Annotated in this window: 103 protein-coding genes, 1 tRNA gene and 2 pseudogenes; 47 read left to right on the top strand and 59 right to left on the bottom strand. The window is 62.2% G+C overall.

What is annotated here, in order from left to right; translation table 11 throughout:
- Positions 1–219: 219 nt before the first annotated feature.
- The gene (locus ACFO24_RS05555; RefSeq protein WP_207576100.1) at positions 220–1,068 is read left to right on the top strand and encodes a MurR/RpiR family transcriptional regulator; all 849 of its coding nucleotides are present in this window, start codon (positions 220–222) and stop codon (positions 1,066–1,068) included.
- A gap of 101 nt (positions 1,069–1,169) precedes the next feature.
- On the opposite strand, the gene ACFO24_RS05550 is transcribed toward ACFO24_RS05555, so the two are convergent.
- Positions 1,170–2,282, bottom strand: a complete 1,113-nt coding sequence (locus tag ACFO24_RS05550) for a 3-deoxy-7-phosphoheptulonate synthase (protein WP_207576099.1) — start codon at positions 2,280–2,282, stop codon at positions 1,170–1,172.
- A gap of 204 nt (positions 2,283–2,486) precedes the next feature.
- On the opposite strand from ACFO24_RS05550, the pseudogene ACFO24_RS05545 reads away from it, so the two are divergent.
- Positions 2,487–4,301: pseudogene (locus tag ACFO24_RS05545) on the top strand (methyl-accepting chemotaxis protein).
- Positions 4,302–4,310: 9 nt separating this feature from the next.
- The gene (locus ACFO24_RS05540; RefSeq protein WP_377737314.1) at positions 4,311–4,586 is read left to right on the top strand and encodes a putative hemolysin; all 276 of its coding nucleotides are present in this window, start codon (positions 4,311–4,313) and stop codon (positions 4,584–4,586) included.
- Positions 4,587–4,596: 10 nt separating this feature from the next.
- On the opposite strand, the gene ACFO24_RS05535 is transcribed toward ACFO24_RS05540, so the two are convergent.
- The 10 genes from ACFO24_RS05535 to ACFO24_RS05490 form a co-directional block, all read right to left on the bottom strand.
- Complete coding sequence (locus ACFO24_RS05535) at positions 4,597–5,067, bottom strand: putative toxin-antitoxin system toxin component, PIN family (RefSeq protein ID WP_377737313.1); 471 nt, start codon at positions 5,065–5,067, stop codon at positions 4,597–4,599.
- Positions 5,064–6,353, bottom strand: a complete 1,290-nt coding sequence (locus ACFO24_RS05530; protein WP_377737312.1) for a THUMP domain-containing class I SAM-dependent RNA methyltransferase — start codon at positions 6,351–6,353, stop codon at positions 5,064–5,066. Before ACFO24_RS05530 ends, ACFO24_RS05535 begins: the two co-directional genes overlap by 4 nt.
- A 50-nt stretch (positions 6,354–6,403) precedes the next feature.
- Positions 6,404–7,954: an RNA polymerase factor sigma-54 gene (rpoN, locus tag ACFO24_RS05525; RefSeq protein ID WP_377737310.1), complete on the bottom strand. Its 1,551-nt coding sequence runs from the start codon at positions 7,952–7,954 to the stop codon at positions 6,404–6,406.
- A 3-nt stretch (positions 7,955–7,957) separates the two neighbouring features.
- Positions 7,958–8,746 (bottom strand): LPS export ABC transporter ATP-binding protein, encoded by a 789-nt coding sequence (gene lptB / locus ACFO24_RS05520; RefSeq protein WP_377737308.1) that lies wholly within the window; start codon positions 8,744–8,746, stop codon positions 7,958–7,960.
- Positions 8,743–9,393 carry a lipopolysaccharide transport periplasmic protein LptA gene (lptA, locus tag ACFO24_RS05515; protein WP_377737306.1) on the bottom strand — a complete coding sequence of 217 codons (651 nt, stop codon included), beginning with the start codon at positions 9,391–9,393 and terminating at the stop codon, positions 8,743–8,745. Before lptA ends, lptB begins: the two co-directional genes overlap by 4 nt.
- Before the next feature lie 105 nt (positions 9,394–9,498).
- Positions 9,499–10,125, bottom strand: coding sequence for a thiol:disulfide interchange protein DsbA/DsbL (locus ACFO24_RS05510; protein WP_207575955.1), 627 nt, complete (start codon positions 10,123–10,125; stop codon positions 9,499–9,501).
- A gap of 72 nt (positions 10,126–10,197) precedes the next feature.
- Complete coding sequence (locus tag ACFO24_RS05505) at positions 10,198–10,815, bottom strand: SPOR domain-containing protein (RefSeq protein ID WP_377737305.1); 618 nt, start codon at positions 10,813–10,815, stop codon at positions 10,198–10,200.
- 24 nt (positions 10,816–10,839) lie between these two features.
- Complete coding sequence (gene argS, locus ACFO24_RS05500; protein WP_377737303.1) at positions 10,840–12,543, bottom strand: arginine--tRNA ligase; 1,704 nt, start codon at positions 12,541–12,543, stop codon at positions 10,840–10,842.
- Between the two features lie 38 nt (positions 12,544–12,581).
- The gene (locus ACFO24_RS05495) at positions 12,582–13,028 is read right to left on the bottom strand and encodes a DUF2214 family protein (protein WP_377737302.1); all 447 of its coding nucleotides are present in this window, start codon (positions 13,026–13,028) and stop codon (positions 12,582–12,584) included.
- Positions 13,025–13,957, bottom strand: coding sequence for a LysR family transcriptional regulator (locus tag ACFO24_RS05490; RefSeq protein WP_377737301.1), 933 nt, complete (start codon positions 13,955–13,957; stop codon positions 13,025–13,027). The genes ACFO24_RS05495 and ACFO24_RS05490 overlap by 4 nt, the downstream gene beginning before the upstream one ends.
- A gap of 303 nt (positions 13,958–14,260) precedes the next feature.
- On the opposite strand from ACFO24_RS05490, the gene ACFO24_RS05485 reads away from it, so the two are divergent.
- From ACFO24_RS05485 to pgi, 4 genes are all read left to right on the top strand, one after another.
- Positions 14,261–16,459 carry a malate synthase G gene (locus tag ACFO24_RS05485; RefSeq protein WP_377737299.1) on the top strand — a complete coding sequence of 733 codons (2,199 nt, stop codon included), beginning with the start codon at positions 14,261–14,263 and terminating at the stop codon, positions 16,457–16,459.
- Between the two features lie 131 nt (positions 16,460–16,590).
- Positions 16,591–17,361 (top strand): class II glutamine amidotransferase, encoded by a 771-nt coding sequence (locus ACFO24_RS05480; protein ID WP_377737297.1) that lies wholly within the window; start codon positions 16,591–16,593, stop codon positions 17,359–17,361.
- Positions 17,362–17,481: 120 nt separating this feature from the next.
- A complete protein-coding gene (gene tal, locus ACFO24_RS05475) occupies positions 17,482–18,441 on the top strand; it encodes a transaldolase (protein WP_377737296.1) in 960 nt (319 codons plus the stop codon).
- Positions 18,438–20,039 carry a glucose-6-phosphate isomerase gene (gene pgi, locus ACFO24_RS05470; RefSeq protein WP_377737295.1) on the top strand — a complete coding sequence of 534 codons (1,602 nt, stop codon included), beginning with the start codon at positions 18,438–18,440 and terminating at the stop codon, positions 20,037–20,039. The genes tal and pgi overlap by 4 nt, the downstream gene beginning before the upstream one ends.
- Before the next feature lie 14 nt (positions 20,040–20,053).
- On the opposite strand, the gene ACFO24_RS05465 is transcribed toward pgi, so the two are convergent.
- The gene (locus tag ACFO24_RS05465) at positions 20,054–20,935 is read right to left on the bottom strand and encodes a creatininase family protein (RefSeq protein ID WP_377737292.1); all 882 of its coding nucleotides are present in this window, start codon (positions 20,933–20,935) and stop codon (positions 20,054–20,056) included.
- Positions 20,936–20,992: 57 nt separating this feature from the next.
- Between ACFO24_RS05465 and ACFO24_RS05460 the strand changes: the two genes are divergently transcribed.
- The 4 genes from ACFO24_RS05460 to priA all read left to right on the top strand — a co-directional run bounded on the left by ACFO24_RS05460 (position 20,993) and on the right by priA (position 27,413).
- Positions 20,993–23,242, top strand: coding sequence for a protein-disulfide reductase DsbD family protein (locus ACFO24_RS05460; RefSeq protein ID WP_377737290.1), 2,250 nt, complete (start codon positions 20,993–20,995; stop codon positions 23,240–23,242).
- Positions 23,243–23,282: 40 nt separating this feature from the next.
- Positions 23,283–23,723 carry a CoA-binding protein gene (locus ACFO24_RS05455; protein WP_377737289.1) on the top strand — a complete coding sequence of 147 codons (441 nt, stop codon included), beginning with the start codon at positions 23,283–23,285 and terminating at the stop codon, positions 23,721–23,723.
- A gap of 94 nt (positions 23,724–23,817) precedes the next feature.
- Positions 23,818–24,924, top strand: coding sequence for a uroporphyrinogen decarboxylase (hemE, locus tag ACFO24_RS05450; RefSeq protein WP_377737288.1), 1,107 nt, complete (start codon positions 23,818–23,820; stop codon positions 24,922–24,924).
- Between the two features lie 398 nt (positions 24,925–25,322).
- A complete protein-coding gene (gene priA / locus ACFO24_RS05445; RefSeq protein ID WP_377737321.1) occupies positions 25,323–27,413 on the top strand; it encodes a replication restart helicase PriA in 2,091 nt (696 codons plus the stop codon).
- Between the two features lie 77 nt (positions 27,414–27,490).
- Here the strand turns inward: priA and ACFO24_RS05440 are convergent, their stop codons facing one another.
- From ACFO24_RS05440 to ACFO24_RS05410, 7 genes are all read right to left on the bottom strand, one after another.
- On the bottom strand, positions 27,491–27,850 hold the full coding sequence (locus ACFO24_RS05440) for a toxin-antitoxin system HicB family antitoxin (protein WP_377737286.1): 360 nt from the start codon (positions 27,848–27,850) through the stop codon (positions 27,491–27,493).
- 3 nt (positions 27,851–27,853) lie between these two features.
- On the bottom strand, positions 27,854–28,081 hold the full coding sequence (locus ACFO24_RS05435) for a hypothetical protein (RefSeq protein WP_377737285.1): 228 nt from the start codon (positions 28,079–28,081) through the stop codon (positions 27,854–27,856).
- A gap of 32 nt (positions 28,082–28,113) precedes the next feature.
- Positions 28,114–28,968 (bottom strand): ChbG/HpnK family deacetylase, encoded by an 855-nt coding sequence (locus ACFO24_RS05430; RefSeq protein ID WP_377737284.1) that lies wholly within the window; start codon positions 28,966–28,968, stop codon positions 28,114–28,116.
- The gene (locus tag ACFO24_RS05425; RefSeq protein ID WP_377737283.1) at positions 28,965–29,390 is read right to left on the bottom strand and encodes a GtrA family protein; all 426 of its coding nucleotides are present in this window, start codon (positions 29,388–29,390) and stop codon (positions 28,965–28,967) included. Before ACFO24_RS05425 ends, ACFO24_RS05430 begins: the two co-directional genes overlap by 4 nt.
- Entirely contained in the window at positions 29,377–30,414 is a 1,038-nt protein-coding gene (locus ACFO24_RS05420; protein ID WP_377737282.1) for a glycosyltransferase family 2 protein, read from the bottom strand. The genes ACFO24_RS05425 and ACFO24_RS05420 overlap by 14 nt, the downstream gene beginning before the upstream one ends.
- Positions 30,415–30,446: 32 nt before the next feature.
- Complete coding sequence (locus ACFO24_RS05415) at positions 30,447–31,925, bottom strand: glycosyltransferase family 39 protein (protein ID WP_377737281.1); 1,479 nt, start codon at positions 31,923–31,925, stop codon at positions 30,447–30,449.
- Between the two features lie 228 nt (positions 31,926–32,153).
- Complete coding sequence (locus ACFO24_RS05410) at positions 32,154–33,107, bottom strand: AEC family transporter (RefSeq protein ID WP_377737280.1); 954 nt, start codon at positions 33,105–33,107, stop codon at positions 32,154–32,156.
- 220 nt (positions 33,108–33,327) lie between these two features.
- On the opposite strand from ACFO24_RS05410, the gene ACFO24_RS05405 reads away from it, so the two are divergent.
- The 4 genes from ACFO24_RS05405 (at position 33,328) to ACFO24_RS05390 (ending at position 38,453) form a co-directional block, all read left to right on the top strand.
- Positions 33,328–34,446, top strand: coding sequence for an asparaginase (locus ACFO24_RS05405; RefSeq protein WP_377737279.1), 1,119 nt, complete (start codon positions 33,328–33,330; stop codon positions 34,444–34,446).
- Between the two features lie 112 nt (positions 34,447–34,558).
- Positions 34,559–36,604: an ATP-dependent helicase gene (locus tag ACFO24_RS05400; protein WP_377737278.1), complete on the top strand. Its 2,046-nt coding sequence runs from the start codon at positions 34,559–34,561 to the stop codon at positions 36,602–36,604.
- 26 nt (positions 36,605–36,630) lie between these two features.
- Complete coding sequence (locus ACFO24_RS05395; RefSeq protein ID WP_377737276.1) at positions 36,631–37,833, top strand: phospholipase A; 1,203 nt, start codon at positions 36,631–36,633, stop codon at positions 37,831–37,833.
- 224 nt (positions 37,834–38,057) lie between these two features.
- Positions 38,058–38,453 (top strand): hypothetical protein, encoded by a 396-nt coding sequence (locus ACFO24_RS05390; RefSeq protein WP_207576288.1) that lies wholly within the window; start codon positions 38,058–38,060, stop codon positions 38,451–38,453.
- A gap of 209 nt (positions 38,454–38,662) precedes the next feature.
- On the opposite strand, the gene ACFO24_RS05385 is transcribed toward ACFO24_RS05390, so the two are convergent.
- The 3 genes from ACFO24_RS05385 to ACFO24_RS05375 form a co-directional block, all read right to left on the bottom strand.
- Positions 38,663–39,580, bottom strand: a complete 918-nt coding sequence (locus ACFO24_RS05385) for a Ppx/GppA phosphatase family protein (RefSeq protein ID WP_377737274.1) — start codon at positions 39,578–39,580, stop codon at positions 38,663–38,665.
- 57 nt (positions 39,581–39,637) lie between these two features.
- Positions 39,638–40,399 (bottom strand): sulfite exporter TauE/SafE family protein, encoded by a 762-nt coding sequence (locus tag ACFO24_RS05380; RefSeq protein WP_377737272.1) that lies wholly within the window; start codon positions 40,397–40,399, stop codon positions 39,638–39,640.
- A gap of 92 nt (positions 40,400–40,491) precedes the next feature.
- Positions 40,492–40,845, bottom strand: a complete 354-nt coding sequence (locus tag ACFO24_RS05375; protein ID WP_377737271.1) for a carboxymuconolactone decarboxylase family protein — start codon at positions 40,843–40,845, stop codon at positions 40,492–40,494.
- A gap of 113 nt (positions 40,846–40,958) precedes the next feature.
- Between ACFO24_RS05375 and ACFO24_RS05370 the strand changes: the two genes are divergently transcribed.
- A complete protein-coding gene (locus ACFO24_RS05370; RefSeq protein ID WP_377737269.1) occupies positions 40,959–41,153 on the top strand; it encodes a YgaP family membrane protein in 195 nt (64 codons plus the stop codon).
- A gap of 99 nt (positions 41,154–41,252) precedes the next feature.
- Positions 41,253–41,585, top strand: a complete 333-nt coding sequence (locus ACFO24_RS05365; RefSeq protein WP_377737320.1) for an ArsR/SmtB family transcription factor — start codon at positions 41,253–41,255, stop codon at positions 41,583–41,585.
- Between the two features lie 33 nt (positions 41,586–41,618).
- On the opposite strand, the gene ybeY is transcribed toward ACFO24_RS05365, so the two are convergent.
- On the bottom strand, positions 41,619–42,098 hold the full coding sequence (gene ybeY, locus ACFO24_RS05360) for an rRNA maturation RNase YbeY (RefSeq protein WP_377737267.1): 480 nt from the start codon (positions 42,096–42,098) through the stop codon (positions 41,619–41,621).
- Between the two features lie 97 nt (positions 42,099–42,195).
- A complete protein-coding gene (locus ACFO24_RS05355; protein WP_377737266.1) occupies positions 42,196–43,326 on the bottom strand; it encodes a TFIIB-type zinc ribbon-containing protein in 1,131 nt (376 codons plus the stop codon).
- A gap of 119 nt (positions 43,327–43,445) precedes the next feature.
- Here ACFO24_RS05355 and ACFO24_RS05350 point away from each other — a divergent pair, with 119 nt between their 5' ends.
- The 21 genes from ACFO24_RS05350 to dut all read left to right on the top strand — a co-directional run bounded on the left by ACFO24_RS05350 (position 43,446) and on the right by dut (position 62,365).
- Positions 43,446–44,249: an amino acid ABC transporter substrate-binding protein gene (locus ACFO24_RS05350; RefSeq protein WP_377737265.1), complete on the top strand. Its 804-nt coding sequence runs from the start codon at positions 43,446–43,448 to the stop codon at positions 44,247–44,249.
- A 127-nt stretch (positions 44,250–44,376) separates the two neighbouring features.
- Positions 44,377–45,030 carry an amino acid ABC transporter permease gene (locus ACFO24_RS05345; protein WP_207575169.1) on the top strand — a complete coding sequence of 218 codons (654 nt, stop codon included), beginning with the start codon at positions 44,377–44,379 and terminating at the stop codon, positions 45,028–45,030.
- Positions 45,031–45,055: 25 nt separating this feature from the next.
- Positions 45,056–45,808, top strand: coding sequence for an amino acid ABC transporter ATP-binding protein (locus ACFO24_RS05340; protein WP_377737319.1), 753 nt, complete (start codon positions 45,056–45,058; stop codon positions 45,806–45,808).
- 17 nt (positions 45,809–45,825) lie between these two features.
- On the top strand, positions 45,826–46,632 hold the full coding sequence (locus ACFO24_RS05335; RefSeq protein ID WP_207575168.1) for an ABC transporter ATP-binding protein: 807 nt from the start codon (positions 45,826–45,828) through the stop codon (positions 46,630–46,632).
- Entirely contained in the window at positions 46,629–47,405 is a 777-nt protein-coding gene (gene mlaE, locus ACFO24_RS05330; RefSeq protein WP_377737263.1) for a lipid asymmetry maintenance ABC transporter permease subunit MlaE, read from the top strand. Before ACFO24_RS05335 ends, mlaE begins: the two co-directional genes overlap by 4 nt.
- 23 nt (positions 47,406–47,428) lie before the next feature.
- Positions 47,429–47,899: an outer membrane lipid asymmetry maintenance protein MlaD gene (gene mlaD / locus ACFO24_RS05325; RefSeq protein ID WP_377737262.1), complete on the top strand. Its 471-nt coding sequence runs from the start codon at positions 47,429–47,431 to the stop codon at positions 47,897–47,899.
- Between the two features lie 30 nt (positions 47,900–47,929).
- Entirely contained in the window at positions 47,930–48,673 is a 744-nt protein-coding gene (locus ACFO24_RS05320) for an MlaA family lipoprotein (protein ID WP_377737261.1), read from the top strand.
- Positions 48,674–48,690: 17 nt separating this feature from the next.
- The gene (locus ACFO24_RS05315) at positions 48,691–49,329 is read left to right on the top strand and encodes an MlaC/ttg2D family ABC transporter substrate-binding protein (RefSeq protein WP_377737260.1); all 639 of its coding nucleotides are present in this window, start codon (positions 48,691–48,693) and stop codon (positions 49,327–49,329) included.
- Between the two features lie 25 nt (positions 49,330–49,354).
- On the top strand, positions 49,355–49,672 hold the full coding sequence (locus ACFO24_RS05310; protein WP_207575163.1) for an STAS domain-containing protein: 318 nt from the start codon (positions 49,355–49,357) through the stop codon (positions 49,670–49,672).
- A 70-nt stretch (positions 49,673–49,742) separates the two neighbouring features.
- Positions 49,743–50,675 (top strand): ABC transporter ATP-binding protein, encoded by a 933-nt coding sequence (locus ACFO24_RS05305; protein ID WP_377737259.1) that lies wholly within the window; start codon positions 49,743–49,745, stop codon positions 50,673–50,675.
- A complete protein-coding gene (locus ACFO24_RS05300; RefSeq protein ID WP_207575161.1) occupies positions 50,672–51,463 on the top strand; it encodes an ABC transporter permease in 792 nt (263 codons plus the stop codon). The genes ACFO24_RS05305 and ACFO24_RS05300 overlap by 4 nt, the downstream gene beginning before the upstream one ends.
- A 36-nt stretch (positions 51,464–51,499) precedes the next feature.
- Positions 51,500–51,742 (top strand): BolA family protein, encoded by a 243-nt coding sequence (locus ACFO24_RS05295; protein ID WP_377737258.1) that lies wholly within the window; start codon positions 51,500–51,502, stop codon positions 51,740–51,742.
- A gap of 75 nt (positions 51,743–51,817) precedes the next feature.
- Positions 51,818–53,086 (top strand): UDP-N-acetylglucosamine 1-carboxyvinyltransferase, encoded by a 1,269-nt coding sequence (gene murA / locus ACFO24_RS05290; protein WP_377737257.1) that lies wholly within the window; start codon positions 51,818–51,820, stop codon positions 53,084–53,086.
- 60 nt (positions 53,087–53,146) lie between these two features.
- Entirely contained in the window at positions 53,147–53,791 is a 645-nt protein-coding gene (gene hisG / locus ACFO24_RS05285) for an ATP phosphoribosyltransferase (RefSeq protein WP_377737255.1), read from the top strand.
- 33 nt (positions 53,792–53,824) lie between these two features.
- Positions 53,825–55,144 (top strand): histidinol dehydrogenase, encoded by a 1,320-nt coding sequence (gene hisD / locus ACFO24_RS05280; protein ID WP_377737254.1) that lies wholly within the window; start codon positions 53,825–53,827, stop codon positions 55,142–55,144.
- Between the two features lie 456 nt (positions 55,145–55,600).
- Positions 55,601–56,914 carry a trigger factor gene (tig, locus tag ACFO24_RS05275; protein WP_377737253.1) on the top strand — a complete coding sequence of 438 codons (1,314 nt, stop codon included), beginning with the start codon at positions 55,601–55,603 and terminating at the stop codon, positions 56,912–56,914.
- A 105-nt stretch (positions 56,915–57,019) separates the two neighbouring features.
- Positions 57,020–57,628 carry an ATP-dependent Clp endopeptidase proteolytic subunit ClpP gene (clpP, locus tag ACFO24_RS05270; RefSeq protein ID WP_278253509.1) on the top strand — a complete coding sequence of 203 codons (609 nt, stop codon included), beginning with the start codon at positions 57,020–57,022 and terminating at the stop codon, positions 57,626–57,628.
- Positions 57,629–57,727: 99 nt separating this feature from the next.
- Positions 57,728–58,993, top strand: a complete 1,266-nt coding sequence (gene clpX / locus ACFO24_RS05265) for an ATP-dependent Clp protease ATP-binding subunit ClpX (RefSeq protein ID WP_207575155.1) — start codon at positions 57,728–57,730, stop codon at positions 58,991–58,993.
- Between the two features lie 151 nt (positions 58,994–59,144).
- Complete coding sequence (lon, locus tag ACFO24_RS05260) at positions 59,145–61,583, top strand: endopeptidase La (protein WP_377737250.1); 2,439 nt, start codon at positions 59,145–59,147, stop codon at positions 61,581–61,583.
- A gap of 106 nt (positions 61,584–61,689) precedes the next feature.
- Positions 61,690–61,765, top strand: a tRNA-Gly gene (locus ACFO24_RS05255).
- A gap of 150 nt (positions 61,766–61,915) precedes the next feature.
- Entirely contained in the window at positions 61,916–62,365 is a 450-nt protein-coding gene (gene dut, locus ACFO24_RS05250) for a dUTP diphosphatase (RefSeq protein ID WP_207575556.1), read from the top strand.
- Here dut and ACFO24_RS05245 read toward each other — a convergent pair.
- Positions 62,348–63,955, bottom strand: a complete 1,608-nt coding sequence (locus ACFO24_RS05245) for a SulP family inorganic anion transporter (RefSeq protein WP_377737249.1) — start codon at positions 63,953–63,955, stop codon at positions 62,348–62,350. The two genes, dut and ACFO24_RS05245, sit on opposite strands and share 18 nt — an antisense overlap.
- A gap of 216 nt (positions 63,956–64,171) precedes the next feature.
- Between ACFO24_RS05245 and ACFO24_RS05240 the strand changes: the two genes are divergently transcribed.
- Complete coding sequence (locus ACFO24_RS05240) at positions 64,172–65,017, top strand: class I SAM-dependent methyltransferase (RefSeq protein ID WP_377737247.1); 846 nt, start codon at positions 64,172–64,174, stop codon at positions 65,015–65,017.
- A gap of 63 nt (positions 65,018–65,080) precedes the next feature.
- On the opposite strand, the gene ACFO24_RS05235 is transcribed toward ACFO24_RS05240, so the two are convergent.
- Positions 65,081–65,506 (bottom strand): rhodanese-like domain-containing protein, encoded by a 426-nt coding sequence (locus tag ACFO24_RS05235; protein WP_207575554.1) that lies wholly within the window; start codon positions 65,504–65,506, stop codon positions 65,081–65,083.
- Between the two features lie 43 nt (positions 65,507–65,549).
- Here ACFO24_RS05235 and ACFO24_RS05230 point away from each other — a divergent pair, with 43 nt between their 5' ends.
- From ACFO24_RS05230 to ACFO24_RS05220, 3 genes are all read left to right on the top strand, one after another.
- On the top strand, positions 65,550–66,170 hold the full coding sequence (locus ACFO24_RS05230; RefSeq protein ID WP_377737246.1) for a LysE family translocator: 621 nt from the start codon (positions 65,550–65,552) through the stop codon (positions 66,168–66,170).
- A 125-nt stretch (positions 66,171–66,295) separates the two neighbouring features.
- Positions 66,296–67,477 carry an aminotransferase-like domain-containing protein gene (locus tag ACFO24_RS05225; protein ID WP_377737244.1) on the top strand — a complete coding sequence of 394 codons (1,182 nt, stop codon included), beginning with the start codon at positions 66,296–66,298 and terminating at the stop codon, positions 67,475–67,477.
- Between the two features lie 215 nt (positions 67,478–67,692).
- Entirely contained in the window at positions 67,693–68,790 is a 1,098-nt protein-coding gene (locus ACFO24_RS05220) for a porin (RefSeq protein WP_377737242.1), read from the top strand.
- A 217-nt stretch (positions 68,791–69,007) separates the two neighbouring features.
- Here ACFO24_RS05220 and acpS read toward each other — a convergent pair whose 3' ends face one another.
- The 15 genes from acpS to ACFO24_RS05145 form a co-directional block, all read right to left on the bottom strand.
- Positions 69,008–69,400, bottom strand: a complete 393-nt coding sequence (gene acpS / locus ACFO24_RS05215) for a holo-ACP synthase (protein ID WP_377737241.1) — start codon at positions 69,398–69,400, stop codon at positions 69,008–69,010.
- 129 nt (positions 69,401–69,529) lie between these two features.
- Positions 69,530–70,336 carry a pyridoxine 5'-phosphate synthase gene (locus tag ACFO24_RS05210; protein WP_377737239.1) on the bottom strand — a complete coding sequence of 269 codons (807 nt, stop codon included), beginning with the start codon at positions 70,334–70,336 and terminating at the stop codon, positions 69,530–69,532.
- Entirely contained in the window at positions 70,333–71,100 is a 768-nt protein-coding gene (gene recO / locus ACFO24_RS05205; protein ID WP_377737238.1) for a DNA repair protein RecO, read from the bottom strand. Before recO ends, ACFO24_RS05210 begins: the two co-directional genes overlap by 4 nt.
- A 12-nt stretch (positions 71,101–71,112) precedes the next feature.
- The gene (gene era / locus ACFO24_RS05200) at positions 71,113–72,150 is read right to left on the bottom strand and encodes a GTPase Era (RefSeq protein ID WP_377737317.1); all 1,038 of its coding nucleotides are present in this window, start codon (positions 72,148–72,150) and stop codon (positions 71,113–71,115) included.
- 134 nt (positions 72,151–72,284) lie between these two features.
- Positions 72,285–72,971 (bottom strand): ribonuclease III, encoded by a 687-nt coding sequence (gene rnc / locus ACFO24_RS05195; RefSeq protein WP_377737237.1) that lies wholly within the window; start codon positions 72,969–72,971, stop codon positions 72,285–72,287.
- Between the two features lie 3 nt (positions 72,972–72,974).
- Positions 72,975–73,328: a DUF4845 domain-containing protein gene (locus tag ACFO24_RS05190; RefSeq protein WP_377737236.1), complete on the bottom strand. Its 354-nt coding sequence runs from the start codon at positions 73,326–73,328 to the stop codon at positions 72,975–72,977.
- Positions 73,329–73,360: 32 nt separating this feature from the next.
- Entirely contained in the window at positions 73,361–74,335 is a 975-nt protein-coding gene (lepB, locus tag ACFO24_RS05185; RefSeq protein WP_377737315.1) for a signal peptidase I, read from the bottom strand.
- 16 nt (positions 74,336–74,351) lie between these two features.
- Complete coding sequence (gene lepA / locus ACFO24_RS05180; protein ID WP_207575545.1) at positions 74,352–76,160, bottom strand: translation elongation factor 4; 1,809 nt, start codon at positions 76,158–76,160, stop codon at positions 74,352–74,354.
- Between the two features lie 184 nt (positions 76,161–76,344).
- Positions 76,345–77,859, bottom strand: coding sequence for a DegQ family serine endoprotease (locus tag ACFO24_RS05175; RefSeq protein WP_377737234.1), 1,515 nt, complete (start codon positions 77,857–77,859; stop codon positions 76,345–76,347).
- A gap of 128 nt (positions 77,860–77,987) precedes the next feature.
- Positions 77,988–78,824: a TatD family hydrolase gene (locus ACFO24_RS05170; protein ID WP_377737233.1), complete on the bottom strand. Its 837-nt coding sequence runs from the start codon at positions 78,822–78,824 to the stop codon at positions 77,988–77,990.
- 8 nt (positions 78,825–78,832) lie between these two features.
- Positions 78,833–79,204 (bottom strand): thioredoxin family protein, encoded by a 372-nt coding sequence (locus tag ACFO24_RS05165; RefSeq protein ID WP_377737232.1) that lies wholly within the window; start codon positions 79,202–79,204, stop codon positions 78,833–78,835.
- Complete coding sequence (lolD, locus tag ACFO24_RS05160; protein ID WP_207575541.1) at positions 79,201–79,887, bottom strand: lipoprotein-releasing ABC transporter ATP-binding protein LolD; 687 nt, start codon at positions 79,885–79,887, stop codon at positions 79,201–79,203. The genes ACFO24_RS05165 and lolD overlap by 4 nt, the downstream gene beginning before the upstream one ends.
- Entirely contained in the window at positions 79,880–81,133 is a 1,254-nt protein-coding gene (locus tag ACFO24_RS05155; RefSeq protein ID WP_377737231.1) for a lipoprotein-releasing ABC transporter permease subunit, read from the bottom strand. The genes lolD and ACFO24_RS05155 overlap by 8 nt, the downstream gene beginning before the upstream one ends.
- 41 nt (positions 81,134–81,174) lie before the next feature.
- Complete coding sequence (locus ACFO24_RS05150) at positions 81,175–81,459, bottom strand: BrnA antitoxin family protein (RefSeq protein WP_377737230.1); 285 nt, start codon at positions 81,457–81,459, stop codon at positions 81,175–81,177.
- Positions 81,443–81,727 carry a BrnT family toxin gene (locus ACFO24_RS05145; RefSeq protein WP_377737228.1) on the bottom strand — a complete coding sequence of 95 codons (285 nt, stop codon included), beginning with the start codon at positions 81,725–81,727 and terminating at the stop codon, positions 81,443–81,445. Before ACFO24_RS05145 ends, ACFO24_RS05150 begins: the two co-directional genes overlap by 17 nt.
- Positions 81,728–81,831: 104 nt before the next feature.
- On the opposite strand from ACFO24_RS05145, the gene ACFO24_RS05140 reads away from it, so the two are divergent.
- Positions 81,832–82,800 (top strand): phosphoglycerate mutase, encoded by a 969-nt coding sequence (locus ACFO24_RS05140; RefSeq protein WP_377737226.1) that lies wholly within the window; start codon positions 81,832–81,834, stop codon positions 82,798–82,800.
- Positions 82,797–84,509, top strand: a complete 1,713-nt coding sequence (recJ, locus tag ACFO24_RS05135; protein ID WP_377737225.1) for a single-stranded-DNA-specific exonuclease RecJ — start codon at positions 82,797–82,799, stop codon at positions 84,507–84,509. Before ACFO24_RS05140 ends, recJ begins: the two co-directional genes overlap by 4 nt.
- A gap of 75 nt (positions 84,510–84,584) precedes the next feature.
- Here recJ and ACFO24_RS05130 read toward each other — a convergent pair whose 3' ends face one another.
- From ACFO24_RS05130 to ACFO24_RS05120, 3 genes are all read right to left on the bottom strand, one after another.
- The gene (locus tag ACFO24_RS05130) at positions 84,585–85,043 is read right to left on the bottom strand and encodes a hypothetical protein (RefSeq protein WP_207575538.1); all 459 of its coding nucleotides are present in this window, start codon (positions 85,041–85,043) and stop codon (positions 84,585–84,587) included.
- 169 nt (positions 85,044–85,212) lie between these two features.
- Entirely contained in the window at positions 85,213–85,674 is a 462-nt protein-coding gene (locus ACFO24_RS05125; RefSeq protein WP_377737224.1) for a cyanophycin metabolism-associated DUF1854 family protein, read from the bottom strand.
- A gap of 100 nt (positions 85,675–85,774) precedes the next feature.
- Positions 85,775–88,048, bottom strand: coding sequence for a cyanophycin metabolism-associated ABC transporter (locus ACFO24_RS05120; protein ID WP_377737223.1), 2,274 nt, complete (start codon positions 88,046–88,048; stop codon positions 85,775–85,777).
- Positions 88,049–88,150: 102 nt separating this feature from the next.
- Here ACFO24_RS05120 and ACFO24_RS05115 point away from each other — a divergent pair, with 102 nt between their 5' ends.
- Together ACFO24_RS05115 and cphA are read left to right on the top strand one after the other, a co-directional pair.
- Positions 88,151–90,154: a cyanophycin synthetase family protein gene (locus tag ACFO24_RS05115; RefSeq protein WP_207576282.1), complete on the top strand. Its 2,004-nt coding sequence runs from the start codon at positions 88,151–88,153 to the stop codon at positions 90,152–90,154.
- Positions 90,155–90,232: 78 nt separating this feature from the next.
- Entirely contained in the window at positions 90,233–92,821 is a 2,589-nt protein-coding gene (cphA, locus tag ACFO24_RS05110; RefSeq protein WP_377737221.1) for a cyanophycin synthetase, read from the top strand.
- 116 nt (positions 92,822–92,937) lie between these two features.
- On the opposite strand, the gene ACFO24_RS05105 is transcribed toward cphA, so the two are convergent.
- Both ACFO24_RS05105 and ACFO24_RS05100 read right to left on the bottom strand, forming a co-directional pair.
- On the bottom strand, positions 92,938–93,225 hold the full coding sequence (locus ACFO24_RS05105; protein WP_207576280.1) for a DUF2249 domain-containing protein: 288 nt from the start codon (positions 93,223–93,225) through the stop codon (positions 92,938–92,940).
- 54 nt (positions 93,226–93,279) lie between these two features.
- A complete protein-coding gene (locus tag ACFO24_RS05100) occupies positions 93,280–94,485 on the bottom strand; it encodes an NnrS family protein (protein ID WP_377737220.1) in 1,206 nt (401 codons plus the stop codon).
- 225 nt (positions 94,486–94,710) lie between these two features.
- Between ACFO24_RS05100 and ACFO24_RS05095 the strand changes: the two genes are divergently transcribed.
- Positions 94,711–95,139 carry a hemerythrin domain-containing protein gene (locus tag ACFO24_RS05095; RefSeq protein ID WP_377737219.1) on the top strand — a complete coding sequence of 143 codons (429 nt, stop codon included), beginning with the start codon at positions 94,711–94,713 and terminating at the stop codon, positions 95,137–95,139.
- A gap of 480 nt (positions 95,140–95,619) precedes the next feature.
- Here the strand turns inward: ACFO24_RS05095 and ACFO24_RS05090 are convergent, their stop codons facing one another.
- From ACFO24_RS05090 to ACFO24_RS05030, 13 genes and pseudogenes are all read right to left on the bottom strand, one after another.
- The gene (locus ACFO24_RS05090; RefSeq protein ID WP_377737217.1) at positions 95,620–96,006 is read right to left on the bottom strand and encodes a Mor transcription activator family protein; all 387 of its coding nucleotides are present in this window, start codon (positions 96,004–96,006) and stop codon (positions 95,620–95,622) included.
- A 29-nt stretch (positions 96,007–96,035) separates the two neighbouring features.
- Positions 96,036–96,500: a regulatory protein GemA gene (locus tag ACFO24_RS05085; protein WP_377737215.1), complete on the bottom strand. Its 465-nt coding sequence runs from the start codon at positions 96,498–96,500 to the stop codon at positions 96,036–96,038.
- A 220-nt stretch (positions 96,501–96,720) separates the two neighbouring features.
- Positions 96,721–97,617, bottom strand: coding sequence for a recombination-associated protein RdgC (locus ACFO24_RS05080; protein ID WP_377737214.1), 897 nt, complete (start codon positions 97,615–97,617; stop codon positions 96,721–96,723).
- The gene (locus ACFO24_RS05075; protein WP_377737212.1) at positions 97,614–98,030 is read right to left on the bottom strand and encodes a hypothetical protein; all 417 of its coding nucleotides are present in this window, start codon (positions 98,028–98,030) and stop codon (positions 97,614–97,616) included. The genes ACFO24_RS05080 and ACFO24_RS05075 overlap by 4 nt, the downstream gene beginning before the upstream one ends.
- Positions 98,027–98,416 carry a DUF2528 family protein gene (locus tag ACFO24_RS05070; protein ID WP_377737211.1) on the bottom strand — a complete coding sequence of 130 codons (390 nt, stop codon included), beginning with the start codon at positions 98,414–98,416 and terminating at the stop codon, positions 98,027–98,029. Before ACFO24_RS05070 ends, ACFO24_RS05075 begins: the two co-directional genes overlap by 4 nt.
- Positions 98,413–98,877: a hypothetical protein gene (locus ACFO24_RS05065; protein WP_377737209.1), complete on the bottom strand. Its 465-nt coding sequence runs from the start codon at positions 98,875–98,877 to the stop codon at positions 98,413–98,415. The genes ACFO24_RS05070 and ACFO24_RS05065 overlap by 4 nt, the downstream gene beginning before the upstream one ends.
- On the bottom strand, positions 98,877–99,497 hold the full coding sequence (locus ACFO24_RS05060) for a DUF3164 family protein (RefSeq protein ID WP_377737208.1): 621 nt from the start codon (positions 99,495–99,497) through the stop codon (positions 98,877–98,879). Before ACFO24_RS05060 ends, ACFO24_RS05065 begins: the two co-directional genes overlap by 1 nt.
- Before the next feature lie 12 nt (positions 99,498–99,509).
- On the bottom strand, positions 99,510–99,782 hold the full coding sequence (locus tag ACFO24_RS05055; RefSeq protein ID WP_377737206.1) for a hypothetical protein: 273 nt from the start codon (positions 99,780–99,782) through the stop codon (positions 99,510–99,512).
- Between the two features lie 35 nt (positions 99,783–99,817).
- The gene (locus ACFO24_RS05050; protein ID WP_377737205.1) at positions 99,818–100,168 is read right to left on the bottom strand and encodes a hypothetical protein; all 351 of its coding nucleotides are present in this window, start codon (positions 100,166–100,168) and stop codon (positions 99,818–99,820) included.
- Positions 100,165–100,764, bottom strand: coding sequence for a hypothetical protein (locus ACFO24_RS05045; RefSeq protein ID WP_377737204.1), 600 nt, complete (start codon positions 100,762–100,764; stop codon positions 100,165–100,167). The genes ACFO24_RS05050 and ACFO24_RS05045 overlap by 4 nt, the downstream gene beginning before the upstream one ends.
- Positions 100,761–100,964 (bottom strand): hypothetical protein, encoded by a 204-nt coding sequence (locus ACFO24_RS05040; RefSeq protein WP_377737203.1) that lies wholly within the window; start codon positions 100,962–100,964, stop codon positions 100,761–100,763. The genes ACFO24_RS05045 and ACFO24_RS05040 overlap by 4 nt, the downstream gene beginning before the upstream one ends.
- Positions 100,961–101,197 (bottom strand): hypothetical protein, encoded by a 237-nt coding sequence (locus ACFO24_RS05035; protein ID WP_377737201.1) that lies wholly within the window; start codon positions 101,195–101,197, stop codon positions 100,961–100,963. Before ACFO24_RS05035 ends, ACFO24_RS05040 begins: the two co-directional genes overlap by 4 nt.
- Positions 101,194–101,558: pseudogene (locus ACFO24_RS05030) on the bottom strand (hypothetical protein); the annotation flags it as partial. The pseudogene ACFO24_RS05030 and the gene ACFO24_RS05035, both read right to left, overlap by 4 nt.

Raw genomic sequence — 101,558 nt, 5'->3', positions numbered from 1 at the left:
CACCATTTCTTAGCTCCTTGTCTACATTTTGAACAAAGCTAAGAACTCCCATTTCTAGGGGCAACTTCAGCTTTTCTATTGCCGCCAACCGCAGGTTGGTGGGGGATGGTCGATGCAGCACGGTAAACTTTGCCGCTTTTCTTTTATATGGCGCGGCTGCAAGGGTTGTTCTGGACAATCTGGCCGCGTTGTTCAGCCCCCGTTGCCCTTTGATTTGCCATGCTTGAGCGTATTGCTGCCTCTCTCCCCTCGCTTGCACCTGCCGAACAGCGGGTGGCCCAGTTGGTGCTGGATGATCCGGCGGCGTTTGCGCGGTTGCCGGTGCGCACCTTGGCGGAATTGGCGCGGGTGAGCAAGCCGACGGTGGTGCGCTTTTGCCGCAGCATGGGCTATGACGGGCTGGCCGATTTGAAGCTCAAGCTGGTGGGCAGCGTTAGCGAGGGGGTGCCGTTTGTGCACCGCAGCGTGGATGTGGATGACAAGGCGGGCGATGTGCTGGTCAAAGTGGTGGACAACTCGGTGGCCGCTTTTTTGGAGTACCGCAATGCGGCTGCGCCCAAGGCGCTGGAGGCGGCCGCCCAGGCGATTTTGCAAACTTGGCGTCAGCACCAGCGCATTGTGTTTTTTGGAGCGGGCAATTCGGGCATGGTGGCCGATGATGCGCAGCACAAATTCTTCCGCTTGGGGCTGACCAGCATGAGCTGCAGTGATGGCCACGTGCAGCTGATGAATGCGGCCTTGCTGCGCCGGGGCGATTGCGCGGTGGTGATTTCTAACTCGGGGCTGACGCGGGACTTGATCGCGGCGGCGGAATTGGCCCGCCAGGCGGGGGCGACGACGATTGCCATTACGGCCAGCAATTCGCCTTTGGCCAAAGCCTGCGCCATCCATTTGGCGGCCGATCACCCGGAGGGCTACGACTTGTACAGCCCGATGGTTTCGCGCTTGCTGCATTTGCTCATCATTGATGTGCTGGCCACCTGTGTGGCGCTGCAAATTGGCCCCAGCGTGCAGCAAAACTCAAAAATCATTAAGCAGTTGTTGCGCAGCAAGCGCTATGAGCAGTAGTTAAAAAAGAGAGCTGTCTGCGCTTGTTTTGTATTGGTTTAATGGGCTAAATGCCTATAAATCAATGTGGTTAAAGCGCCAACAGCTCTTTTTATAGGGCTTTATTGCGCTGCAGCGCGCCGTTGGCGCACGGCGGCGGCCAATTGTTCCAGCACCGGGATGGTTTGCTCCAGGCTGATGCAGGCATCGGTCAGCGATACGCCGTAGGCCAGCTCCTGCCCGTCCACGATGTCTTGGCGGCCTTCGCGCAGGTGGCTTTCGATCATTACGCCGGTGATGCGCGCATCGCCCCCGGCGATTTGTGTGGCCACGTCGGCGGCCACGTCGATCTGGCGGCGGTGTTGTTTGCTGCTGTTGGCGTGCGACAGGTCAATCATGACCTGCGGGCGCAGGCCAGATTTTTCCAGCAGCGCGCAGGCGGCTTGCACGTCGGCGGCGCTGTAGTTGGGCACTTTGCCGCCGCGCAGGATGACGTGGCAGTCGCGGTTGCCGCGTGTCTCGAAAATGGCGCTTTGCCCCATCTTGGTCATGCCCATGAAGGCGTGCGGTGCCTGGGCGGCCAAGATGGCATCGGCCGCTACTTTCAGGCCGCCATCGGTGCCATTTTTAAAGCCGACCGGGCAGGACAGGCCGCTGGCCAATTGGCGGTGGCTTTGGCTTTCGGTGGTGCGGGCCCCGATGGCACCCCAGCTGACCAGGTCACTGATGAATTGGGGCGAGAGCAGGTCCAAAAACTCGGTGCCCACCGGCAAGCCCAGCGCCAGCACCTCCAGCAGCAGGCGCCGCGCCATCTCCAGCCCTTCGTTCATGGCGAAGCTGTCGTCGCGGTGCGGGTCGTTGATGTAGCCCTTCCAGCCGACGGTGGTGCGCGGTTTTTCAAAATAGACGCGCATGACGATGAGCAGTTCGCCCTGGAGCGCCTGGGCCTGCGCCTGCAGCTGGCGGGCATAGTCCATGGCCTGCTCGTGGTCGTGGATGGAGCAGGGGCCAACGACGACGATCAGCCGGTCATCCTGCCCATGCAGGATGTTGGCAATGGCGCGGCGGCTGGTTTCGACCAGCTCCAGCGCCTGCGCGGTGGCGGGCAGCCACTCTTGCAGCAAGGCTGGTGTGATCAAGGGGCGCACGGCTTTGATGCGCGTGTCGTCAATGCGGGTGGTGTCCAGGGTGGCGGGGATTGCCGCTGCTTTATGGGGGGGGACAGAAGCGGTCATACAACCTCGTGCAAGGGAAAGAACATACCGCCGATTGTCCACGACCCCTTCTGCGTTTTCCGCGTGTTCTTGGGGGCTTTGCCACAAATGTGTGGCCCTGGGGGCCGCACTGGCGGGTTTACCAATAGGGACAATGGTTGCCAGCGGTATAAAAATTTCTGCACTGCTTTCGTTGTATCGATAGCCAATTTTGGAGCCAGCATCATGTTTCATAGTCTGCGTGCCCGCCTGATCGGTATCTGCGTTGCCATCACCACGGTATCCCTGCTGGCCTTGGCGCTAACCACTTTTTTTTCGGTGCGCGACGATGCCCAGCAGTCGCTGGACCAGCGCATCGGCCAGCTCACCCATCTGCACGCCTCCGAACTGACCGAATGGGTGCGCGAAAAGCAGCGCATCACCAGCTCCATCTAGCAGGCCGTGGGCAAAGACGAACCCGTGCCCTTCCTGCTGGCGGCCAAGCAAGCCGGGGATTTTGACGATGCCTACTTCGTCTATGCCCACGGCCCGCACGTCTTTCCCCACCCCATGCCGGATGGCTACGTCGGCACCGCACGCCCCTGGTACAAGGAAGCTGCCGCCGCTAACAAGGCCGTCGTGACCGCGCCCTACGTGGACGCCACCACCGGCAAGCTGACCATCACCTTCGCCGAGCCAATCTCCGAGTCCGGCACGCTCACCGCCATCGTCGGCACCGACATGCACCTGGACAGCGTGACCCGCAAGGTCAATAGCATCTAGGCCACAGACAAGAGCTTTGCCTTCCTGCTCGATGGCCAGGGCAGCATCCTGGCCTACGCCAATGCCGAGCTGGTGCTGAAACCCGCCACCGCCATCGCCCCGGCGCTGACGACATCGCTCATGGCAGGGCTGGCCCAATCCGGGGGCCACACCGAAGTGGACGTGAGCGGCGCCACGCAGCTCGTTTACGCTGCCCGCGTCGAGGGCACGCCCTGGATGCTGGGCATCGCCGTGGACGAGGCCGATGCCCAGTCCGCCCTGCGCGAGTTGCTGCAGCTTCAGGTGCTGATTACCCTGGCCTGCATCGTGGCGGCCGCCGTCTTGCTGCCCACCAGTGTGGCCCGCCTGCTGCGCCGCCTGCCCCTGGTGCGCGATGCCCTGGCCGACATCGCCAGCGGCGAAGGCGACCTGACCCGCCGCATGGACGCCACCGGCAAGGACGAACTGGCGCAGATCGCCCTTGCCTTCAACCAGTTTGCGGACAAGATTGCCGCCGTGCTGCTGCAAATTCGCGTTGCGGCGGAAAACGTGCGCCTGGCCACCACCGAGATTGCGGCAGGCAACCGCGACCTGTCCGAGCGCACTGAGCAACAAGCCAGCAGCTTGGAAGAAACTGCCGCCGCCATGGAAGAACTGACCGCTACCGTGCAGCAAAACGCCAGCAATGCCCAGCAAGCGCGGCAATTGGCGCACGCAGCCTCAGACGTTGCGGCCCACGGCGGGGAGGTCGTCGGCCAGGTGGTGCAGACCATGGGCGGCATTGAGGCCGCATCGCGCAAGATTGAGGCCATCATCAGCGTGATTGACGGTATCGCCTTTCAGACCAATATCTTGGCGCTGAACGCTGCCGTCGAAGCCGCCCGGGCGGGCGAACAAGGTCGGGGTTTTGCCGTCGTCGCCAGCGAAGTGCGCACCCTGGCCGGGCGCAGCGCCGAGGCCGCCAAAGAGATCAAAGGGCTGATTGAAGACTCTGTCACGCAGGTGGCCAGCGGCAGCCGCCAGGTGCAAGAGGCCGGGGCCACCATGGCCCAGGTGGTGGACAGCATCCGCCAGGTGAACACCGTCGTGGCCGAGATCAGCAGCGCCAGCCAAGAGCAAAGCACTGGCATTGCCGAGGTGGGCACCGCCATCACCCACATGGACCAGGCCACGCAGCAAAACGCGGCCCTGGTGGAAGAGGCGACAGCCGCCGCCCAGTCGCTGCAGCAGCAGGCGCACAGCCTGGCAGACGTGGTGGCGGGCTTTAAGCTGCCGCAGTCCCTGGTGTCGCCTCGATAAAACCAAAAGATGAAAACTTTTTTTCACGCCCCGTCGTTGGCCATGCTGTGCTGCGCAATGGTGCTGGGCGGCTGTACCACCCAGCCCGCAGCCGCCCCCGCCGCGCCGCCCAGCTCGCCCACCGCTGGCATGGCCAACCCTGCAGCGCAATACTGCATCGCCCAAGGCGGCACGCTGAAAATCGTGCGTGGGGCGGGCGGGGAATATGGGGTGTGCCATCTTGCCGACGGCGTGGTGATGGACGAGTGGGCGCTGTTTTACCGCGATCATCCACAAAAACAATAGCTGCTTGCGCTTACTCTATAACGAGTTGATTGCCTATTGTTGTCTCATAGTGAGTGGCTAAGCGCCGACGCTGCTTCAAAACAGCCTTGTCCTTGCTGATGAGCAGCGCCCGGTGCTGGGCCGCTAGATCCAGAAAGTGCTGGTCGTCCGGGTCGGTGCAGGTAAAGCGCACCTTGGGCGCGGTGGGCACGCACTGCACGGCGGCATCGAAAGCGGCCAGCACGCCCGCCGCTGTTTTTTCGTAAAAGGCCACGCGCGGGGCGACCTTGCTGTAACTGAGCACGCGGCCCAGCTCAGTGCGTTGGGCTTCGTCGGTAATCCAGCGCAGCTGGCCTTGGGCCAGCAATTGGCGGATGGGGGGCACCAGCGGGTCGTCAAACACCAATAAATCGAGCACCACATTGGTGTCCAGCACCACCGGGCGCGGCTGGGGGCCGGGGTAGTCGGCATTGCAGTGCGGCCAGCGCAAAAGAATTTTCATGCGCCGCTGCCCGGCACGCTGCTGTCGCCTGGTGCGTCTTTGCGGGGCTTGTGCGTGCCGGCCACCACGTCAAAGCGGAACAGGCGGCATTCGATCGGGCCGTTCCACAGCGGCGTGCGGCGCGATTCTTTGAAGCGCATTTTGCCGGGCAGCTTCAGGTCGGGGGTGAGCATCCAGGCGCTCCAGCCGCTGAAGTTTTTCTTCCAGTGGCTGGCCAGTTGGCTGAAAAATTCCACACCATCTTCGGTCTGGGCGCTTTCGCGGCCCATGCGTTCTACCGCGTCCATGCGCTGCGCGGCATTGCGGCCAAAGCTGCCGGCGGCGGCAATGCGCTCGCCATAGGGCGGGTTCAGCAGCAGCACGCCGGGTTGCGCGCAGGGGGGCATGCGCTGCAGGGCATCGCCGCCGCGCAGCTCAATGGTGTCCAGCACGCCGGCGCGTTCGGCATTGCGCTGGGCAAAGTCCACCATGCGGTGCGAGATGTCAGAGCCATAGATGGGCACCGGGCTGGTGTCCAGAATCTGCGCCTCGGCCTCGTCGAGCATGCCTTCCCAGACGTGGCGCTGAAAGGGGATGAGCTTTTCAAACGCAAAGCGGCGCAGGATGCCGGCCGGAATGCGCCGGGCGATCTGCGCCGCCTCGATCACCACCGTGCCGCTGCCGCAGCAGGGGTCGTACAGCGGCTGGGGGTGGTCGCCGTGCGGGTTCCAGCCGGTGGCGGCGATCATGGCGGCGGCCAGGGTTTCTTTCAGTGGGGCATCGCCCGTGTCTTCGCGCCAACCGCGTTTGAACAGGGCTTCGCCCGAGGTGTCGATGTACAGCGTGGCCGTGTCGGTGGTCAGGTGCAGGTGGATGCGCACGTCCGGGTGGTGCGTTTCCACGCTGGGACGCACGCCACCGCGCTTGGCACGAAAGCGGTCGGCCACGGCATCTTTCACGCGCAGGGCGGCAAAGTTCAGGCTGGTCAGCGGGCTGTGCTGGGCGGTGACCTCGACTTTGAAGGTGCGCTGCGGGTCAAACCACACTTCCCAGGACACTTGGCTGGCGGCGCGGTACAGGTCGTTTTCGTTGCGGTAGTCCTGCAGCGCCAGCTCAATCAGCACGCGCTGGGCCAGGCGGCTGTGCAGATTGAGCTGCAGCACATCGCGCCAAGCACCGCGCACCATGACACCGCCCCGGCCCACGAGCAAATCCTGCCCGCTGGCACCGGTAATGGTGTGGACCTCATCGGCCAAAAAATCTTCCACGCCAGCGGCGCAGGGCAAAAATAAATGCAGTTGGTTCATAAGTGGTGCGAAGGATAGCGCCGCGTCGTTGGCAAGAGCGTTGGCGGGCTTTAAACCGTTTTGCGCAAACTGGTGGCCGGGATGTTCAGCGCCTCGCGGTACTTGGCGACGGTGCGGCGGGCGCATTCGATGCCTTGGGCGGCCAGAAGGTCGGCGATTTTGGCATCAGACAGGGGTTTTTTGGGGTTTTCTGCCGCAATGAGCTGGGCAATGACCGTTTGCACGGCGGTGCTGGAGGTGCTGCCGCCGGTATCGGTTTGCACGCCCGAGCTAAAAAAGTAGCTGAATTCAAAGGTGCCTTGCGGCGTGGCCATGTATTTGCCATTGACGGTGCGGCTGATGGTGGAGGTGTGCAAGTCCAGGGCCTGCGCCACTTCGCGCAGCACCAAGGGGCGCATGGCGACGGGGCCGTGTTTGAAAAACCCCGCTTGCTCCTGCACGATGGCCTGGGCGACGCGCAAGATGGTGTCAAAGCGCTGGGCGAGGTTTTTCACGTACCAGCGCGCCTCTTGCAGCTGGCTGTGCAGGCCGGCGTAGCTGGCATGGCTGCGCTGCCCGCGCAGGGCCTGGGCGTAGAGGGCGTGGACGTTCAGGCGCGGCAGCACTTCGGGGTTGAGCTGCACCTGCAGGCCCTGGCCGCTGGGGCGCACCAGTACGTCGGGGATGAGGCGTGCCTGGGCAATGGCGGCAAAGCGCCGGGCGGGGTTGGGTTCGAGTTGGCCAATCCAGCGCAGGGCCAGGGCGATGCGCTCCGGGGGGGCGGCGCAGTGCTGGGCCAGGGTGCGCACATCTTTGCGGGCCAGCAGGGGCAGTGGCTGCTCGCACAGTGCCAGGGCCAGCTGGTACAGGGCGTGGTCGGCATGGGCCGGTTGCGCTTCTTGCGCCCAGGCGTGGCGCAGTTGCAGGCGCAGGCATTCGGCCACGTTGCGGGCACCGATGCCGGCGGGCTCCATGCTTTGCAGCAGGCCCAAGGCCAGCTGCAGGTGGTGCATGAGGGTTTGGCGGGTTTCTGCCGCGCTGGGGGTTTCGGCTTCTGTGGCTACCTCGGGCAGCAGGGCGTGCGCCAGTTCGGGCAGGTCGCCATCGAGGTAGCCGTTGTCCAGCAGGTTGCCGATCAAAAACTCGAGCGCAGCCCGTTCGGCCGGGGCCAGGCGCAGGTTGCTGGCTTGTTCTTGCAAATGCGCTTGCAAGCTGGGGGCGCTGGCGGTGAAGTCGTGGGGCAGGGCCTGTTCGCTGTCGGCGTTGGCGGGCGCGGGGCCGGGGGGTGCATCGTCCCAATCGAAGGCGGAGAGGGAGTCGCCCTCCCAACTGAGTGCTTCTAATTCAGGAGCTTCTTGCGCGCTTTCTGATTGGTTATCAGGGGTATTAAATTCTGAATCGCTGGATATATCAGCGCTTACAGCTTCTTTTTCAGGAGTGGATGGGGCGGTGGCCTCGGCCTCTTCCAATTCTAAAAAAGGGTTGTCCAACACCCGTTGCTGCACTTCTTGCTGCAGCTCCAGGCTGGACAGCTGCAGCAGGCGCAGGGCTTGCTGCAATTGCGGGGTCAGCTGCAGCTGGATGCCGGGGCGAATCGAGAGATGCGGTGCGGCCCCGACCATGGCTTACATGCGGAAGTTGTCGCCCAGGTACACCCGGCGCACTTCGGGGTTGTCCACGATGGCTTGCGGCGTGCCGTGGGTGAGCACCGTGCCCTCGCTGATGATGCAGGCGTGGTCGCAAATGCCCAGCGTTTCGCGCACGTTGTGGTCGGTGATCAGCACGCCAATGCCGCGCGCTTTGAGAAAACCGATGATGCGCTGGATCTCGATCACGGCAATCGGGTCGATGCCGGCAAAGGGCTCGTCCAGCAGAATAAAGCGCGGGTGCGTGGCCAGGGCGCGGGCGATTTCCACGCGCCGGCGCTCGCCGCCGGACAGGGCCAGCGCCGGGGCATCGCGCAGGTGCTCGACGTGCAGCTCTTGCAGCAGACTGGTCAGCTGGCGCTCGATCTCATCTTTGGCCAGGGGCTTGCCAGCGGCATTTTTTTGCAGCTGCAGCACGGCGCGGATGTTGTCCTGCACATTGAGTTTGCGAAAAATCGAAGCCTCTTGCGGCAGGTAGGACAGGCCCAGGCGCGCGCGTTGGTGCATGGGGCTGCGGGCGACCGATTGGCCATCAATCAGCACATCGCCGCCATCGCTGCGCACCAGGCCGACAAGCATGTAAAACGAGGTGGTTTTGCCCGCGCCGTTGGGGCCAAGCAGGCCGACCACTTCACCGCTTTTGACGGTGAGCGAGACATCTTTGACCACCTGGCGCTTGCCATAGGTTTTGGCCAGATTGCGCGCTTGCAGGCAGCTAGTGGCGCTGCTGAGCGCAGCCAAAGAGGGTTCTTGCGGCTGCTGCGTCATGGTTCTTGCGGAGCGGTCAGTTGCGGGGTGGCTTGCAGCCTTGCGCCCGCTGCGGGCGTGCCGGCCGGGCTGGCTGAAGGGGGCGCTTTGGGGGCCAATACCGCCCGCACCCGGCCACCGCTGCTGCTGCCGGGCTTGTTGCCCGCTTGCGGTGTTTGGCTGTCCACGGTGAAAACATCGGTCAGGTTGTTGTACGTGATTTGCTGGCCGGTAATGTCATCGCTCAACTTGCCGCCGGTATAGCGGCGCAGCTGGGCGCGGCGAATCAGGCGCACATCGTCTTTGCGGCCATCGTATTCAATGACTTCGGCCTCGCCCTCGACAAACTCCTCTGGCGCACCGGGGGCGGTATCGCGCTTTTGGCGAAAAAAGGCGCGTTTACCGCTGGCGGCAGTGACCACACCATATTGGTAGCCCTGCGGGTCTTGGCGCACATCGAGTTGCGCCCCGCGCAGCACGATGGAGCCTTTGGTCATCACCACATTGCCGGTGAACACGCTGGTTTGCTGCAGCTCGTCATGGCGCAGGGCATCCGATTCGATGTGCATGGGCTGGTCACGGTCGGCCCGCTCGGCGTGGGCGGGCAGCACCATGGCCGCCGCAAAGGTCAGCGGCAAGAAAGAGAGGAGGGTGGGCAGGCGCTTCATAAATTAGGCATGGTTTTTGCGTGTGATTGTAGTCACCCTGCAGCAGCAACAACAAAGCCCGCCGAAGCGGGCTTGGGCAGCCGTGACGATGGGTTCAAGCACGCTTTACGTGCGTTTGCGCTCTTGCTCAATCAGTTGGTTGGTGATTTGAATCATGCGCTCAAAGCCGCCGGCCATCGAGCCATCGGTGTAGTAACGCCCAGCAATGCCCATGGCCGGGGTGCCTTCCACCTGGTACTGGTCTTGCAGTTGTATGGCCTGGCGCACCTGGGTGGCCACGCTAAAGGATTGGTAGGCGGCTTCAAACTTGGCGCGGTCCACGCCTTGCTCGGCCACCCAGGGGAAGAGAACCTCGGGTTGGTCGAGGCGCTTTTTCTCATCCTGAAAGGCTTTGAAGACTTTGCCGTTCAAGGCTTGGGCCTGGCCCAGGCTTTCCAGGGCGTAGTAAATGCGCTGCAGGGGCTCAAAATTTTTGTTGAACCCGACGTGCACCAAACGCACGCTGACATCTTTGGCGGCGGTCTTGCGCCACGCTTCAAAGACAGGGTCAAAATTTTTGCAGTGCGAGCAGCCGTAAGAGAAGAACTGCACCACCTCGATCTGGCCTTTCGGGGCCAGCACCGAAGCGGGTTGCTTCAACGTGGCGTAACCGCTATTGGCCTGGGCGGCGAAAGAAAAAACACTGGGGACTGCGCCCAGCAGGGCCAGTTGGGCAAATTCACGACGTTTCATTCAAGGTTTCTCCAAAATAGTGCCCCGCTAAGAGTGGGGGGCGGGCAATCGGTTCCCGCCCGCGTGGCGTGCTTACTGGTGAATGCGCACCAAGGCGGCATCGATGCCGGTGTCGCCCAGTTGCTGTTTTAAGGCTTCGGCCTCGCTGCGCTGGGCCATGGGGCCAATGCGCACGCGGTACACGGGGCGGCCGTTTTGTTCGCGTTCGCTCACGCGGGCTTGCTGGCCGATCAGGCCCAGTTTGGCGCGTTGGGCATCGGCATCGGCCTGGCTGCGAAAGGCCCCCACCTGCACAAAGTACACAAAGCCGTCCGAGGCGGCCGCTTTGGCTTTTTCGGCTGCTTCGGCCTTCTCTGCTTTTTCGGCCTTGGCAATTTGGGCCTTGGCCAAGTCCCCTAAAGGATCATTCGACGCTGTGGCCTGGGCGGCAGGGGTTTCGGTGGGGGCGACCCCTTCGGGCTTGACCTCCACGGGCGCAACCGGTGGAGGCGTGACCTTGCCGCCCAAGGCGGTATTGGGATTCCAATCGGCTTGCGGCATCCGGGGGCTGGCGGTTTTGTCCCCATCCATGGTGAGAAACGGCACCGGAATTTTGCTGACGTACACCGCCACGGCAAAGGCGGCGCCCAAGCCCACCAGCAACCCCAGGATAAAGCCCAGGATGGTGCCGCCTCGTTGTTGTTGTCGCATGCAGCGCTCCTTGAAGTTGTGGCTTTACATGCGCTGGGGCGCAGACACCCCCAGCATGGCCAGCCCATTGGCCAGCACCTGGGCGGTGGCCGCCACCAAGGCCAGGCGCGCGAGTTTGACGGCCTCGTCATCGACCAAAATGCGCTCGGCATCGTAGTAGCTGTGGTACGCCGAAGCCAGCTCGCGCAGATAAAAGGTCACATCGTGCGGCGCATTGCCCTGGGCGGCAGCGGTGAGCATTTCGGGGTACTTGGCCAGCAGCAGCATCAGCGCCTGGGCCTGCTCGCCGTGCAGGGGGCTCAAGTCCACCTCGCGCAGCGCTGCCAGGTCGTAGTCTTCACGCCAGCCGCGCAGCACCGAGCAGATGCGGGCATGTGCGTACTGCACGTAGTACACCGGGTTGTCGTTGTTCTTGGCCACGGCCAAGTCCACGTCGAAGGTGTATTCGGTATCGGGCTTGCGGCTCAAAAGGAAGAAGCGCACGGCATCCTTGCTCGTCCACTCGATCAAATCGCGCAGCGTCACGTAGCTGCCCGCCCGCTTGCTGATCTTCACTTCTTCACCATTGCGTACCACGCGCACCATGGTGTGCAGCACGTAGTCGGGGTAACCGGCGGGAATGCCCACCTCGGCCGCCTGCAGGCCCGCACGCACGCGGGCGATGGTGCCGTGGTGGTCGGTACCCTGAATGTTCACCACCTTGGTAAAGCCGCGTTTAAATTTTTGAATGTGGTAGGCCACATCAGGCACAAAGTAGGTGTAGCCACCATCGCTTTTGCGCATCACGCGGTCTTTGTCGTCGCCGTAGTCGGTGGATTTCAGCCACAGCGCGCCGTCTTGCTCGTAGGTCTTGCCGTTGGCGATCAGGCGCTGCACGGTGGCTTCGACGTGGCCGTTGGTGTACAGGCTCGATTCGAGGTAGTACTCGTCGAACTTGAGGTTGAACGCCTGCAGGTCTTTGTCTTGTTCGTTGCGCAGATAAGCCACGGCGAACTGGCGGATGTTGTCGTAGTCTTCCACATCGCCATTGGCGGTGAACTCGCGGTCATCGGCCTGCACGGTTTCCTTGTTCAGGAAGGCCTGGGCGATGTCGGCAATGTAGTCACCGTTGTAAAAATTCTTGGCCAGCGGGTTGTCGGCGTCGGTGGGCCAGCAGTCGTCGCCGGGCTTGAAGCCCTTGGCGCGCAGCTGGGTGGATTTGGTCAGCGTGTCGATCTGCACGCCCGCGTCGTTGTAATAGAACTCGCGGTGGACGTTCCAGCCTTGGCTGGCGTACAGGTTGCAAATTGCATCGCCCAGCGCCGCCTGGCGGCCATGGCCCACGTGCAGCGGGCCGGTGGGGTTGGCCGAGACAAATTCCACCAGAATTTTTTCGCCCCGCTCGGGCTGCTGGCCAAACTTGTCGGCCTGGCCCAGCACTTCGCGGATCACTTCCTGCTTGGCGGCGGGTTTCAAGCGAATGTTCAGAAAGCCGGGGCCCGCAATTTCAATGGCATCCACCCACTGCTGAAAGGCGGGCGTGGCCTCCAGCGCGGCCTTGAGCTGCTCGCCCAGGGCGCGCGGGTTGAGCTTGAGCGGCTTGGCCAGTTGCATGGCCGCCGTGCAGGCATAGTCGCCGTGGGCCGCCACTTTGGGGTTTTCAAAGGCGGCGCGGGTGCCCGCACCGGGGGAGAGTGTTTCTAGCTCGCCAGCCAGGGCTGCGAGCAATTGCTGTTTGACTAAAAGCATAGGGGCGCAATTTTACGTGTGTCTGGGGCGGTGCCTGCTCACCACCCGCGTGCCCAAAATACGGCAAGCACGGCGATGAAGGGCATGATGTGCGTGTGCAGCATGATGGCGCTGCGCAGGCGGTTGATCTCGTGGCTGCTGGGCAGTGTGCCGTCGGCATCCAAGGTGCGCACCCAGCGGCGGATGGTGAAACTGGGCCGCGCCACAATCACCAGGGTGATGAGCACCAGGGTCATCTTGACGTGAAACAGCGGCTGGCCAACATACCACTGCCAGCCTTTGATGCCCCAGACCACCCGGGCCACGCCCGATAGCAGCAGCACGGTGACCGAGGCCAGGAAAATCCAGTCCAGGCGCAGCAGGCGGCGCACCACGGCAGCGTTCAGCCATTCTTGCCGGCACAGCGCCGCTTGGCTGGAGGAGAACACCACCATCGCCAAAATCGCCACTAGGTGCAGGCTGGCCAGTACAGATTCCAACATCATGCGATTACTCCTTGGCGCCAGAATTCGGGGCGCTCATAGTGCATTTTTAAAAAATCAATCCACAGCCGCACGCGCAGTGGCATGTGTTTGCGCTGCGGAAACACCATGTAAATCCCATTGGGCGGGGCGGCAAAGTCTTCCAGCAGCGGCACCAAGCGCCCGGCGGCGATGTCGGTATCGACCTCCCAGGTGCTGCGCCAGGCAATGCCCCAGCCGTCCAGGCACCAGTCGTACAGGACTTGGCCGTCGGTGCAGTCCAGGGGGCCGCTGGGCTTGATGTAGGCCACATCGCTGCCGCCTTCGGGGCGCGGCAGGCGAAAGGCCCAGCCCCGGATTTGCGAGGCATCGCTGGACAGGGTCAGGCAAGCGTGCTGCGCCAGCTCTTGGGGGTGCTGCGGGGTCCCACGCCGGGCCAGATAGTCCGGGGCGGCCACGCACAGGCGGCGGTTGTCGGCCAGGCGCACGCTGATCAGGGACGAATCGGGCAAATCGCCCACGCGCACCGCGCAGTCGTAGCCCTCGGCGGCCAAATCCACCACCCGGTCAGAGAGGTTGAGCGAGATTTTTACCTCGGGGTGCAGGGCGTAAAACTTGGGCACCAGCGGGGCCACGTGGCGGCGGCCAAAACCGGCCGGAGCGGTAATGCGCAAATGCCCAGCGGCTTTTACGCCCCCGGCGGAAACGCTGGCCTCGGCATTGCTGACATCGGTGAGCAGGCGCTGGCAGTCTTCCAAAAAAGCACTGCCTTCGTGCGTCAGGCTGATGCGCCGGGTGGTGCGCACCATGAGTTTCACGCCCAGGTGCTCCTCCAGCGCATCCAAGCGCCGCCCCATGATGGCCGGGGCCACCCCCTCGGCCTTGGCGGCAGCGGTCAGGCTGCCTTTGGTGGCGACCGAGACAAACGACTCAAAAGCTTTTAATTTATCCATAAACAGCACGCAAATGTGCAAAAAATGAGAGTGAAATATAGCCAAAACGCAATACCAGAAAGCGGTACCAGCTATTAAAAGCGCAATGCTTTACCCCTCTGGCACAGGGCGTTGCCAAGGGGGGCAGTGTCGGCCGTCTTTGCATAAAAGTCATGAGTTTCAGGATATTCAGGCGGTTTATTCCTTTTCGCATTTCTAATACAGTGCGCTGTGAAGCGCTCTTCCCCTGCCCTGGCGCTGCCCAGTGCTGCGCTGGCCAGGGTCGCCCTCGCGGATTTTTGGTTTTTTTGACAAGGGATTTCCATGACTGCTCGTATTCCTGCGCACAGCCTGCAAGTGGCTGACGTTCTGCACCAATTTATCAACACCCAGGTGCTGCCGGGCACCGGCCTGGACGCGGCCGCTTTCTGGCAGGGGTTTGATGCCCTGGTGCGCGATTTGGCACCGAAAAACGCCGCCCTGCTGGCCGAGCGCGAGCGCCTGCAAAAAGAGCTGGACACCTGGCACCAGGCCCACCCCGGCCCGATTGCCGACATGGCGGCTTACCAGCAGTTTCTGACCCAGATTGGCTACATGGTTCAGCCCCCCCAGGGCGTGCAGGCCACCACCGAAAACGTGGATGCCGAGCTGGCCAGCATGGCCGGCCCGCAGCTGGTGGTGCCCATCATGAATGCCCGCTACGCCCTGAACGCGGCCAATGCCCGCTGGGGTTCGCTGTACGACGCGCTGTACGGCACCGATGTGATCAGCGACGAGGACGGGGCGCAAAAAGGCCCGGGCTACAACCCGCTGCGCGGTGCCAAGGTGGTGGCCTTTGCCCGCAACTTTTTGGACCAGGCCGTACCCCTGGCCCAAGGCTCGCACCGGGATGCCAGCGGCTACCGCGTGGAAGGCGGCCAGTTGGTGGTGGCGCTGCAAAACGGCAGCACCACCGGCTTGCAAGATGCCGCCCAGTTTGTCGGTCACCAAGGCGAGGCGGCCGCCCCCACCAGCGTGTTGCTGGTGAACAACGGCCTGCACATTGACATCCTCATCAACCGCGCCACCCCCATTGGCCAGGCCGATGCGGCCGGCGTGGCCGATGTGGTGGTGGAGGCGGCCTTGTCCACCATTTTGGACTTGGAAGACTCGGTGGCCGCCGTGGATGCCGACGACAAGGTGCTGTGCTACAGCAACTGGCTGGGCATCCTTAAGGGCACGCTGACCGAATCCTTTGAAAAAGGCGGCAAAACCGTGACCCGTGGCCTGAACGCCGACCGCGTTTACACCGGGGCCAACGGCCAGCCGGTGACGCTGCACGGCCGCTCGCTGCTGTTTGTGCGCAACGTGGGCCATTTGATGACCAACCCCGCCATCCTGTGGGGCGCAGACCACCAAGAAATCCCCGAAGGCATTTTGGATGCGGTGGTCACCACGGCGATTGCCATCCACGACCTGAAGGGCCACGGGGCCAACGGCATTCGCAACTCGCGCACCGGCAGCGTCTATATCGTCAAGCCCAAGATGCACGGCCCGGCGGAAGTGGCCTTTGCCAACGAGCTGTTTGGCCGCGTCGAGCAGCTGCTGGGCCTGCCGCAAAACACGGTCAAGCTGGGCATCATGGACGAGGAGCGCCGCACCTCGGTGAACCTCAAAGCCTGTATCGCCGCCGCCCCGGCCCGCGTGGCCTTTATCAACACCGGCTTCCTGGACCGCACCGGCGACGAGATGCACACCGCCATGCACGCCGGCCCCATGATCCGCAAGGGCGACATGAAAACCAGCGCCTGGCTGGCCGCCTACGAAAAGAACAACGTGCTGGTGGGCCTGACCATGGGCCTGCGCGGCCGCGCCCAGATCGGCAAGGGTATGTGGGCCATGCCCGACCTGATGGCCGCCATGCTGGAGCAAAAAATCGGCCACCCCAAAGCCGGGGCCAACACCGCCTGGGTGCCCTCGCCCACCGGGGCCACGCTGCACGCGCTGCACTACCACCAGGTGAAAGTGGCCAGCGTGCAGGCTGAGCTGGAAAAAATCAGCGCCGATACCGAACGCGCCAACATCCTGGCCGACCTGCTGCAAGTGCCCGTGGCCAAAAATCCCCAGTGGACCGAGGCCGAGAAGCAGCAAGAGCTGGATAACAACATCCAGGGCATCCTGGGTTACGTGGTGCGCTGGGTCGATCAGGGCGTGGGCTGCTCCAAGGTGCCAGACATCAACGACATCGGCCTGATGGAAGACCGCGCCACGCTGCGCATCTCCAGCCAGCACGTAGCCAACTGGCTGCTGCACGGCATCGTCAGCGAGGGCCAGGTGCGTGCCACCTTTGAGCGCATGGCCGCCAAGGTGGACCAGCAAAATGCCGGCGATCCGCTGTACCAGCGCATGCATGACCGCTATGACCAATCGGCCGCCTACCAAGCCGCTTGCGATCTGGTGTTCAAGGGCGTGGAGCAGCCCAGCGGCTACACCGAGCCGCTGCTGCACGCCTGGCGCTTGAAAGTGAAAGCCGCCGCCCAGTGAAGGCATAACAACGCCTAAACGGCCACCGCCAAAACGCCCAAGGCACCCAGACAATGCGCTGGGTGCCTTCTTTTTTTACCTACACTGCCAGTTTCACAGGGTTTGCGGGAACGAGGAAGAAGTCAAAAGCTATGTGCCAACTGCTTGGAATGAATTGCAACACGCCCACCGATGTGCGCTTTAGTTTTTCGGGCTTCAGCCAGCGCGCGGGCAACACCGGCGACCACACCGATGGCTGGGGCATCGCCTTTTTTGAGGGCAAAGGGCTGCGCCAGTTTGTCGATCGCGAGCAGGCCAGCACCTCCCCCATTGCGCAGCTGATTCGCAACTACGCGATCAAAAGCGAGAACGTCATCGCCCACATCCGCAAGGCCACCCAAGGCCAGGTGGCGCTGGAAAACTGCCACCCCTTTGTGCGCGAGCTGTGGGGCTTTAATTGGGTGTTTGCCCACAACGGCAATTTGGTGGACTTTGCGCCCAAGCTGCACAGCCATTTTTACCCCGTCGGCACCACGGACAGCGAGCTGGCCTTTTGCTGGATCATGCAAGAGCTGGCCAAGTCCCACGCCGGCATGCCCACGCTGCACGAGTTGAGCATCACCTTGCAGGACTTGGCGCGGCGCATCAGCCCGCACGGCACGTTTAATTTTTTGCTCTCCAATGGCCAGGCGCTGTGGGCGCATGCCACCACCGACCTGTGCTTTATCGAGCGCCGCCACCCCTTTGCCACAGCGCATTTGAGCGATGAGGATGTGAGCCTGGATTTTTCCACCTGCACCACCCCGGACGACCGCGTGGCCGTGATCGTGACCGCTCCGCTGACGAAGAACGAAACCTGGACCCCGTTTGAGAAAGGGCGCATCCATCTGTTTGAACATGGGCGCTTGGTAGCACTGCAATAAAAAGAGCTGTTTGCGCTTGAATAACGTGGATTTAATGCTTTAAGCGCTAAAAATTCATTGAAGTAAAAGCGCAAGCAGCTATTTTTTTAAGATTTATTCATCGCTTTTTGGGAACCCCTTATGAACCAACTGAACGCGTTAAAACAAGTCACCACCGTGGTGGCCGACACCGGCAATTTTCAGCAACTGGCGCAGTACCGGCCCCAGGATGCCACCACCAACCCCTCGCTGATTTTGAAAGCCGTGCAGCAGCCGCAGTACGCGCCGCTGTTGCACGAGGTGGTGCAGCGCTTTGCCGATGCGCCCCTGGACGACCTGATGGACCGCCTGCTGGTGCGCTTTGGCTGCGAGATTTTGGCCGTGGTGCCGGGGCGCGTTTCGACCGAGGTCGATGCCCGCCTGTCGTTTGACACCAACGCCACCGTCACCCGCGCCCAGCGCCTGATCGAGCTGTACCAGGGTGCGGGCGTGCCGATTGACCGGGTGCTGATCAAAATCGCCGCCACCTGGGAAGGCATCGAAGCGGCCCGCCTGCTGGAGCAGCAAGGCATTCACACCAATCTGACGCTGCTGTTCTCCAAAGTGCAGGCCATTGCCTGCGCCCAGGCCAAGGTGCAGCTGATCTCGCCCTTTGTCGGGCGCATTTACGACTGGTTTAAAAAACAAGCGGGCAGCCAGTGGGACGAGGCCGCCATGGCCGGGGCCAACGACCCCGGCGTGCGCTCGGTGCGCGAGATTTACCAGTACTACAAGCGCTTTGGCATCACCACCGAGGTCATGGGCGCGAGCTTTCGCAACGTGGGGCAAATCGTGGCGCTGGCCGGGTGCGATTTGCTCACCATCGCGCCCGAGCTGCTGGCCCAGTTAGAAGCCAGCACCGCGCCGGTGCTGCCCGCCCTGGATGCCCAGGCCGCGCGGCAGCTGGACATCGCCCCCGTGCACTACGACGAGGCCAGTTTCCGCTTTGCCCTGAATGAAGATGCCATGGCCACCGAAAAGCTGGCCGAAGGCATTCGCGCCTTTGCCGTCGATACGCGCAAGCTGGAGGATTTGCTGCGCCAAGCCGGGGCCGGCGCATGAGCTGCAGCGCCTCCCCCGCCTGGGCGGCCTTGGTGGCACATTACCAAGACGACATGGCGCACTTCAATCTGGCCCAGGCGTTTGCCAGCAACCCGCAGCGCCTGGCCCAGCACAGCCAGCAAGCGCCGCACGTGTACGCCGATTTGTCGAAAAACTTTTGCACCACCCAGACGGAATCCTTGCTGCAGGCCTTGGCGCACGACTGCGGCTGGCAAGCGCGGCGCGATGCCATGCTGGCGGGCGAGCCGATCAACACCACCGAGGGGCGCGCCGCCATGCACTGGCTGCTGCGCATGCCGCGCGATGGCGGGCAGCTGCGCCAGCACCCGGTGGTGCAGGCCTGGCCCCAGGCGCAGTGGGACACCCTGGCCGCCGCGCACGACACCTTGAATGCCATGCTGGCGCTGGCCGAGCAGGTGCGCGCCGATCGCCAGATTACCGACATTGTGAATATTGGCATTGGCGGCTCGCACCTGGGGCCCGAGGTGGTGGTGCAGGGGCTGGAGGATTGGGTGGATGCGGGCAAGCGCTTTCACTTTGTCTCGAACGTCGATGGGCATGAGCTGGGCCATGTGCTGCGCCAAGTGCGGCCTGAATCGACGCTGTTTTTGATTGCCTCCAAATCCTTCACCACGGCCGAGACCATGCTCAACGCCCACTCGGCCCGCGAATGGTTTTTGCGCCAGGGCGGCTGCGCCCAGCCCTCGGCTGCGGTGTCGATTGCCCAGCACTTTGTGGCGCTGACCACCAATGTGGCGGCAGCGCAGGCGTTTGGCATCACCCGCTGCCTGGAGTTTTCGGACTGGGTGGGGGGGCGCTTTTCGCTGTGGTCGGCCATTGGCCTGCCGATTGCCATTGCCATTGGGCAGGAGCAGTTTCGCGACCTGTTGGCCGGGGCGCACGCCATGGATGCGCACTTTTTCAATGCCCCCATTGGGCACAATTTGCCGCTGCGCCTGGCGCTGCTGGACATTTGGTACCGCAATTTTTGCCACCTGGGCAGCCGCTGCATTGCCCCCTACAGCCATGGCCTGCGCCGCCTGGCGGCGTATTTGCAGCAGCTGGAGATGGAGAGCAACGGCAAGCGCGTCACCCACGCAGGCCAGTGCCTGACCACGCCCACGGCCCCCATCGTCTGGGGCGAGCCGGGCACCAATGGCCAGCACGCCTTTTTTCAGCTGCTGCACCAAGGGCAGGATGTGGTGCCCGTGGAATTTATTGTGGCCCGGGGCGGCGGCAAATACCTGGGGGCGCACCAGCACAGCCTGGTCATCAACGCCATTGCCCAGGCCCAGGCGCTGATGCTGGGCCGCCACGGCGTGAGCGCCCACCAAGATTGCCCGGGCAACCGGCCCAGCAGTTTTTTACTGCTGCAGCAGTTCAATCCGGCCTCGGTCGGGGCCTTGATCGCTTTGTATGAGCACCGTGTGTTCAGCGCTGGGGCGATTTGGGGCATCAACAGCTTTGACCAATGGGGCGTGGAGCTGGGCAAGCAACTGGCCCAGCAACTGCGCCAGCGTGAGGAGCAGGGCGACTGGGATGGCGTGGATGCCTCCACCCGCGACCTGATGGCGCAGCTGGGGCCGGCGGCGGCTTAGATCGTGAACACGTTCTAATACGCCGGGCCCACGGTATCCAGCGGCAGTTGGTGCATTTCTTGGAGCAACTGCGCCAAGCCCTGCGCCGCAGCTTCGACCAGCGCCTGCCCGCGCTGGGCATCGGCGGCGGCGGCATTGCCCGCTGCCCCGGCGGGGTTGTAGTCCTGCATGGCCCAGCCCAGTTTGGCGCTTTTGCCGTTGCCCAAAATGGCAAAACGCTGGGCCCGCGTGGCGGAGGTGGAGGCAAAATTTTGCGCCCGCGCCATCTGCACTTGTTCAGGGGCCAAATGCAGCAGCATGGAGGTTTCAACCTCGCCCGCGTGGACACCAAAGCGGTGCTCATGGGCGCTGAAGGCCGCGTGTACCTCTTGCGGCAGCGGCAGATTGAACCAGCTGCAGTGAACCACCAGCAGGCCATGCTGCTGGCGCAATTGCCGCGCCACGATGTCCATGCTGCTGACGTTGCCGCCGTGGGCGTTAAAGAGCAGCAGTTTTTTCACCCCGGCGCGGGCCACGCCTGCGCCAATGTCGCCCCACAGCGCCAGCAAGGTGGCCGGTTGCAGGCTCAAGGTGCCGGCAAAGGCCTGGTGCTCCCCACTCAGGCCAATGGCCTGGGTGGGCAGGGCCAGGGCCGGAACGTGGGCGGGCAGCTGCGCCAGGGCGGCGGCCACCAGGCCCTCGGCCAGCGCGGTATCGACGCGCAGGGGCAAGTGCGGGCCATGCTGCTCGGTGGCCCCCAAGGGCAGGACGGCAATGGTCTGGGCGGCCAGGCCCTGGGTTTGCGCCAGCGCAAAGTCGTGGGCCGTTACCTCGGCCCAATAGCGGCTGGGCCAGCGGGGCAGGGTAGATTCAGCGGGAAAATGGGCGGAAAAATCCGCAGAGCAATCGGTGGACATAGTCCCCGCATTATTGATCTGGGGAACCACCCCCTCTTGCCTTAACTCGAAAACCAGATGTCTTCTGTGCTCCCCTTGCCCCCGGTTTCTTTTTTGTGGCGCTGCTGGCTGTGGCTGGTGTTGGCGCTGTCGTTGTTGCTGACCTTGCCCGCACAGGCCCAGCTGGTGTTGGGCGCATCTGCCAAGCCCAGCGACCGGGCCGCCACCCCCCATGTGCAAGCCCAGCTGGTCGTACACGCGCCGCAAGGGATTGCCCCTGGCCAGCCGCTGGCGCTGGGCTTGCTGCTGACGCACCAGCCCGATTGGCACACCTATTGGAAAAACGCTGGCGATTCGGGTCTGCCCACCCAGCTTGATTGGGATCTGCCCCCTGGCCTGCAAGCCGGCGAGATCGCCTGGCCCGTGCCCCAGCAAATTCGCGTGGGTGATTTGCTCAACTACGGCTACGAAGGGCAGGTGCTGCTGCCCGTGCCCACCACCGTGGGGGCCGATTTCGCGCCCGACAGCGATGGCATGGTGCGCTTGGGCGTGCGCGCCAGCTGGCTGGTGTGCCGGGTGGAGTGCATTCCCGAAGAGGTGCAGCTGCAAATCCGCCTGCCCGTGGCGCAAAGCCATGTGGCGTTTGCATCAAACTTTGTAGCTGCAAGCGCCAAAGAACCAAAGCATTTAGAGTCTATTAATGGTGAATTTACTGTAAATACAAGCGGTGACCGCATTGATTTTGTAGTCAAAGGCCTGCCCGCTGAAGCCCACGGCCAAGAGCTGGCCTTTTACCCCGAGGCCGCCGACACCTTCCGACATGCGGCGGTGCTGGGCCAAGACTGGCAGCAGCGCTGGGCGGATGGGGTCTGGCACGCCAGCTTGCCCTTGTCCGACATGCGCGGTGAAACACCCCCCCGGCTAGAGGTGGTGCTGGGGCTGCCGGTGACCGGTAGCAACGTGGCCACGCAGGCCCCGGCGGTGGCCTGGCGCGTCAGTGCCCCGGTGCAAGGCCAATGGCAGGCGGCGCAGCTGGCCGAAATTTCGCCCGCCCTGGCCGCCGCCTTGGCCGCCAACCAGGCCAAAAGCCCCCTGCCGCCCAGCAGCAACGCCAGTGCCAGCAGCTGGTGGCTGGCCGTGGTGGGCGGCTTGATCGGTGGGTTGTTGCTCAATTTAATGCCCTGTGTGTTTCCGGTGTTGGCCATCAAGCTGCTGGGCTTTGCCCGCCATGGCAGCGATGTCCGCGCCCAGCGCCTGGGCGGCTTGGCCTATACCGCCGGGGCGGTGCTCAGCTTTGTGGCGCTGGGGGCGCTGCTGTTGGGGCTGCGGGCCGCCGGGGAGCAACTGGGCTGGGGCTTTCAGCTGCAAAACCCGCTGGTCATCAGTGGCCTGGCGGTGCTTTTTACCGTGCTGGGGCTCAATTTAGCGGGGGTGTTTGAGTTTGGCCAATTCCTGCCCAGCGGTGTGGCCGGGCTGCATTTGCGCCACCCGGTGGCCGATGCTTTTTTATCGGGCGTGCTGGCCGTGGCCATTGCCTCGCCATGCACGGCCCCGTTCATGGGGGCCTCGCTGGGCTTGGCCGTGGGCTTGCCAGCGGCGCAGGCGCTGGGCATTTTTGCCGCCTTGGGGCTGGGCATGGCCTTGCCGTATGTGCTGCTGAGCTGGGCCCCGGGCCTGCTGCGCTGGCTGCCGCGCCCTGGGCCGTGGATGGCCACCTTCCGCCGCGCCATGGCTTTTCCCATGCTGGCCACCGTGGTCTGGCTGGCCTGGGTGCTGGGCCAGCAAACCGGGGCCGATGGCATTGCCGCGCTGCTGGCCTTGCTTTTAACGCTGTCGGCCCTGATTTGGGCGCTGACCTTGCGGGGCCTGGCCCGCTGGTGGCTGGGGGCCGCGCTGCTGGCTTTTCTGGCCTGGATGGCCCCCAGCATGTGGCCGTATTTGCAAGCCGCCCCCGTGGCCAGTGCCACAGCCCACAACGCGGTGGTGGGCGATCTTTGGCAGCCCTGGAGCCCCGAGGCGCAGGCCCAGCTGCTGGCCCAAGGCCGCCCGGTGTTTGTCGATTACACCGCCGCCTGGTGCGTGACCTGCCAGTTCAACAAGCGCACCACCTTGTCGAACCCCCAGGTTTTGCAGGCCTTTTCCCGCCATGAAGTACAGTTGCTGCGGGCCGATTGGACGCGCCAAGACCCCCGGATCACCCAATCCCTGAACGCATTAGGGCGCAGCGGCGTACCGGTGTACGTGTTGCTGGCCCCGGGCCAAGCCCCCGTGGTGCTGACCGAGCTGATCAGCACCGACGAAGTTTTACAAGCGCTGGAAAACATCTAAAACTATAGCTGTTTGCGCTTTATTTATAAGGTTTATGGCCATGAGTGACGTTGCTTTTCACATTTTGCGTGAAACCAAAACCATCGCGGTGGTGGGCCTCTCGCCCAAACCCGAGCGTCCCAGCCACGAAGTCGCCTGCTACCTGCAAGCCCAGGGCTACCGCATCGTGCCGGTGAACCCGGGCATGCACGGCAAGCTGCTGCTGGGCGAGATGTGCTTTGCCAGCCTGCGCGAAGCCGCCAGCGCGTTGGCCCCCAAAGGCGTGCAGATTGACCTGGTCGATTGCTTTCGGCAAAGCGAAGAAATCGCCGCCATTGCCGAAGATGCCGTCGCCATTGGGGCCCGCTTTTTGTGGATGCAAATCGGCATCACCAACCCCGATGCAGCCCGCCGTGCCGAGGCCGCCGGGCTGCTGGTGGTGCAAGACCGTTGCACCAAAACCGAACACCGCCGTCTGCAGGCCCAGCGCCTGGCGCTGTGAAGCCGCCGCCGCCCGCTGGCTCACGGCACCCCTCGCTCCCGCTTGCCCCTCTTCACCCCTGCGCGGCCTGCCAAGGCTGCGACAATTGCCCCCCATGACTACTTCTTTTGCCCCTCTGACCAACGACACTTTTTTGCGCGCCTGCCGCCGCCAAGCCACCGATTACACCCCGCTGTGGCTGATGCGCCAGGCCGGGCGTTACCTGCCGGAGTACAAAGCCACCCGCGCCCAGGCCGGCAGCTTTATGGGGCTGGCCACCAACGTGGATTACGCCACCGAAGTGACGCTGCAGCCCTTGGAGCGCTTCCCGCTGGATGCCGCCATCTTGTTCAGCGACATCCTGACCGTGCCCGATGCCATGGGCCTGGGCCTCTCGTTTGCCGAGGGCGAAGGCCCCCGCTTTGCCAAAACCGTGCGCACCGAGGCCGACGTGGCCCAGCTGGCCGTGCCTGATATGGACACGCTGCGCTACGTGTTTGATGCCGTCACCAGCATCCGCAAGGCGCTCAATGGCCGCGTGCCGCTGATCGGCTTTTCGGGCAGCCCCTGGACGCTGGCCTGCTACATGGTCGAGGGCAAGGGCAGCGACGACTACCGCCTGGTCAAAAGCCTGATGTACGCCCGCCCCGACCTGATGCACCGCATCCTGGCCGTGAACGCCGACAGCGTGGCCCAGTACCTGAATGCGCAAATTGATGCCGGGGCCCAGGCCGTGATGGTGTTTGACAGCTGGGGCGGCGTGCTGGCCGATGGTGCTTTCCAAGAATTTAGCCTGGCCTACACCAAGCGCGTGCTGGCGCAATTGAAGCGCACCGGGGTGGATGGGCAGGATGTGCCGCGCATCGTCTTTACCAAAGGCGGCGGCATCTGGCTGCCCGATATGCACGACCTCGATTGCGAAGTGCTGGGCCTGGACTGGACGGCCAACCTGGGCAAGGCCCGCGCCCTGGTGGGCGACCGCAAGGCCCTGCAAGGCAATATCGACCCCAACGTGCTGTTTGCCCCGCCCGACATGGTGGCCGCGCAAGCCCGCGCCGTGCTGGACAGCTTTGGCAAGCCGCACACCGACCGCCACAGCACCGGCCCCACCCATATCTTTAACCTGGGCCACGGCATCAGCCAGTTCACCCCGCCAGAGCACGTGGCGGCGCTGGTCGAGACGGTACACAGCTACTCACGCCAGCTGCGCCAGCAGGGCTAAGTTTTCAGCTTTGCCAGGGCGGGAAAGGGGCCACCTTTTCCCGCCCTGGTTGTCTTTGCGGCTGCTGCAAAATCCTGAATCACTCCTTAATTAATCCTGAATCCATAGCGCCCAAGGGCCAATCGGCGGCTATTTGTCGCTAAAAATCGCGGTATTGGCCAGTATCCAGTGCTCTACTTATGCACATATCCAAACCTTGCTGCGGGGGCTTTTTAAGCCATAAACTCGATAGCGCGAAAGCCTTGAAAATTCATTTAACTATTTGATTTATATAAATTTATTTTTAATGATTTAGGCGGGTGTCAGGCGACTGAAAAAATAGCACAGGCGCATTTTTTTGCCTTGATCAAAAACGCCCCACAAAGTTATCCACAGAAAAGGGCCTTCCAGCCGTGTCTATAGCGTGCCACGCCTTTGTTATCCACATTGCGGTGCAAACCCCGTTGCACAGCAATGTGGGCGGTTTGCTCAGCTACACCCATGGGCACGCGCTGCCCCCCGGCACCCTGGTGCGCGTGCCCCTGGGGCAGCGCGAGCTGCTGGGGGTGGTGTGGGAATCGGTGCCAGCCGCCCACGCCGACCTGCCTGCGGGGGTGGCGCTGCGCCCACTGGCCCAAGTGCTCGATGCCCTGGCCCCCCTGGCCGCGCCGTGGCGCCAGTTGGTGGCGTTTACCGCCCGCTACTACCAGCGCAGCCTGGGCGAGATTGCCGCCACCGCCTTGCCCCCGGCGCTGCGCAAACTCAGCAACGCGCAACTGCTGCGGCGCTTACAGGCCAAAAAGCAAGCGGCGCAGACCGTGCCGGAACAAGAAAAATTAGTAGCACTTACCGCAGAGCAGCAAAGCGTTATCAGTCAAATTGAGCAAAATTGTGGCCCATTTTTGCTGTACGGCAGCACCGGCAGCGGCAAGACCGAGGTGTATTTGCACACCGTCGCCGCCGCCTTGGTCGCCGACCCGCAGGCCCAGGCCCTGGTGCTGGTGCCCGAGATCAACCTCACCCCCCAATTGCTGGCGCGGTTTGAGCGGCGCTTTGCCCCCACCCTGGGCCCCCAGGCCGTGGCCAGCCTGCACAGCGGCCTGACCGAGGCGCAGCGCCTGAAACACTGGCTGGCCGCGCACACCGGGCAGGCCCGCATCGTGCTGGGCACGCGCATGGCGGTGCTGGCCAGCCTGCCGCAGCTGAAAATCATCGTCGTCGATGAAGAGCACGACCCCAGCTTCAAGCAAGAAGAAGGGGCGCGGTACTCCGCCCGCGACCTGGCCCTGTGGCGCGGGCGCGATGCCGGGGCCAAAGTGATTTTGGGCAGTGCCACCCCCTCGCTGGAGAGCTGGTACGCCTGCCAGCAAGGCCGCTACCAGCGGCTGGACATGCCCAGCCGCATCGCTGCGGCCGCCCTGCCCAGCGTGCATCTGGTGAATATGCGCCAGCAGCCCAAGTCCACCGTGTTTGCCCCGGCCCTGCTGCAGGCCATTACCGAGCGCATTCAGCGCGGCGAGCAAAGCCTGGTGCTGCTCAACCGCCGGGGCTTTGCGCCGGTGCTGTGGTGCGGCGATTGCGGCTGGAAAAGCGACTGCCCCCATTGCAGTGCCCACCAAGTCTTTCACAAAGGCGAGCGGCGGCTGCGCTGCCACCACTGCAGCGCCAGCCAGGCCGTGCCCCGGCACTGCCCGCACTGCGGCAACCCCGATATATTGGCCCTGGGCCACGGCACCGAGCAGCTGCAAGAAGCCCTGGAGCAGGTGCTGCGCAACGTGCAGCGCCCCGATGGCCAGCCCGCCCGCATTGGCCGCATGGATGCAGACACCACCCAGGGCGCAGGCCAGTTGCAGGCGCAGTTGGCACACATTCACGATGGCAGCGTGGATGTGCTGGTCGGCACGCAAATGATTGCCAAGGGCCACGACTTTCGGCGCATGACCCTGGTGGCGGCCATCGCCCCCGATGCGGCGCTGATGAGCACCGGCTTTCGCGCCCCCGAGCGCTTGTTTGCCCTGCTGATGCAAGCCGCAGGCCGCGCCGGGCGCGATGCGGCCTTTGTGGGCCAGCAAGGCAGCCAGCCGCAGATGTGGATTCAAACCCAGCAGCCCGAGCACCCGCTCTACCAAGCCCTGCTGCACCACGACTACCCCGGCTTTGCCCAGCAGCAACTGCACGAGCGCCAGCAGGCGGGCATGCCCCCGTTTGTGTTTCAGGCCCTGGTGCGCGCCGATGCCAAAACGCAGGACGCAGCGCAAAATTTTTTGCACGCCGCCGCCCAGCACGCCCAAAGCCTGCCCGCGCTGGCCGGCGTATTCCTCTACCCGCCCATCCCCATGGCCGTGCAACGGGTGGCAAATATCGAGCGGGCGCAAATGCTGATCGAGGCCGCCAGCCGCAGCGCCTTGCAAAAATTTTTGCACGCCTGGCAACCCGTGCTGCACCCCCTCAAAAAACAGCACAAAACCGTGGTGCGCTGGCTGGTGGATGTGGATCCGCAGAGTGTGTAGGGAGTGGGTTTGCGCTCCTCGCACCGAGGGCGCAAACGAAGTTTTCAGGGCGCAGTCCCTTGCGCACCCAAGCCGGATTAGGCGTGATGCTCGCGTCGGCCTAAGCCTTCGGCAATAAAAGTGAGCACCAAGGTATTGAGGGACACCCCTTCGGCTTTCGCCCGGGTGGCCAGTTGGGCATGGGTGGTTTTCGGAACGCGGGCAACAAATTTGCCAGAGGCTACGCCGCCACTGTTGGGGGCAGGCACGGCAAACCCCTTGGCTTCGAGTGCGGCGATGGTACTGCGCAGGGCATCGTGGCCGTTGGCCACGGCTTCTTCGATGGTTGCGCCATCGGAAATGCACTCGGAAAAATCAGGGTAGGAAATTAAAAAGCCACCGCCCTCGGCAGCGCTTAGGGGGCGAATTTCGAAGGGGTAGGCGTTGAGGTCGTTCATGGTTCACGCTCCGCTGATCAAGGCCACAAATTTTTTTACATAGATCGGTTTGATGGGGCGATGTGCTGGTACTGGCAAGGTTGTTCCGTCGGTTCGAATGAAAACGCAGTGGCTGGTGCCATCGTGCCGCCACTCCACACCATGCTGGCGCGCCACCGTTTGCAGCTGCTCGATGCGCCAATCTAATGGGTTATGGCGCATGGCTTTGAGTAGTTTCGCAGCGGTATTCATGGATTAAACGATACTGCCCATAACATCATGCGTCAATGGAGTTCGCCACCTTTTGGCGAGCCATTGTCTTCAGGCAAGCGCCCCCCTTGGTGAATATGCCGCCCAAAGCGCTGTAAATCCTCCACAAACTCATCGCTGAGCAAATACGCACACTCCTTGGGCCGCTGGGTGCCAATGGCATCGCCTTGCACCACCCCTGCGGCTGGGTGGCACATGAGCAAGCTGCCCGGTTGCACCTGGCGCAACCACGATTGCATGTGCGCGCGGTAGGCCGCCGGGGTGGGGGCATCAAAGCCGTACACCCCGGCAAAACCGTGGTTGGTCGCCAAGTGGGCGGTGCGCCACAGGCGGGTGGCGCTGTAGCCGCCCAGGGTGGCGATGATCAGCGCCTTGGAGGACGACCACAGCCGCCCGGCCGGCACGGTCGAGCGCAGCCAGGGCCGCTCGTGTGCGGCGTAGCGGGCGGTGATTTCTGCCAGCAGCGCCTGGCGCACCCCGGGCAGTTGGTGGACGTGTTGGTGGCCGTCAATGAAGTCGGGTGCGGTGCCCATGGCGGCCTCAAACGCGTCGAGCTGTTCGCGCCAGACGGCTTGCCATTGCGCGGCCCGCCAGCGGCCCAGGTAGGCCTGGGCAATGGCCTGCTTGAGCGTGAGGGCGTGGTACAGCCCACCGTGGCTTTCGGTCAGGTTGAAGTGCAGGCCCACGGCCAGGTGCGGGCGCAGCGGCTTTAAATCGTGCGCGGCCGTTCGCCAGCGCGGGGCGGTGCTCATGCAGCTGGTGGCGCTGATGCGGCCTTTGCTGGCCAGTTGCAGCACCGCCTGGTCAATCAAGGGGTGCAGGGCGAAGTCGTCCACGCACAGCACGATGGGGTGGCTGGGAGGGTTCATTGTGGTTGTGCTTTAAACGCCCAAAATTTGCTCAAGGTGAAGGTGCCCACCGCCACCAGCACGAGGATGGCCGCTTGGCTCCAAAAATAATGCCAGTGCAGGCGCTGCAGGGCGATGGCGTACAGCGTTTCATTGACGGCAAACGACAGGCTGGCCACGGCAAAAAACCGCGCGGCGCTGGCCCAGGTGCGGGCCTGGTGCTCGGCAAAACTAAGCCAAGCGTGGCCGCAGTAGCTCACGCCAAAGGCGATCAGAAAGGCCAGTCCGTTGGCCAGCAGCGGCGGCACCTGCCACAGCGCCACCAAAACGCCCACGGCCAAGAGATGGGTGGCTGCCGCAGCCCCGCCCACTAAAATAAAGCGCAGTGCTTGCGGCAGGCTGTATAAGGAATTGAGCAGGTTTTGTGCTTTAAACGTTGTCATTGCTGCGCAAGATGCTATGGTCTTCATCGCGGGCGAGCAAATAGCTGGGGCGCTGTTTGACTTCGTCGTAGATGCGGCCAATGTATTCGCCCAGGATGCCGATCGACATCAGTTGCACGCCCGAGAACAGCATGATGCTGGCCGCCAGCGTGGGCCAGCCCGCCAGATCGGCCCCAAAGAGCAAGGTCTCCAGCGTGATCCAGCCGCCGTAGAGCAAGGCGGCCAGGGCCACCAGGGCACCAATGACGCTCCACACCCGCAGCGGCAAGGTGGTGAACGAGGTCAGCCCCAGCAAGGCCAGCGACCCCAGGCGGCGCAGGTTAAAGCTGGAGGCACCGGCCGCCCGATCCAGCGGCACAAACGGCAGGGCGGCGGTTTTAAAGCCGACCCAGGCGTACAGGCCTTTCATGAAGCGGTGGCGCTCGGGCAGGGCTTTGAGGGCATTGGCCACTTTGCGATCGAGCCAGCGGTAGTCCCCGGCGTTGGGCGGCATTTTCACGCTGTTACCGGCATTCATGATGCGGTAGAACAAATGCGTGCCCACCCGCTTGGCCCCGCTTTCGGCCCCACGATCGGCAATCACGCCGTACACCATGTCGTAGCCGTGCTGCCACAAATCGTGCATTTCGGGCAGCAGGTCCAGCGGGTGCTGAAAGTCGCCATCAATCAGCACCACGGCATTGCCCCGGGTGTGGTCGATGCCCGCCGACAGGGCCGCTTCTTTGCCGAAATTGCGCGACAAGGCCAGGTAGCGCAGGGGCAGGCCACTGTGCGCCACCAGCTCCATGGCCACGGTGTGCGTGGCATCGGTGCTGCCGTCATTGACGATGACGATTTCAAAGTGGGGCGTAAGCTGCGCCACCGCTTCGGCCAGCGCCGGGATAAAGCGGGGCAGGTTCACCGCTTCGTTAAACGCTGGCACCACGCAGGACAAGCGCAGCGGCGGGCGCGGCAAGGCGGCGGGGGGCGCGGCGGGGGTGTATTCGGCGTAAAACTCAGGGGAGGGCGAGGTCGGTTGCGTCATGGTCAGGCATTGTCACTGATGGGCATGGAAGGTCATGGCGAGCGGGCGCAGCCCTCGGGCACATACGCGCGCCAATGCAGCACCCACGGGGCATTATTGAATGGCCAGGCCAAGGCCCACTGGCCGCTGTGCCACTGGGGGGCGGCCGTCTCTGGCGGGGGCAGGGCCTCCATGGGGGCCGGGGGGGTGGGGTGTTCGCCGTCTTGCCACAGCCACAGCACGCCATTTTTTTGCAAACGCTCAGCGCTCACCCAGGGCGAAAAACGCGGGTCGTGGTTAATCAGCACCGACGGCCCCGGCACCCGGGCCGTGGTGACCAAGGCGGTCAGCCAATAATCCCCCGCCACCACATCCAGGGGGCAGGTGCTCAGGGTGTCCCACGTGGCATACGCCTGGGCGGCCAAGGCCGCTTGCGGCCAATCGGTGCGGGCTGGGCGCTGGCGCCACTGGGCGCCGTAGGCCAAAAAGGCTCCGGTCAGCACCGAGATCAGCACCAACCACACCGCCAGCCCTTTGAGCAAGGGCCTGCTGGCCGCGTGCAATTGGGCCTGTGGCCACAGCGCCATCAGCAGCAAGCCGCTGAACGACCACATGGGCATGCCCCACATATCGTGTACGCCCAGGCCCAGCACCAAACCCAACACCGTCACCAGCAGGCCGCTGCCCAGGGCCATCGTCAGCACATAGCCTGGCAGGGCGGTGTGCCAGCGCCAGCCCCCCGGACCGCTGTTGCGCACCCGCCAGGCAGTGATGCCGGCAATCAGCAGCAGGGGCAGGTGGTTGAGCAGCTGGGTGAGCAAAAACTCCAGCGCCGCCCGCGTGGGCTGGCTGCTGGCGCGGCTGCTGGCGTAGGTCAGCGGCAGCCAGTCGTTTTGAATCAGCCAGACAAAGTGGGGGGCGAACACCGCCAGCCCCAGCAGCACCGCCAGCCACGGCCCCGGCTGGCGCAGCACCTGGCGCTGCGCGATGAGCAAATACCCCCCCTGCACGATGAGCAAAATCGCCACCGAATACTTGGTCAGCATGCCCACGCCCGCCCACAGCCCCCACAGCAGCCAATCGCGCTTGCGCCCCTCTTGCAGGGCCACCAGCAGGCTGTGGCCCAGGCCGGCCCAAATCGGCATTTGCGCAATGTTGTGGTTGAACTCCAGCGCCGGGCGGGTGTAATACACCACCGCCATGGTCAGCAGGGCCGCCAGCAGGGCGCGGTCGCGCTCCATCAGGCGCAAAGCGCTGCGCCACACCAGCCACAGCGTGGCGGCAATGCACAGCTGGCTTAAAAGAAATGGCCCCGCTTTGCCAAAAGCCCAATAAAAGCTGTGCAGCACCCACGGGGCCAGCGGCGGGTGCTTGTAATTGCCCCATTGCCACTCGCGCCCCCAGGACAGGCTCTCGGCCACGTCCAGAGGAAAGCTGCTGGAGAGCAGGGGGGGCACGATCGACCACAGCAGCCCATAGGCCACGGCCCAAACGGCCATGGTGCGCCAAGAAAGAAAAGAAGCAAGGGGCATGAAAAAAGCGGCTGAGTGTGAAAAAGCGGGAAGAAAACGCCGGGGCTTAGATCATGAACACGTTCTTAGAACGTGTTCATGATCTCGAATGAAGGTGTGGGGGATGCGGTTCGGGATGGGTTGCGAGGCGCAAACCACAGCAATAGCTTGGCTATTGCGAGGATTTGCAACGACGCAGACCGCCCGAAGCCGCGCCCGCACACCCATGAGGAGATCGTGAACACGTTCTTACTGCCCCGTCAGCCACGCCACCGCGGCCGAGAAGCTGACAAACGCCAGCGCTGTGCTGACCAAAATAATCCGTGCCACGCGCCCGCCGTGGGCTTCAAAGCGCTCGGCCAGCAGCGAGACATTGCTGGCACTGGGCAGCGCCGCCGTCAGCACCAGGGCGGTGATGGTGAGCGGGGCCAGCGCAGCACCCAGGGCCACGGCGGCTTGGCAGGCGGCCCATACCAGCAGCGGATGCACCAGCAGCTTGACCAGCGCCAGCGGCACGTAGTGGCGCGGGGCCACCCGCTCGGCCTGGTTGATTTGCGATCGCGCCAGCACCGCACCAATAGTAAAAAGGGCTACAGGCGATGCTGCATCTGCGAGCATAGCTATGGTTTTATCTACTGGCCCAGGCAGTTGCAAATGGATGGCCGAGGCCACCGCCCCCAGCCCAATCGACCAGGGCAGCGGGTTGACCAGCACCCCTTTGAGCGCCAGGCGCAGCGCCCGTCCGGCGCTGCCCTCGCCCAGGCCCAGGCGCGACAGGGCAATGCACAGCGAGGTGGTCACGATCATGTCCAGCGCCACGGTCATGATCACCGGCCCGGCGCTGGCTTGCCCCAGTAGCGCCACCAGCAGCGGCACGCCCATAAACCCCGAGTTGGGAAACGCGGTGACCAAGGCCCCAAAGGCCGCATCGTTCCAGCCCCAGCGGCGCAGGGTGGCGGCCACGGCACCGGCCACCACCAACAGGCCGCAGAGCAAATAAATCAAGGCCACGACCGGGTCAAGCAACTGGGCAATCGGTGTATTGGCACCAAAGCGGTAGAGCATGCACGGCAGAGCAAAAAACAGCACAAAGCTATTGAGCCCGCCAATGGCCGTGAGCGGCAACACCCGCGCCTGCGTAGCGACATAGCCACACAGCACCAGGGCGAAGAAGGGAAAGGTAACGGTTAGAACGGCAAGCACAGCCGCGCATTGTCGCAGCCTCTGGGGGCGCGCCGAGGTTCTGTCAGCGCATGGAATGGGGACCCGGGCCATGCGCTTGGGGACGGGGGCAGGACTGCGCTTGCAGCGCGGGCTGTTGGGGAAAGTCTGGGCCGGGTTTGTCCTCTGCGTGACAAGCGGGCCTTCGGGTAACTTGCGCCCTTCGGCTCACGAGGCCGCTTTTTTGTTTTAAGGAATATCCATGACCCTCCAACGTTTTCAAAAGTCCTTGCTGGCTGCGGCCCTTGCAGTCGCTGGCTTTACGGCCGCTCCTGCCCTGGTGGGGGCACAAACTGTCGCACCAGCAACTGCGACGGCGGCAGCGCAAACGGCCAAACCCCACGTGGTGGTGCTGGCCACTGGCGGGACGATTGCCGGTGCAGGTGCTTCGGCGGCCAACAGCGCCACCTACACGGCCGCCAAAGTGCCCGTGGACAAGCTGCTGGCCGGGTTGCCTGAGCTGGCCAATATTGCCAACGTCACGGGTGAACAGGTATTCCAGATTGCCTCCGAGAGCTTTACCAACGACAACCTGCTGACGCTGGCCAAGCGCGTTTCGGCCCTGGCCAAGCAGCCCGATGTGGATGGCATCGTTATCACCCACGGCACCGATACGCTGGCCGAAACCGCCTACTTTCTGAGCCTGACCGTGCACACCGACAAGCCGATTGCCGTGGTCGGCTCCATGCGCCCGGGCACGGCGCTGTCTGCCGATGGGGCGCTGAACCTGCTCAGCGCCGTCAGCGTGGCTGCCTCCAAGGATGCCAAGGGCAAAGGCGTGCTGATCACCATGAATGATCAGATTCAAAGCGCCCGCGATACGAACAAGGACGTAAACATCGAAACCCGCGCCTTCCAAAGCCAGTGGGGCTCGCTGGGCATGGTGGTGGAGGGGCGCAACTACTGGTTCCGTGCCCCGGTGAAGCGCCACACCACCGCTTCTGAATTCAATATCGACAACCTGAGCAGCCTGCCGCAGGTGGACATTGTTTACTCTCATGGCAATGTGCAGCCCACGGCCGTGCAGGCGCTGGTGGCCAGCGGGGCCAAGGCCATCATTCACGCTGGCACGGGCAATGGCTCGGTGGCCGACCGCATGGTCAAGCCTTTGCAGGAGGCCCAGGCCAAGGGCGTGGTAATCGTGCGCTCCTCGCGCGTGCCGTATGGCTTTGTGCTGCGCAATGCCGAGCAGCCCGATGACAAGTACGACTGGGTGGTGGCCCACGACATGCGCCCGGAAAAAGCCCGCATCCTGACCATGCTGGCCCTGGCCCAGGGGGCCGATACCAAGACGCTGCAGCGCATGTTCTGGGAGTATTGAACCCGCGTTGCACCTTGCACCCTTCGCTTCAAGAGCGCCCCTGCCTGGGGGCGCTTTTTTGTTTTCGCTACCATGCGCGGTTTGGTTTTTCTCTTGGGATGGTTTTGTTGTTATGTCTGGTCTGAATCGCGCCCAACTCCAAGCCGTGCACTTTATTGATGGCCCCAGCCTGGTGCTGGCGGGGGCGGGCTCGGGTAAAACGCGGGTGATTACGCACAAAATTGCCCACCTGATCGACACCGGCCTGGCCCCCCGGCGCATTGCCGCCATCACCTTTACCAACAAGGCCGCCGCCGAGATGCGCGAACGCGCCAGCGGGCTGATTGGCCGCAAAGCCAAAGAGGTGCTGGTCTGCACCTTTCACGCCCTGGGCGTGCGCATGGTGCGCGAAGATGGCCATGTGCTGGGGCTCAAGCCCAACTTCAGCATCCTGGATGCTGACGATGTGACCAGCATCCTGAAAGACTGCGCCGGTGGCACCACCGATGCGGCCACAGCGCGGCAGTGGCAGTGGGGCATCAGCGCGTGGAAGAACCAGGGCCTGAATGCCCGCCAGGCGCTGGCCCTGGCCAAGGACGACCACGAGCGCAGCCTGGCCATCATCATGCAGCGCTACGAAGAGCGCCTCACCGCCTACCAAAGCGTTGATTTTGACGACCTTATCGGCATGCCCATGCGGCTGTTGCACAACCACCCCGAGGTGCGCGAAAAATGGCAAAAGCTGCTGGGCCATGTGCTGGTGGATGAATACCAGGACACCAATGCCACGCAATACGCCCTGCTCAAGCTGCTGGTGGGCGAGGCCGCCCGCTTTACCGCCGTGGGTGACGATGACCAAAGCATTTACGGCTGGCGCGGGGCCACGCTGGACAACCTGAAACGCCTGCCGCAGGACTTCCCGCAGCTGCAAGTCATCAAGCTGGAGCAAAACTACCGCTCCACCAGCGCCATCCTGCGCGCGGCCAACCATGTGATTGGCCCCAACCCCAAGCTGTTTCCCAAAACCCTGTTCAGCGAACTGGGCGAGGGCGAACCCGTGCGCGTGCAAGCCTGCGACACCGAAGAGCACGAGGCCGAGCGCGCCGTGGCCCGCATCCTGGCCCTGAAAGCGGCCAGCAACCCGCCGCCGGCGTGGAAGGACTTTGCCATCCTCTACCGCGCCAACCACCAGGCCAAGCCGTTCGAGAAAGCGCTGCGCAAGGCGAGCATTCCGTACAAGGTTTCGGGCGGCACCAGTTTTTTCGACCGGGCCGAGATCAAAGATTTGTGCGCCTGGTTTCGCCTGTGGAGCAACAACGACGACGACCCGGCGTTTTTGCGTGCCATCACCACGCCGCGCCGGGGCATTGGCCACACCACCCTGGGCAAGCTGGGCGAATTTGCTGCGCTGCACAAACTGAGCATGTTCGGCAGCCTGTTCAATGCCATGCTGCCGGCCGTCTTGGGCAAAAAGGCGCTGGAAGGGCTGCTCGAATTTGGCCGCAACATGAACGACTTGGAATACCGCGCCCGCCACTGCCTGGGGCACGAGGCCAGCCGCACGTTTTTAATCGACTGGCTGACCGACATTGGCTACGAGCAGTACCTGTACGACAGCGAAGACAGCGAAGGCGTGGCCGCCGCCCGCTGGAGCAATGTGCTGGAGTTTTGCGACTGGATGGCCCAGCGCGCCGGGGGCCAGATCGAGGATGCGGCCGGCACCAGCACGCACACCGAAATCAAAAGCCTGCTGGAAGTGGCGCAGAACATTGCCCTGCTCTCGACCATCTCTGAGCGCGAAAGCGAGCAGGACCAGGTCGTGCTCTCCACCCTGCACGCCAGCAAGGGGCTGGAGTGGCCGCACGTGCAACTGGTGGGCGTGACCGAAGGCATGCTGCCCTTCAAGCTGGACGATGACGATGGCAAGCAGCAGCACGTCAGCGACGAAACCGCCGCCCGCCTGCAGGAAGAGCGTCGCCTGATGTACGTGGGCATCACCCGCGCCCAGCGCAGCTTGGTGGTGAGTTGGACCAAGCGCCGCAAAAAAGGCCGTGACACCGTGCCCTGCCAGCCCAGCCGCTTCATTGCCGAAATGCAGCTTGACCCGGCTGCCAACCAGAAGAGCGCTCGAGAAAGGCTTCGCCAACAACGAGATGAAATGGCAGCTGGCCTTTCCTAACTCACCTATGTTTATTGCCTGGATTTATGACTTTTTCCCGCTTTCTTCTGCCTGCCTTGGTCTGGGGGGCTGCCTGGCCCTCTGCCCAGGCCACTTCTGCGGCGGTCACCGCACCGCCGCCGCTGGCGCTGGACACCTGGCGCCAGTGCGCCGCCACCACCGACAACCAGGCCCGCCTGGCGTGCTTTGATGCCTGGGCGCAGCAGCAAGAGCCCCTCACGCCGCCCCCGGCCACCCAGTGGAGTCGCCTTCCCACCGAGGCGGTGGCCAGTGCCGCCATGCCTACCGATACCGCTGGCGCTGCCGATACCGCTGCCGCTGGTGGCCTGGCAATAGCCCCGGCGCTGCCACTGCCCGCCACGCCCACCAACGGGGGCTGCCGCGATGCACGGTACAGCGAAATCTCCCGCCACTTCGAGCTGGAACCCGGCTCGGACTGCGGCACCTTCAGCCTGCGCGGCTACCGGCCGTTGAGCGTTTCCGTGGTGCAAGGCAGCCGGGTCAATGGCCAGCCGTTTTCGCCCAGCCGGGGGGCGGCGCTGGCCCAGAACTACCAGCGCCATGAAATGCGCATCCAGGTCTCGGCCCGCACCAAAGTCGCCCAAGGGCTGCTCACCGGCCCGCGCTCCAGCGGCAAGGATTCGTTGTGGTTTGGCTACACCCAGCAGTCGTATTGGCAGTTGTTCCACGGGGGCATTTCGCGGCCATTTCGCTCGACCGACCATGAGCCGGAGGTGTTCTATGTGTATCCCACCGATGCCCCGCTGCCCTGGGGCGGGCGCTGGCGCTACAGCGGCGTGGGGCTGGTACACCAGTCCAACGGCGAGAGCAACCCCCTGTCGCGCAGCTGGAACCGTTGGTATGTGATGACCGGGGCCGAATGGCGCAGCGGCTGGCAACTGCACCTGAAAGCCTGGAAGCGCGTGGCCGAAAGCGCCGAGAACGACGACAACCCCGGCATCCAAGACTTTGTCGGCCGGGGCGAGGCCCGGTTGCTGTGGAACGTCAATGACCAGCACATCCTGGGCCTGACCGTGCGCGGCACGCCGGGCCGGGGCTGGGGATCGGGCCGCCTGGAATGGCTGCGCACCCTGGGCGAGGGCTGGAACGGTGGCAAGAGCAATCTGCGCCTGCACGTGCAGCTGTTCAGCGGCTACGGCGACAGCCTGCTGGACTACAACTACAAACGCACCGCCTTGAGTGTCGGCCTGAGCTTGCTGGACTTTTAAATAGTTGAAATTATAAAAATGATAGCTTGTTGCGCTTAATGCGTCATTGTTTTGTAATTATTCGAATTGAAAATGTCTTTTTAAAAGCGCAATCAGCTATTAAATAAATAGTCCATGGCACTGTGGCGTGTACCTGCAATGGGGCAAGCAAGCCCAGATCGTGCCGGTAGATTAGGTTTTATTGCGCCCAGGTTTGGCCTAAGATGCAGCCCCAAGGTTTTCCCATGAAATTGCAATATCAGCTCAAAGCCGGCAGCTACTACCTGTATGACATGCGTGATACACCCAGCGCAGTCACAGGCGAGCGCCGCTTTAAGCTGAAAACGGACTTGCTGGCCATCGCCTTTGATGCCTACACCGGCGAGCTGCACCAGCACGGCACCCCCGCGCGCATTCAATCTTGGGCCGCAACCAAGCGCCGCCGTCTGCGGGCTGCTGGCCTGTGGCAAGAGGCGGCCGACATCATCGTGATCAGCGGCCCGTTTCCGGTCGATGAAATCAACAAGTGCCTGTGGATCAAAGGCTATTGCCGCCGCTTGCTGCAGCGCCTGTCCTCGCTGCCCCACGGCAAACTGCAGGCCTGGAGCAAAAACTACGGCAAGCGCCGCGCAGCGGCCTAAGAACGTGTTCACGATCTCCTCATGGGTGTGCGGGCGCGGCTTCGGGCGGTCTGCGTCGTTGCAAATCCTCGCAATAGCCAAGCTATTGCTGTGGTTTGCGCCTCGCAACCCATCCCGAACCGCATCCCCCACACCTTCATTCGAGATCATGAACACGTTCTAAACCAACCGCTCAAAATAAACAGCGCCAACGAAACAGCGCCGCCGCATCATCCGGTCGGATTGCACAGACTGTGCAGCACCCCAATGCGCAGGGCACCCTGGGCGGGCACCATGGCCTGCAGCTGCAGGGTGTGAAAAAGGGCCAGCAGCACACTTAACCCCCCGGCAACCACCGGTGCCTTGTCGGCCCGCAAACCTGGCAGGGCCAGCTGCCCGATATGGCCGCAGCGCAGCAGTTGCGCACGCAGCCAGTACACCTCTGCGCGGGTGATGGGGCTGGCACCGTGGCCGTGGGCGGCCAGCACATCGCTGACGGCTGTGGCGGTGCCCGCCGAGGCATAGGCGCAATCCCAGCTGCCCAGGGGGAACAGCGTGGCCGCCTGCGCCAACACGGTGCTGGCCGCCGCCTCTGCCTGGGCGAAAGCCGCTTCGGACAACACGCCATCGCCAAAAAACCGCCCCGTCCACAGCACGCTGCCCAGCGGGTAGGAGGCCAGCTGCTGGGCTTGCAGCCCTTGGCCCAGGGTGATTTCTGTCGAGCGCCCGCCCAGATCGACGATCAAGCGCCGATCGGTGGACGGCGGCAGCTGGCTGGCCACGCCCCGGTAAATGAGCGCCGCCTCTTGCTCGCCGCTGATGATGTCGATGGGCAGCCCCCCCAGCAGGCGGCTGCCTTCGCGCACAAAGTCGGCGCTGTTGCGCGCCTCGCGCAGGGTTTGCGTGGCCACGGCACGGGCGTGTTGAACCTGGTGCTGGTGCAGCAGCTGGCCAAATTCGGCCAGGCAGGCCCAGCCCGCTTGCATGGCCGCGGCACTCAAACAGCCGTTTTCCAGACACGCCCCCTGGCGCAGCGTGCGTTTAATGTAGTGTTGGCGAACAAATTCGCTGCCCCGGAAAAAGCCAATCTCCAGACGGAAACTGTTCGATCCAAGGTCAATGGCGGCGATGGTCGGGGGGTGCTCCATGGCAAATCCTGGCAGGCGGGTAAGCGCGTGGTTTTACCAGTTTTATGCCCATAATTTTTATGCCTTGGCAAAAAACAGGATCGACATGACCAGCCCGGTCAGCACAATGCCCCAGCGCAGCACGGGCGCGGGCAGCTTGCGGGCGATGCGGGCCCCGCCATAGCCCCCGGCGGTGGCGGCCACCATCATCAGCAAGGCCTGGGGCCACAGCACGATGCCCCCGGCCGCGTACACCGCCACCGCAATGGCGGTGAGCAGGGTGGAGACCAAATTTTTCATGCCATTCATGGCGTTCAGATTGGTTTGCCCCAGCAGGCTGAACAAAGCCAGGCACAAGATGCCCAAGCCCCCGTTGAAGTAGCCCCCATAAAAAGCCACGGCGAACATGCCGATGGCGGCCTTTACCGTGGACGCAGCCCCGTGCTTTTGCCCTGCCGCCCAGGCGCGGATTTGTGGGCCAAAAGCAAACAAGGCGGTTGCGCCCAGCAGCAGCCAGGGGACAACTTTTTTGAACGTAGCGTCCGAGGTGACCAGCAGCAGCGCCGCCCCGGCCGCGCCGCCAATCAAAGACAGGGCGATTGAGCGCCCCATGGTCAGCCCAGGCGGTGCCGCCATGTCTTCACGAAACCCCCAGGTGCTGGCCGCATAACCGGGCAGCAAGGCCACGGTGCCGGTGGCATTGGCCGTGACCGCCGGTACGCCGGTAAACACCAGGGCGGGCAGGGTCAAAAAACTGCCACCGCCGGCCACGGCATTCAAAGCGCCTGCCAAAAATGCCGCTACCAGCAGCAGTGCCACATGGTCGATTGGCCCAAACATCTCCATCGCTATCCCCTTGCTGCAAACGAACGAAAGCGCGATCTTAGGGGGATTGCGGGGGCTGCCACCCCAAGCCAAGGGGGCCAGGCAGGTTAAGCAGTTTTTACCGTGAGTTTCTCCCACGCGTCGATGGCTTCGGCGCAGTACATCAGGGCCGGGCCACCACCCATATAAACGCACAGGCCGAGCATCTCATCGAGTTCGGCGCGGGTCGCTCCCAATTTGTGTAGTGCCTGCACGTGAAAGCCAATACAGCCCGAGCACTTTTGCGTTACGCCAATGGCCAGGGCGATGAGCTCTTTGGTCTTGGCATCAATGGCCCCATCGGCCAGGGCCGCTTGTGAAAGTTGGGCGAAGCCCTGCATCACCGGGGCTTGTGATTGGCGAAAGCTTTTTAGGGCTTTGTTGATGTTTTGGGTCAGGGCAGCGTGGTCAAAGGTGCTCATATAGCCTCCAGTTGGAAAAATTAATAGCAATTGTTTATGTTTTTGTATAATATATATTTTCTTCAATTGTTGTTTGATCAACAAACTTGTAACTCACCCAAAGGAGTGCTTTCATGAAAATCAATGTCGGCGGTATCGACCGCATCTTGCGTATTTTGGTGGGCGTGGTGCTGGTTGTCCTGGCTGCGACAGGCCTGGTGGGCTGGTGGGGGTGGCTGGGCGTGCTGCCATTGGCCACGGGCTTGTTCCGGTTTTGCCCCGCGTACCCGCTGCTGGGCATCAATACCTGTCCGCTTAAGCGCGATTGAGCGCTTATTTTTTGATCACAATGCAAATGCCTTGCGTTTGCCGTCTATTTGGCTTGTGCTTTAAGGTACGTACTTTTACTTTGCTTGCCTTTTGCCATGATGCCTACGATTGATGCCCCAGCCCCTTCTGCCGCCATTGATTTGGAGGTGATGCGCGAGCACGCTACGCAGGTGGTGACAACGCTCAAGCTGCTGGGCAACGCCGATCGCTTGCTCTTGCTGTGCCAATTGGCCCAACAAGAGCGCACCGTGGGCGATTTGGAACAGCTCACCGGGGTGACCCAGCCCACCTTGTCGCAGCAGCTGGGCATCTTGCGGCGCGAGGGCGTGGTGAGCACGCGCCGCGATGGCAAGTTCATTTGGTACCAGCTGAATGATCCGCGCATTTTGCAGCTCATCCAAACCATGTACCGCCTCTATTGCCCGGCCTGAGCCCAGCCGCTGGCCCCGTCTTTGGCTTGGCCCTTAATCCTTGGCGTAAGGGTCGGCGTAGCCCAGTTCTTGCAGGATGGCGGTTTCGTAGTCTTCCATCTCTTGCGCATCTTCCTCGCTGGTTTCGTGGTCCCAGCCTTGGGCGTGCAAGGTGCCGTGTACCAGCAGGTGGGCGTAGTGCTCTTCCAGGGTTTTGCCTTGCTCCAGCGCTTCGCGTTCGACCACGGGGGCGCACAGCACCAGGTCGGCCACCACGGTGGGCTCTTGCTGGTAGTCAAAGGTCAGCACATTGGTGGCGTAGTCTTTGTGGCGGTATTGGTGGTTGAGTTGTTGGCCTTCGCTGTGGCCGACGATGCGCACGGTGATTTCCGCATCCAGCGCCAGGGCGTGGCGAATCCAGCGGGTGACGTGGCTGCGCGTGAGCACGGCGCGGTGGCGGGCCAGCGGGTCAGGGTCACCGTCAAAGAGGTTGCGGCCAAATTGCAGCGATAAGCGCAGTTGGTTCAGGGCCATGGTGGGGTTTCCTTTTAAACAATAGCTGTTACCGCTGATTTTGATGGGTATTTTGGTGCTTTATGCATTCAAAACTTTATTAAATAAGCGCAAATAGCTATGTATTTTGCATCACTGCCAGCAGCAAACCCAGGAAGAGCAAGGCCGCCAGCACGGCCAGACTGATTTTCACCCAGCTGTACGGGCGCTCGCCAGCAATGGCACCGGTGTAGCCGTTGGCGACGATCTGGAAGGTTTTTGTGCCGTAGGTGTAGCTGACCAGCCACACCGGCACCAGCACATGCTTGAAGCTGCGCCCCTGGTACTGGCGCTGCATGGACAGGTTGCGCCAGGTGTCGCCCGGAATCTGCCGGATGCACAGGCTGCGCAGGGTGTGGTCCATGTCTTCTTCGTTGATTTTGGCGGCTTGGCCCAGGTTGATTTGGTAGCGCTCCACCGTCCAGCCGCGCACAAATTCGGGGCTGTAGGGTTGTAAATCGGTGGTGGTGGGAAAGGGCTCGATCTGGCGCAGCAGGGCGCGGTGTACGCCCGCCGTGCCGGGCACCAGGGCATCGTCAAAAAAGTGCTGCAGCTGGCCCGCCGCTGGCTCCCAGCGCGTGTGCTGCACTTGGCGGGTTTGCATGTTGCCGTTGTTGTCGCGGTAGGTCTCGGTGGTGTAGTAGTAATAACCGGCCTGGGCCTGCCACTGGGCGCTGGCGTGGGCATCAAACGTCCAGTACGGCAGGTAGATGCCGTGCAGGGTATCGGTCAGCGCAGCGGTTTTGAGTTTGTTCGGGGCAAACCAGCGGCTGCCGTACCACTGGCGGATGCGGTCGCGGATTTGCCCGTCGCTGATTTTGAACGGCAAGATGCTTTGCGGCGTAATCGCCTCGCCGCCGCCGGTATGCGCCACGATGGCGGGCGAGCCGCAAAAATCGCAGCGCTGCGCCGTGCGCTGGGCATCAAACACCGAAATGGCGCGGCAGTTTTGGCATTCGACCTCGTAGCGCTCTTGCCCCCAGCCGCGCCCGCTGGCCGGATTGCGCAGGGCTTGGAGCAGGTCTTGCTCGGCAATGGCGCTGGGGTCGTCAGCGTGGGCGCTGGGTGACCAGGGGGCGGTGGTGCCGCAATAGGGGCAGCGCAGGGTTTGCGCCTGGGGGTGCCACTCCAGATTGCCGCCGCATTCCGGGCAGGGGTGTTTGCCCACGGTGGCGGGGGCGGCGGGTTCAAAGGAGGCAGCAGCGGTCATAGTCAATGGGCAAGAGAGGCGTATTGTGCCGCCGCTGCCCGTGGCGGGGCAGGGTTTCCCGGCACAATTGCGGATTACGCTTTTGAATTGCCTTTTTTATTACCCAGGAGATTGTCCCCATGCAAAAACGCACCCTTCTTGCCTCGGTCGCTTTGGCCGCTTTGTTGGCCGCTTGCGGTAAAACCGAACCTGCGGCCAGCACAGCCCCGGCCGCGGCGCCCGCCCCGGCTGCGGTGGTGAAACTGGTGGTAGGACTGGACGATAACTTCCCGCCCATGGGTTTTCGCGATGAGAAAAACGAGCTGGTCGGCTTTGACATCGACATGGCCCGTGAGGCCGCCAAGCGCGCGGGCCTGGAAGTGGAGTTCAAGCCCATCGACTGGAGCGCCAAAGAGGCCGAACTGTCGGGCAAGCGCGTCGATGCCCTGTGGAATGGCCTGACCATCACCGAAGAGCGCAAGCAAAACATCGCCTTTACCGCGCCCTACATGGAAAACCACCAAATCATCGTGGTGCCGGCCAATTCTGAAATCAAAACCAAGGCCGATCTGGCGGGCAAAGTGGTCGGTGCCCAAGAAGGCTCCAGCGCGGTGGATGCCATCAAGAAAGAAGAAGCTGTTTTCAATTCGTTCAAAGAGCTCAAAACCTTTGGCGACAACGTGGCGGCCCTGATGGACCTGACCACCGGCCGCTTGGAGGCCGTGGTGGTCGATGAAGTGGTCGGCCGCTACTACGTGGCCAAAAAGCCCGAGCTGTACGCCGTGCTGGACGAGAACTTTGGCACCGAAGAGTACGGTGTGGGCCTGCGCAAGGAAGATACTGAGCTGCTGGCCAAAATCGACGGGGCCATGAATGCCATGAAGCAAGATGGCACGGCCGCCAAAATTGCCCAGCAGTGGTTTGGCAAAGACATCATCAAGTAAGGCACGCCCCAGGGTTTTCCCAGCCGCGTTGTAGAATCTGCGGCTACGCCCCTGCAGCCGGCAAGGCTTGGCCTTGTCGGCTTTTTCTTTGCCCGCGCCGATCATTTTGGGGCGAGCCAAGACCTTTATGGAATATGTAATTTCTTTGCTGGGCCCCATGTGGAGTGGGGCGCAGGTCACGCTCAAGCTGTTTGTGATCACCATGGCGCTGTCCATCCCGCTGGGGTTGGTGCTGGCCTTGGTGCGCATCTCGCGCCTGCGCAGTTTGAGCGCTGCGGTAGGGGCCTACATCTGGCTGATGCGTGGCACGCCGCTGATGCTGCAGCTGCTGTTTATCTACTTTGCCCTGCCGTTTGTGCCGGTGATTGGCGTGCGCTTGCCCGATTTTCCGTCGGCCGTGGTGGCGTTCGCGCTCAATTACGCGGCGTACTTTGCCGAGATTTTCCGCGCCGGCATCCAGTCGATTGACCGGGGGCAGTATGAGGGGGCCAAGGTGCTGGGCCTGACCTATGGGCAGACCATGCGCCGCATCATCCTGCCGCAAATGTGGACGCGCATTTTGCCGCCCGTGAGCAACGAGACGATCACCCTGGTCAAAGACACCAGCTTGATTTATGTGCTGGCCTTGAACGACCTGCTGCGCGTGGCCCGTGGCATGGTGCAGCGCGACTTTACCTTCACGCCCTTCATTGTGGCGGGCTGTTTCTACCTGGGGATGACCTTGATTCTGACCTGGGTCTTCCAATACTTGGAGCGCCGCCATGCCCGCTTTGACGCTTGACACCCCACACGCCGCCCCCGAAGTCATGATCAGCGCCCAGCAGATTCACAAAAGCTTTGGCGCGACCAATGTGCTGCGCGGCATCTCGCTGCAACTGCAGCGCGGCGAGGTGGTGGCCATCATTGGCCCCTCTGGCTCGGGCAAAAGCACCTTTCTGCGTTGTTTGAACCATCTGGAAACAATTGATAGCGGCACCATCACGGTCGAAGGCGATGTGCTGGTACAAAACGATGCCAATGGCCGTGCAGCGTACGCAAGCGACTCTCAAATTCGGAGCATTGGCCGCAAAATGGGCATGGTGTTCCAGTCGTTCAACCTGTTTCCGCATTTGACCGTGCTGGAAAACATCATCGAAGCGCCCATGCTGGTGAAGAAAATGGCCCGCGCCGCCATCGTGCCCCAGGCTGAGCAGCTGCTGCAAAAAGTGGGCCTGCTGGACAAGCGCGATGCCTACCCCAACCGCCTCTCGGGCGGGCAAAAACAGCGCGTGGCCATTGCCCGGGCGCTGGCCATGGGGCCGGATATTTTGCTGTTTGACGAGCCGACCTCGGCCCTGGACCCCGAGCTGACCGGCGAAGTGCTGCGCACCATGCGCGAACTGGCGCAGGAGCACATGACCATGCTGGTGGTCACTCACGAAATGGGCTTTGCCCGCGATGTGGCCAACCGGGTGATCTTCATGGACAAGGGCGAAATTGTCGAAGAAGCCCCGGCGAAAGAATTTTTTAGCGCCCCCCAGCAGGAACGCACCAAAGCCTTTTTGTGCAACACCTTGTAGAGAAGGGTGAACACAGGATGTCCGACGCATTGAATTTGGTTGAGCTGCACAACGTGACCTTTGGCTATGGCGAGCGGGTGGTGCTGCGCGACCTGTCGCTGACCGTGCCCAGGGGCAAGGTGACGGCGCTGATGGGTGCTTCGGGCGGTGGCAAAACCACCGTGCTGCGCCTGATTGGCGGGCAAAACCGGGCGCAGCAGGGCCAGGTGCTGTTCGATGGGCAGGACGTGGGCCAGATGGACACGGCCGCGCTGTACACCATGCGCCGGCGCATGGGCATGCTGTTTCAGTTTGGGGCGCTGTTTACCGACATGGATGTGTTCGACAACGTGGCGTTTCCCTTGCGCGAGCACACCGATTTGCCCGAGGCATTGATCCGCGACATCGTGCTGATGAAGCTGCACGCCGTTGGCTTGCGTGGGGCCCGCGCGCTGCAGCCCAGCGAAGTCTCGGGCGGCATGGCCCGGCGCGTGGCCTTGGCACGGGCCATTGCCCTGGACCCGGAGCTCATCATGTACGACGAGCCGTTTGCCGGGCTGGACCCGATTTCTTTGGGCACGGCGGCCCGCTTGATTCGCACCCTGAACGATGCCCTGGGGCTGACCAGCATCGTGGTGTCGCACGACCTGGAAGAAACCTTTCGCGTGGCCGACCAGGTGATTATTTTGGGCGCGGGCGGTGTCGCCGCCCAGGGCACGCCAGCCGAGGTGATGGCCAACCCCGATCCGCTGGTGCAGCAATTTGTCCATGCCCAGCCCATCGGGCCGGTACCGTTTCATTACCCCGCGCCCAGTTTGGCGCAGGATTTTGGGGGGCAGCCATGAACTTCTTGGCACGGCTGGGCCGCAGCACCCGGGCGCAACTGGCCGCCCTGGGGCAGGCCACGCGTTTGTTGGGGCAATTGCTGGGGCTGCTGCCCGCCACCTTGGCGCGGTTTCGGCTGGTGGGCGAGCAAATCCATTTTTTAGGCAACTACTCGTTGGCCATCATTGGAGTCTCGGGGCTGTTTGTGGGGTTTGTGCTGGGTTTGCAGGGCTACTACACCTTGCAGCGCTATGGCTCGGCCGAGGCACTGGGCTTGCTGGTGGCGCTGTCGCTGCTGCGCGAGCTGGGGCCGGTGGTCACGGCCTTGCTGTTTGCCGGTCGCGCTGGTACGGCCTTGACCGCTGAAATTGGCTTGATGAAAGCCGGTGAACAGCTGGCTGCGATGGAAATGATGGCCGTCAGCCCCGTGCGCCGCATTCTGGCCCCGCGCTTTTGGGCCGGGGTCATCACCATGCCGCTGCTGGCCGCCGTGTTTAGCGCTGTGGGCGTGATTGGCGGCTGGGTTGTGGGCGTGCTGTTGATTGGCGTGGATGGCGGCGCGTTCTGGGGGCAGATGCAAGGCGGCGTGGATTGGTGGTACGACCTGGCCAATGGGGTGCTCAAAAGCCTGGTGTTTGGCTTTGCCGTCAGTTTTATTGCGCTGTACCAGGGCTACACCGCCAAGCCCACGCCCGAGGGCGTGTCCCGCGCGACGACGCGCACCGTGGTGGTGGCCTCGCTGGCAGTGTTGGGGCTGGACTTTTTGCTCACCGCGTCCATGTTCAGTATTTAAAGAAAATAGCTCAAGAGGTATCCATGCCAAGTTCAAAAAATGATGTTTGGGTCGGCTTGTTTGTGTTGATCGGCGGCTTGGCCCTGGCCTTTTTGGCACTGCAGTCGGCCAATTTGCTGAGTTTGAGCTTTCAGCCCACCTACCAGGTGACGGCCCGCTTTGACAACATTGGTGGCTTAAAGCCTAAGGCCGCCGTCAAAAGCGCCGGGGTGGTGGTGGGCCGGGTCGAGGGCATCACCTTTGACGACCAAACCTTCCAGGCCACGGTGCATTTGTCCATGGAAAAGCGCTATGCCTTTCCGAAAGACAGCTCATTAAAAATCCTAACCAGCGGATTATTGGGCGACCAGTATGTGGGGATTGAGGCCGGGGCCGATGAGCACAACCTGGCCCAGGGTGATCGCATTGTGGCCACGCAGTCGGCGGTAGTGTTGGAAAATCTGATTGGCCAATTTCTTTATGGCAAGGCGCAAGAAGGCGGCACAACCGAATAGGCCCAAGCGTTCAGTACCAAGGTGACTTTTATGTTGAAAAAAATAATTTCGTTTGTCCGGCTGAAAACGGCCCCTGCCTGCGTGATCGGGGCCTGCGTGGTCTTGGCCGGTTGTGCGGCGGTGCCTGAGGGCCAGGCCCGCCATCCGCAAGACCCGTGGGAGGGCTACAACCGCTCGATGATGGCGTTCAACGACACGGTTGATGACGCAGTGTTCAAACCCGTGGCGACGGCCTATAAAACCGTCACACCCCAGCCGATGCGCACGGGAGTGACCAATTTTTTCAGCAACGTCGGTGACCTGTGGTCAATGGTGAATTACGTGCTGCAAGGCCGGGGCGAGCAGGCCTACAACCACATGGTGCGCTTTACCACCAACACCGTGTTTGGCCTGGGTGGGGTGTTGGACATTGCCACCGAGGCACAAATTGCCCGTGAAAAGCAAGACTTTGGCTTGACCCTGGCGCACTGGGGGATGAAGCCTGGGCCCTACCTGGTGCTGCCTTTCTTTGGCCCATCGACTGTGCGCGATACCGTGGCCTTGCCCGTGGATTGGCGCGGCTATGTCCTGGATGACATCTACCCCGTCTCTGTGCGCAACAGCTTGGCCGCGCTGCGCTGGACCGACAAGCGGGCCAATGTGCTCGATGCCTCGGACACGCTGGATGCCGTTGCCCTGGACCGTTACAGCTTGGTGCGTGATTTTTACCTGCAGCGGCGCGACCCCCGGGCGCAGGATGAAAACGCTGGCCAAGTGGAAGACTTTGACAATTAAGCAAGAAGAAAATATTTATGCAACGAAGGACTCTGATCACCCTGCTGGCTTCTTTGACCGGGGGCGCAGTTTTGCCCACATGGGCCCAAACGGGGAGCAAGGATGAAGCGCCCGATGCGCTGATCAAGCGCTTATCCACCGATTTGCTGGAGCTGGTTAAAAAAGACCCAGCGCTGAAAAAAGGCGACCTGGCCCGCATCTCTGAGGTGGTCGATCGCGAAGTCATCCCCTACGTGAACTTTCGCAAAATGACCTCGGCGGCGGTTGGCCCGCAATGGCGCCAAGCCAGTGAAGCCCAGCGCGAGCAGCTGCAGCAGGCCTTCAAGGGCATGCTGATTCGCACCTATGCCGGGGCGCTGGCCCAGGTGAGCGACCAAAAAGTGGTGGTCAAGCCGCTGCGGGCCGCGCCGGGCGATACCGATGTGCTGGTGCGCACCGAAGTGCGCGGCAAGGGCGAGCCCGTGGCGCTGGACTTTCGGCTGGAGAAAAAGCCTGGCGAGGGCTGGAAAATCTACAACCTCAACGTATTGGGCATCTGGATGGTGGAGACCTACCGCACCCAGTTCGCGCAAGAGTTGAACCAGGGCGGGATTGACGGCTTGATTCAGGCCCTGTCGTCCCGCAGCTTTGATGCCACCGCTGCCGCCAAACCCTAAGCCCGCGCAGGCGTACACGGCCCCCATGACCACGGTGGATTTACCCCCCCAGTTGGATGCCAGCGTTGCCAAGGCGCAGCTGGCCGCACTGTGCCGCGCCTTGGATGCCTTGCCCAGGGGCAGTGTGTGCCGCTTGAACGCGGCCGGGGTGCAGCGCTTTGACTCCGCCGGTTTGGCGCTGCTGCTGGCCTGCCGCCGCCATGCCCAGGCCCATGGAAAAACCTTGCACGTGGTGCAGTGGCCGGCCAAGCTGCAGTCCTTGGCCCAGGTGTATGGGGTGTTGGAGTGGCTCAGCACCCCCCAAGACAAGTCCGTCGCTCACGCCGCTGCCAGCGCGGTTTGACATTCCCCCTTGCGGCCATTGCTGCGCTGCAGCATCTGCAAACAGGGGCCGCCGTAGAATTGCGCCCTCTATGACCGCTGTTTCTTTTCAATCCATCTCCAAGACCTACACCACCCCTCGGGGCGATTTCCATGCGCTGCAAGATGTCAGCCTGGACATTGAAGTGGGTGAATTTTTTGGCCTGCTCGGCCCCAATGGGGCCGGTAAAACCACGCTGATCAGCATCTTGGCGGGCCTTGCGCGTGCCAGCAGTGGCCGCGTCTCGGTGCTGGGGCACGATGTGCACAGCGACTTTGCCGCCGCCCGCCAGCGCCTGGGCATCGTGCCGCAGGAGCTGGTGTTTGACCCGTTTTTCAATGTGCGCGAAACCTTGCAGCTGCAATCGGGCTACTTTGGCCTGAAGCACAACAACGCCTGGATCGACGAGCTGCTAGAAAGCCTGGGCCTGGCCGATAAGGCCACGGCCAATATGCGCCAGCTCTCGGGCGGCATGAAGCGGCGCGTGATGGTGGCCCAAGCCTTGGTCCACAAGCCGCCGGTGATCGTGCTGGACGAGCCCACCGCCGGGGTCGATGTGGAGCTGCGCCAAACGCTGTGGCAGTTTGTCGCCCAGCTCAACAAGCAGGGCCACACCGTGCTGCTGACCACGCACTACCTGGAAGAGGCCGAGGCGCTGTGCAGTCGCGTGGCCATGCTCAAGCGCGGCAAGATCGTCACCCTCTCGCGCATGGACGACCTGCTCAAATCGGCCTCCAGCACCGTGTTGCAGTTCAAAACCGATGATGCTTTGCCAGAAGCGATCGCTGCCCGCGCCCGTGTGACGGGGCGTATCGTGCAAATTCCGGCCCACGATGCGGCCGATGTCGAGCAGCTGCTGGCCACCCTGCGCCAAGGCGGCGTGCACCCGCAAGAGGTGGAAATCCGCCGTGCGGACCTGGAAGATGTCTTCCTCCACGTCATGCAGCAACAGCAGCAACAACAAGTGCCAGGAGTTCGCCCATGACCCCGCCCGTGAATACCGCCTCGCTGTCGGCCAGCGCCGGCTGGCGCACCTTGCTGCACAAAGAAGTGCAGCGGTTTTGGAAAGTCGCGTTCCAAACCATTGCCGCGCCGGTGCTCACCGCCGTGCTCTACCTGCTGGTGTTTGGCCACGTGCTCGAAGGGCGCGTGCTGGTGTACGACCGCCTGAGCTACACCGCCTTTCTCATCCCCGGCTTGGTGATGATGAGCATGTTGCAAAACGCCTTTGCCAACAGCGCCTCCAGCCTGGTGCAAAGCAAAATCATGGGCTCGCTGGTGTTTTTGCTGCTCACCCCGCTATCGCACTGGGCCTGGTTTGGCGCTTACGTGGGGGCGGCCATCTTGCGCGGGCTGCTGGTGGGCTGCGGGGTGTTTATCGTCACCTTGTTTTACGCCACGCCTGAATTTGCCGCGCCGCTGTGGATTGGGGTGTTCGCCCTGCTGGGCTGCGCCATGATGGGCACGCTGGGCCTGATTGCCGGGCTGTGGGCCGATAAGTTTGACCAAATGGCCACCTTTCAAAACTTTTTGATCATGCCCATGACGTTCTTGTCCGGCGTGTTCTATTCCATCCATTCGCTGCCTGCGTTTTGGCAGCAGGTGAGCCACTTCAACCCGTTTTTCTACATGATTGACGGTTTTCGCTACGGCTTTTTCGGCCAAAGCGATGTCTCGCCGTGGCTCAGCTTGGCCATTGCCGGGAGCGCGTGGCTGCTGGTCAGCGCGTTGGCCTTGCAGTTATTGCGCACGGGATACAAAATTCGTAGCTAGAGTCGCTTATTTATAAACATTTATTAGAGGTTTTACATGAATTCTGAAGATATCCAAGCGCTAATTGCTGCAAACTTGCAGTGCGAACATGTTGAAGTCGAGGGCGATGGCCGCCATTGGTTTGCCGTGATTGTCTCCAGCACCTTCGAGGGGCAAAACCGCGTGCAGCGCCAGCGGGCCATCAACGCCATCGTGAATGACAAAATCGCCTCGGGCGAACTGCACGCCTTGTCGATGAAAACCCTCACCCCGGCCGAGTGGGCCCAGCAGCAGGCCTAAGAACGCTGAAATCCATAAACTAATAGCTGCTATCGCTTATTGGGTAAGGGTTAGCAGTCTTTTTATCTCTTAAAAATGGACAAACTCCTCATCCGTGGTGGGCAAAGCCTGCAGGGCGAAGTCTTGATCTCTGGCGCCAAAAACGCCGCCTTGCCGCAAATGTGTGCCACCTTGCTCACCGCGCAGCCGGTGCACCTGGTGAACGTGCCGCGCTTGCACGACGTGGCCACCATGCGCCGCCTGCTCGACCACATGGGCGTGGCCACCGAAACCCACGGCGAGCGCGGCGGCATGAGCTTTACCGCCCCCGATACGCTGAACCCCGAAGCGCCGTATGAGCTGGTGAAAACCATGCGCGCCTCGGTGCTGGTGCTGGGGCCGCTGCTGGCCCGCTTTGGCCGCGCCAAGGTGTCGCTGCCCGGCGGCTGCGCCATTGGCTCGCGCCCGGTCGATCAGCACATCAAAGGCCTGCAGGCCATGGGTGCGGAAATCACCGTCGATCACGGCTACATGCTGGCCAGCTTGCCGCTGGGGCACAAGCGCCTGCGCGGGGCGCACATCAGCACCGACATGGTGACGGTGACCGGCACCGAAAATTTCCTCATGGCCGCCTGCTTGGCCGAGGGGCGCACGGTGCTGGAAAACGCCGCCATGGAGCCCGAAATCACCGATCTGGCCGAAATGCTCATCCGCATGGGCGCAAAAATCACTGGCCACGGCACCAGCCGCATCGTCATCGACGGGGTGGAGCAACTGCACGGCTGCGAGCACCAGGTGGTGGCCGACCGCATTGAAGCGGGCACCTTTTTGTGCGCCGTGGCCGCCACGGGGGGCGAGGCCTTTTTGCGCAATGCCCGCGCCGACCACTTGGGGGCCGTGATCGACAAGCTGCAAGAGGCCGGGGCCCAGGTGCTGGCCGAGGAGGGCGGCGTGCGCATTCGCAGCGAAGGGCCCCTGAAGGCGCAAAGCTTTCGCACCACCGAATACCCCGGCTTTCCCACCGACATGCAGGCGCAGTTCATGGCGCTCAATTTGGTGGCCGAAGGCCCCAGCACGGTGACGGAAACGATTTTTGAAAACCGCTTCATGCACGTCAATGAAATGCGCCGCCTGGGGGCGCAAATCAGCACCGACGGGCGCGTGGCCAGCGTCACTGGCGGGCAGCGCCTGACGGGGGCCACCGTCATGGCCACCGACCTGCGGGCCTCGGCCAGCTTGGTGATTGCCGCCTTGGTGGCCAAGGGCGAAACCATCGTCGAGCGCATCTACCACCTTGACCGGGGCTACGACCGCATGGAAGACAAGCTGCGCGCCCTGGGGGCAGACATCAAGCGCCTTGCCTGATGCCCTTTTGCCCTGTGCCCTGTGCATTTCCCTTCACCCGCTAATCAGATTGCTGCCCCTATGAGCATCACCATCGCCCTGTCCAAGGGCCGCATTTACGAAGAAACCCTGCCGCTGCTGGCCGCCGCCGGCATCACCGTGGCCGAAGACCCGGAAAAATCGCGCAAGCTGATTTTTCCCACCAACCAGCCCGATGTGCGCGTGGTGCTGGTGCGCGCCTCGGACGTGCCGGTGTACGTGCAATACGGCGGGGCGGACTTGGGGGTGTCGGGCCTGGATTCGCTCATCGAACACGGTGGCCAAGGCCTGTACCAGCCGCTGGACTTGCAGATCGCCCAATGCCGCGTCAGCGTGGCGGTGCGTGCCGACTTTGATTACGAAGCAGCGGTGCAGCAAGGTGGCCGGCTGAAAATCGCCACCAAATACACCACCATCGCGCGCGAGTTCTTCGCCCAAAAAGGCGTACACGTCGATATGGTCAAGCTCTACGGCAGCATGGAGCTGGCCCCGCTGACCGGCATGGCGGATGCCATCGTCGATCTGGTCTCGACGGGTAGCACCTTAAAGGCCAACAACTTGGTCGAAGTCGAGCGCATCATGGACATCAGTTCGCGCCTGGTCGTCAATCAGGCCGCGCTCAAACTCAAACAGCAACGCCTGCGCCCCATCATTGATGCCTTTGTCGGGGCCATTGGCAAAGACTAATCCCGCGCAGCATCCATCCCGCCAGGAAGAATCATGAATTTAGTAGCTACTCCCGCCCACCTATCAACGGTTTCAAGTACTTTTGAGCAAGATTTTTCGCAGCGTCTGCACTGGTCGATGGAGCAAGACGCGGCCATTGAAGAGCGCGTGGCCGCCATCCTGGCCGATGTGCAGCAACGCGGCGATGCCGCCGTGCTGGAGTACACCGCCCGCTTTGATGGCCTGAATGCGCCCGATTTGGCGGCGCTGGAGCTGACCCAGGCCGAACTCCAAGCCGCCTTTGACAGCCTGCCGGATGTGCAAAAAAACGCCCTCACCGAAGCGGCCGCCCGCGTGCGCAGCTACCACGAAGCGCAAAAGCAAGCCACCGGCCAAAGCTGGAGCTACCGCGATGCGGACGGCACCCTGCTGGGCCAAAAAGTCACCCCGCTGGACCGCGTGGGCATCTACGTGCCCGGCGGCAAAGCCGCCTACCCCAGCAGCGTGCTCATGAACGCCATCCCCGCCCAGGTGGCCGGAGTGGCAGAAATCATCATGGTCGTGCCCACCCCCAAAGGCGAAAAAAACCCACTGGTGCTGGCCGCTGCCTACATCGCTGGCGTGACACGCGGCTTCACCATTGGCGGAGCCCAGGCCGTGGCCGCGCTGGCCTACGGCACCGCCACCGTGCCCAAAGTGGACAAAATCACCGGCCCGGGCAACGCTTACGTGGCCAGCGCCAAAAAGCGCGTGTTTGGGCATGTGGGCATCGACATGATTGCCGGCCCGTCTGAAATTTTGGTGCTGGCCGACGGCACCACCCCCGCTGAATGGGTGGCCATGGATTTGTTCAGCCAGGCCGAGCACGACGAGCTGGCCCAATCCATCCTGCTGTGCCCCGATGCCGACTACATCGCCGCCGTGCAGCGCGCAATCGACCGCCTGCTGCCCGAAATGCCCCGCGCGGCCATCATCGCCAAATCGCTCAGCGACCGTGGGGCCTTGATCCACACGCGCAGCATGGAAGAGGCCTGCGCCATCTCTAACCGCATCGCCCCCGAGCACCTGGAGGTCAGCAGCCGCGACCCGCACCGCTGGGAGCCGCTCTTAAAACACGCCGGGGCCATCTTTTTGGGGGCCTACACCAGCGAGAGCCTGGGCGACTACTGCGCCGGCCCCAACCACGTCCTGCCCACCAGCGGCACGGCGCGTTTCAGCTCCCCGCTGGGCGTGTACGACTTCCAAAAACGCAGCAGCCTGATCGAAGTGAGCGAGCAAGGGGCCCAAACCCTGGGCCGCATCGCCAGTGTGCTGGCCCACGGCGAGGGCCTGCAAGGGCACGCGCGGGCGGCAGAAATGCGCTTGAAGGGCTAAGAACGTGTTCAAAGTCTCCTCACGGGTGTGCAGTCGCGGCCTCGGGCGGTCTGCGGCGTTGCAAATCCTCGCCATAGCTAGCGCTATGTCTGTGGTTTGCGCCTTGCAGCCCATCCCGATCCGCATCCCGCACCCCTTCGCGCGCAGATCGTGAACACGTTCTAAGCGCAGGCGCGTTGGCCGCACCCGCCCCGCGCACGCCATGGCCGTGCGCGATGGTGGTCGTTCTTGGCGGCGCTGCTTTTTGCAGGACTCAAAAGGATATAATTTGCAGTTCAATTGAGTGGTGTGGCCGTTTTGCGGCCCGCGAATTTTGCGCGATTGTCTTGCAACGTGTTGATGTTTCGCGACATTCGCTGCGCGCTCCCGCGCACCATATAAAGACTTTGTTGATGCCGGTGCAGGCCACAGCCTGCAGCCGGCATGGTTTTATTCCTCCCAGATTTAGGAACCACCATGGCCGTAACTGTTGAAACCCTGGAAAAGCTGGAACGCAAAATCACGCTGAGCGTGCCGTTGCAGAGCATCCAAGCTGAAGTCGATGCCCGTCTGAAAAAAGTGGCCCGCACTGTGAAGATGGACGGTTTCCGTCCTGGCAAAGTGCCCATGAACGTGGTCGCCCAGCGCTACGGCTACTCGGTGCAATACGAAGTGCTGAACGACAAAGTCAGCGAAGCCTTTGCCCAGGCCGTCCAAGAGGCTGGCCTGCGCGTGGCCGGTCAGCCGCGCATTGCCGAAAAAGAAGGCGCTGCAACCGAAGGCCAGGCCGAGTTTGAAGCAATTTTTGAAGTGTTCCCCGAAGTCAAGCTGGGCGATTTGGCCGCTGCCGAGGTGGAAAAGCTGACCGCCGAAGTGGACGATGCTGCGATTGACAAGACGCTGGACATCCTGCGCAAGCAACGCCGCACATTTGCCCAACGCGCCGCAGACGAAGCCGCTGTCGATGGCGACCGCGTCACGGTTGATTTTGAAGGCAAGATTGACGGCGAACCCTTTGCCGGTGGCAAAGCCGATGACTTCCAATTCCTGGTGGGCGAAGGCCAGATGCTCAAGGAGTTTGAAGATGCCGTGCGCGGCATGAAAGTGGGCGAGTCCAAGACCTTCCCCTTGGCCTTCCCTGAGGATTACCACGGCAAAGACGTGGCCGGCAAAACCGCTGACTTTTTGGTGACGGTCAAAAAAATCGAAGCCGCCAACCTGCCCGAAGTGGACGAAGCCTTGGTCAAGTCCTTGGGCATTGAGGCCGGTACCGTCGAAGCTTTGCGTGCCGATATCCGCAAAAATCTGGAGCGCGAAGTGAAATTCCGCCTGCAAAGCCGCAACAAGCAAGCCGTGATGGATGCCCTGGTGTCGGTGGCGGAGCTGGACCTGCCCAACGCCGTGGTGCAGTCCGAAGTGCAGCGTCTGCTCGAAGGTGCGCGTGCCGACCTGAAACAGCGCGGCATCAAGGATGCAGAAACTGCAGAAATCCCCCACGACATTTTCTTGCCCCAGGCCGAGCGCCGGGTGCGTTTGGGCTTGGTGGTCGCTGAGCTGGTGAAAGCCAACAATCTGGAAGCCACCCCCGAGCAGCTCAAAACCCACGTGGATGAACTGGCCGCCTCGTACGAAAAGCCCGAAGAAGTGGTGCGTTGGTATTTTGGCAACCGCCAGCGTTTGGCCGATGTCGAGGCCATCGTCATCGAAAACAACGTGACCGAGTTTGTGCTGGGCAAAGCCAAAGTGGCCGACAAGCAAGTCTCTTTTGAGGAACTGATGGGCCAAGCCTAAAGCGTGGTCTTGGCTTTGCACCAAGCGGTTTCCGTCTAAATTTGGGGGCTTGTGCTTTGCGGCACAGCCCCCATTTCATTTATTAGCAAAAAATTTGGAGTAGCTATGAACGCATTGGATACGCAGGGTTTGGGCATGATTCCCATGGTGATCGAACAGTCGGGCCGTGGTGAGCGCTCCTACGATATTTATTCGCGTTTGCTCAAAGAGCGGGTCATTTTTCTGGTGGGCCCGGTCAATGACCAAACTGCCAACTTGGTGGTGGCCCAGCTGCTGTTCCTGGAAAGCGAAAATCCTGAAAAAGATATTTCCTTCTACATCAATAGCCCCGGCGGCTCGGTGAGCGCCGGGATGGCCATTTTTGACACCATGAATTTCATCAAGCCCGATGTCTCCACGCTGTGCTGCGGCATGGCTGCTAGCATGGGGGCCTTTTTGCTGGCGGCGGGTGCCAAAGGCAAGCGCTTTGCCTTGCCCAATTCGCAGGTGATGATTCACCAGCCTCTGGGCGGTACCCAAGGCCAGGCGACCGAGATTGAAATCCACGCCCGCGAAATTTTGAAAACCCGCGAGCGTTTGAATACGATCTTGGCCGAGCGCACCGGCCAGTCGCTGGAAAAAATCCAGCACGATACCGAGCGCGATTACTTCCTTTCGGCCCTGGAGGCCAAGGAGTACGGCCTGGTGGATCAGGTGCTTGACAAGCGTCCGTAAATACTGATAGGCACAACTGCGGCGTTGTCCCTAAGGGGAAGCGCCGCTTTTTCTATTGCTATCATTCTTCCCTTTTGAGTTTTAAGGCATCGAAGACCTATGGCCGAGAAAAAAGGCTCCTCTAATGAGAAAAATTTGTATTGCTCCTTTTGCGGCAAGAGCCAGCATGAGGTGAAAAAGTTGGTCTCTGGCCCATCGGTTTTCATTTGTGATGAATGCATTGCGCAGTGCAACGACATCATCCATGAGCAAGCCCCCTTGCTGGGCGGGCATGATGGCGAGAAGGCCGGGCTGCCAACACCGGCACAGATTAAAGACAATCTGGACAACTACGTGATTGGCCAGGAACAAGCCAAGCGCACTTTGGCGGTGGCGGTGTACAACCACTACAAACGCCTCAATCACCAACAAGCGGCGGACAAAGACGAGGTCGAGCTGGCCAAAAGCAATATCTTGCTGATTGGCCCGACCGGCTCGGGCAAGACGCTGCTGGCGCAAACCTTGGCACGCCAGCTCGATGTGCCCTTTGTGATGGCCGATGCCACCACCCTGACCGAAGCCGGTTATGTGGGCGAGGATGTCGAGAACATCATCAGCAAGCTGCTGCAAAGTTGTGAATACAACATTGAGCGGGCCCAGCGCGGGATTATTTACATCGACGAGATCGACAAAATCTCGCGCAAATCGGACAACCCCAGCATCACGCGCGACGTCTCTGGCGAGGGTGTGCAGCAGGCCTTGCTCAAGCTGATTGAGGGCACGATGGCCAGCATTCCGCCCCAAGGTGGGCGCAAGCACCCCAACCAAGATTTTTTGCAGGTGGACACCACGAATATTTTGTTTATTTGTGGCGGCGCTTTCCAGGGCTTGGAAAAAGTCATCGAAGGGCGTACCGAGGCCTCGGGGATTGGCTTTGGCGCGGCCGTGCGCAGCAAGCAAAACCGCTCGCTCTCCGAGGCCTTCCAAGAAATTGAGCCGGAAGACCTGATCAAATTTGGCTTGATTCCTGAGCTGGTCGGGCGTTTGCCCGTGGTCACGGCCTTGGCGGAACTGGAAGAGTCGGCCTTGGTGAAAATTTTGACCGAGCCGAAAAATGCCCTGATCAAGCAATACAGCAAGCTGTTAGCGATGGAGGGCGTTGAATTAGAGGTGCGTCCCGCCGCCCTTATGGCCATCGCTAAAAAGGCGCTAGCTCGCAAAACAGGAGCACGGGGGCTGCGCTCGATTCTGGAGCAGTCCTTGCTCAGCGTCATGTTTGATTTGCCCACCATGGACAACGTGGCCAAGGTGGTGGTGGAAGAAGCCACCATTACCGAGGGCAAAGCACCGCTGTTGGTCTACCACGAGGTGGCCAAGCAGGCTTAATAGGCTTTCAAATAGGCTTTGGTTTACCAAGCCTAGAGCAGGTCAGGCCACGAGGGGGCCGCCGCTCATGGGCTGCTGGGTTAGTCTGGCGGCCTCTCTCAATTAGTCACTGCTGCAGCCCATGCTTGCGGCGGTTGGATGGAGGATTTTCATGTCTCAAACCGATACGGGCTCTGCGGGCAGCCTGAACATCCCTTTACTGCCCTTGCGCGATGTGGTGGTCTTCCCCCACATGGTGATCCCGCTGTTTGTCGGGCGGGCCAAAAGCATCAAGGCCCTGGAGTTGGCCATGGAGGCCGATCGCCGCATCTTGTTGGTGGCGCAAAAAACGGCTGCCAAAGATGAGCCGGAAATTGCCGACCTGTTCGACATTGGCTGTCTGGCCACGATTTTGCAAATGCTCAAACTGCCCGATGGCACCGTCAAAGTGCTGGTTGAAGGCCAGCAGCGGGCCGTGCTGACCGAGGTGGTGGAGCAAGAAGAGTGCTTTCAGGCCCACTGCCAAGTGATTGAAGTGCTGGCAGATAAAAAGATGGCCAGCGAAGTCGAAGCCCTGCGCCGCGCGGTGACGCAACTGTTTGACCAGTATGTGAAGCTGAACAAAAAGATTCCTTCAGAAATTTTGACTTCCATTGCCAGCATCGACGATGCCGGGCGGTTGGCCGACACGATTACCGCCCACCTGCCGTTCAAGCTGGAGCACAAGCAGGCCGTTTTGGGGCTGGCCGATGTGCGCGAGCGCTTGGAAAATCTGCTGCACCAAATTGAGCGCGAGGTGGAAATCCTCAACGTGGATAAAAAAATCCGTGGCCGGGTCAAGCGCCAAATTGAGAAAAATCAGCGTGATTTTTATTTGAATGAGCAGGTCAAGGCCATTCAAAAAGAGCTGGGGGAGGGCGAAGACGGGGCCGACCTGGAAGAGCTCGAGAAAAAAATCGTTGCGGCCAAAATGTCCGCCGAAGCGCGCAAGAAGGCCGAAAGTGAGCTGAAAAAACTCAAGCTCATGTCCCCCATGTCCGCCGAAGCGGCGGTGGTGCGCAACTACATTGACGTGTTGATTGGCCTGCCTTGGAGCAAAAAAACCAAGGTGAAAAAAGACTTGGCCGTGGCAGAAGAGGTGCTCAACGCCGACCACTTTGGCCTAGAGCGGGTGAAAGACCGCATCTTGGAATACCTTGCCGTGCAGCAGCGCGTGGACAAGGTAAAAGCCCCCATCTTGTGCCTGGTCGGGCCACCGGGGGTGGGTAAAACCTCGCTGGGGCAGTCCATTGCCAAAGCCACGGGGCGCAAATACGTGCGCATGGCCTTGGGCGGTGTGCGTGATGAGGCCGAAATTCGCGGCCACCGCCGTACCTACATCGGCGCCATGCCGGGCAAAGTGCTGCAAAGCCTGGAGAAAGTTGGCACGCGCAATCCTTTGTTTTTGCTCGATGAAATTGACAAGCTGGGCATGGATTTTCGGGGCGACCCGTCCAGCGCTTTGCTGGAAGTGCTCGATCCAGAGCAAAACCACACCTTCTCGGACCACTACGTGGAGGTCGATTTTGATTTGAGCGATGTGATGTTTGTCGCTACGTCGAACTCACTCAATATTCCTTCGGCGCTGCTCGATCGCATGGAGGTCATTCGCCTTGCGGGCTACACCGAAGACGAAAAAATCAACATCGCCAAACGCTATTTGCTGCCCAAGCAAATGGAAAACAATGGGGTGAAAGAGGCTGAGCTGGCTGTGCAAGACGATGCCATCCGTGACATCGTGCGCTACTACACCCGCGAGGCTGGGGTGCGTGCGCTGGAGCGCGAACTGTCCAAAATCTGCCGCAAAGTGGTCAAAGGTTTGCAGCTGAACAAGCTCAAACCCAAGGTGACAGTCACAGCGGCCAATCTGAACGACTACCTGGGCGTGCAGAAATTTACCTTTGGCCACGCGGAAAAAGAAAACCACGTGGGCCAAGTGGTGGGCTTGGCCTGGACCGAAGTCGGGGGTGATTTGCTCACCATCGAAGCGGCCACCATGCCGGGCAAGGGCACCATTTTGCGCACCGGTTCACTGGGCGATGTGATGAAGGAATCGGTGGAAGCGGCCCGCACCGTGGTGCGCAGCCGCGCCCATTCGTTGGGCATTGCCGACAGCGTCTTTGAAAAGAAAGACATTCACATTCACGTGCCCGATGGCGCTACCCCCAAAGACGGGCCCAGTGCGGGCGCGGCCATGGCGACGGCGTTTGTCTCGGCGCTGACCGGCATCCCTGTGCGTGCCGATGTGGCCATGACCGGAGAGATCACCTTGCGTGGTGAGGTCACCGCCATTGGTGGCTTAAAAGAAAAGCTCTTGGCTGCTTTGCGGGGCGGGATTAAAACCGTGCTCATTCCGCAAGAGAACGTCAAGGACTTGCAAGACATTCCAGACAATGTGAAACAAGGTTTGGAAATTACCCCGGTGCGTTGGATCGATGAGGTATTAAAGATTGCACTAGAGCATTTGCCAGCGCCGATTACTGCTGATGAATTGCCTAAAGTGCCTGTATCTGAAGCGGTTGCAGCTACTGAAAAAGTAGCTACTAAAAAGCCTCGGGCCGTCAAACACTAAAAAATTTGCAAAAAATGGCAGCGTGAAGGTGAAGTCATAAAATTTTCACGCTACAATTTAGCCATGCTGAGTTTTCAGATGTACAATCACAAACTTCAGTAAATAAGCGGGAATAGCTCAGTTGGTAGAGCGCAACCTTGCCAAGGTTGAGGTCGACGGTTCGAGACCGTTTTCCCGCTCCAAATTTTTCTATGGACATTGCACAATGTTCATAGATAGCTAAAAAAGCCAAAAACTTTGTTTTTTGGCTTTTTTTGTTTTTGGCCTGCGTCTGCTTGCGCGTCGTATTTGGATGCTGCGGCATAAAAAATAACGGCCTGTAGTTACGCTCCATGCAAGTTGATCTCAAAATTCTCGATGCGCGTCTGCGCGACACCCCACCCACTTATGCTACCCCTGGCAGCGCCGGCTTAGACCTGCGGGCCTGTATTCAAGCGCCCGTACTGCTGCAGCCGGGCCAGTGGCAATTGATTCCGACGGGTATGGCGGTGCATCTGCGTGATCCCGGCTATGCCGCCCTGATCCTGCCGCGCTCAGGCTTGGGGCATAAGCATGGCATCGTGCTCGGTAATCTGGTGGGGCTGATTGATTCGGATTACCAGGGCGAGCTCATGGTCAGCGCTTGGAACCGCTCCAGCACCGCTTTTACCTTGCAACCCATGGAGCGTTTGGCGCAGTTGGTGATCGTTCCCGTGGTGCAAGCCCAGTTCAACGAGGTGCAAGACTTTGCCCAGGTGAGCGAGCGCGGCACGGGGGGGTATGGCTCAACGGGCAAGGTTTAATTTTTCTGTCAAACCCGAGCGCTCCAGCAAAGATTGCACTTGGGGTTGCATACCTTCGAGGGCCAAGTGGGCCCCGCGCTGCTCCAATGCTTTGAGCAGCTGCTCCAGGCTATCGACCCCCGTGGTGTCCAGTGCAAACAAGGCGGCCATGTCCAAGGTCATGGTGCTACCGACCGGTACGGTTTGGGCCGCTTCAAGCAGTACATCGAGCTTGTCTGTGGCACCAAAAAAGAGCGCCCCGTGCAAACGCCAAGCCAGGCCATCGGCGCTGGTGGCATGCACCTTGAACAAGGTGGCCATGCGTCGCACGAACAGCACGCAGGCCAGTACCAGGCCCACTTCCATGGCAACCATCAGGTCAAACACCACCGTTAAAAAGAAGGTACCCAGCAGCAAAAGGCGGTAATGGTTGCTGAATTGGCGCAGGCGGACAAACTCGCGCCACTCGCCCATATTCCAAGCCACAAACAACAAAACCCCTGCCAGTACGGCCAGGGGGACATGCACGGCCAGAGGGGCTGCTAGCAGCACAATCAGCATCAGTACCAGGGAATGCACCAGGCCGGAGATGGGCGAAGTTGCCCCCGAGCGCAAATTGGTGACGGTGCGGGCAATCGTGCCGGTCACAGGCATACCGCCCAAGAAGGGAACGACAAAATTGGCCGCTCCTTGGGCTAAAAGCTCCTGGTTGGGGTCGTGTTTGCGATGGCTGGGGCTGGTGGCCAATTGGTCGGCCACGCGGGCGCACAGCAGCGATTCAATCGCGCCCAGCGCGGCGATGGTGATGGTTGGCATCAGCAAACGCCGTGCGCTGTCCCAGGACAATTCGGGCCACACCAAGGCTGGCAGTTCTTGGGGAATGCTGCCAAAGCGGCTGCCAATGGTTTCTACCGGCAGGTGCAGAAAGTAGGCCAAGGCCGTGAAGGTCAGCAACGCCACCACCGGGGCGGGCAGGCGGGCAAAAGTACGCACGGTAACCCCATCAAAACGTTGGATTGGGGATTTTTGGTGCAGCAAATACGGCCAGATAAACAGCAGGGCCAAACAACCGACCGCCAAGCCCAGGGCGGTGGGATTCCATTGGTTTAAATGGCTGCCAATGGCTTGCATTTGGCCAAAAAAATCACCTGGCATTTTGGCAATGGGCAGGCCCAGCGCATCTTTGAGTTGCGAGATGGCAATCAACACCGCAATGCCGTTGGTAAAGCCAATGATGATGCTCACGGGGACAAAGCGCACCAAGTTGCCCAAGCGGAAGATTCCCATCAGCATCAGCAGCACCCCCGCGCCGCAGGTGGCAATCAAGAGCCCGCCCACTCCGTGACGCTGGACGATGCCGTAAACAATGACGATGAATGCCCCCGCAGGCCCGGCAATTTGCACGTTCGAGCCACCCAGCAGCGCGACCAAAGCGCCGCCAATGATGGCGGTCCACAATCCTGCTTGGGGGGGCAAGCCGCTGGCAATGGCAAAGGCCATGGCCAGCGGTAACGCTACGACACCCACGGTGGCCCCAGCACCCAGATCACCGACCAAGCGCTGGCGGCTGTAGTTGTGCCGAATATCAAGAATCCGAGGGCGAAACTGCATGGAAATCCTTAAAGTTTGATGGGTATCAAAACTAAGTGCTGACGAAAAACTTACAAGCAATGGGCTATAGGCGCGACATATTGCTGGGTAGCCAAGAAGGTTGGGTAAATATTATCGAGCGCATCACTGTCTATCGTTGGACTCAGTTCGGAAGAAAGGGGTGGTATGAATAACTCCATTGTTGGATCGAGTGGGCATAAGTTGCCTGGATGCCACATGCCAACGCCGCCACCCCCAGTGCGCAGACACTGCGAGGCGTTTACGCCGGTGCAGCAAACTTTGATTATTCCCCTGGTCGCGCGGGCTTTGGGTGGGGGGCTTTACCCAGGGCATGCCTGTGGGGATGAGCAGGCCAGCCGCCTTTTGCGCACCCTGGAGATTGATGGCCAGGCCTATCTGGCCGATCGCCCTACCGTGCTGAATGTGCTGTGGCGCACGCGCTTGATTCGGGAGTGCGCCCAAGCCTTTTTTGTTGAACACCCCAAAGCCTGGGGCATCAACTTGGGCTGCGGGCTGACAGATTATTTTCAGTGGCTGAACAATGGCCAAAACACGTGGCTGGATGCGGATCTCGCTGAAGTGATGGCCCTGCGCAAAACGCTCCTGCCTGCCCAAATGCCCCGGCTGCGGGCTGGCACAGCAGATTTACAACAACCTGGCTGGTGGCAACGTTTGCGCCTGCCTAAACGGGCCACAGCGCAGCCGGTTTTTTTGTTGATTGAAGGGGTGCTGCTGTATTTTCAGCCCGATGAAGTGCGAGCGGTGCTGCAAGAGTTTGCCGAGGCAGCGCCTGCGGGCTCGGTGTTGGTGCTCGATACCATGGCCCGCTGCGCCGTCGGTCAAGCCCAATGGCACGCCAGTGTGGGGCGCACCCAGGCCCAGTTTCGGTGGGGCATTGGCCAAATGCAGGAATTGACCGCCTGCCATCCTCGCCTGCAGCTGCGCCAATCGCACAGCGTGGCTCCCAGCCATGGCTGGATGGGGGTGGCCATGGAAGCCATCTGGAATCCCTGGGGGCACAGTGCGCCGCTGTACGGGCTGGCAGAGTTGGTGCTTGAATGACTGAACCGGCCCCGCTGGGCCACTCAGCCCCGTGCAGCGTGCGGCCTCAGCATTTCATTCTTTTTACTGCTGCCAAGGCAGCCCTCGATAGCGCCAGCCATTGAGCTTGCCGCGTTGGCCGTTGGCATCCAAATCGCCCTCAAAGCCTTCCAGAATGCTGTAGGCCTGCAGCCCCAGCTCGGTTGCCCGCTGCGCAGCAGCTACCGATCGCACCCCACTGCGGCACAGCAGCAGCACCTTGCTGCCTGATGGCACCACAGCTTGCAGCTGGGTATCAAAATCGGGATTCATCAGCATTTGCGGCCATTGTTTCCAAGCTACCACTTTGGCCCCTGGCACTTGGCCCACCCAGGCACGCTCGGCATCCGTGCGCACATCCACCAGCACCGCATTTCCCGCTTGCACCCATTGCCATGCCAAGGCGGGGGGAATGTCGCCGGCATAGCCATGGGCGGGAATCACCGCACCGAAATCCTTTGTTTCGCTCATTGCAAACTCACTTTATGGCCAATAACGCGGCATTATCGGCCCCATGCTTTGGACTGAATTTACTGCGTTGATGCTCTTGGCCACTGCCATGAGCTTTACCCCGGGCCCCAATACCGCTTTGGCCACCGCCATGGCCGCCAATGCTGGCTTGCGCCACAGCCTGCGCTTTGTGTTGGCTGTGCCAGTGGGCTGGTGTTTGCTCCTGTTGCTGTGCAGCGTCGGGGTAGGGGCATTGGTGGCACAAGTTCCTGCCCTGCGCTGGGGGATTCAGCTGGGGGGCTGCAGCTATTTGTTGTGGCTGGCGTGGCGGCTGGCGGGCACTCGGCAATTGGCCCAGGCGCGGGCGGATCGGCTGCAGGTGGGTTTTGGTCAAGGCGTTTTGCTGCAGTTTGTGAACATCAAGGCATGGTTCTTGGCGCTGACGATCATCGCAGGCTGGGTCGCAGGCCAGCCCAATATGGGCTTGCGCTTGGGCATTGTGGTGCCGGTAATGGTGTTTTTTGCTTTCAGCAGCAATCTTACGTATGCCTGCCTCGGGGCCGTATTGCGCCACTGGTTGGCCCAAGGGCAGCGTCTGCTATGGTTCAATCGCGGTATGGCTTTGTTGCTGGCGGTGACGGCGTTGTGGATGCTGCAAGGGCAAACCCCTGGGTTTGTGCCCTAGGCACCACAGATGAACTTGCTGACAATGGCCGCTCTTCGGAGCAGGCCAGCCTTGCCACCAGCGGCTGCCACCTGTTGAAAATTTTTGCCCGGGTGATCCCCGGCTTTTCTCTTGAGAGACCCAACATGACCCAATGGACCCTGGCCAGCCGTGCCGCCAAGATGAACTCGTCAGCCATTCGCGAGATTCTCAAACTCACCGACCGCCCCGGCATCATCAGCATGGCAGGCGGTCTGCCTTCCCCGCAAACCTTCCCGATCAGCGCCTTCCAGGCCGCGTGCAATACCGTACTGGAGCGTGATGGCGCGGCAGCCCTGCAATATTCCACCACTGAAGGGCTGCCCGCGCTGCGCCAGGCAGTGGCCGATTTTTTACCCTGGGATGTCGATCCGGAGCAGGTGCTGATCGTCAGCGGCTCGCAACAGGCCCTGGATTTGATCGGCAAGATCTTTTTGGACAAAGACAGTCGTGTGCTCGTTGAGCGCCCTACCTACCTGGGCGCTTTGCAAGCCTTTGCCCCGATGGAGCCGATCGCTGTTGGTGTGGCCAGCGACGATCAAGGCATGTTGGTTGATGATTTCGCTGCCCAAGCGGGCAGCGGTGCTGACAAAGCCCGCTTTGCCTATGTGCTGCCCAACTTTCAAAACCCCACGGGGCGCACCATGAGCGAGGAGCGCCGCCAGGCCCTGGTTGATAAAGCCCGCGCGTTGGACATTCCTTTGGTCGAAGACAACCCCTATGGCGATCTGCGCTTTGAAGGTGAGGCCCCCTTGCCACTGGCGGCCCGCAACCCCGAGGGTGTGCTCTACATGGGCTCGTTCTCCAAAGTGCTGGCCCCGGGCTTGCGCTTGGGCTTTGTGGTGGCCCCTAAATCGGTCTACGGCAAACTGGTGCAAGCCAAACAAGCAGCCGATTTGCACACGCCCAGCTTTAACCAGCGCGTGGTGGCCGAGGTGATGAAAGATGGCTTCTTAGACCGCCACATCCCCACCATTCGCACCCTGTACAAAAACCAGCGCGATGCCATGCTGGCCGCCCTGGACCAAGAGATGGTGGGCTTGGGTGTGAGCTGGACGCGCCCCGTTGGTGGCATGTTCCTGTGGGTGCAACTGCCCGAAGGCATGGATGCGCAAAAACTGCTGCCCCTGGCGGTGGAGCGCGGCATGGCCTTTGTGCCTGGCGCCCCCTTCTTCCCGGGCAATCCGCAGCACAACTGCCTGCGCCTGTCGTATGTGACGGTGCCGCCGGCACAAATTGCCCAGGGCATCGCTGCCTTGGCGGCTGCGATCAAAGCCTATGCGCAGTAAGCCTTGCCGGGCTTGACCGCCCGTATTTTTGGTTTGTTGCGGTCGCGCAACAAAAAACACCATTTTTGGCCCCGCAAGGGGCTGTTTTGTTTACCCCGCTGGGCATCTCTGGTGCAATAGCCCCAGCTTCCCTAAAAGGAGGTTGGCGCGGCTCGAAAGGCTGCCTTTTTTGGTGGCAAACACTGCGCCCTCTGTCAAACCTTGGAGTAATTGCAATGAAAAAATCCCTGATCGCCCTGGCTGTGCTGGCTGCTTCCGGCGCTGCTATGGCCCAATCTTCCGTGACCCTGTACGGTGTTCTGGACACCGGCCTGACCTACAGCAAAGGTGAAGAATCCGTTTACGGCATGACCCACGTGGGTGGTAACGTGAACAGCCGTCTGGGCTTCCGCGGCGTGGAAGACCTGGGCAACGGCTTGAAAGCCACCTTCAACCTGGAAAGTGGTCTGAGCGCTGACAACGGCGGCAACTACATGAACGAGTCCGGCCTGACCTTTAACCGTACCTCGACCATCGGTCTGGCTGGCGGCTTTGGTGAAGTGCGCCTGGGTCGCATGCTGACCTCTTCCTACCTGGCTGTGAGCCGCTACGATGCTTTCGGTGACACCGGCATTGGCGCTAGCCGCGCTTGGAGCAATTGGGTTTCTGAGACAGAACCGTTTGCTGCGTTGGGTGCTTACCCCACTCGTGCTTCGAATGCCATCTCCTACACCAGCCCCAACTTCAGCGGTTTCAAGTTTGGTGGTGAGTACGCTTTTGGTGAGCAGCAAAAAGCCAGCGATAGCCGTTATATCGGCGTTTCTGCTACCTATGACAACGGCCCTCTGAGCTTGGGCCTGGGTTTTGACCGCATCGATGGCAATACCAATAACGGTACGGACTTCACCATTGATCAGACAAGCTGGCAACTGGGTGGTGGCTACAACTTTGGTGTTGCTCGCCTGCTGGGTTTCTATAAAGAAAGCAAATTCAAAGACGACGGTGTAGGCGCAGCTGGCGATAGCGCTAAATTCAAGACCTTTGGCTTGGGTGTGACCGCTCCCGTTGGTGCAGCTGGTGAAGTGCGTGCTTCGTACAACCACTACCGCGATAGCGATGCTGGCGAAACCCTGAAAGCCAACCAACTGTCGCTGGGCTATGTGCACAACCTGTCTAAGCGCACGGCTCTGTACGGTACCTACGCTTACCTGAAAAACAAAAACAAAGATGGCGACAACCTGGGTCTGGAGCTGAACGGCGCAATGCCTGGCGCTGGTCTGTCCGACAGCGGTGCCCAGCACGGCCTGCAAGTTGGTATTCGCCACGCTTTCTAATCTAAGGCTGGGGTCACCCAGCTTTGGTTAAGAAACCAAAAACCAGCCTCTTTACCGAGGCTGGTTTTTTTATGCCTGCGCTGTTTGCGCTGTTGCCAGGGCAGACACGCAGGTCTGCCCCTACGGGTTTGGCCGCGCATGCCCCCGTAGGGGCGAACCTGGGTGTTCGCCCTGCCCCTATGCCTATTGTTTGTGGTGCTAGAACGGGTTCACCGTCTCAGCGCCGCTCGACCACGCAAAAGCTGGCGGCGTAGTCGGTTTCGTCGGTCAGGGTGATCCAGGCGTGCAATTGGCGCTCTTGCATCCAAGCCTGCATGGCGCCGTGCACAACGATGGTGGGCTGGCCGCTGGGCAAGTTGCCAATTTCGCAGTGGCGCCAGGTCATGGGCATGACCATGCCCAGGCCAACGGCTTTGCTAAAGGCTTCTTTGGCGGAAAAGCGTGTGGCCAGGTAGCGCAGGCCGCGCTCGGGCCAGCGCTGGCTGCGGGTGCGCCAGGTGGCCAGTTCGTTGGCGGTCAGAATTTTTTCGGCGAAGCGTTCGCCGTGGCGCTCAAAGCTGGCGCGGATGCGGCGGATGTCGCAGATGTCGGTGCCAATGCCGTAGATCATGGGGTGGGTGCTTTAATAAAAATAGCTGTTTCCGTAGATGATTAGTCGGTTTCAAATGATTTTCTCAATAAAAACCAATGAATCCGAGCGGAGTAAGCCCACTTTTTTATGTTGTAGGCGCACCGGGCATCAAGGGTGCAGCAGCTTGCGCTCTTGCATGCCCTGGTCGATGCAGCGCTGGTAGGCGCGCACGGTGTCGGTGTAGCCCAGCTCCAGTGCGTCGGCGATGAAGGCGTGGCCGATGGACACTTCCAGCAGCCCGGGCACGGCGGCAACAAAGGCCGAGAGGTTATCGCGGTTCAGGTCGTGCCCGGCGTTGATGCCCAAACCAGCGGCCAGGGCCGCCTGGGCGGCGGCGGTGTAGCGCTGCAGTTGGGCGGCCTGCTCGGGCGTGCCCCAGGCGGCGGCGTAGGGTTCGGTGTAGAGCTCGATGCGGTCGGCCCCGACGGCTTTGGCGGCGGCCATTTGTTCAGGCAGGGGGTCCATGAAGAGGCTGACGCGCACGCCCAGGCTGCGGCATTCGGCAATCAGGGGGCGCAGGCGCTGGGCATCCTGCGGGAAGCTCCAGCCGTGGTCGCTGGTGAATTGGTCTTCGCTGTCGGGCACAAAGGTGGCCTGCTGCGGGCGCACCTGGCGGATGAAGTCCATCAGGTTCTGGGTGGGGTTGCCTTCGATGTTGAACTCGGCTTCGGGCCAGGATTGCAGCAGTTCGGCCAGCTCGTACACGTCGCTGCTGCGGATGTGGCGGCCATCGGGGCGGGGGTGTACCGTGATGCCTTGGGCACCGGCGGCCAGGCATTGCAAGGCCGCGCGGGCCACCGAGGGGATGCCCAGGTGGCGGGTGTTGCGCACCAGGGCGACTTTGTTCACGTTCACCGACAAGGCGGTGCGGATGGCGGGCGTAGAGGGGTGGGTGGGGGCGGCAGGTGGGGTCATAAGGCTTGTAAATCCATCATCAACTGGCGTGTGCGCAGCATAGGACTTCCGCAATGAAATTGCAGCAGGGTGCGCAATTGCGGCTTGAGGGCCGGGGCCAGGTGGGCGCAGGCTTGCAGGATGGGGGCAAAGCTGTGCGGCTCTTGGCGCAGGGCGGTTTCCAGGGTGTGCCATTGCTGGCCGGTCAGCACGGCCCGTTCGCCCGGTTCGGCCGGGCGCAGGCCCACTTCGGGGGCCAGGGCGTAGGGAGCCTGGGGTGCCAGGGGCTGCAGGGTTTGGGTTTGCGCGTGCAGGCTGGGCAGCAGGCCCAGTTCGCGCAGCAAGATCAGTTCAAAGGCACGCAGGGCCGGCTCTTGCACCACATCGTGCTGGGTGGCCAGCAGTTTGATGAGGGCGGCGTACACGTCAAAGACATAGGCGTAGGGGTCGTCGCGGGCCAGCAGGCGCAGCAGCAATTCGTTGATGTACAGGCCCGAGAGCAGGCGTGCGCCCATGGGCATGATGTGGCCGCCGGCCCATTCCGCGCCGCGCAGGGTGTGGATGTCGGCGCTGCTGCTGCCCGCCAGGGTGTAGGACAGGCGCAGCGGCTGCAGGCCCAGCAGCACGGGGCGAAAGTTGGAGGTGTGTTTTTTTGCGCCCTTGGCCACCAGGGCGACGCGGCCGCGGTGGCGGGTGAAGACTTCGAGGATCAGGCTCGATTCGCTCCAGTCGTAGCGGTGCAGGATGAAGGCGGGTTCATCGCTGACCCGCTGGGCGCTGGCCATGGTGGCAGGGGCTTATTCGTAGCCGAAGGATTTGACGCGGGCGGCATCGTCGGCCCAGCCGGAGCGCACTTTGACCCACACCTCTAAGAAGACTTTGGCGTTCAGCAGCTTTTCCAGCTCTTGGCGTGCTTCGGTGCTGATCATTTTCAGGCGCTCGCCGCCAGCGCCAATCACCATGGCCTTGTGCCCGTCGCGCTCGACGACGATGGTGGCGGCAATGCGCATGAAGCGGCCAAACTTGGGGCTGGGCTCTTCGTCGAACTTGTCGATGACGACGGTGGAGGTGTAGGGCAGCTCATCGCCGGTGAAGCGAAAGAGCTTTTCGCGCACGGTTTCGGAGGCGAGGAATTTTTCGCTGCGGTCGGTCAGCTCGTCGGCCCCGTAGAACCAGGGCTGCTGCGGCAGGTAGGGGGCGCAGATGCCCAGCAGGCGCTGGATGTCGTCGCGCTTTTTGGCCGACATGGGCACAAATTCGGTAAACGGGTGGCGCTCTTGCATGTCGCGCAGCCAGGGGGCGATGTCGCCCCGGCGGTGGATGCGGTCGAGTTTGTTGGCAATCAGCAGCGTGGGGATGCCGGGCTTGAACAGCGAGAGCACCTTGGCATCGCCCAGGGTGAAGCTGCCGGCCTCGACCACGAACAGGATCAAGTCCACATCGCCAATCGCGCCCATGACGGTTTTGTTCAGCGATTTGTTCAGCGCGGTGCTGTGCTTGGTTTGAAAACCGGGGGTATCGACAAAGACAAACTGCGTCTCTTCCCGCGTGCGGATGCCGGTGATGCGGTGGCGCGTGGTTTGCGCCTTGCGGCTGGTAATCGAGATTTTTTGCCCCACCAGCGCGTTCATCAGCGTGGATTTGCCCACATTGGGTTTGCCGACGATGGCGATCAGGCCGCAGCGCTGCTCTTCGGGGGCATAGATGCGGGCGGGGGCTTGGGGGGCGCTTTCGCCGTCGCCTTGGCTTTCCGGGGTTTCTGCCACGGCAGCATCGGGCAGGCGGGCTGCGCCGCCGGATTTGGCGGCCAGGAGCATGGCGTTGAGTTCAGCCATGCTTTGGCCGGCCGGGGTGATGGCGGGAAACTCTTTTAAATCAGGAGCTGTTTGCGCTGATGTTGTCTTGTTTTTTGGTTGTTTTTGCTCTAAACCCTTGGATTGATCAGCGGGAGTAGCTTGTTTTTTTGAATTCATGAGGGATGCTTTTCCTGCAAGAGTTTTAACATGGCCGCAGCGGCCGCTTGTTCGCCGGTGCGGCGGCTGTGGCCCTGGCCCTTGGCGCCCAAGCGCAGGGCCGGGATCATGCAGGCCACGGTGAAGGTTTGTTTGTGCGCCGCGCCGCTGATTTTTTCTACATCGTATTGCGGCAGCGCCATGCGCCGGCCTTGCAGCCATTCTTGCAAGGCGGTTTTGGGGTCTTTGCCCACGGCCTGCATTTGCGGGGTGATGTCCACCTTGGCAAACAATTGGTGTACGACCTGCTCGGCCACGGGAAAACCGGCCTCTAGATACACCGCGCCCAAAATCGCCTCGACCGCATCGGCCAGGATGGAGGGGCGGCGCTTGCCGCCAGAGCGCGCTTCGCCCTCGCCCAGGCGCAGAAACTCGGGCAGGCCCAGGCCCAGGGCCAGTTGGTAGAGGCTGCCTTCTTTGACCAGGTTGGCACGGGCGCGCGAGAGGTCGCCCTCGGGCGAGTCGGCCAGCTTGTGGTACAGCCAGCTGGAGATGGCCAGGCCCAGCACCGAATCGCCCAAAAACTCCAGGCGCTCGTTGTGGTCGCTGCTGAAGCTGCGGTGCGTCAGCGCCCGCTGCAGCAGGCGGATGTCTTGAAAGCGGTAGCCCAGGCGCTGCTGGAGCGCCGTTAAATCATCGTGCATGCCTTACTTTGTGCTGCCGTTGAAGCGGTACACCAGATACGCGGGGCCGGCCAGGCCGATTTCGCGCTCGTATTCATAGTGGACGGTAAAACGGTCACCGTTTTTGCTCACTTCCAAGTCTTTGCCGTTGATGCTCTTGATGTCGTCAATGCTGGCCGAGCGGTCAAAGGCGGCGCGCAGCTCGGTGACGCTGGTGGCTTCGTCGGCCGCTTTTTGGGCCGCTTTTTGCACGGCCATGTATTCGGTAAAGATGGGCACCGATTGGCCGCCGATGGCAAAGGCGGCGACCAAGATAAAACCGATCAAGACGACCGAAACAAAAGACAGGCCGCGCTGGTGGCGAAGGCTGTGCTGCATAGGGTTTCCTTTCAAAATGGACGGCTTGGCCGCTAGTGGAAGCTGCCAATGCGCTTGAGGTTACCGAAATTCATCCAAACGAAAAAGGCCCGGCCCACCAGGTTTTCGTCCGGTACAAACCCCCAGTAGCGCGAATCCAGGGAGTTGTCGCGGTTGTCGCCCATCACAAAATACTGCCCCGGCGGCACGGTGCAGGTCACGCCCTCGACGCTGTAGGTGCATTGGTCGCGCCCGGCAAAGTCGCTGGCCCCTTGGATGTAGCCTGCAATGCCGGGGGTGTTGAGCAGGCGGTGCGGCTGGGGCCCCAGGTGTTCTTCGAACTGCTGAAAGTAGCGCATGGCGTCGGTATCGAAAAAGTCGGGCAGGGCCTCGGTGGGGACCTCTTGGCCATTGATGCGCAGGCGCTTGTTCAAATACTCCACCTTGTCGCCGGGCAGGCCGACCACGCGCTTGATGTAGTCCAGGCTGGGCTGGGGCGGGTAGCGAAAGACGATGACATCGCCGCGTGCGACCGCTTGGCCTTCGGTGATTTTTTTGTTGATCACCGGCAGGCGCACGCCGTAGGTGAATTTGTTCACCAAAATCAAGTCGCCCACCAAGAGGGTGGGGATCATCGAGCCGGAGGGAATTTTGAACGGCTCAAACAAAAACGAGCGCAGCACAAACACCACGAACAGCACCGGGAACAGCCCCGCTGTCCAGTCCAGCCACCAGGGCTGGCGCAGGAGGTGCTCTTTGCTTGCATCCACATTCACATCGTGCTGGGCAATGCCTTGGCGCTGCAATTGCGCAGTACGGGCCTGCGCTTGCTGCTCTAGTTTTTGTGCTGCGCGTTGGCGCTGGGGGAAAAACAGGAATTTTTCGGCCACCCAGTACACCCCCGTGACCAAAGTGGCCAGCAGCATCACCAGGGCAAAGTTGCCCTCGATCGCCCCGGTGTACCACGCGCCGATGTAGCCGACAAAAGCGGCCAACACCACGGCGGTCAGGGTCGGCATGGCCGACATGAGCTTGGTCATGGGCTTACTCCTCCACTTGCAAGATGGCCAGGAAGGCCTCTTGCGGCACTTCGACCGAGCCGATTTGCTTCATGCGCTTTTTGCCGGCTTTTTGCTTTTCCAGCAGCTTGCGCTTGCGCGACACGTCGCCGCCGTAGCACTTGGCCAGCACGTTTTTGCGCAGCGCCTTGACGGTTTCGCGGGCGATGACGTTGGCACCGATGGCCGCCTGGATGGCCACGTCAAACATCTGGCGGCTGATGATTTCGCGCATCTTGGCCACCACGGCGCGGCCACGGTAGGTGGCCTGGCTGCGGTGCACGATGATGGACAGGGCGTCGACTTTCTCGCCGTTGAGCAAGATATCGACCTTCACCACGTCGGAGGTGCGGTACTCCAAAAACTCGTAATCCATCGAGGCATAGCCGCGCGAGACGGATTTGAGCTTGTCGAAAAAGTCCAGCACGATCTCGCCCAGCGGCAGCTCATAGATCAGCACCACTTGGCGGCCGTGGTATTGCATGTTCACCTGGATGCCGCGCTTTTGGTTGCACAGCGTCATGACCGGGCCGACATAATCTTGCGGCATCATCAGGCTGACCTTGACGATGGGCTCTTGCACCTCTTGCAGGCGGCCCTGGTCGGGCATTTTGGCCGGGTTTTCCACGTCGATGATTTCGCCATCGCCCTTGACCACCTTGTAAACCACGCTGGGGGCGGTGGTGATGAGGTCTTGGTCAAACTCGCGCTCCAGGCGCTCTTGCACGATTTCCATGTGCAGCAGGCCCAAAAAGCCGCAGCGAAAGCCAAAGCCCAGCGCTTGCGAGACTTCGGGCTCGAAGTGCAGCGAAGCATCGTTGAGCTGCAGTTTTTCCAGCGCATCGCGCAGCTGGTCGTACTCGCTGGCTTCGGTGGGGTACAGGCCGGCAAACACCTGGGGTTTGACTTCTTTAAAGCCGGGCAGGGGTTTTGCGGCCGGGCCCATGTTGTTGGGCAGCTTTTTCTCTAGCGTGATGGTGTCGCCCACCTTGGCGGCTTTCAATTCTTTGATGCCGCAGATCACGTAACCCACTTCGCCCGCCTTGAGCACCTCGCGCGGCTGGTTGGCCGGGGTGAACACGCCCAGCTGGTTTACCTCGTAGGCGGCGTTGGTGGCCATCATTTTGATGCGCTCGCCTTTTTTGATCTGGCCATCGACCATGCGCACCAGCATCACCACGCCCACATAGCTGTCAAACCAGCTGTCGATGATCATGGCCCGTGGCGGCCCATCGGCATCGCCCACCGGGGGCGGCACCTTGGCGACGATGGCTTCCAAAATGTCGTCAATGCCCATGCCGGTTTTGGCCGAGCAGGGGATGGCATCGCTGGCATCAATGCCGATCACGTCCTCGATCTCCGCCTTGGCGTTGTCCGGGTCGGCCTGGGGCAGGTCCATCTTGTTGAGCACGGCGGTCACTTCCACCCCCAAATCCAGGGCGGTGTAGCAGTTGGCCACGGTTTGCGCCTCGACGCCCTGGCTGGCATCGACCACCAGCAAAGCGCCTTCGCAGGCCGACAGCGAGCGGCTGACTTCGTAAGAAAAGTCCACGTGGCCGGGGGTGTCGATCAGGTTCAGGTTATAGACCTGGCCATCTTTGGCGTGGTATTGCAAGGAGGCCGTTTGCGCCTTGATGGTGATACCGCGCTCTTTCTCGATGTCCATCGAGTCGAGCACACGGGCCTCCATCTCGCGTGCGGCCAGGCCTTCGCAGCGCTTGATCAGTTGGTCCGCCAGGGACGATTTGCCGTGGTCAATGTGCGCAATGATGGAGAAATTACGGATGTGTTTCATCAACAATAAAAAGCTAGGCCTGGATAAAAAAAGGTGCGCCCGCAGCGCACCTTGCTTGTCAATCCGGGCTGGGAGGTGGAAGACCGCTGGGCCAGCGGCCGCACAGTCAGGGGCAGGCATGGGCGGGTAAGCCTGCAAAAAAACAGCGCATTTTACCCAAGCCCACCCCTTTGCTGGTGCTGCTTTATTTTTGCGGGCGAATCAGCAGGTACTGTGCCCATTCATCGCGGCGCACCAGGACGTTGACCGGCTTGCTTTGGTCGGCCTTGGCCAAGGCGGCTTCAAAGTCTTTCACGCTGGCCACCTCGGTGTTGGCAATGGCCAGCACCACATCGCCGGGGCGTATACCGGCCCGCGCGGCCGGGCCGCTGGCTTCGGCCACTTGCACCCCGCCGCGCACGCCCAAGGCTTTTTTCTGCGCTGCCGTCAGGTCGGTGACGCGCAGGCCCAAAGTTTTGGCGTTGGCCGTGGCACCGCTGGCCTCAGGGGCTTGGGCGACTTGGCTTTCATCGGCCGGGACATCGGCCACGGTGATGGCCAGTTGCTGCTGCTTGCCCCGGCGGAAAATGGTCAGGCTGACCTTGCTGCCCGGCTTGGTGTTGCCCACCAGGCGCGGCAGGTCGGAGACTTTGTCGATCTTGGTGCCGTTGAACTGCACGATCACATCGCCCGCTTGTAAACCGGCTTTGGCCGCGGGCGAGTCGGGCTCGACCGCCGACACCAAGACCCCGGTGGCGCTGCCCAGGCCGATGGATTCGGCCACCTCTTTATCGACGGGGCCAATTTGTACGCCAATGCGCCCGCGCGAGACTTTGCCGGTGGCGCGCAGTTGGTCGCTGACGCGAATGGCTTCATCCATGGGGATGGCAAAGCTGATGCCCATAAAGCCGCCCGAGCGCGAGTAGATTTGGCTGTTGATGCCGACCACTTCGCCGCGCATATTGATCAGCGGCCCGCCGGAGTTGCCGGGGTTGATGGCCACGTCGGTTTGGATAAACGGCAGGTAATCGCCCGTGTCGCGCTGCTTGGCGCTGACGATGCCGGCGGTGACGGTGTTCTCCAGCCCAAAGGGCGAGCCAATGGCCATGACCCATTCACCCACTTTCAGGCGATTGACATCGCCAATTTTGATGGCGGGCAGGCCCTTGGCGTCGATTTTGACCACGGCCACGTCGGTGCGTTTGTCGGCCCCGACGATTTTGGCCTTGAATTCGCGCTTGTCGGCCAGGGTGACCATGACCTCGCTGGCACCCTCGACCACGTGGGCGTTGGTCATGATGTAGCCATCGCTGCTCAGGATAAAGCCCGAGCCGACGCCGCTGGGCTGGCTCTCGCCGTCATCGCCGCCCTCGTTGCCCTGGGGGCCGGGGCGTTGCTGGGGCGGCATATTCGGCACGGGCAGGCCAAAGCGGCGGAAGAATTCGAGCATGTCCGGGTCCATGCCCGGAAAGCCCTGGAACTCCACCCCTTGGCGGGTGACTTTTTCCATGGTGCGGATATTCACCACCGAGGGGCCGACGGCATCGACCAGGGGGCTGAAATCGGGCAGGCCTTGCACCAACAGCGGATTGGCCGCCGGGGCCTGGGCCTGGGCGGCCGCCAGCGGAGGCGAGAAATGTTCCCAACCTGCTACGCCAGCGGCTCCACCCAGAAAAGCAATGGACAGCAAGGCGGCGTGCAGGGGTTTGAATCGGGGCATGGGGGGTATCCTTTCTTTGGACATTTTTTCATCAGCAAGAGGCTTGTTCAGAAGCTGCTGAGCGCTGGTTTGTTCCCCAGCGGGCGAAATTCTTCCGCGTAGCGCAGGGGGGTGGAACGGGGTTGATCTTAGGGGTAAGCGGGCAGCCCCCGCAGCGCCGCGCGGGCGTTGGCGGTGGTGGCCTGTGCCAAGGCGGCCAGCGGCAGGCCGCGCAAGTCGGCCAGCACCTGGGCAATGCGCGGCAGTTCGGCGCTGGTGTTGCGCCCTTGGGGCTGGCCAGCGGCACGCTCGGCGGCGGTGCGGTAGAGCCACTGCGGGGGCATGTCGGGGGCATCGGTCTCCAGCACCAGGCTGTCCAGCGGCAGGCGCTGGGCCAGATCGCGCAGCTTGAGCGCCCGGGCATGGGTCATGGCCCCACCCAAGCCCAGTTTAAAGTTAAGAGCTGTAAACGCTTGAGCTTGCTGCAAACTTCCATTAAAAGCATGTGCAATGCCGCTAATAACAGGCGTGGCCCGCAATACTTTCAAGAGCGCATCGCTGCTTTGGCGCACATGCACGATCACCGGCAGCGCCAGCTCCTGCGCCAAATGCACCTGCTGCGCATAAAACCATTCCTGCCGGGCGCGGGCCGCAGGCGTGGTGAGCGCGGGGACGAAAAAATCCAGCCCAATCTCGCCCACCGCCACCAGCTGCGGGTCACCCTGCCACTGCTCCAGCTGGGCCCGCAGCGCGGCGATGTCGCTCTCCTGCGCCTGCGGGGTAAACAGCGGGTGAATGCCCAGCGCGTAGCTGTCCCCCGTGGCGTGCGCCAGATCGCGTACCGCCTGCCAGTTGCTGCGCTCTACCGCCACCAGCACGCAATGCGCTACCCCGGCAGCCCGCGCTGCGGCCCGCACGGCCAGGCGGTCGGCGGCGAACGCGGGCGCGTCCAGGTGGCAGTGGGTGTCGATCCAGGAAAGGGGCATGGCGCTCTTCAATCCTCCAGCGCTGCCAGCCGCGCCAGCACCGCTGCCACCTCCTGCTGCACCTGGGCCACGCCAAAGGCGCGGGCGTATTCCAGCGCACTGTGCCCGTTCACGTACAGGCGCAGCACCGGCAGGGTGAACACGCCGTATTGGGCGCAGGCGGCGGGGGTGGCCTGGCAGTCCACGTAGAGCAGGGGCAGCTGTGGGAAATGTTCGGCGGCCATGGCGGCCAAGCGCGGCGCAATGGCTTGGCACACCCCGCAGTGCGCACCGCCCCACAGCACCAGCGCTGTGGGCGCTGACGGCAGCCGGGTTTGCAAGTCGGTGCAATCGGCGATGGGCTGCCAAAGGGTGGTGCCGGGGCGCGTGCCCATGCTCATTGCAGCTGCCCTTGCACCAGGCGCAGTTGCCGGTCGCAGCGTGCGGCCAGGGTTTCGTCGTGGGTGACCAGTACAAAGGCGGTGCCCCGGGCGCGGGCCAGTTCCAGCATCAGGGCAAACACGTTGTCGGCCGTGCTGCGGTCGAGATTGCCGGTGGGCTCGTCGGCCAGCACGCAGGCCGGTTGCGTGACCAGGGCGCGGGCAATCGCCACGCGTTGGCGCTCGCCACCAGACAGCTGGGCCGGTTTGTGCGCCGTGCGCTGGCCCAGGCCGACGGCGGCCAGGATGGCATCGGCCTGGCTGAGTGCCTGCGCTCGCTCCATGCGGCGGATGAGCAGGGGCATGGCGACGTTTTCCTGGGCGGTAAATTCAGGCAGCAGGTGGTGGAACTGGTACACAAAGCCCAGGTGCTGGTTGCGCCACTGGCCTTGTTCGCGCGGGTTCATGCTGTGCAGATTGCGCCCCAGTTGCACCACTTGGCCGGCACTGGGCGCGTCCAAGCCGCCCAGCAGGTGCAGCAGCGTGCTTTTGCCCGAGCCGCTGGCACCGATGATGGCCAGCGTCTCGCCCGCATGCACCTGGATGTCCACACCCTGCAGCACCTGCACTTGCACCGCGCCGTCGTCAAAGCGTTTGGACAGGCCCTGGGCGGCCAAAACGACGGTGTTTGCTTTGTTATTCATAGCGCAAGGCCTCCGCAGGGTTCACGCGGCTGGCGCGCCAGCTGGGGTAGAGGGTGGCGACAAAGGCCAGCAGCAGGGCGATCAGCGCAATCGGCACGATGTCGCTGGCCAGCGGCTCGCTGGGCATGCGGCTGATGAGGTAAATGTCTTTGGGCAAAAAGCTCGCGCCCAGCGCTTGCTCGATGGCCGGAACGATCACGTCAATATTGCACGCCACCAGCAGCCCCAGCGCCAACCCGCCCAGCGTGCCCAGCACGCCCACCATTGCCCCTTGCACGACAAAAATGCCCATGATGGAGGCGGGCGATGCGCCCAGGGTGCGCAGGATGGCGATGTCCGAGCGCTTGTCCTGCACCGTCATCACCAGGGTGGACACCAGGTTGAACGCGGCCACCGCCACGATCAGCGTGAGGATGATGAACATCATGCGTTTTTCCACCTGCACGGCGGCAAACCAGGTTTTGTTTTGCTGCGTCCAGTCGCGCAGGTACAAAAATTCTTGCAACTGGCTGGCCAGCTCTTTGGCTACGCGCGGGGCTTGGTGTAAATCTTGTAGCTTTAAACGCACGCCTGTTGGGCCTTCCAGGCGAAAAACCTTCTGCGCATCTTGGTAGTGCAGCATGGCCATGTTCGCGTCGTACTCGTAATGGCCCGAGTCGAACACCCCGGCCACCTGCATCTGCTTCATGCGCGGCACCACACCGGCCGGGGTGACCTGGCCGCTGGGGGCGATCAGGGTGACGGTATCGCCCGCCGCCACGCCCAGGTTTTTCGCCAGCTCCACGCCCAGCACGATGGCAAAGCTGCCCGGCTGCAAGGCTTGCAGCACCTCGGTGTTGGTGGCGGCCAGATCGGTCACCTCGCCCTCGTGTGCGGGGTCAATGCCGCGCACCAGCACGCCCTGCATGTCCTCGCCGCGTGCCAGCAGGGCCTGGGCGGCCACAAAGGGGGCCGCGCCCACCACTTCAGGATGCTGCTTGGCCTGCGCCATGGCCCCGGCCACGTCCTGCATGGGCTGGCCATTGGGGGCAAAAATTTCGATGTGCGAAACCACGCTGAGCATGCGGTCGCGCACCTCTTTTTGGAAGCCGTTCATCACGCTTAAAACGATGATCAGCGCCGCCACCCCCAGCGCAATGCCCAGCATCGACGCGCCCGAGATGAACGAGATAAAGCCATTGCGCCGCATGGCCCGCCCCGCCCGCGTATAGCGCCAGCCCAAGGCAATTTCAAAAGGTATTTGCATAGCGGGTGGATTGTGGCATTAGCCAGTATCGTCAGAACGTTTCAGTCGCGCGGTTTGACCGGTTCGGGCGTTTGGGCGATGTCGGCTTCCAGCACCATGCGCACATACCGTGCATACGGAATCCCGGCCGCCCTGGCCTTGGCACGGACGGCATCCAGCAAGGCGGCAGGCAGGCGCATGTTCAGCGCGGCCTCTTTTTTTGCAATCTCGAAGCGCATGGGCCGAAAGCCGGACAGGTCGTATTCCGTCAAATCGGCACTGGCGACGAATGCCTCGGCCTGGGCATCGCTGCGCAGGCTGGGCAGGGGTTTAGTTTTGGCGTTCATAGTGGTCGATCTCCTTCTGGTGCATGTAGCGGGCGCTGATCGGGCGCAGCCTGGGCAAGCCTTCCACTTGCCGCAGCATGAATACGACGAACACGTAGCGCCCCGCCGCTGTTTTACCGATGGCACGCATACGCGGCTCATCCGGGAACGGGTCGGGCTGCACCGCAGGTGTGCCAGTGAACACCTGCTCGATTTCCTCGCGTGTCACCCCGTGCTTGCCGCACTTGGGCCAATTGCCATCATCCCAGTCAAAGCCAGCGATCTTCATGGCAAAAGTGTACCCATTTGTCTACACAAAAGTAAAGCAGACCCACAGCGCAAATTGCCCACCCACCGGGCAGCCCTGCGCCAGTTTGGCGACAATCACCCCCCATGCCTGCTGCCGACCTGCCCTTGCCTTTTGCCCTGCCTGCGCCCCTTGATGGGCCCAACCGCGCCCCTGTGGCCGCCGCGCCCCACCTGATCTTGCCCTATGCGGCGGCCGAAAACGCTCCGGCCGTGGCCACGCCGCAGCTCGATGCGCTGCTGGCTTTATTGCAGGAGACCGAGCGCGATGGGCAGGAGTACGACTTTCCCATTCCCCCGCACGAACGCGCCGTGGCGCAAGCCTGGGGGTTGAACGCGGCCGCCCCCGCCTGGGCGGCGGTGGGCGCGACAGCAGGGCTGCCCCATGCCTGGCTCACGCCCTGCCACCTGCACGCCGGGGCCGACCAGGTGCGGCTGGACGACCCGGCGCAGCTGCAGTTCACCCTGGCCGAGGCGCAGGCGCTGTGCGCCATCCTGGCGCCCTGGTGGGCCGAGGACGGGCTGCAATTGCAAGTGCTGGAGCCCCTGCTGTGGCGCGTCAGCGGCGCACCGCTGGCCGGTTTAAGCACCGCATCGCTCGACCGGGTGCTGCTGCGCGATGCCAGCCGCTGGCTGCCGCAGACCCAGCCCTTTCAGCGCCTGCACAGCGAGGCGCAAATGCTGCTGTACAGCCACCCCTTCAACGACGCGCGCGAGGCGCGGGGGCTGCCGCCCGTCAATGGCTTTTGGCTGCACGGGGCCGGGGCGCTGGCGCAGGGGGCCACCCCCATCCCCACACCCATCCTCCTGATCGATGGCCTGCGCCAAGCCGCCTTGCGCCAAGACTGGGCCGCCTGGAAGCAGGCCTGGCAGCAGGCCGAGGCTGGGCCGATTGCCCAGCTGCTGGCCCATGTGCGCGCCGGTGGTCAAGCCACGCTGACGCTGTGCGGCGAAGCCCAAGCGCTGCACTTTAAAAGAGCGCGTTCCGCTTTGATACAGCGATTTCAGAGCTTTTTTAAGCCAAAAACATTTAATTCTCTGCGCAACCAGCTATGAAAATCATTGAACGGGAAATTTCCCAGGCCCAGGTCGATGCGCTGGTGCAAAACGGCGTTGCGCCGCTGCTGGCGCGTTTGTTTGTCGGGCGGGGCGTGCAATCTCCGCAGGAGCTGGACACCGGCCTGCAGCACCTGCTGCCGCCCAGTGGCCTCAAGGGCATTGAGGCCGCCGCCCAGCTGCTGGCCCAGGCCATTGCCGCGCAGCAACGCATCTGCATCGTGGCCGATTACGACTGCGACGGTGCCACCGCCTGCGCCGTGGCCGTGCGCGGTCTGCGCATGCTGGGGGCGCAGCACGTCAGCTACGAAGTGCCCGACCGGGTGCAGGACGGCTACGGCCTCTCGCCCGCCATCGCCCGGCGCGTGGCCGCCCAGGGCTACGGCCTGCTGGTCACCGTGGACAACGGCATCGGCAGCATCGCCGGGGTGCGCGAGGCGCAGCGCCTGGGCCTGCAGGTGCTGGTGACCGACCACCACCTGCCTGGCAGCGAGCTGCCCACGCCCGAGGCCATGGTCAATCCCAACCAGCCCGGCTGCAGCTTTGCCAGCAAAAGCCTGGCGGGGGTGGGCGTGATGTTTTATGTGCTGCTGCAGCTGCGGGCGCTGCTGCGCGAACGCGGGGCCTACGCCGCCGCGCCCCAGCCCAAGCTCGATACCCTGCTGCCCCTGGTGGCCCTGGGCACCGTGGCCGACGTGGTGCGGCTGGACACGAACAACCGCCGCCTGGTCGATCAGGGGCTGCTGCGCATTCGCAAAGGCCACATGCCCGCCGGCATGCGGGCGCTGTACCAGGCGGCGGGCAAAACCTGGCAGCAAGCCAGCACGCAGGATTTTGGCTTTGCCCTGGGGCCGCGCATCAATGCGGCGGGGCGCTTGGCGGACATGACCATCGGCATTGAGTGCCTGCTGACCGACGACTTTGGCCAGGCGCTGGAACTGGCCCAGGCGCTGGACCGCATCAACCGCCAGCGCCAGCACCTGGAAGGCGATATGCGCCAGCAAGCCTTTGCCTTGGCCGAGGGGCTGTGCCAGGACAGCGGCAGCGCCCCGGCGGCCATCAGCGTGTTCGACCCCGAATTTCACGAAGGCGTGGTCGGCATCGTCGCCTCGCGCATCAAAGACCGGCTGCACCGCCCGACCTTTGTGTTTGCCGCCAGCCAGGCCGAGGGCAAGACGCATGAGCTCAAGGGCTCGGGCCGCTCTATCCCCGGTTTTCATTTGCGCGATGCGCTGGATTTGCTCGCCAAGCGCCACCCCGATGTGTTGCTGCGCTTTGGCGGCCACGCCATGGCCGCTGGTTGCACCATCCGCATGGAACATTTCGAGCGCTTTAGCAGCGCCTTTGCCCAGGTGGCGCAGGAGCTGCTCAGTGCCGACGTGCTCACCCGTTGCCTGCACACCGATGGCGCACTGCCGGCCGAGTTTCGCCAGTCGGCCGTGGTCGAACAGCTCAATTTGCAAGTCTGGGGCCAGGGCTTTGAGCCGCCCACGTTCAGCGAGGACATGGAAATTGTCTCGCAGCGCCTGGTGGGCGAAAAACACCTGAAGCTGCAGCTGCGCCACCAGGGCGAGGTGGTCGATGGCATCTGGTTTGGCCGCACCGAGCCGCTGGACGCTTGGGAGCACCTGGCCTTTCGTCTGGACATCAACGAATGGAAGGGCGAGCGCAAGGTGCAGTTTCTGGTCGAGGGGGCACTGCAAAGCTAACAGGCTGACCCATAAAAAAACCGCCTGCTAGGGCAGCAGGCGGTGGGGTGGGGTACGGGGGTGTTGTGCAGCCATTTACAGCCCGCCGGTGCGTTTGACTTTGGGCTCTTCGTAGGTGAGGGGCTGGGTGCGCACCTGCAGCATATTGCGCTCTTGCTGGTCGGTTTTTTGCGCTTGCTCGGCCGCCTCTACCGCCATGGCGCTGGCCCGCCACATGGACTGGATGAATTCGATGAGCTGCTTGGACAAAGGCTCTTTGTTCTGCTCTTCTTGAATTTCCTTGAGCGATTTTTTCGTTTCCAACTCTTCGGGCTTGGCCGTCCAGTCCAGGTCTTGGGCGCTGGCATCGGTGGGCTTTTCTGGGGTTTTGATGCTGACGGTCACCCCTTCGCCCAGTTTGTCGGTCGATTCCACGGCATTGACCGCGTGGGGGGGGCGCACGGCGGCAGGCCCCGAGGCACCGGTGGAATACAAATTGGCACCTTGCGGGTTGGCCCATTCGATGGGTTGGCGGTCTAGTGGTGAAATTTGCATGGTGTGCCTCTCGTGAAAAAATCAAACTACATCAAATATTTGAATAAAAATAACGGTTCCTCGTACGCCTTATCGGAAGGCTTCAGCCAAAGTTTAGCGTGGTTGCAATTTTTTACATCCCCCCGGCCTGTGCCGCCTGTAGGGGATATCGGCCACGGCGGCGCAAAGTTCAGAGAAAACGTTCGATGCGTTTGAACGAGGGGCGGTCCAGCTGGCTTAAATCGGGAATGCGAAACTGCACGCCTTCGCGGCTGGTGATGAGCAGGTGCTGGGCACTGAGGTGGCGGATGTCTTCCTCGCCCTTGAGCACCAAGGTGGCCGGGCCCCGATCGGTGCGGACCTGCCAGTGGCTGGGGGTGGAGATGGAATCGACGGCGTCGATGTGCTCAATCACCGGGATAAATTCGCGCTCGGCCAGGCTGGCTTCCAGCACTTGGCGGGTGGCCGGTGGCAGCTCGTTCAGGTGGGCTACCCAGAGCACTTCTTTGCCATCGGGGCCGACCAAGGAGATGCCTTCTTGGGGGGCCTGGATGGGAAAGGCCCGCACGGGCACCAGGCCACGGTGCTCGGTGCCATCGGGGGCCCGCCAGCACAGTTGGCCGTGGGGGTTGTGGTAGAGGGTGATGGACATAGGCTTGGTTAAATAAAGAGCTGTTTGCGCTTGATCTACAAGGTTTTTATAAAGATAAAGCCTTTAATTGATTGATATACAAGCGCGTGCAGCTTCTGTTTTATTGATCTTGGGCCAGCACCAGGCCGGCGGCATGGGCATCTTCTTCGGCGCGGCGGGCCTGGGCTTGGTACAGCCGCCAGTACGCGCCCTGGGCGGCCATGAGCTCGTCGTGCGGGCCGACTTCGACGATTTCGCCCCGGTCCATCACCACCAGCCGGTCGGCCTTGCGCAGGGTGGAGAGGCGGTGGGCAATGGCAATTGTGGTGCGCCCTTGCACCAGGTTGTCCAGGGCTTTTTGGATTTCTTTTTCGGTTTCGGTGTCCACGGCCGAGGTGGCCTCGTCCAGGATGAGCAGGCGCGGGTTGATGAGCAGGGCGCGGGCGATGCTGATGCGCTGGCGCTCGCCGCCCGAGAGGCCCTGGCCGCGCTCGCCCACCACCGAGTCGTAGCCGTGCGGCAGGCGCAGGATGAAGTCGTGCGCATGTGCGGCGCGGGCGGCGGCGACGATTTCCTGGCGCGTGGCCTCGGGCTTGCCGTAGGCGATGTTCTCGGCCACGGTGCCAAAAAACAAAAACGGCTCTTGCAGCACCAGGCCGATGTTGCGCCGGTAGTCGGCCACGGCCAGGCGGCGCACGTCGATGCCGTCGAGCTGGATGCTGCCTTCGGTCACGTCGTAAAAGCGGTTGATGAGGTTGACCAGCGTGGATTTGCCCGAGCCGCTGTGGCCGACCAGGCCGATCATTTCGCCCGGGCGGATGTGCAGGTTGAGCTGGCGGATGACTTGGCGGCTGCCGTAGCGAAAGCCCACGTCCTGCAGCGTGATGGCCCCTTGCACGGGCTGGGGCAGGGTGGCGGGGGTGGTGGGCTCGGGCACGCTGCTGACCTGGTCGAGCACGTCAAAAATGCGCTTGGCCCCAGCGGCCGATTTTTGCGTGATATTGACGATGCGGCTCATCGAGTCCAGCCGGGTGTAAAAGCGCCCGATGTAGGCAATAAAGGCCGAGAGCACGCCCACGGTGATTTGGTCGTGCGCCACCAGCCAGATGCCAAAGGCCCAGACAAACAGCAGGCCGATTTCGGTCATCAGCCCCACGGTGGGCGAGAACAGCGCCCAGATTTTGTTTACGCGGTCGTTGGCTTGCAGGTTGCGCTGGTTGGCGCGGGCAAAGCGCTGCATCTCGCGCTGCTCTTGGGCAAAGGCTTTGACCACGCGCACGCCGGGAATGGTGTCCGAGAGCACGTTGGTGATTTCCGCCCAAACGCGGCTGGTGCGGTCAAAGCCAATGGCCAAGCGGCTGCGCACTTTGTGAATCAGCCAGACGATGAAGGGCAGCGGCACCAGCGTGACCAGGGCCAGCCAGGGGTTGATGCTGATGAGGATGGCGGCGGTCATCACCATCATCACCACGTCGGTGATGAAATCGAGCGCGTGCAGCGACAAAAACATGTTGATGCGGTCGGTGTCCGAGCCGATGCGGCTCATGAGGTCACCGGTGCGCTTGCTGCCAAAGTATTCCAGCGACTGGTTGAGCATGTGGGCATAGACGGTGGTGCGCATATCGGCGCCGATGCGCTCTGAGACTTTGGCCATCACCCAGGTGCGGGCCCAGCCCAGGCCCCAGGCCAAAATGGCCGAGGCCAGCAAGCCGCCCAGGTACAGGGCGACCAGCTGTGGGTCAATGGCCTGGCGGTTGTTTTGGTAGGGGATGAGGATGTCGTCCAGGATGGGCATCGTCAAATACGGTGGCACCAAGGTGGCGGCCGTGCCCAGCAGGGTCAGCATCAGGCCCAAAAGCAGCTGCCCTTTATAGGGCTTGGCAAAGCGGCCCACGCGCAGCAGCACCCAGGTGGAGGATTTTTCTTGGGGCTGGCGGGCGCAGGCCGGGCATTCATCGCTATCGGGGGGCAGGGTTTGGCCGCAATCGGGGCAGCAGGGCGTGGGGGTGGGGGTTCGCACCGCGTGCCACTGGTCGGTGCCCAGGGCCGCGCACAGGGCGGCAAAGCGCAGTTGTAGCCGCAGCGCCTGGGCTTGGTGTTGCAGGGTAAAACGCCACAGGGCCAGGCGTTGCTGGCCGTCGTGCAGCTCCAGGGTGCCCACGCCGGCGTGGTCGCTCATGCGCAGCTGCAGGTCGGGGCGCAGGGGCCACGACTGGGCGGCCGGGGCGCTGGTCGTGCCATCCAGGGCCAGCAGGCGGGTGTCGGTCAGCACCAAGCTGCTGGGGCTAAAGCGCAAGTCGTGGCTAAGGTCAACCACCAAGGCTTCTTGTACGTTCTCTTGGGGTGCCAGCAGCGCCTGCAGGCGGGCTTGATTGTCTATCTGGGGTGGTTGCATGGTGATTCTTTTAGTGCCGGCCGGGCCTGGAACCTGTCAAGGTTTTTACGCGCGGCGGTCGTTTCCAAACGCAGCACACTGCATTTTGGCTGACAGAGCGTTATGGCCCATTTTCAAGACATACAACTGCTTCGAACCACTTACCTGCGCGGCCCCAGCATTTGGACTTACCGTCCTGTGCTGGAAGTTTGGCTGGATTTGGGCGTTTTGGAGGACTACCCCTCCAACCTGCTGCCCGGCTTTAACGAGCGCCTGACGGCCTGGCTGCCCGGTTTGGTCGAGCACCATTGCGGCGTGGGCCACCGGGGCGGGTTTTTAGAGCGCTTGCAAGAAGGCACGTGGTGCGGCCATGTGCTGGAGCACACCATCATCGAGCTGCTCAACCTGGCAGGTATGAGCGCTGAGTTTGGCCAAACCCGCAGCGTGCGCCAGCGCGGGGTGTACCGCATGGTGTTTCGCTGCCCCGAAGAATTGGTGGCCAAAGTGGCGCTGCAGCAGGGCCACGCCCTCATCATGGCGGCGATCAATGACCAGCCTTTTGATGTGCCCACCGCCGTGGCCGCCATTGAGCAGGCCATCGAGGCGCGTTACCTGGGGCCGAGTACGGCCAGCATCGTCGATGCGGCAGCGCAGCGGCGCATTCCCTTTATCCGCCTGAACGATGGCAATCTGGTGCAGCTGGGCTACGGCGCAGCGCAGCGGCGCATCTGGAGCACGGAAACCGACAAGACCAGCGCCATTGGCCTGGGCATCAGCGAAGACAAAGACCTGGCCAAGCAGCTGCTCAAAGCGGCCGGCGTGCCGGTGCCCGAGTGGGAGCTGGTCGGCAGCGCCGACGAGGCCTGGGACGAGGCGCAGGACATTGGCCTGCCCGTCACCGTCAAGCCCTACAACTCGAACAAGGGTGAAGGCGTGGGCATCAACCTGACCACCGAGGCGCAGGTGCGCAGCGCCTACGCAGCGGCCCGTGCCGTGACCCGGCATGTGATGGTCGAGCGCCATATTCCGGGCACCGTACACCGCTTGCTGGTGGTGGGTGGCAAGCTGGTGGCGGCCTCGCGCGGGGAATACCCGCAGGGCAGCGCCAACCCCCGTGCGGCCATGGCCACCGTCGATTGCACGGCCCAAGTGCATGCCGATACGGCGTACCTGGCCGCTTTGGCGGCCAAAGTGGTGGGGCTGGACATTGCCGGGGTCGATTTGGTCTGCCAGCACATTGATCAGCCCTTGGCCGGGCAAGGCGGTGCGATTTTGGAAGTCAATGGTGGCCCTGGGCTGCTGATGCACCTGCGCCCCAGCCAGGGCGTGCCCCAGCCGGTGGGCGAGGCGATTGTGCAGCACCTCTTTCCGGCGGCGGACAGCGCCCAGCCGGACCAAGACGGCCTGGCCGCCCGCATCCCCGTGGTCGGCATCGTCGGCACCCAGCACAACGCCTGGATTGCCCGCATGACGGGGTGGCTGCTGCAGCTGGCGGGCAAACGCACGGGCGTAGCGTGTAGCCAGGGCAGCTACCTCAATGGCCGCCTGACCCAAGCGGGCGACCACACGCGCTGGCAGGCGGCGCACCGTTTGCTGGTCAATCGCTTGGCTGAAGCGGCGGTGGTGCAAACCACGGCCCGTTCGATTCTGGAAGAAGGCCTGGCCTACGACCGCTGCCAGGTCGGCCTGGTGACCGATTGGGGCGGCTGGGAAGGGCTGGCGGACCACGATGTGCATGAAGCGGGCGACCTGCGCCGCGTCTTGCGCACGCAAATTGATGTGGTGCTGAGCCAAGGCATGGGCGTGCTCAATGCCGACGACGATGCCGTGGCCGAGCTGGCCAGCCTGTGCGATGGGCAAGTGCTGCTGTACAGCGAGCAGGCCCACAACCCGCACTTGGCCGCGCACCGCGAGCAGGGCGGGCGGGCCGTGCTGGTGCAGCAGGGCGAAGTCATCCTGGCCCAGGGCCGTAGCGAGCGCCGTCTGGGCAGCCTCAGCGCATTAAGCCCGGCAGCGGCCAAAGTGCCCACCCCCAGCGCCTTGCTGGCCGCCGTTGCGTGTGCCTGGGCGCTGGACATCAGCCCCGAGTTGCTGGCCGCCGGGCTGAAAACGTTTGTTATTGAATAAATAGCGCTTTGCGCTTGATAAACAACGTTTTCATATCGTTTTATATCCATTTACATTGCTAATACAACGGAACGCACTATGAACATTTCTCGTATCCGCGCTTTGCGTGGCCCCAATTTGTGGAGCCGCAACACGGCCATCGAGTGCATCGTGCACTGCACGGAGCAGGAGTGTGATTTCACCCAAATCGCGCATTTTGAGACGCGGGTGCGGGCCCGTTTTCCTGCCATCGGCAGTCTGCAAGCGCAGGGCATGGACAACTTGCTGTCCATCGGCCATGTGCTGGAGTCCGCCGCTTTGGCGCTGCAAGCCCAGGCCGGGTGCCCCGTCACCTTCAGCCGCACGCACGCCACGGTCGAGGCCAATACCTTCCAGGTCGTCGTTGAATACACCGAAGAGGCCGTGGGCCGCCGCGCCATTGAGTTAGCCGATGCGCTGGTGCAGGCTGCGCTCAACGACACGCCTTTTGATGCCCCCGCCGCCATTGCCGAGCTGCGCGAGCTGGACGAGCACGAGCGCATGGGCCCCTCGACCCAATCCATCGTTGATGCCGCCGTGGCCCGGGGCATCCCCTTCAAGCGCTTGACCGCTGGCAGCCTGGTGCAACTGGGCTGGGGCAGCAAGGCGCGCAAGTTTCAAGCGGCCGAGGTCGATCAGACCAGCTCCGTGGCCGAAGCCATTGCGCAAGACAAAGATTTAACCAAGCGCTTGCTGCACGCCGCCGGGGTGCCCGTGCCGCTGGGCCGCCCGGTGGTGGATGTGCAGGATGCCTGGGCCGTGGCGCAGGAGGTGGGCCTGGCCGAAGGCTGGCCCGTGGTCGTCAAACCCCAAGACGGCAACCAAGGCAAAGGCGTGACGGTGAACATCACCACCCGCCCCCAATTGGAAGCGGCCTACGCCACGGCCTTGGCCTACGGCAGCCAAGTGATGGTGGAGCGCTTTTTGCCCGGCCACGATTTTCGTCTGCTGGTGGTGGGCAACCAACTGGTCGCTGCCGCCCGGCGCGATCCGCCGCAGGTGCTGGGCGATGGCGTACACAGCGTGGCCCAGTTGGTCGAACAGGTCAACCAAGACCCGCGCCGGGGCAGTGGCCATGGCACGGCGCTGACCAAAATCCGCCTGGACGATATCGCCTTGGGGCGCTTGGCCAGCGAAGGGCTCACCCCGGACAGCATTCCCACCCAGGGCCAGCGCGTGGTGCTGCGCAACAACGCCAACCTGTCCACCGGCGGCAGTGCCACCGACGTGACCGATGACGTGCATCCCACCATTGCCGCCCGCGCCATTGAGGCGGCGGCCAGCATTGGGCTGCACATTTGTGGCGTGGATGTGATTGCCGAATCCATGCTCAAGCCCCTGGAGGCCCAGGGCGGCGGCATCGTTGAAGTGAACGCCGCCCCCGGCCTGCGCATGCACCTGGCCCCCTCGTTTGGCAAAGCCCGCAATGTGGGCCAGCCCATGGTTGATCTGCTGTTCCCGGCGCACGACGATGGCCGCATCCCGGTCGTGGCGGTGACGGGCACCAACGGCAAAACCACCACCACCCGGCTGATTGCCCATATTTTTGCCGCCCAAGGCCTGCGCGTGGGCATGACCAATACCGATGGTGTGTACGTGGCCGGCCGCCAGATCGACAGCGGCGACTGCTCCGGCCCCAAAAGCGCGCGCAACGTGCTGGCCCACCCCGAGGTGGACGCGGCGGTGCTCGAATGCGCCCGGGGCGGCGTGCTGCGCGAGGGGCTGGGCTTTGACCGCTGCCAGGTGGCCGTGGTCACCAACGTGGGCGAGGGCGACCACCTGGGGCTGAACTACATCACCACGGTGGAAGATGTGATGGTGCTAAAGCGCGTTATCGTGCAAAACGTCGCTCCCAATGGCTACGCCGTGCTCAACGCCATGGACCCGCACGTGGCCCCCATGGCCCGGGTGTGCACGGGGCAAGTGATTTTCTTTGGTGCCGACCGCCACCACCCCATCATGGCCACCCACCGTGCCCAAGGGCAGCGGGTGGTGTACGTGGACCCCGCCAAGGCCTGCATCGTCGCCGCCGAGGGGGGCATGAAAGAAAGCATTGCCCTGGCCGATATTCCCCTCACGCACAACGGCGCGATTGGCTTTCAGGTGGACAACGCCATGGCCTCGGTCGCCGCTGCCTGGGCCGCAGGCTTGCCTTGGGAGACGATTCGCCGGGGGCTGGCCAGCTTTCACAATGACAGTGCCAACGCGCCTGGGCGCTTTAACGTCATGGACTACCGGGGGGCCACCATCATTGCCGACTATGGCCACAACCCCGATGCCATTCGCGCCCTGGTGCAAGCGGTCGATGCCATGCCTGGGAACAAGCGCAGCGTGGTCATCAGCGGCGCGGGGGACCGGCGTGACCAGGACATCATCGAGCAGACGCGCATTCTGGGCGCCGCCTTTGACGAGGTGATTCTTTACCAGGATGCCTGCCAGCGCGGCCGCGCCGATGGCGAGGTGCTGGCCCTGCTGCGCCAGGGCCTGGAAGGGGCACCGCGCACGCGCTACAGCACCGAAATCCACGGCGAATTTGCCGCCATCGACCACGCGCTGGAGCGTTTGGCCCCAGGCGACCTGTGCCTGGTGCTGGTCGATCAGGTGGAAGAGGCCCTGGCCCACTTGCAGCAGCGCATTGCCAGCGTTTGATGTTTAAAAAGTAGAGCTGCTAACGCAATCCTACATTGCGTTAGCAGCCTTTTTTATATAAAAAAAGGCTCCCGCAGGAGCCTGTGAAAAGTGCAATTTAAGAGGGTTTATCGTTATTAACCGCCGCAAGCGCCGCCGGAGCAGCAGCCGCCGTTGGCATGCGGGTCTTCGGCCGCGCCTTGGGTTTTGGTAATCACCACGCGCCACAGGTCGGGGCCGGCTTGGTCATACGCCCACTGCACTTGGCCTGGCGTGCGCGACTCCAGCTGAAAGCGCAGCGGTACCGGATCGTGGTCGTTCACGATGGTGATGGAGTCACCGGTCTCCAAAGCGTCAAATTGGCCAAAAATTTGCGCGTGGCGCAGACGGGGTTCGATGGTGCGAACGTCAATCACAGAGCTCATGGGGAAAACCTTTCAGAAAGAGCAGTCAGTGTCAGGGGGAGCGTAGCTGCGTTGTTAGCCGTCCTTGCCATCCAGGCGAGAACGCAGCAGCCACGGGGTGTAAATCACCAAGTAAATCGCAAAGGCCAAAGCCCAGAAGGTGGCCGAAATCTCAATCGCGCGGGGGTACCACGCGGGCACCAGGGCCGGCACCACCGCCCGAATCACCGTGGCCAGCAGCACCAGCGCATAGGCCACGGTCTCGCCGCGCGACGCTTGCAATGGGCGGCCGGTATGGCCCCGGGCTGTGCGGGTGAGCATGCCAATAATCAAACCGCCAATCACCCCGACGGTCAGGGCGTGGATGGCAAACGTCGTGCGCATCCAGCCCAGCTCGGCACCAGCGAGCATAGCAAAACCAATCGGCATCCACAGGTAGGACAGGTGCAGAATCCACAGGATGGGGCGTTTGAGCGTGACCCAGGGGCTCCAGCGGTACAGGCGAATGGCGTGCAGCACCGCGGTGATGGCACACGCCGCTGCCACCAGTGCCGCCGGGGCAGCGCCCACCCACAGCAGCAGGGTCACCCCCGTCACTGCCAGCAGGCCCAGCTCAAAAGAGCGCGAGGTGTTGATGACCAACCCAGGGGTGACATTGCGGGTGAACATGGGCACCACCCGCCCGGTCATGACGGAAACCACCATCAAAATCAGCCCCAGCTCGGCGTACAGCGGGCGCAGCGGATCCCAATCGACCAAGTTAAGTTGTGTGAGGTGAAAGCACAGATTGGCCACGCTCATTAATAAGAGCAAAGAAATCAACGGGATATTGCGCGTATTGCCCGATTTGAATAAAACGCGCAGCAGCACAACGGCCACTGCTGGCAAAAACAGCATATCCACCACCGCAAAGACGGTGTACGGAGCGCACACCGCGGCAATGCGGCCCGCCAACCAAAGCAATACCAGCGCGGCCAGCAAGGGGCCGCGGGCGGTCATATGCCCTGTCCAGGCTTTGACGGCGGTGAGCAAAAACCCGGCAATCACCCCCACGGCAAACCCAAACAGCATTTCGTGCCCGTGCCATAGCAATCCGGACAGGGGCAACTGCAGCGGCATGTACCCCAAAAATGCGGCCATCCACACCGGCACCGAGATGCAGGCGAGCAAGGCCGTCAAGAGATAAAACGGCCGAAAACCCAGACGCAGCAGCGGCCAGCCCGTCAAAGGGGGGGGCGCTTGCGGCGGGATGGGTGACAGATGGGGCGAGGTGTGCGGCATAAAAATCTATCCCTGGTGGGCGCGGGGTAGGTGCTGAAAATAATAAGATTTATTCTACATAAATCTTTTGATTTGCGTCATAGCCTGCGGCAATTTTCCCGGATCAGGTTGTGGATGCGAAAAGTAACACTTTCGAGGCTGCCGTCCAGCGCAATAAGATTCTTCGGAAATACACGTTTTAAAGCCGTACTTTCCCTCGCTCTTTTCCTTTTCTGGAGATCCTTTATGAACATCGAAAAATTCAAGCACCAACACGTGGATATCCTGTCGCGCATTGATCAGTTGCGCTCTTTGACCCATGCTGGGGTGGAAGTCGATGCGACTGCGATTGCGCAGGGCATCATCAGCTTCAGCTCACTGATCAAGCTGCATTTGGCGGTAGAAGACAAAGCGCTTTACCCGGCCTTGCAGCGCAGCGGCGATGCCACCTTGGCGCGGCTGGGGCAACAGTTTCAGGACGATATGGGGCCGATTGCCCAAGCGTTTGATGGCTTTGCCCGCCGCTGGAACACGGCTGAGCGCTTGCGCAGCGACCCGCAAGGCTTTCGCAACGATGCCAATACCGTGCTCAAGCGTGTTTATGAGCGCATGCAGCGGGAAAACCGCGAGTTCTACCCGCGCATTGAAGAGGCGCAAACCAACGCCGTGGCGTGAGGTGCGCCAATGCCGGTTCGCTTTGTAAGGCACGCAGCCTGCAGCGGAACCTGGCAATCACGAACGTGATCATCAATAGTGGGGGACTGCTCGTATTGGCACAGGAAAGAAGGTGGAAGAAGTCAAAAATCTCTAAATGTGGCAATGGGTTGCGCTATTTTTTGAGAAAAATGCACTTTGGCGCGAAATGGGCCGTGTAAAGGCATTAAACGGCCAAAACGGGCAGATTCCGTATTGGAATGGCCCAGGGGTGCTATAGAGTGAAAGTGACGCTGTGGCGCGGGGTTGCAGGGGTTTTGGCGGTGACAGGAAGGCCGCAGAAAACTGCTGCTAAGTCGGACAAAAAAAAGTCGGACGTAAATCAAACGTCCGACTTTTTAAAAACATTGTTATCAATGACTTGCGGCGTTTTTCGCCTTGGTGGATGCGATGTCCGACTTAATTTAACTCGGACGGCTTTTAAACGTCGCTTACATGCGTTTAAAAAAGCTGTGCCTGCTGCCGATCAGCAGGGGCTTTAATGCCAGCTGCCGCCACGATGCGCTCTACGTGGCGCTCTGTCAGGTTGTATTCTGCGGCCAGCTCTCGAGATGTGTTTGCAGTGAGATAGGCCTTGGTGATGCGGGCATTGCGCAAGGCCACCAGGGCACGGTGGGCCTTGGGCAGTTGAAAGTGGCTCTCGGCCCCATACACCTCGGCCAAGGCCAGCAGGTTTGTGTGGCCGATGATCTTGGCTATCGGATGATCCGGCTGCGCCCTGGCCGGAGTGGGGATGTAGATGCGCAGGCCACCGTATGCCTGCACCAGTGCCAGCGTTGCTTGTAGGCCGATCAGGCGTTCGAAGTCCTGCAGCAGCGGGGGCAGCATACGAGTGTCAGCAAGGTCGGCCAGCTGAATCATGGGCGGCGTTGCGCTCGTTTGGCGCGGTCAAGCATGGCTTTGAGCGCCTCGATGGTGTTCGAGGCCTCGAGAACAGGAAGCCAGTCCAGCGAGTCCACCTGCATGCCGGTGGTGCGGGCGACAAATGCCATCAGCGCGGTATGGCAGGGGTCATGCAGGCCACCATGCTCATCAATCTTGCGCCAGAGCCACTGTATTTTTGCGGCCTGCGTAAAAGGTTTAAACGCGCTGGATTTGGGCTTGTAGCCCAGGGTCGCCATGTGCGCCAGCACCTTGGCGCGGCCAGCCGCATCCATGTCAGCGCTGCTGCTGTGGCCTGTCAGTTGATGCAGGTGGTAGCGGTAATCGTCCTCGCTCCAGCCCAGGGCGGCGCGGCCCTGGTGGATGTGACCCAGCTCGCGTTTGCGCTGGGCCGCCGCTTTGGACTGATTGGTGGTTGCAGTAAAGCGGCGGGTGCTCATACAAAAGCCCCGTCTAAAACAGAACCATCTTTACCATTCCAATCGTTGCAGATTGCATTCGGTGTGACGGTGAAGTAATACCGCTTGCAGTGTTGGTTTTTTCGGTACGTCTGGCTGTTTGTGCCAAGGCGTATCTTTGCCTCCCGGTAGTGCTTGCATATCGCACAGCGCGGTACGTTGCCTTCGTACCCGACCGTCTTCTTCAAAGCTCCAAGCTTGCTCATACTGATGCACCACCTTCCTCGCCCAGGGCCACGGTCAGCGCAGGCAGAAGCCGGGCCAGCTCGCCAGTGATGATCGCCACGTCAGCATCAAAGCCGGATTCAGCACCGTCATCGTCCCGCGCCACGTCTTGCAGCTGAATGCTGCGTAGGCGCAGACCGTCGGTCAGCACAAAGCTGACGCGGCCATCAAACGTCAGGGCAAGTTTTGTTGGCAATTTGCCCTGCTCGATGTGTTGGCGCACCTCCTCAATATCGAGAGGGTGACGGCCATAGCGCACCACAGCCCCGCTGTCGCCGCTGGCCTTCAGCTCGCATTCCTGGCCGATGTAAAAACCCTCGGGTGCCTCCTGCTCCAACAGCCACTGCGCCATCGCAGCTTGCGGGCTGGTCTGCGTATTCAGCAGGGCCAGTGCAAAGCCTGGCGGCAGGCACTCGACCAGGCTAGTGACTGCAGCATCGGCCTGGGCCTGGCTGCTGGTGTCCACTACCAGGGTGCTGGCCTGTGGGTCAATCCAGACCCATGTGCGGCTTTCCTTGGTGAAGGCTTGAGGCAGCAAGTCCAGGCGGGCTTCTTCTTTTAAATCGCGCTGCTCCCACTTGCCGGGCTTGCGCCCCGATTCGCGTTCAATGGCATCGCACTTTTCCTGCACGCGCTTTTGCACCACGCTGGTGGGCAGCAGTTTGATTTCAGTGTGAAAGCGCAGTATCCATTGGCCGCCCACGCTCTCGACCAGTGCGCCGTGGGCTTCGCCACGGGGCGGCACCCAGCCCTCAGATTTTTCCTGGCTGGGCGTGCAGGGTTGGAAGATGTTTTTTTTCAGGGCATCTTCCAGCACCCCGATGTAAATAGGCCAGTCTTTACTGATCTTGTAGATGATGGCGTTTTTGATCATGCTGCACCTCCGGCTGCGATAAGACGGTCACGCTCGGCGATCACGGCCTCTGCGGCCAGCTTGATACAGACTTCTTTCATGCTGTCGGTGAGCCAGCAAAGCGAGTCCACTTTTGAGACAACTTCGAGCGCGAAGCGTGCCCCTTGACTCCATGCATCAGGGCCAGGCAGCGCTGGAGGTGTGTTTCCGGCCTGTCCAGCATCCAGCGCGTCGGCCTTGGCTTCCATGGCATCGAGCAGTGCCTGGGTGTCTTCGCCCTGGATGAGCACCAAGGCAAACATGGGCTGGCCGTCTTTGGTGCAGAGCTGCATTTTCAGATTTCCAGCACCCACTTCGTGCATCAGTTGCACGACTTCGGTAACTTTCATATCCAGCCATTGGTCGGGGTGGAAAAGGGCTTGGGCGTTGGTCATGCGGCCTCCAGCTCAACATCGTCAAAGCCGACCGATTCAATTGCGCAAGAGGTAATCAAGATTCCGAGGTCTTCAGCGTCAGGCCACCCTTCACCTTGATCGTCAAGAACTTTTTTCGTCCACCACATACCGCTATCCAACTTATTGCTTCCGAAACAAGCACCGCCTTGGCCCATCAAACAAGAAATTGCACGTGCTGCAAAAAGGCGGATCACAGCCCGGACTACATCGCCATCCTCTGCGTTTAAGCGATCACCGCTTTCACCCCAGAAGTCATTGATAAAAGTGGCCAACTCGGGAGTCAAGATGTCGTGATTAACTTGGAGCGTGATTTCCGAATCGTTGTACCAAGTTGCTTTGGCCGTATAGGTTTTGATATTGCTCATGCTTTCTCCTGGTGCTCAAGAGGATTGATAAAAGTGACTTTGGCAAGCGGGTAGCGAATGGAACCCCCGCTGCATCCCCCGGATTTGCTGCGGCGCTCATAGAACAGGCTGTCGCCAGCTTTGAGTTTTTCAAAGACCAGCACTTGGCAGCCCACCCAGCTGAAGGCCTGGAAAGGCCCACAGCCGATCACACGCCCTTTGGCATCCAGCTCCCAGCGCAGGAAGTCCTGGCCGTGGTCTTCAAATTCAAGGATGGCCGCTACCTTGTCCAGATACCGCAGGCGGCGCTGGACGGCTGTTGCCACAGTCTTTTGCAGGTCGGGCAACAACAGCGCTGCAGTGCAAGCAGCACGGTCGAAGTCCAGCACGGCACGGATGCGATCCTCTGCGGTCTGGTGATAGCACTGGGTGTCCCCGTAACGAGCGGCTTTAAAAGGATTTGCTGTCATGCCGAACTCCATCACAACGCCGCCATGTCCAGCGCAATCGCCCGCCAGGGCAGGTCTGCGCGGTCGCGTTCGTAAAAGCGGATGTAGGCCGTGGTGCTGGCCGTGGTCATGCTGTCGGCAATGGCCTCCATTGCGGCCTGCCACTGCTTGTCGGCAATATCCAGGCGGCGCAGGGAGAGGACGCGGCCTGTGTTGATGCGCCCTTCCTTGTCGGTTTGGAAGGCGTGATTGACCAGGGCCATGATGTTGTCGCTGGCCCCTGCGGCCCAGGTTTTGACGCACTGGTCGATCAGCGCCTTGGCGGCCATGAGCTGCTCGCCAAACACGATGTGGTCGTGCATGTGGCGCACCACTTTAAAGCGCCCGTCAAAGCTGACCAGGGTGACGTTACCCTTTTCGCCGCCGGTTTTTACGCCGTACTGCTCTAGGCTGGTGGCCACCAGGGCGGCCACCTCGCCAAACGCGCCGTGCTTGAACTGGCGCAGGCCATCGCGCTGCTGGCGGGCCATGGCGCACAGGTCAGTCACCACCTGGTGGCGCAGCTTGTCGATGTCTTTGACTTTGGATTCAGGCACCAGGTTGCCGTTGGCATCTTGCCAGTAGCCGGGGGGGATGGTGTTGGGATGAGGCATGGTGTTTTCCTTTCAGTGGGTGGTGGGCATGGGGCGCGGGGCACCGCCTTTTTTCAAGTCGGCTGCGTAGTCGGCAACGTCCTTTGCAATGTGCGCTTGCATATCCGGAGGCAGTTGCAGGACGGTGAACTCATGCACGCGCAGCAGCACGGTGAGGACTACGCCGATGCGGCAGCGGCCCTGTTTTTGCAGCGCCTCTAAAACTGCTTTCCCCAGCTCGGTGACTTCTTTTTGAAACTCCTCTTGCGTGACGCTGCCGTCTTCGTATTCCAGGGTGATGGTCATTGCGGTTGTCCTTTCAGTTGGGCACGGCGGTGCGTTTAAAAGCCACGGCTGGCGTAGCGGTAGTGGTCATCCGCGCCAGGGCGGCGGGCAGGCTCGGGGGTGCTTTGCAGCAGCGGGGCGCTCATGCGGTCGTAGCGGGCCGGGGGCACCACATTGGCAGGGCGTGGCTTGGGCGCATAGGTGCCGCCGCCCTGGCGGGGGGTGGCACGGCTGTAGGCGGGCAGGCCGCTGGAGCGCGGGGCCAGATCAACGCGCCGGGGCAGCACTGGGGCGGGCCCCACCAAGCGGGGGCGGTAGGCGGGCGTGGTCAAGACCAGATCGCCACTGGTGCCATCACGGTGGATGCGGTGGGCGCTGGGGGTGGCGGGGTTGATGGTCGTACTCATGGCTGGAGTCCTTTCTTTCGGGCGATTTCTGCTTTCATGGCCAGCACGCCGGGGCTGGTGCCGGGGATGGATGCGGGGCGGGGTTGCTGGGGCTGCGCAGGGGCTGTGGCTTGCAGCAGTTGCCCGGCATCGGTGGGCTGGCCGCTGCTATGGGCACGGGCGCGGGCTGCGGCGGCGCGCTCGGCCTCGCGCTGGTGCTCGGCCTGGGCTTCAATGCGGTCGGCGCTGCTGGCAATCACGGCATACAGGTAGCCGTGGCCCTTCAAGGGCAGCTCCAACTTGCCTGCATCACGCGAAAGCAGCATCTGGTCAATGGCGGCCGCCCACGCGGGCAGTGGCGCTTGCCAGTCACGGCCCCGGTGGGTGATGGCCCGGCGCTCCAGGTCGGGCAGCAGCTGCAGCAGCAGCTTGATTTTTTTGGCGGCCGTCAGGCGCTGCTTGGCCGGTTGGTGCAGGCCAATGTATTGCAGCACCCGCGCTCCCAGGGGCACGCTGGTGGCCACCAGGCGTTCCAGCGCCTTGCGGTCAGTCTCGGCGCAAAAGGCGGTGGCCAGGTCCAGCTCTGTGCCGCAGTTGGGGCAGTGCAAGTCGCTCATTGCGTGCCCTCCCGTGCCGCGCTGCACAGCGTGTAGCCCAGGGCTACGCCAGCGTCGTAGGCGCTGTCAAGCTGGGCCTCTGCTGGCGCAGCCGTGACCGCAAAGGCCAGGGCCAGCAAACAGGCGGCCAAGCTGCTGCCCAGCCACAGCACCAGGGCGGCCAGCGGGTGGCGGCGGTGTTTACGGGTGGTGGCGTTCATTGGGTAGCCTCCTGCGCACGCTCAAACCCCAGTGCAGCCTGCTGCAACTCGGTCAGATCGGCAAGGCGCACCTGCTCAACACACAGGCGCACGCTGGGGGCGTGGGCATAGCGCTGCTGCGCCCAGGTGGTGGCGGCAAAGATGTCGGCAAACTCCTTGATGCGCACGCGCTCCAGGTAGCCGGGGCGGGCGATGGTGATGCGGTAGGTGTGGCGGTAGGTGTGCATGGTCATATCTCCTTTGCGGCCAATAGCGGGGCGCAGGCCGCTTTGTGTAGGCAGGCGTTGCAGGCTTGCCAGTGCTTCATCTCGCGCGGGCTGCCGGGGGCGGGGCGGTGGGCGTAGGTGCGGCACTGCTCGGCAGTGATCACCTGCTCTTGCCCTCCTGCCTCGTCCGTCAGGTACGGGCAGGGATAGCGGCCATAGGTGTGGATGACACGGCTGGCGATGCGACTGGTGTTTGCCTGTCCGGTGCCGTACAGGCCGGTGGCGTTCAGTACCTGGCTCAGTGCCCCGGCACTGATACCTAGCCCGGATATTTCACCGTAGTAGAGCCACAAACGAGTACGGCATTGCCCTTGTGTGCCCGAAAATC

It is taken from the genome of Comamonas denitrificans, assembly GCF_042654745.1.
In the GTDB taxonomy this organism is placed as follows: domain Bacteria; phylum Pseudomonadota; class Gammaproteobacteria; order Burkholderiales; family Burkholderiaceae_C; genus Comamonas; species Comamonas denitrificans.
This window is presented reverse-complemented; position numbering and strand designations above follow the sequence as displayed.

What these genes read in the sequence shown, in the direction of transcription:
- ACFO24_RS05555 (WP_207576100.1), top strand. Translation starts at nt 220, where the DNA reads ATGCTTGAGCGTATTGCTGCCTCTCTCCCCTCGCTTGCACCTGCCGAA.
- ACFO24_RS05550 (WP_207576099.1), bottom strand. Translation starts at nt 2,282, where the DNA reads ATGACCGCTTCTGTCCCCCCCCATAAAGCAGCGGCAATCCCCGCCACC.
- ACFO24_RS05540 (WP_377737314.1), top strand. Translation starts at nt 4,311, where the DNA reads ATGAAAACTTTTTTTCACGCCCCGTCGTTGGCCATGCTGTGCTGCGCA.
- ACFO24_RS05535 (WP_377737313.1), bottom strand. Translation starts at nt 5,067, where the DNA reads ATGAAAATTCTTTTGCGCTGGCCGCACTGCAATGCCGACTACCCCGGC.
- ACFO24_RS05530 (WP_377737312.1), bottom strand. Translation starts at nt 6,353, where the DNA reads ATGAACCAACTGCATTTATTTTTGCCCTGCGCCGCTGGCGTGGAAGAT.
- rpoN (WP_377737310.1), bottom strand. Translation starts at nt 7,954, where the DNA reads ATGGTCGGGGCCGCACCGCATCTCTCGATTCGCCCCGGCATCCAGCTG.
- lptB (WP_377737308.1), bottom strand. Translation starts at nt 8,746, where the DNA reads ATGACGCAGCAGCCGCAAGAACCCTCTTTGGCTGCGCTCAGCAGCGCC.
- lptA (WP_377737306.1), bottom strand. Translation starts at nt 9,393, where the DNA reads ATGAAGCGCCTGCCCACCCTCCTCTCTTTCTTGCCGCTGACCTTTGCG.
- ACFO24_RS05510 (WP_207575955.1), bottom strand. Translation starts at nt 10,125, where the DNA reads ATGAAACGTCGTGAATTTGCCCAACTGGCCCTGCTGGGCGCAGTCCCC.
- ACFO24_RS05505 (WP_377737305.1), bottom strand. Translation starts at nt 10,815, where the DNA reads ATGCGACAACAACAACGAGGCGGCACCATCCTGGGCTTTATCCTGGGG.
- argS (WP_377737303.1), bottom strand. Translation starts at nt 12,543, where the DNA reads ATGCTTTTAGTCAAACAGCAATTGCTCGCAGCCCTGGCTGGCGAGCTA.
- ACFO24_RS05495 (WP_377737302.1), bottom strand. Translation starts at nt 13,028, where the DNA reads ATGATGTTGGAATCTGTACTGGCCAGCCTGCACCTAGTGGCGATTTTG.
- ACFO24_RS05490 (WP_377737301.1), bottom strand. Translation starts at nt 13,957, where the DNA reads ATGGATAAATTAAAAGCTTTTGAGTCGTTTGTCTCGGTCGCCACCAAA.
- ACFO24_RS05485 (WP_377737299.1), top strand. Translation starts at nt 14,261, where the DNA reads ATGACTGCTCGTATTCCTGCGCACAGCCTGCAAGTGGCTGACGTTCTG.
- ACFO24_RS05480 (WP_377737297.1), top strand. Translation starts at nt 16,591, where the DNA reads ATGTGCCAACTGCTTGGAATGAATTGCAACACGCCCACCGATGTGCGC.
- tal (WP_377737296.1), top strand. Translation starts at nt 17,482, where the DNA reads ATGAACCAACTGAACGCGTTAAAACAAGTCACCACCGTGGTGGCCGAC.
- pgi (WP_377737295.1), top strand. Translation starts at nt 18,438, where the DNA reads ATGAGCTGCAGCGCCTCCCCCGCCTGGGCGGCCTTGGTGGCACATTAC.
- ACFO24_RS05465 (WP_377737292.1), bottom strand. Translation starts at nt 20,935, where the DNA reads ATGTCCACCGATTGCTCTGCGGATTTTTCCGCCCATTTTCCCGCTGAA.
- ACFO24_RS05460 (WP_377737290.1), top strand. Translation starts at nt 20,993, where the DNA reads ATGTCTTCTGTGCTCCCCTTGCCCCCGGTTTCTTTTTTGTGGCGCTGC.
- ACFO24_RS05455 (WP_377737289.1), top strand. Translation starts at nt 23,283, where the DNA reads ATGAGTGACGTTGCTTTTCACATTTTGCGTGAAACCAAAACCATCGCG.
- hemE (WP_377737288.1), top strand. Translation starts at nt 23,818, where the DNA reads ATGACTACTTCTTTTGCCCCTCTGACCAACGACACTTTTTTGCGCGCC.
- ACFO24_RS05440 (WP_377737286.1), bottom strand. Translation starts at nt 27,850, where the DNA reads ATGAACGACCTCAACGCCTACCCCTTCGAAATTCGCCCCCTAAGCGCT.
- ACFO24_RS05435 (WP_377737285.1), bottom strand. Translation starts at nt 28,081, where the DNA reads ATGAATACCGCTGCGAAACTACTCAAAGCCATGCGCCATAACCCATTA.
- ACFO24_RS05430 (WP_377737284.1), bottom strand. Translation starts at nt 28,968, where the DNA reads ATGAACCCTCCCAGCCACCCCATCGTGCTGTGCGTGGACGACTTCGCC.
- ACFO24_RS05425 (WP_377737283.1), bottom strand. Translation starts at nt 29,390, where the DNA reads ATGACAACGTTTAAAGCACAAAACCTGCTCAATTCCTTATACAGCCTG.
- ACFO24_RS05420 (WP_377737282.1), bottom strand. Translation starts at nt 30,414, where the DNA reads ATGACGCAACCGACCTCGCCCTCCCCTGAGTTTTACGCCGAATACACC.
- ACFO24_RS05415 (WP_377737281.1), bottom strand. Translation starts at nt 31,925, where the DNA reads ATGCCCCTTGCTTCTTTTCTTTCTTGGCGCACCATGGCCGTTTGGGCC.
- ACFO24_RS05405 (WP_377737279.1), top strand. Translation starts at nt 33,328, where the DNA reads ATGACCCTCCAACGTTTTCAAAAGTCCTTGCTGGCTGCGGCCCTTGCA.
- ACFO24_RS05400 (WP_377737278.1), top strand. Translation starts at nt 34,559, where the DNA reads ATGTCTGGTCTGAATCGCGCCCAACTCCAAGCCGTGCACTTTATTGAT.
- ACFO24_RS05395 (WP_377737276.1), top strand. Translation starts at nt 36,631, where the DNA reads ATGACTTTTTCCCGCTTTCTTCTGCCTGCCTTGGTCTGGGGGGCTGCC.
- ACFO24_RS05390 (WP_207576288.1), top strand. Translation starts at nt 38,058, where the DNA reads ATGAAATTGCAATATCAGCTCAAAGCCGGCAGCTACTACCTGTATGAC.
- ACFO24_RS05385 (WP_377737274.1), bottom strand. Translation starts at nt 39,580, where the DNA reads ATGGAGCACCCCCCGACCATCGCCGCCATTGACCTTGGATCGAACAGT.
- ACFO24_RS05380 (WP_377737272.1), bottom strand. Translation starts at nt 40,399, where the DNA reads ATGTTTGGGCCAATCGACCATGTGGCACTGCTGCTGGTAGCGGCATTT.
- ACFO24_RS05375 (WP_377737271.1), bottom strand. Translation starts at nt 40,845, where the DNA reads ATGAGCACCTTTGACCACGCTGCCCTGACCCAAAACATCAACAAAGCC.
- ACFO24_RS05370 (WP_377737269.1), top strand. Translation starts at nt 40,959, where the DNA reads ATGAAAATCAATGTCGGCGGTATCGACCGCATCTTGCGTATTTTGGTG.
- ACFO24_RS05365 (WP_377737320.1), top strand. Translation starts at nt 41,253, where the DNA reads ATGCCTACGATTGATGCCCCAGCCCCTTCTGCCGCCATTGATTTGGAG.
- ybeY (WP_377737267.1), bottom strand. Translation starts at nt 42,098, where the DNA reads ATGGCCCTGAACCAACTGCGCTTATCGCTGCAATTTGGCCGCAACCTC.
- ACFO24_RS05355 (WP_377737266.1), bottom strand. Translation starts at nt 43,326, where the DNA reads ATGACCGCTGCTGCCTCCTTTGAACCCGCCGCCCCCGCCACCGTGGGC.
- ACFO24_RS05350 (WP_377737265.1), top strand. Translation starts at nt 43,446, where the DNA reads ATGCAAAAACGCACCCTTCTTGCCTCGGTCGCTTTGGCCGCTTTGTTG.
- ACFO24_RS05345 (WP_207575169.1), top strand. Translation starts at nt 44,377, where the DNA reads ATGGAATATGTAATTTCTTTGCTGGGCCCCATGTGGAGTGGGGCGCAG.
- ACFO24_RS05340 (WP_377737319.1), top strand. Translation starts at nt 45,056, where the DNA reads ATGATCAGCGCCCAGCAGATTCACAAAAGCTTTGGCGCGACCAATGTG.
- ACFO24_RS05335 (WP_207575168.1), top strand. Translation starts at nt 45,826, where the DNA reads ATGTCCGACGCATTGAATTTGGTTGAGCTGCACAACGTGACCTTTGGC.
- mlaE (WP_377737263.1), top strand. Translation starts at nt 46,629, where the DNA reads ATGAACTTCTTGGCACGGCTGGGCCGCAGCACCCGGGCGCAACTGGCC.
- mlaD (WP_377737262.1), top strand. Translation starts at nt 47,429, where the DNA reads ATGCCAAGTTCAAAAAATGATGTTTGGGTCGGCTTGTTTGTGTTGATC.
- ACFO24_RS05320 (WP_377737261.1), top strand. Translation starts at nt 47,930, where the DNA reads ATGTTGAAAAAAATAATTTCGTTTGTCCGGCTGAAAACGGCCCCTGCC.
- ACFO24_RS05315 (WP_377737260.1), top strand. Translation starts at nt 48,691, where the DNA reads ATGCAACGAAGGACTCTGATCACCCTGCTGGCTTCTTTGACCGGGGGC.
- ACFO24_RS05310 (WP_207575163.1), top strand. Translation starts at nt 49,355, where the DNA reads ATGACCACGGTGGATTTACCCCCCCAGTTGGATGCCAGCGTTGCCAAG.
- ACFO24_RS05305 (WP_377737259.1), top strand. Translation starts at nt 49,743, where the DNA reads ATGACCGCTGTTTCTTTTCAATCCATCTCCAAGACCTACACCACCCCT.
- ACFO24_RS05300 (WP_207575161.1), top strand. Translation starts at nt 50,672, where the DNA reads ATGACCCCGCCCGTGAATACCGCCTCGCTGTCGGCCAGCGCCGGCTGG.
- ACFO24_RS05295 (WP_377737258.1), top strand. Translation starts at nt 51,500, where the DNA reads ATGAATTCTGAAGATATCCAAGCGCTAATTGCTGCAAACTTGCAGTGC.
- murA (WP_377737257.1), top strand. Translation starts at nt 51,818, where the DNA reads ATGGACAAACTCCTCATCCGTGGTGGGCAAAGCCTGCAGGGCGAAGTC.
- hisG (WP_377737255.1), top strand. Translation starts at nt 53,147, where the DNA reads ATGAGCATCACCATCGCCCTGTCCAAGGGCCGCATTTACGAAGAAACC.
- hisD (WP_377737254.1), top strand. Translation starts at nt 53,825, where the DNA reads ATGAATTTAGTAGCTACTCCCGCCCACCTATCAACGGTTTCAAGTACT.
- tig (WP_377737253.1), top strand. Translation starts at nt 55,601, where the DNA reads ATGGCCGTAACTGTTGAAACCCTGGAAAAGCTGGAACGCAAAATCACG.
- clpP (WP_278253509.1), top strand. Translation starts at nt 57,020, where the DNA reads ATGAACGCATTGGATACGCAGGGTTTGGGCATGATTCCCATGGTGATC.
- clpX (WP_207575155.1), top strand. Translation starts at nt 57,728, where the DNA reads ATGGCCGAGAAAAAAGGCTCCTCTAATGAGAAAAATTTGTATTGCTCC.
- lon (WP_377737250.1), top strand. Translation starts at nt 59,145, where the DNA reads ATGTCTCAAACCGATACGGGCTCTGCGGGCAGCCTGAACATCCCTTTA.
- dut (WP_207575556.1), top strand. Translation starts at nt 61,916, where the DNA reads ATGCAAGTTGATCTCAAAATTCTCGATGCGCGTCTGCGCGACACCCCA.
- ACFO24_RS05245 (WP_377737249.1), bottom strand. Translation starts at nt 63,955, where the DNA reads ATGCAGTTTCGCCCTCGGATTCTTGATATTCGGCACAACTACAGCCGC.
- ACFO24_RS05240 (WP_377737247.1), top strand. Translation starts at nt 64,172, where the DNA reads ATGCCAACGCCGCCACCCCCAGTGCGCAGACACTGCGAGGCGTTTACG.
- ACFO24_RS05235 (WP_207575554.1), bottom strand. Translation starts at nt 65,506, where the DNA reads ATGAGCGAAACAAAGGATTTCGGTGCGGTGATTCCCGCCCATGGCTAT.
- ACFO24_RS05230 (WP_377737246.1), top strand. Translation starts at nt 65,550, where the DNA reads ATGCTTTGGACTGAATTTACTGCGTTGATGCTCTTGGCCACTGCCATG.
- ACFO24_RS05225 (WP_377737244.1), top strand. Translation starts at nt 66,296, where the DNA reads ATGACCCAATGGACCCTGGCCAGCCGTGCCGCCAAGATGAACTCGTCA.
- ACFO24_RS05220 (WP_377737242.1), top strand. Translation starts at nt 67,693, where the DNA reads ATGAAAAAATCCCTGATCGCCCTGGCTGTGCTGGCTGCTTCCGGCGCT.
- acpS (WP_377737241.1), bottom strand. Translation starts at nt 69,400, where the DNA reads ATGATCTACGGCATTGGCACCGACATCTGCGACATCCGCCGCATCCGC.
- ACFO24_RS05210 (WP_377737239.1), bottom strand. Translation starts at nt 70,336, where the DNA reads ATGACCCCACCTGCCGCCCCCACCCACCCCTCTACGCCCGCCATCCGC.
- recO (WP_377737238.1), bottom strand. Translation starts at nt 71,100, where the DNA reads ATGGCCAGCGCCCAGCGGGTCAGCGATGAACCCGCCTTCATCCTGCAC.
- era (WP_377737317.1), bottom strand. Translation starts at nt 72,150, where the DNA reads ATGGCTGAACTCAACGCCATGCTCCTGGCCGCCAAATCCGGCGGCGCA.
- rnc (WP_377737237.1), bottom strand. Translation starts at nt 72,971, where the DNA reads ATGCACGATGATTTAACGGCGCTCCAGCAGCGCCTGGGCTACCGCTTT.
- ACFO24_RS05190 (WP_377737236.1), bottom strand. Translation starts at nt 73,328, where the DNA reads ATGCAGCACAGCCTTCGCCACCAGCGCGGCCTGTCTTTTGTTTCGGTC.
- lepB (WP_377737315.1), bottom strand. Translation starts at nt 74,335, where the DNA reads ATGTCGGCCATGCCGACCCTGACCGCCGTGGTGTTGGCCGCTTTTGTC.
- lepA (WP_207575545.1), bottom strand. Translation starts at nt 76,160, where the DNA reads ATGAAACACATCCGTAATTTCTCCATCATTGCGCACATTGACCACGGC.
- ACFO24_RS05175 (WP_377737234.1), bottom strand. Translation starts at nt 77,859, where the DNA reads ATGCCCCGATTCAAACCCCTGCACGCCGCCTTGCTGTCCATTGCTTTT.
- ACFO24_RS05170 (WP_377737233.1), bottom strand. Translation starts at nt 78,824, where the DNA reads ATGCCCCTTTCCTGGATCGACACCCACTGCCACCTGGACGCGCCCGCG.
- ACFO24_RS05165 (WP_377737232.1), bottom strand. Translation starts at nt 79,204, where the DNA reads ATGAGCATGGGCACGCGCCCCGGCACCACCCTTTGGCAGCCCATCGCC.
- lolD (WP_207575541.1), bottom strand. Translation starts at nt 79,887, where the DNA reads ATGAATAACAAAGCAAACACCGTCGTTTTGGCCGCCCAGGGCCTGTCC.
- ACFO24_RS05155 (WP_377737231.1), bottom strand. Translation starts at nt 81,133, where the DNA reads ATGCAAATACCTTTTGAAATTGCCTTGGGCTGGCGCTATACGCGGGCG.
- ACFO24_RS05150 (WP_377737230.1), bottom strand. Translation starts at nt 81,459, where the DNA reads ATGAACGCCAAAACTAAACCCCTGCCCAGCCTGCGCAGCGATGCCCAG.
- ACFO24_RS05145 (WP_377737228.1), bottom strand. Translation starts at nt 81,727, where the DNA reads ATGAAGATCGCTGGCTTTGACTGGGATGATGGCAATTGGCCCAAGTGC.
- ACFO24_RS05140 (WP_377737226.1), top strand. Translation starts at nt 81,832, where the DNA reads ATGCCTGCTGCCGACCTGCCCTTGCCTTTTGCCCTGCCTGCGCCCCTT.
- recJ (WP_377737225.1), top strand. Translation starts at nt 82,797, where the DNA reads ATGAAAATCATTGAACGGGAAATTTCCCAGGCCCAGGTCGATGCGCTG.
- ACFO24_RS05130 (WP_207575538.1), bottom strand. Translation starts at nt 85,043, where the DNA reads ATGCAAATTTCACCACTAGACCGCCAACCCATCGAATGGGCCAACCCG.
- ACFO24_RS05125 (WP_377737224.1), bottom strand. Translation starts at nt 85,674, where the DNA reads ATGTCCATCACCCTCTACCACAACCCCCACGGCCAACTGTGCTGGCGG.
- ACFO24_RS05120 (WP_377737223.1), bottom strand. Translation starts at nt 88,048, where the DNA reads ATGCAACCACCCCAGATAGACAATCAAGCCCGCCTGCAGGCGCTGCTG.
- ACFO24_RS05115 (WP_207576282.1), top strand. Translation starts at nt 88,151, where the DNA reads ATGGCCCATTTTCAAGACATACAACTGCTTCGAACCACTTACCTGCGC.
- cphA (WP_377737221.1), top strand. Translation starts at nt 90,233, where the DNA reads ATGAACATTTCTCGTATCCGCGCTTTGCGTGGCCCCAATTTGTGGAGC.
- ACFO24_RS05105 (WP_207576280.1), bottom strand. Translation starts at nt 93,225, where the DNA reads ATGAGCTCTGTGATTGACGTTCGCACCATCGAACCCCGTCTGCGCCAC.
- ACFO24_RS05100 (WP_377737220.1), bottom strand. Translation starts at nt 94,485, where the DNA reads ATGCCGCACACCTCGCCCCATCTGTCACCCATCCCGCCGCAAGCGCCC.
- ACFO24_RS05095 (WP_377737219.1), top strand. Translation starts at nt 94,711, where the DNA reads ATGAACATCGAAAAATTCAAGCACCAACACGTGGATATCCTGTCGCGC.
- ACFO24_RS05090 (WP_377737217.1), bottom strand. Translation starts at nt 96,006, where the DNA reads ATGCTGCCCCCGCTGCTGCAGGACTTCGAACGCCTGATCGGCCTACAA.
- ACFO24_RS05085 (WP_377737215.1), bottom strand. Translation starts at nt 96,500, where the DNA reads ATGAGCACCCGCCGCTTTACTGCAACCACCAATCAGTCCAAAGCGGCG.
- ACFO24_RS05080 (WP_377737214.1), bottom strand. Translation starts at nt 97,617, where the DNA reads ATGATCAAAAACGCCATCATCTACAAGATCAGTAAAGACTGGCCTATT.
- ACFO24_RS05075 (WP_377737212.1), bottom strand. Translation starts at nt 98,030, where the DNA reads ATGACCAACGCCCAAGCCCTTTTCCACCCCGACCAATGGCTGGATATG.
- ACFO24_RS05070 (WP_377737211.1), bottom strand. Translation starts at nt 98,416, where the DNA reads ATGAGCAATATCAAAACCTATACGGCCAAAGCAACTTGGTACAACGAT.
- ACFO24_RS05065 (WP_377737209.1), bottom strand. Translation starts at nt 98,877, where the DNA reads ATGGAGTTCGGCATGACAGCAAATCCTTTTAAAGCCGCTCGTTACGGG.
- ACFO24_RS05060 (WP_377737208.1), bottom strand. Translation starts at nt 99,497, where the DNA reads ATGCCTCATCCCAACACCATCCCCCCCGGCTACTGGCAAGATGCCAAC.
- ACFO24_RS05055 (WP_377737206.1), bottom strand. Translation starts at nt 99,782, where the DNA reads ATGACCATCACCCTGGAATACGAAGACGGCAGCGTCACGCAAGAGGAG.
- ACFO24_RS05050 (WP_377737205.1), bottom strand. Translation starts at nt 100,168, where the DNA reads ATGAGTACGACCATCAACCCCGCCACCCCCAGCGCCCACCGCATCCAC.
- ACFO24_RS05045 (WP_377737204.1), bottom strand. Translation starts at nt 100,764, where the DNA reads ATGAGCGACTTGCACTGCCCCAACTGCGGCACAGAGCTGGACCTGGCC.
- ACFO24_RS05040 (WP_377737203.1), bottom strand. Translation starts at nt 100,964, where the DNA reads ATGAACGCCACCACCCGTAAACACCGCCGCCACCCGCTGGCCGCCCTG.
- ACFO24_RS05035 (WP_377737201.1), bottom strand. Translation starts at nt 101,197, where the DNA reads ATGACCATGCACACCTACCGCCACACCTACCGCATCACCATCGCCCGC.